The sequence below is a fragment of the Candidatus Edwardsbacteria bacterium genome, from assembly GCA_031082425.1.
Classification (GTDB): Bacteria; Edwardsbacteria; AC1; order AC1; family EtOH8; genus UBA2226.
The window spans coordinates 57672-173014 of the sequence record JAVHLB010000001.1; the positions used below are offsets into that span (position 1 = coordinate 57672).

The window sequence follows — 115343 nt, forward strand, 5'->3', positions numbered from 1 at the left end:
ATTGTGTTTTTCCATCAGCCGGTACAGATGACGGCGGGATACCCCTAATGCTTTGGCCGCTTGAGAAATATTTCCATTAAAATTTTTAACGGCCTCGAGTATATCCGGGCGACGATCGCTCTGATATTTATTCTGGACTTCGCTCAAACCCGGGGATATCTCCAGTTCCCTGGGGGTGATGGCCTTTTTATTCGTCAGCAGCACCGCCCTTTGAACGGTATTCTCCAATTCTCGGACGTTGCCCGGCCAGGCATGGCCGATCATCTGCTGCTTAGCCTCGGAATCAAAACGGAGTCCGATCTTGCCAAATTTGCGGCAATACTTTTCTTTGAAATATTCGGCCAAAAGCAGTATGTCTCCGCTCCTTTCCCGTAACGGGGGAATGGGAATGGTCATCACCTTAAGCCGATAGTACAGGTCCTCCCTAAAACGGCCTTCATTGATCTCTATCTCCAGATCTTTATTGGTGGCACAGATCACCCGGACATCCACCGCCCGGTTCTCGGACTCACCCACCCTTCTGATCTCCCCACTCTCCAGCACCCTCAGCAGGCGGGACTGAACCGCCTGGCTGGCGCTGGCGATCTCGTCCAAGAACAACGTTCCGCCATCGGCCGATTCGAACAGTCCGGGCTTGTCTTTGCCGGCGCCGGTGAAGGCACCCCTAACATAACCAAACAGCTCTGATTCCAAAAGGGTCTCCGGAAGCGAGCCGCAATCCAGGGCCAGGAACTTGCGCTTCCACCGGGACGATAATCTATGGACCGCCAAAGCCGCCATTTCCTTGCCGGATCCTGACTCGCCGTCCAGCATGACGGTGATGTCCGCCTGGGCCACGGTCTTGATCCGCTGGATCATCTGCCTGACCGGGGGAGATTGGCCGATGATCAAGTTGGAGATGTCGTTCTCTTGGGATCCGCCCGCCCCTTGGTCGAAACGGAGCCGGCTGATCAGCTGGCCGCTTTCCAGGACCGCCCCGATGATGCCGGCCAGGGCCAGCAGGAACTCCCTCTGCCGGTCCCCGAACAGGCCGCTGGTGACCCGGGAGTCCAGATAGACGGCCCCGGCCGCCCCTTCCCGAAAATGCAGGGGGACGCACAACAGCGATCGGATGATATTTCGCTGCACGCTGAGCCGCGAGCGGAAGGCCTCATCCAAAGAGGCGTCATTGGATATGATCAGCCGGCCCTGGCCGGCGGCGGCCCGGACGGCGGTGGCCGAAAATTCCAGGGCGTCCTTTCTGGTCTGGTCATCCAGGTCCACCTGAGCGGCCATGGTTATTTGCAGGTCTTGGTCCAGCAGGAAAAGGGCCCCCCGTTCCGCGCCGGTCATCTCCAGCGCCAGCTTGAGCGATTCGCCAGCCAGATCCCGCTGGCCCACTTCGGTGGCCAGCAGGCCGGCCAGCCGATAGATGCCGTTCAGCAGGTTTGGTGAAAATGTTTCCCGGTCCGGCCGGTCGAAGCAGATGCGGTTCGCCCGAAGCATCATCTCCCGGGCCCTGCCCAAGTGATCGGGGGTTCCCATTTCGATAAATAGAGATTCGGCCCGGACCAGCCAGGGCAGGACTTTTTCCAGCAACTCCGGGCGGCCCCGTTCGACCGCTTCCTCGGCCGCCCGCAGCCAACAGTTGGCGGCAGTGAATCTGTCCCCTTTCTCCATAAGCTCCCGTCCGGCCTCGATGGCTGTTTTCAAACCCTGTTTTGCGGTGTTATCATCGACCATTTGCAGGATACCCTCCACGATTTTTATCTGACCGGTTAATATGCCGTTATTCTGGGGATTTTCTTTCGCCCGGGACAGGTATTCCCGGGCCAGGCTGGTATTGCCGTTCCGGTGCTCGGCAAAGGCCAGGTCGGCCAATATCTCGGGATCCGGAGCAATGCCCAGCTGGTGATAATTCTCCATTGCCTCTTGATAGGAGGCAATGGCCCGGGGCCACTTGCCCTGTTCCAGCTCCAGGCCGGCCCTGACCTTCAGCACTGCCGCCGGACCGCAAACGCTGTCCGGTCGTCGGCTGATCTCCAGCGCTTTGGCGATATGGATTGCCGCCAGCTCCTTTTGGCCCAACAGGCTTTCGACGATGCTCAGGTTGGACAGACTGGCTGTCAGGCCTCGCTCCCGGTCCTCTTTGCCGGCTCCGGCCAAAAGCGCCAGAAGGTACCGGTGGGCCGCCGCATAGCCGCCCTTGTTCATGGCGATGTTTGCCAGGCCGGTCAGGGCTTCTGTCAAATACTGCTGGCTGCCGACGCCCATCAGGTGGTACATGCTCTGCCGATATGCCTCCTCGGCCCGGTCCCAATCCCGGAGGTTAAAATATACCGACCCCAAGCTGTAGTGTATCTTTCCCAGGGACTGATCCGGGATCGCTGAGTCGGCATGGGAGATGGCCTCTTCCAGTCTGTCCCGGGCCTTCTCCGGCGAACCCAGTATCCCCAGGGTGTTCCCGTAAAAAGCCAGGATCCGTGATTTTTCATAACCAGCGGTATCCTGGTTCCATAGCTGCATTGCCGTCTCCAGGGGTTCTATGGCCAGGTCCCAGCGGCTTTTCTGATAATGATATATGCCCAGCAGCTCGGCGGCAGCCATCATGGCCCTGGGGCTGCCCAGTTCCTTTCCTCTGCTCAGGCATTCCCGCAGGATCCGGTCCGGATCATGGGAGCCGTCCCTGATCCCCCGGAGATATCCCTGATAACTCTGGCCCAAAAGGGCCAATTCCGGATCCAGCTCACCGATCATCCCGGCCAGAAGCTTTATCTTGTTCTCCGCCTCCTGATAAAACTTGCCGTTGGAAATGATATAGAACAGCCGCTTCCAGTATTTCCAGTCCCGGCCCCGGGAATTTTCCAGTTTTTGCCAAGACTCCAGGGCCTCTCTCCAGCGGCCCATCCGGCAGCACAGGTCGGTGATCTGCTCTGCCAGTTCCCGGTAAAAGGCCCCATCGGTTGTTTCCGTTGCCCAAAGCTCCCGGGCCAACAACAGGGTGCGATGGATGTCGCCCCGCTGCCGGGTCTTGATATACAGTCGGGTGGTCAGGCGGATCCGCTGTTCGCCATCCGGCAGCCAGGTTCGGTATGCCTCCCGGCAGAAAAAGTCGCCGATGGGGTCCGGCTGGCGCTCGATCTGTCCCATCAGTTCCCGGCGCTGCTCCTGCCCCCAGCCGGCCATCACCAGCCTTAAACATTGTTGGTCGTTTATGGCATAACTGTCGCCCCGTTTTACGATCCTGTTTCTTAACCGGTCCGGCAGGGGCTGCCCGGCAGGAAGCTGGCCCAGGGCTGCGGCCCCAGCCAGGGTTTTCTCGCCGGCCGACAGGCCCTGCCACCAATCGGACAGCCTCCCGGCACAACTTTCCGGAAGTTCCCGATTGGCCAGGATCTCCGGCCATTTGACCTGCCGGATCTTCTCCTTTTTTGAGATCCACCCGCTCCGCAGGTAAAATTGGATCAGCTCCTCGGCCCGCCCGACATCATCGCCGGTTTCCTCGCAGATCCGGCAGGCCAGCAGGCCCAGGTCATAGGGGCTGATATCATCAAAACAGCCTTTTAAGATGCGGCGATAGAGATCTTCCGTGGCCGGCCCGATTGGAATCACTCGCGCCGTGGATGGGACCGAAGGGTCGGCGGGACCCTCTCCGGCGCAGATTATGCTCCAGCGCCCCTTCCCGGACAGCTTTTCCAGCCGGGGATCGAAAGGCTTTATATGGTCGATCAGAAGCAGGGCGCCTTCGGCGAAATCGAAATCCGGGACATCGTTTTTCGGGAGGCTTTTCAGGTCCAGGTAATAGCTGTCCCGGCCCCTGAGTCGGCTGATAAAATCGATCTCTTTCAACAGGCCGGTCCGGCCGCTTCCCTGCCCGCCGGCCAGCTTCACCAGGGATGGTTTGGCCGGGTCATCATGGCCCAAGGCTTCCCGCAAAGCCCCCGGGGGCGATGCGTAAGCGAACCTCACCAGTTCCTGATCCGGGGAAAATATCCCGGCCTGGCAGCCCGCCTCCAGCAGAGATCCGGCAGAATCGTACCGCTCGATGGGATCGTAACGAAGCATTTTTATCAGCAGGTCAGCCACCGGCCCCGAAAAGCGTTCTTTTATTTGGACCGCCAGAGGCTCGTTCCGGTTGAGCCTGACCTCCGAGCGGGGAAGTTCCCCGGTCAGCATCTGGAACAGCAGCAGGCCCATACTGTAGACGTCTGACGCCCGGATAATGGCGCCCTGTCCCGACAGCGATTCGGGCGGGGCATAGGCCGGCGTGCCGCAGCCCGGGCCGGCCCCGGCGGTTCCGGCCTGTCCCAGATCCAGCAATTTGACCGAAAGGCCGGAGACCATGACGTTATCGGGTTTTATATCACCATGGACCAGACCCCGCTGATGAAGGTACGACAGGATCCGGCAAAGCTTTTCCAGAACCGGCAGGGCGTCGGCCGGGGGCATGGCCCCCGGGGCCAGCATCTCGGAAAGGGACTCCCCGGGGCAGTATTCCAGGGACAGATACCCGCTTTCCCCTTGGGGGGAAAGCGAAAAGTCGTAAACCTCCGGAAGCCCGGGATGCCGGAACCGGTGCAGCCGAATGTACTCGTTCCTCAACAAATGACAAAATGGCCCGGAGGCCATCTTCAATGCCACATCCCTGCCGGCCGCCAGGTCCCTGGCCAAGAATACCCGGCCGAAGCCGCCCTGCCCCAGGGACCGGATCATCTTATAGCGCCGGGGGAATCCGTCGTTCTCCATATCGTTCCTTCCCGTGATCATTCTGTCAATTGAAAACACCAGACATTGCTAGGCCGCAGACCGCCTGAATTTCCCATGGGCCCGGTCCACCCAGAAGAAACATCGGTCTGCCGGGGCCTTTCTTCCGGCAAAATACGGCCCGATAATATTACATGAAAATAGTCTTTTGCGCAACAAGAAAAACCGGCTTTTTAATGAAAAACCCGGCAGCCGTGCTGCCGGGTTCTAATTATGTTCATTATGGTGGGCGGTTGTGGAAGAGTTCCGAACTGTCTTATTCCCGCCTTCGGGGAATAAAGCATTTTTATCTTGATTTTATGTGCGCATTTTATGTATAGTTACGACCATATAAAAAGAGAAGGGATAACGATGAGAAATACATTGTTTTGGGTTGTTCTGTCGGTTTCAGTATTATTACTGCCCGGCATTCTTTATGCCCAAGCGCCCTATACGGTCTGGGTTCGCACATATAATGGTCCAGCCTTTTCCGGCGCAGCAGCAACGTCCTGTGCCGTTGATGCTGCGGGGAACCTTTATGTGGCGGGAAGCTCTTCAAATGGTTCAAATAGTGATTTTTTAATTATAAAATATAATGCTGTCACCGGCGATACAATTTGGGTACGCAGTTATATCGGCTCGGCGGATGATGACGATGGCGCCAAAGACTGTGCCGTGGACAATTCGGGATATCTTTATGTCACGGGTTATTATTATAATGAGACTCAAGACGAAGATTACTTGACAATCAAATACAACACTACCACTGGAGACACTATCTGGTCTCGAAGATATAAGGGCACAGTATATGCCAATGGGAGCGATATAGCTTATAGCTGTGCCGTTGATGATTCTGGAAACCTTTACGTCACTGGTTTTTCTTCACCCGATTATTTAACTATAAAATACAACACTGCTACCGGAGACACAATTTGGACCCGCCGTTTTAGCGCGAATGGGTTTAATAACAGTTGTGATGTTGACGGCTTCGGCAATTTATATGTGGCCGGAACTTCTAGTGGGAGTTGCCTTGCAATAAAATATAACGCTGTGACCGGCGACACCATCTGGACAAAGCGTTATGAAGGTAGTGGTTCCGTACACAGTTGTGCGGTTGATGGCTCAGGGAACCTATATGTGACAGCTTCTTCCATCGTTGATACTAGTTATGCTTTCCTGAACATCATCAAGTATAATACCGCCGGGGACACGCTTTGGACCAGCAGTTATGGTCCAGTCTATTGGCTTGATTACGCCAACGACTGTGTGGCTGATGACTCTGGCAATTTATATGTCCCTTATCATTCCTATAATGGCGCTAATTTTGATTATCTCACCATTAAATACAATGCCAATGGCGATACTTTGTGGACCTGCCGGTACAACAGCCCGGCCGATAGTAATGATTCACCCAGTGACTGTGCGATAGACGGGTCGGGCAATCTTTATGTTACCGGCGCTTCATACAATGGCACAAGTTCTTGTCTGACCATAAAGTATAATACAGCAGCCGGAGTAGCAGGGAAGCCTAACTGCCAAATGGCCGATAACAAATTACAATTAGGGCAAAATATACCTAATCCTTTCAGCCAACATACAGTCATTAGTTATCAACTACCAGCCAGCGGGCCAGTCAGCTTGAAAATCTATAACGTAGCCGGGCAATTGGTAAAAACATTTAACATGGGACTCCAACAACCAGGTTATCATCAGGTAGAATGGCATGATTCAAAAATACCGGCGGGTGTGTATTTCTACCTTTTGACGTCAGGGCATTATCAAGCCACCAAGAAGTTGGTAGTGGTGAAATAAAATTGCTGCCGTAAAATTGTCAAGTAAAAAAGCCAGACATCGCTGTCTGGCTTTTTTACTTGGTGGGCGATACAGGACTTGAACCTGTGACCTCATGCATGTCAAGCATGCGCTCTAACCAAAACTGAGCTAATCGCCCCTATTTATTTACCCAATCCTGAGGTCTATAGCTTTAATTGCTTCCGAAGGACGCCCCGTGTTTTTCGCTCCCGCTTAAAACACGAAAAGTAAAATATTTATTTCCGCGTGTTTCCCGCCATTATCAAGCTGGCATCTATAGACGGACAAACATGGACAGTCTCCCCCAAGCCAGGGTTAATTATACAATCATCTTTCCCAAAAGTAAAGAGCAAATTTCTCAGCTGTTTCCCGGCTGGACGGTCCGGAACAGGAACTTTTGAACGGCTATCAAACTACCCAGCCCGCCCAGGCAGACCCCGAAGGCCAGCAGGCCCAGCAGCTGCTGGCCGGTGAAGAATCCGAACATATCAAAGTATGAGGACAGCAGCCGGTAGGCCAGGTACAGCAGGGCCAGACCGGTCAGGCTGCCGGCCAGCCCCTGCAGCATCCCCTCCAGGAGGAACGGCCGGCGGATGTGGGCCCCGTCGGCCCCCACCAGCTTCATGATCTCTATGGCCTGCCGCCTGGCATACAATGTCAGCTGGATGGTGTTGAAGACCACCATCACCGCCGCCAGGCTGACGATCACCATCAGGGAGAAGTCTATCACGATCAGCAGGCGCACCATCCGGTACAGCCGGCCCAGCCAGGCCTTGCCGTATTCCACCTCCTCCACCCCGCTTAATTGTTTGATCTTTTCGGCGATCTGGGTGATGGATTCGGGATTGCGGTGCTCCGCCTTGAGCTTGACCTTGAAAGACTGGGGCAGGGGGTTGGTCTCGATGGCATTCAGCAGGTCGGCCTTGTCGGCCAGCTCCTGCCGGAACTGCTTTAGGGCCTCCTGCTTGGAGATGTATTCCGTCTCCTGTATCCCGGGGATGTCCCGGATGCGGCTGCCTATCACCAGGGCCTGGCTGTTGGCCACATTGTCCCTTAAAAATGCCTGGATCTCGAACTTGCCTTTCACCTGGTCGATGGCCCTCTGGAAATTCAGGGTCACCAGCAGGAACGATCCCAGGATGAACAGGGCTGAGGTGATGCTGGATACCGACAAAAAGGTCATCAGCTTGGCCCGTTTCAGGCCGGCCAGGGCCTCCCGCCAGTAATAATTCAGCCGCACGATAGAGCCTCCTTAACATTATCCTATACGCAGAGAAATCTTCCCACGCTTGCATGCGCAGACACAAAACACCCGTAAATAAATCTTTAATGATTCCTAACCCTGTTACTTTCTTGTGACCAAGAAAGTAACCAAAGAAGTCTTTACCGCCCGGCAATTTCCGGCAGGAATGATACCCACGGACTAAATTCCTTGACCAGGGCGAGGAGAAAAACACTGCAATGAATTTTTTACGCCCGTTTCTGCTTAAGCAAAATTGCCGAAGGCGGAGAACCGGCAACCTGGGTCGCATCAGCGCTGTTGCCCAGCAAAAGCTGCCGTTAAGAATGTTTTGCCTGCGGGTGCCTTATTTCGTGGTCAAGACATTTAGGCAGCTGGATATTATAAACCTCCAGACAGCGGTGTAGCGGCAGTTCTCTTTGGAGCTTTCTCTTCAAAGAGAAAGCGGGGGAAATTATTTGGCCAAGTGTTCAATAATCTATTTATAATCCTCGGCCAGTTCCACGTAGTGCCGGGCGCTGGAGCGGATCTTCTCGATGGCCTCCTCCGGCAGCTGACGCTTGACCTCGGCCGGCATGCCCATCACCATGGAGCGGGGCGGGATCTGCTGGCCCTCCTTGACCAGGGCCCCGGCCGCAATGACCGACCCGGCCCCGACGCTGGCCCCGGAGAGGACGATGGCCCCCATGCCGATCAGGCAGTCGTCGCCGATCTTGCAGGCATGTAATATGGCCCCGTGCCCCACGGTGACCCGGTCGCCGATGATGGCGGCGCAGTCGCCCAGCCCCCGGTCGTTCAGATCGACATGGATGACGCTGTTCTCCTGGATGTTGGTCTCCTGGCCGATCCGGACATGGTTGATGTCGGCCCGGATGGCCACCCCGTACCAGATGCTGGCGTTCCGGCCGATCTCCACGTCGCCGATGATCACCGCGGTCTCGGCCACAAAGGCCGACTGGTCTATTTGGGGTGTTTTCTCTTTGTAAGATTTGATCATTTCTTGCCCTTGATTTTTGGTTTAATCTCCCTCTTTAAATCATTTAGAGGCGGGATGCGGTCCGGACGATGAACCCTTCGCTCTGCTAACAACTATCAACTAATATCTACTAACTGATCTACAGCCCCAGATCGTCGGATATCCCCTGCATGGCCTTCAAACATTTCCCCACAAAATCCTCCAAACTCAACCCCAGCCGGTCGCAGGTCTGGATCTGCTCCCGGTTGGCCCCGGCCGCAAACCGCTTCTCCTTGTAGCGTTTCATGATGAACGGCACGTCCAGGTTGGCCAGCTTCTTGGAAGGGTGCATCAGGGCCGCGGCCACGATCAGACCGGTCAGCGGGTCCACCGCATACAGGGCGAAGTCCATTTTTGACTTTGCCTCGACGTGCCCGGGATGGGCCTTGATGGCATGGATGATGTCCTCGGAGATGTCCTGGCCCTCCAGCATCTGGGCGGTGACCAATCCGTGATTGGGAAAATCATTGGCCGTTTGATCGTAATCCAGGTCGTGCAGCAAACCGGCCAGGGCCCATTTATCCTGATCCTCGCCGAAATGGGCCGCCAGATTTTTCATGCAGGCCTCGGCCGCCAGCATGTGTTTCTGCAGGTTCTTGTTGGGTATGGTCTGCTCCAAAAGTTCCCTGGCCTGTTGTCTGTCCATTAACTCCTCCAGTGATTATTTCATTTAGGGGCTAAACGTACCTTTTACCACGGAAACACTGAATTATCGGAAGGGAACCACCAAAGAAATGGGTATCTGATGGATATCATTCCGTGTTTCTAAAATTTCCGTGATTCCGTGGTCAGTTCTGCATAGGTTCCCGGTAGAAACAAAGGATGTAATCCATATCTGCGCCAATCCGTCTAAATCCGTCTGATCTGCGTTCTATCGTCCCCTACGCCTTCTCCCCGAACATCTCCAGGGCCTCTCCGGCCAAAAACAGCGACCCGGTGATGACTATCAGATCACTGACGGCCACCAGCTGTTTGGCCTTCTCCAGGGCTTCGCCCAGGTTCTCGGTGACTATGGCCGCCACCCCGTGCCGGGCCGCTTGTTCCCTGATGATCTCGGGAGAGGCCGCCCGGGAGTGCCGGGCCTTGGTGATCACCACCGCCCGGCAGCCCGGCGCCAGGCTGTCCACTATCCCGGCTATGTCCTTGTTGGCAGAGATGCCCAGCACCGCCACCCTCCCGGCACCGGGATAGGTCTTCTCCAGGGCGTCCATCAGGCGCTTGGCGGAGTGGCCGTTGTGCGCCCCGTCGATGATGACCGCCGGCTCCTGCGATACCTGCTGCATCCGGCCCGGCCAGTTGACCGAGCGGAGCCCGTCCCGGATGACGTTGTCGCTCAGGATCAGGTTTCGGTATTGCAGGCTGCGCAGCGCGGCGAAGGCCGCGGCGGCGTTCTCGGCCTGAAAATCGCCCGGCAGGCCCACCTCCAGGTTGGTCATGGAGCCGAAGGTCCCGGCCAGGTCGATGGTCACGCTGTACGGCGTCTGGTCGGTTATCCGGAAGCCCACATCCCGGCCCACCTGGAACAGCCGGGCCAGCGAATCCTGGCATTTCTTCAGGATCACCTTCATGGCCTCGGCCGGCTGGGGAGAGGTGATGACCAGGGCGTCCTGCCGGATGATGCCGGCCTTCTCGGCGGCGATCTGGGCGATGGTTTCCCCCAGGATCTCGGTGTGGTCCAGGCTGAGGTTGGTGATCACCGCCGCCCGGGGATTGACCACATTGGTGCAGTCCAGCCGGCCGCCCACCCCCACCTCCAATACCGCCCATTCCACCCCCACCTCCTGGAAATACAAAAAGGCCATGGCGGTCAGGATCTCGAACACCGTGCGCGGCCGGCCTTCGGCCCGGGACTTCTCCAGAAAGGGCTTAAGCCATTCCAGACGCTGGGCGAAATCCCGCTCCAGAATATTCTTGCCGTCTCTTTTTATCCGTTCGCAGAAGCTGATCAGGTGGGGCGAGGTGTACAGCCCGGTCTTCAGCCTCTGCTGGCGCAGCACCGATTCTATCATGGCCGCGGTGGAGCCCTTGCCCTTGGTCCCGGCCACCAGGATGGATTTGAAGGAATTCTGGGGGCTGCCCAGCTCGGTCAAAAACTGCCGGAAGCCCTGCAGGTCATACTGCTCCTCATGGTATTTCTGGCCCGGAATTTTTTCCCGGTCCACAAAGGACATCAGATATTCTACGGCTTGCTGATAGGTCATCGATCTCTCTTGATTATCATTGGAGCTTAAGCGGATGGGGTTTCTTTGACAAACGATTTTACGATATTAACCCGGTTCCCTGCAAGATAAAAGGTACCTGGCCCCATCCCGGGGCCTAGGACCCATCCAGCTTCATGGCGGTCATGATCCGCTTGAGGGAGGCGGCATCCGGCAGCATCATGAAATAGCCGCTGGCCGTCCCGGTCTCGCCGGGAAACCGGAACCGGTTCTGGACGTAGGCCAGGATCTCGCCGAAACGGGCGTACTCTCCCAGGATCTTGGCCATCACCTTCTGCATGGGCCCGGACAGCATCAGGGGGGGCGAGGGGATGGCGGTCAGCTCCAGCATGTCGCCCAGGGTGTTCAGGTAGGACTCGGTCAGCACCGAGGAGATCTCCAGATGGATGTGCCCGAAATGGAACTCGGCCTCGTTCTTGGCCCGGGGCATCTTGTGCCAGCACTCCTGGGCGAAGGCCAAAGCGCTATCGCCCGGCATCAGCCACAGGGTGCAGCCGGAGAGGTCGCCCACGAAGATGTTGACCAGGCAGACCACCGGCAGGTCGGGCTTGACCAGCGAGGACAGGGCCTCCTCCACGGTGCTGACCTTGATCTGGGGCACCGATACCAGCACTGGCTGATGAATGGCCTCGGACAGGGTGGTGGCAGCGTTGCCGGAGCCGATGTTGAAGATCTCCTTGAGGGCGTCCTGCTGGACCGGGGTCAATATGTTATGGGCGGAGTTCATTTTTATGGGCTGGTGATCTCAAAATTAAATGCTTCGTCTTTCCGGTGAAATAGTAACATAAAAAAGGGCCGGATAAAAGAGAAATAATCAACAAAAAAGGCCGCCCCTTTCCGGAGCGGTTTATTTGGCAGGGCCTTTTTAACCACAGAGGGCACCAAGCCCTCAAAGAGGCTTTTATTCTTTAAACTTCAGCCTTTGACCTTTAAACCGATGTGTCATTGCGAGCCTGGCACCGAAGATTCACAAGCGAAGCAATCACAGGTGTCTTTTAGCCACGAAACGCAGAGCGGTGGTTGTCACCCTGAGAATTCTTTGCTCTTGCCAAGTTGAACGGGCGACAATATTATGTTTCCCGAATTCCCCTTCACACATTCAGCCAGCAGGGCACGAATGCCTTCTCAGTGTGACAAGCTTTGAACATTAAACTGGTTTTGCCACATAAGGCACAAAAAACACAAAGACTTTTCTACTTTATAAACTTTAAAACTGCGTACTTCTCCAGGTTACCAAATACTGACCCCTGTATACTGTCTACTTAAGGGGTGCTTTCAGCTTTAAGCTTTGAACTGGCCCACCGCAGAGTCGCAGAGGCTTCTGTTCTTTGAACTTTAAGCTTTATGAACTTTTACGACAGCAACCGCTTCTCCCCCTCCAGCTCCCGGATGTACTGGACGTCCATGGTGTGCTCCAGGCAGCCCAGGTATTTTTTATCCTGGTCCCGCAGGGCGAAGAACTCTATCAGCACCTTGTGCTTCTCCTGGTTGGGTCCCAGCGGCAGGTCTATCCAGAACCTGGCGCTGTCTCGCTTCCCGCTTTTCATCTCCTCCACGATCTGCTCCACCTTGGCCAGGCTGCTTTTGGGGTGGCAGCTGCGGAAGTTGATGCCCATGCTGTCCATGGGGCGGTGGAACAGCCGGGTGTCGTGCTTGTTCCAGCCGATCACCTCGTCGTTGTGATCGATCACCGAGATCTCGCCCGGCATGGTCTCCAGCAGGGCCTTGACCACCGTTTCATTCATGCGGTCTATCATGGCTGAGCTCCTTTATTTATTTACCCGTTTTTGCCACAGAAACACACAGGGCATCGAGAGACTTAAACCTTTCCGGAACCTGCCAGCCGCTGGCTGTAAGCATGGTATCTATCTGCTCTCGCGCTATGTCTTCGGGGGCGATGGGGGTCAGGCACTAACAATAATTGCTAATCAACTGATCTATTTAATAATACTCTTAAACAGAAGTAGATGTCAAACGAAAAATTACCCCCCGCCCCGTCGCCCCAGCATCCAATAACCAACATCCGATAACCAATCGCAATTCTTTGCCATTCATGCCTTTCCCTATTGTCCTGATCCAAATCCCCATCCGGTAGATCCAATCTCCTCAATGGTAGACCCCATTTCCTCTCCAGGAAACCCCTTTTCCTTAAGAGAAGCTCCGGCCTCCTCCCCGGGAAGCCGGAGCACCCATTGCCCGTATATAATTACCCCTTTGCTAAACACACCATCCTTTATGGTGAACATTCCCTACCCTGCGGTGAATACCCTTTCCCGCGCGGGAAACCTGTCATCCTTTTCCGGATGGCGCCTCAGGCCTTGGCCTCCCGCTTGCCCCGGGATTTTTCCTTGACCATCTGGCCCCGCAGCTGTTTTATCCGTTGGGCCAGCGGGGCATTCTTGCCGATCACCCCCACCATGGCGTCGGCCAGGGACGAGGCCTGCACATAGGCGGCCTCCAGGGATTTCAAGGCCTTGTCGGTGGCCTTGACCAGCTCGGCCTTGAGGGCCTCCTGCTTCATGTCGTCCTCCACCGAGGTCTTCAGGGCCGCGTTGAGCGTGTTCAGCTTGGCGGCGGGGTCGAACCCCGAGGCTTTCAGGTCGGCCAGGTTGTCCTTGAGAATCTGGGCCATCATCTGGACGAAGGCCGATCGCTGGGCATAGGTCAGATTGGACATGGAGCTCCTTAACGCTGTGTTGGTGTTTATTTCGGGCGAGGGCCCGAAGTGATAAAATATTCTTGGCAACCTATAGCAAGTGGGTGGTTATGTTTTTAAAAAGTTACGGTAACGACGGCGGTGGTAATTTCCTTAAGGTTATGCTGCCCAGTTGGACATAATTCTGGGGATAATAGAACCAATTGGAATATTGGGTGGTGTAGCCGGTTTTTGTGAACTTCAGGTAATGGTCTGCGGCATCTGGTATGGGCGAGCCGGTCACTAGAAAAGCGCCATTGGCATCGGTCACACCGTAGCAATTGGTGTGGCCGACCACTGTAACAGTATAGCCGGCACCCAGCAGGCCACCCAGGTAGCTGTAGGCGGTTCCTGAACAAATATACGGCAGGGCAAGCGCTGATCCGGCAACCATTGCCAATACGACCATTGTCAATAGAACCTTTTTCATTTTCTTCCTTTCGATTTTTTATTTACCCCTTGCTATAGGTTGTTTGGTTGATATTCGAACTTAAAATTCCCGCCCAAGTAATATTTCCCCACTCCTAATGCCTTAGGGGAAGGCAGGGGTGGGGTCGGGTTCCCCGCCTTCTCCCCGCATCGGGGAGGGATAAAGGAAGAGGTGTCACCAGAGAAAGTAAGGCAAGAAGCCCTGGATCTCTGTCGGAATTTATCCCTCACTTGATGCGGGACAGTGATGACACGCTAGCCGGGCATTGCAGTCAGGGGCAGGCAGCAAGCCTGCCCCTGAGACATTCCCCACCCGGAACCTGTCCTGAGGTAGTCAAACATGTCTCTGTCGAAGGATTGGATGGAGTGAGGAGGCGGTCATCCTAGCCTGGCCCGCTCGATGGCCTTTCCCGGGTCGGGCTCCACGTTGCTCACCGTTCTCCAGTCATCGCTGGCCTTTTTCAAATGCCAATACCGGCAACCCCCCATGGGATACAGCTTTTTGACGATCAGGTTCTCTTCGTCCAGTGTATAGGCCACCGCCAGGACCTGCTCCGGCTCCCCCGGCAGTTTACCGGCGGGATTCGGAACGGGGCTCAGGGCGTAGCCCAACATTTTTTCCCTTTCGCTTACCTCGATGCTATACATTCCCCTGTCTCCTGTGGTTATATCCGCGTCAGAGATGTGGGACGGCCCCCGGTTCCCCGCCTATCGTGGCCCCTCACTGCCTATCGGCCTCCACTTCGGTCGGCAAAAATAACTGCCGTCCTCAGTGCAGGCTCTCCCCGCAGCGGTGAGGGAGTGAGGGAGGGGCAGGAATGACACCTTAGTCCGGTATTAAGTAAAATTCTTGGCGTCTTAGTGTCTTGGTAGTTAAATCCCGTCATCCCTGTCGGAATTTATCCCGCACTTGCTGCGGGACCGGGATGACATGATAGCCGGGGTCGGGGCTGAATCCCGACCCTACTATACACGCCTATCGGTTTTTATTGATGATCCCCACCGGTATTCGCTCCGTCCGGCAAAACCTTCCATCCTCAGCAGGCCCTGGGCCCTTTCCCGGCCGGTCTGCAGTTCGGCGATCCGGCCTTTCATCTCATCCAGCCGGATGTCCCGCACCCCCAGCTTTTCCAGGATATGGTCCACGTTGAAATAGTGGAAGTATCTCTGCAGGTAGTCCTCCAGATTGTCCCGGGGCGCCGAACGGACGAACAGCCGGTAGCTGGGCGCCCGTTTCCCGCCGTCGGTCAGGCGCCGCCAGACATCTTTTCTGGTCTTGGCCCCGGAGAAGTACCCCAGCCAGCGTTCCAGATACAGCTCCCGGGCCAGGGCCAGCATATCGCCCTGGGCCCGGTGCAGCTGGTCCTCCACGATGGCCAGCTCGCTGAAGATGTTTATCGGAGCCCAGAGATAGGCCTCGTTTAGGCCCCGGCCGCTCTCCTTGAGGAGCGAACTGAGCTGGTAGCGCTGTTTGCACCGGCAGCAGTTCATCTCCCAATGCTCGTCAAACAAGCCGGCCTGATCGTAGTAGCTGTGGACGGTGTAATAACTCTTGCCGCAGGGGCATTTGTACTTTTGCGCTTGATTGCCTGAAGATGCCATGGCGGAGCCTCCATCATATTCATTGATGCTTGCCGTCCTGATCCCTGTCCCCTGTTGCCCGTCTACAGCTTGGTCTCCCCGTTCTGCTCCAGATCGAACAGGGCCCGAAGCCCGTAATAAAACCTTTCCTTCTCCAGCGCACTCTCCCACTGCCGCAATATGGGGAAGGCGTCCAGGCTTTTCTCTTTCAGTTTGATCCCCAGCTCGTCCTGCCTCTTTTTTCTGGATTCCTGCGCTGACTTCACCCAGGCATAGGGGACGGTCTTGCCCTTGCTGCGCAGGATGAGATAGGCCTCGGAGGCATTCCCCCGGGTGGTCTCAAAAAGCCCCGGTCCCTTGACGATCCTGGCCGCCGCCGGGGCGTCCTTGGTTTTTTCCTCTTCGGGATTGCCGTTCATGCTTTTTCCTTTCGTTTATATGTTGGTTTGTATCAACCGGGTTCTCCGGTCGATCATCAGGCCCGACCAGCCACGACTGCGGAGCCCGCCAGATTTTTTTGGGGAGGGATGCCCCCCCAGCACGGGCAGGATGCAGCGCTTGACTCCCCTGCCGGCACAGGGACAGCCCGCCATCCGGTATCAGAACCGGCAGATGGGCTCCCGGTCCAGCTTGTCCACCTGGTCCGGAGTGAACTTGGGCAGTTGTTCTATCTCGGTCAGCTTGAATTCCCTCTGCACCGTTCTGATGACCTTCCCGGTCAGGAAGGATATCACCAGGTCCTGGACCAGATCGTAGGCGCAGAACGAGGCATGGAAACCGGCCATCCGGCCCAGGTCCAGCTCCCAGTCCCCCATCTTTTTCTTGGTGACGCAGGCCTGGTAGATGCCCTGGCTGTAGGTGCTGACCGCCGGCACCGTGCCGTCGCCGATGGCGCCGCAACCGTCCTCCCGGGGAAAGTTGTACTCCACCGGCCGGCGGCTGCCAACATTGACCTCACGCAGGGTCCGCTCCCCCTTGCCGTAAACCATCAGGACGTTCTTCCGGAACTCCGGGGAGAAATCCCGGGCGTTGCGATAATAATTGTAGGCATTGTCCAGGTGGCGGGCCAACACCTCCGGCCCGACCTGGGCGGCCACATTATCCTGCCAGCCGGAGGGATCGAAGATATTGACCGGCTGGCCCCTGCTCTCCGCCGCCGGGCTGGGCCACAGCAGCTTCTCCTCCGGATTGGCAAAGCCGTCATAGGGCAGCAGATCGTATATCCCGGGAAGGGTCCGGGCATAGCGCCGCTGGCTCTTGCCGTTAAACCAATCGAAGAACCAGGTTTCGCCCGTTATCAGGTGCTTCAAGGCGCACAATGAACCCCGCAGCGGGGAAGCCAGCATCACCATCCGGTTTATCCGGCCCTCGCCCGACAACACCGTGGCGTAATGTTTGGCCAGACATCCCCCCACGCTGTGGCCGACGATATTCACCTTGTCCGGCTTGATCCCCCGCCGACGGTACGGGGGATGGGCCTGGCTGCTGCGGATGATCCGCTCCACGAAATCCTCCAGCCGGGCGGCGTTAAGGCTGATGGGGTGCCTCCAGTCGTAGGGAAAGACATGGACCCTGGCGCATTCTTCCTGATCCAGCGGCAGGCTCTCCCTCAGTGCGGCAATCATATCGCCGTAAACCAGAGCGAACACCTCATTCCGGCATATCAGCCGGTCCGGCGGGGGTTTGTAATCGCCGCCGCCATCCGGCTTCACGGTATCAAGATCAGCCGTCATATTTTCGAAGGCCGGATGGCAGGCCGCCGGGCGATCCGGGGGGCAGGGGACGGACGGCTCCGCCTCCATGATCCCGGGGACGAATATCACGGGATAAATGTTCCGCTCCATTTTATGCCACCCTTGTCATGGAAGCCGGATAGGCCTTTGGTGCCGCTAAGTGATCAGACCTCTGGAGCGATTCCCCGGGAAATCGCCGGAGATTGATTTTCATCTGCTTTCAAACTGGCTGTTTCTGGATGATTTTAAATAACTGGCATTTATTAAGATCTCCAATATTCATGCCAAGAAGTAAATATTTTTCTATTTAATCAAAGCCATGCATAACAATATGTTATGGTTTATTTACGTTGACTTTATATTAAAATACAAGAGCCAGTGGGACATTATGTCTCACTGGCTCTTGTTGTCGAAATGATTCGACCTGTTAAGATTTTATTATTTATAGATTTACGGATTTTGCGACATTATGGCACACATTTTATTAAATGTCACACTTTTAAATAGATCTGCTGATAGACAAAAGATTTTGTCTTCACTCCCGGCTGGTTTGGAGCCGGCCCCAAGCAGCCTGGATATTGCCCCGCGTTGTTTCGTCGCCCCTTGATGACCCAAGGCATTTTATTATTTTGTCCGGTGGATCATTTCCAGAAAAATTTTGTCAGGCCGTTTTCTCCCCCGATCCACAATGCTCCATCCACCGAGGCCAGACTGGTCACATGATCATTCAGCAATCCATCCTCCTGGCGGTACACCGTCCACAGGTTTTTATCTTTTTTGAGCCGCACCAACCCGGCATCGGTGCCGATCCAAAGGTTCCTGTCATCCACCGCCAGGCATGATGCCCGGCCGGCGTTATAATTGCCCGCCCGGGGATATTTTTCCCAGGAGGAGCTCCTTCCATCGTATCGCAGAAGGATATCTCCCGACAGCCACCAAACATAAGGTCCGTCAACCGCCACCCCCAGTAATTCGCCATCCATCTCGGCCGGAGACTTGTCGTCATAACGGAATATTTTCAGGCTGTCGGACTGGTCCAAAATCAAGCCGCCCTGGCTGGTGGCCAGATAAACCCGGCCGGTTCCCAGGGCTATCTGGTTGACCTGGCGCTCATCCTGGCCCTCCCAGCCAAAAGCTTTGCCGCCGGAGTTTACGGCATATATTGCCGGGCCGGAGCGGGTGCCCACCCACAGGGTATCGGTTTGCAGCAATAATGCGGTGATCCTGTCGTCGGGCAGGCCGTCATATCGGGTGATGGCGGTGGCAAAATCATCGCCTCTCTTGACCGTGATGATCCCCCGGTCGGTCCCGATGAATATTTTTTTTTCGTCAAAGGCCAGACAGTTCAGGCTGTAGCCCGTCAGGTCCAGGTTGAACAGTTTGTTCAGCTGCTGCCATTGGTCGCGTCCGGCGTCCACCAGGGTCACCCCGCCGGGACCGGTCATGCCCACGGTGCCGACGCTGGCGTACAGTCCGGTAACCCCGGTGCTGGCCAAAAACCCGCTGGTCAACTGGGTCTTTTCCTTGGTTATCAGATCATATTTCCACAGCCCCAAGCCGGAATAGGCCGCCCAGGCATAGTTGCCGGCAAACTCCGTGGCATAGGCGGTCAGATAGTGCCGGCCGGCCCAGCTGTCCCAGATCGGCTGGGCCAAAAAATACAGCCGGCTGTTGCTTCTGAGCGATTCAGCATCAACCCGGCCGAACCATTCCAGCTGCTGGGGAACGGCCGCATCCTTACTGCACTTTCCGGACCAGCGGTCGCACAGATAATACCCTCCGGAGGTCTGGACCCATATGCCCCGGCCGTCGAAGGCCACCCGGATGATGGCTTCGGGAAGATAGATGGCGGGGTTTTGCATGTCGGATATCAGGCGGTAGGGGATCATTTTGTCGGTATAGACAAAATAGAGATCGTTGAAGTAATGGTCCAGGGCCGCAAACTGGTAGCTGCCGGGCGGCAGATGCCCGATGAACGAAAAATCCCATTGGTCGAACAGCTTGTCGTATCTGGCCCCGGAGACAGAGGAAAAGGCGTAGACAAAGCGGGCATCGGAGATGATGGTCCTGATGTCGCCCTCGAAGGTGGCGCCGCCGAAGCTCCGGTACTGGCGCCATTCCGCCGGGGAGGCCGCCGCACCGGACCAGATCAAGGCCCAGGCCAGCAGCAGGATGGTTGTTCTTGAAGGGTGATTCATAGGCCTATCAATTGCATCATTCAGGGTGAAGGGAAGACCAGGCTGCCGTCTGGCTGGTAGACCCATTTGAAGGCCGTCTCGGTAATGCTGCTGCTGCTGTCGACCGTGATCTTGGTGATCAGCAACTTGGCATACCTGCTTTGACGGGCCCGAACCGCAAGGGTTTGATATACGGCCAGATTGGATATTGATGCCAAAAATCCCGCGGTGTCCGAAATAGCCGCCAGCGAGTCGAAGAAGGCGTAGGCGCTGGATGAGTCCGGTGAGCTGTTCAGTAGTTTAAAGGTCGAATTACCGTCTATCGACCAATATTGCGGCAGATAATTGACGGTCGAGGGTATCCGTACCGAAACATCCGGATAAACCATGCTGCCGTTGGGATAATAGATTACCTGCGCGGTGGCAAAATAAAACCCGCTTCCGTCATAATTTGTCACAGCCTTGTTGTCTATGGTGGCGGTTCCGGCTGTGGGATATACCGGATCATCCGGAATTATGATCTCCACCGGCTTGGCGCAGGATAAAAGAAGATAACCTGCCGTTACCCAGAAATAAAGATTATTGATTCTGCCGGACATCTGGCTGCTCCTCGCTATTGGGATAGAAAATTTAATGCTATTTCCGTCAGGATCCCGGCCCCCAGGGAAAGGCTTTTTTCGTCGATGCTGAATTTGGGGTGGTGCCAGGGGAAGGCGGTCTCCCGGCCTTGGCGGCTGCCCAGCCTCAAAAAGGCCCCCGGCGCCTTGTGTAAAAAATAAGCCATGTCCTCGCCGCCCATCATGGGCTCCGTGATGCGGACCGGGGCTTTTTTGCCGTACCGCGAAGCTATCACCTTTTCACAGAGATCGACCATGCCCGGGTCGTTGAACAGCACCGGATAGCCCCTCTCGTAACCAACCCTGGCCTTCAGGCCGTTGGCCCGGGCGATCCCTTCGGCCAGCTGCCTGATCCAGAGGGGCATCATTTTGGTGGAATGGGGATCGATGGTGCGGGCGGTGCCGATCAAGATGGCTTCCTGGGGGATTATATTGTGCTTGCTGCCGGCCCGGATCTTACCCACGGTCACCACCGCCGGGTGTACCGGATCGACCTTTCGGCTGACTATGGTCTGCAGGCCCATGATTATCTGGGCCGCGGCGGTCACCGGGTCCAGGCAGTCGTGGGGCCGGGCGGCATGGCCGCCCTTTCCGGCGATGGTTATCTCGAAGTTGTCAGAGGCCGCCATCATCGGCCCCCTGCAGAGCCCCACCTTCCCGGTGGGAAGGGAGGAATCAAGATGCAGGGCAAAGACGGCATCCACTTTTGGACCCTCCATGGCCCCGTCCCTTATCATTCCCAGGGCGCCGCCGGGCGGGGTTTCCTCCCCCGGCTGGAAAAGGAATTTCACCTGGCCCCTGATCTGAGTTCTTTGGCAGGACAACATTTTTGCCGCGCCCAGCAGCATGGCCATGTGTCCGTCGTGTCCGCAGGCGTGCATCACCCCGGGATTTTTAGAAATATAGGATGTTCTGTTCTCCTCCTTGACCGGCAGGGCGTCCATGTCGGCCCTCAATGCCAGGGTCTTCCCTTGGCGGCCGCCCTGAAGCAGGCCCACCACTCCGGTGCCGCCCACCTTGGGTTTGACAGCCATCCCCAGCTTTTTCAATTCGGCCGCCACCGTCCGGGAGGTCTGAAACTCCCGGAAGGAAAGCTCGGGATTTTTATGGAAATGCCTGCGCCATCCGATGACATAATTATCGATGCTCGTCGGCCTTTTTATCAATTTCACTCCTCCACGCAGATACCAAAAGCCTGGTTCTTTCCCATGGCCTTGGCCTTATATAACATTTTGTCGGCGCAATCCAGCAGCTCGATCTTGCTGGCCCCGTCATCGGGGAACGAGGCCACCCCGGCACTGACCGTGATCTTGCCGCCCGGCATCACCTTCTGGTTGGGAAAATGTCCGGCGGCCATCTTCTGGCAGATCCGCCCGGCGATGGTCAGTGCCCCCTTCTTCTTGGTGGAGGGCAGGATGATGGTGAATTCTTCTCCCCCATAGCGGGAGGTGGCGTCCACCTTGCGCACCGCCCTCAGCAGGATCTTGGAGATCTCCACCAGCAGCACATCCCCGGCGATATGCCCGTTGGCGTCGTTGTAGATCTTGAAATCGTCCACATCGATCATCAGCAGGGAGAAGGACATACCGTAGCGCCGGGCCCTCTCCACCTCCTCGTCCAGGCGGTCCTGGAAGAACCGGTGATTGTAGAGCCCGGTCAGGCCGTCGGTCACCGCCGACAGCAGGGTCTTCTCGAACAGGTCAATCTCGATGATCTTGGGATTCTGGATCTGCTGCTGAAGGTTGATGAAATAATCCAGCAGGGCCACCCTGACCCCCACATTGCGGCCCAGCTTCCGGCTCATCTCCTGCTTGTGCTGCAGCACCTTCTCCCAGTGCTGTTTAGCCTGGTTCTCGCTGAAATGAAGGTGGACCAGGGTGAATATCAGATCGCTGTACAGGCTGTCGGCCTTCTCCCGGCGCACCGCCTCCACCTGTTTCAATATTTCCGCGGTCTCTCCGTTGTCCTGGCCCAGGGACGAAATAACCTCCTTGGTGAAATTGTTCTTGCGGGATTTCATAACTTACCTCATCTGGTATTGATGATGGCCGGTTAAAATCTTTGGGTCAAACAGCTCAGCTGGATTTGCCCTCGATGCCGCAGGATGCCCGGGGGGCGATGGGTGACATCTCCCGCAGGCGGGCCACCGCCTGGGCCAGCACCTCCACAGTGTAATCCATCTGTTGTTCGGTGTTGTCCCTTCCCAGGGAAAAACGCAATGACCCCTGGGCGGTCTCGGTGGGCACCCCCATGGCCGCCAGCACATGGGACGGCTCCAGGCTGCCGGAGGTGCAGGCCGAGCCGGAGGAGGCCGCGATCCCCTTCATGTCCAGCGACAGCAGGATGCCCTCCCCCTCGACGTATTCGAACGAGACATTCAGGGTGCCGGGCAGCGATCTTTCCGGATGCCCGTTCCGCCGGACATGGGGGATGTTCCGCTCGATGCCCCGCCACAATCTTTCCCGCAGGGCGGTCAGACGGTCCCATTGGGCCAGCCTTTCGCCGGCCGCCAGCTCGGCGGCCGCCCCCAGCCCTACGATCCCGGCGGCATTCTCGGTGCCGGCCCGGCGGTTCCTCTCGTGCCCGCCCCCGTGGATCAGGGGATGCAGGCGGGTCCCCCTTTTGACATACAGCGCCCCGGTCCCCTTGGGGCCGTATATTTTGTGGGCCGATACCGACAGCAGATCCACCCCCAGGGTTTTCACATCCGTCTCCAGTTTGCCGAAGGCCTGGACGGCGTCGCTGTGAAACAGCACCCTGTTCTCCCGGCAGATGTCGGCCAGCTCCGGCAGGGGCTGGATGGTGCCGACCTCGTTGTTGGCCTGCATCACCGAGACCAGTATGGTCTTCGGGTTTATCGTCCGTCGCAGTTCTTCGGGGTCCACCAGGCCGTAGCGGTCCACCCCCAGAAAGGTGGTCCGGATGTTGAAATGTTTTTGCAGGTACTCAAAGCTGTGGAGCACCGCATGATGCTCTATTTTGGTGGTGATGATATGGTCGCCCCGCTCCCGGTTGGCGAACACCGCCCCCTTGATGGCCTGGTTGTCGGATTCGGTCCCGGAGCCGGTGAAGACCACCTCGGAGGGATCGCAGTTAAGGGCCGCCGCCACCTGTTCCCGGGACTTCTCGATGGACTGGCGGGCCTCCCGGCCCAGCCGATGGATGCTGGAGGGGTTCCCGTACTCGGGACCGAAAAAGGGAAGCATGGCCTGCAGAACCTCGGGCCGCACCGGCGTGGTGGCGTTGTGGTCAAGATAAATATGTTCCATTTTCATTACCCTAATTAAAACAGCTGGGTTGGGAATTATTTTTTCTTGAGCCCCTCCACCACCCGGGCCCGCTTTCCTTCGATGGTGACCGGCTTGTCCCTGCGGTCGTCGATCTTGATGGAGGTGAACACCCGTTCGGCCCCGGTGGAAAGGCAGCGCTGGTGCATGGCCTGGGCCACGGCCAGAATATCTTCCAGCGGGCCCTCGATATTGGTGCCCATGGAGGTTATCTCCAGCTTCAGCCCGGTGCTTTTGGCCAGCTTGATGGTGTCCACCACAAAGTCGGAAAGGCTGGTACTCCCGGTGCCCACCGGCACGACGGTGATCTCGGCAATGGCCATGTCCTGTCTCCTAAAAAACGTTGGAAATTCCGGCGGCCGGCTTGTCGAAGCCAGCCGCTGTGTTTTATGGGGCCGCTGACGGGGCCGGCCGGGTTTATTTTTTGGCTGCCATCTTGCTGATGCCGCCGGCTACCGCCGTGATGGCTTTTTTTCTCTGGAGGCGGCGGGTTCGTTTTCTCTTGAAATCCAGACTTTTCTTTTTCTGCTTGTTCTTGCTCCTGGCCATCTTCGCTCCTGTAGCTGATTGTTATAGTTATCGGTTTACCGGTATTAATATACAACTATGGCAACATCCTTGTCAAGAAGGTAATTTGTCCAACCCTTAGATATGGATCCGGAAGGAGGCCGCCACATTTTTCACTTTTCCGTCATTTTGATCCCGGATCTCGACCACCAGGATATAATCCCCCGCCGGCAGGTCCGAGACCGCCAGGCCGCTGGCCAGGGCGGTTGTTTGGTCGCCGGCCGGTACCAATTCCTGCCGGGAGGCCCGGGCCTTATTTCCCCTTTTTTGGGGGAATATCAGATACCTGACCCGCAATATCCTGGGCTGGGCCGGAGAGTATTTTAAATTATACAATTCACAATAGAAATACAGGTCCCGGCCCTTTTTAAAGGACCTTCCCGGCTGGGGTATCAGCCGGTATCCCCCCCGGCTGAACCGCCCCTGGCTGCTGTCCTGCCGGATATCGCTGCACAGGAGCAGATCGCTGGTCTCCTGGGCTTCGGCTTTATAATCGATGATGGGGAATTTATATTTGTATATTCCGGTCTTCCCGGAGTTAAGGTCCGTCAAACTGATGGCCAAACTGTATCCGCCGGGCGATAAGTGGAATTTGGCCAGGTCCACCAGCTGGGCCTGGCGGTTCTCCATCTGGTCCCCGGGGGCTTCGGGCGTAAGTACCTTCTCATCACGGCCCACCTCCGACATCCTCTGGTCAAATATCACGATGCTTCTGTTCAAGAGGCCGCGGCCGTCTGCCGTATCATAGTCTATCTTCCCCAGGGGGACGCTGTAGCTTATCCACACCTCGGCTTTACCCCGGGCGGCAAACCTGGTCAGGTCGAAAGGAAAATTCAGTGGCTGGCCGTAGTCATGCCGGTATAGATCCGGGGGCATGGTATCTCCCAGGGTCGGCATCGGGGCATCAATGGCCTGCAGCGACTTTATGGTGGACTGATAACCTCCGCTTTTGGCGGCATCCAGGTCCCTGGCCAAAAAATATCCCACCTCCCTTTGGAGAAAGGAGAAGGTTTGGGCCAGCTGGCCGTAGGTCCACCTCTCCCAGCCGTAGGTGCCGGACATCCTGCGGATGGTCACCGGTTCATCGCCAACCCTGGTGTTGATGTCATCGGTGGCGGCAAAGGGGTCGCTGCCGTACAAGGCGTCCCCCATGGGGTTCACCTCCCGGTGGTCCGGCTCGCCGTACTTGATATATATCTTTCCCCGGTCGTCCCAAAAGTCGATCAGCTGGGGAAAGAAGCTGTCGGCGTGGGCCACCCGGCGCAGGTGCTCCTGATATCTTTCGTTGCCCAGGGTGGTGGGGGTGGGATCCTTATCCTTCCAGAATTTCTGCCAGAACATCTCCCGGTCGGTTGAATCGGGCAGAGCGGCGTATTGGTCGGCCAGCTTTTGTGAGGAAACGGCCGCCAGTTCAAAATACCTTTTCCGCTCCCCTTTAGGTACTTTTTGATAATTCAGGGTGGCGCATCCGGCCATCAATGCCAGGGTAAGGGCTAACAAATATGCTGGGCTGCAATATTTCATTTCCTTCAAAACCTCCATTCCGGCAGGGAGGTGTTTTTTTTGTCCGGCATGATCCGGTGGCCGTCGCCGGAAGCGCCCGCTATCTCGAAGGGATGGGTTATCTTGCTGACCCTCCCCGATATCAGGTCCTTGACGTCGATCACCAGGATGTACTCCCCCGGCTCCAGGCCCATGGGGTGCACCTTGTGGCAGGCATTCAACTGATCACCGTTATCCTGGTAGAACAGTTCCCGGGTGTCGACGATGCATTCCTTGAGCACCCCGGTGGTATCGCTTAAAAATATCCCGTGCCCCACGGCCGCCTGGTGTTCGCCGGAGGAACTGGTGCTTAGGCTGTAAACCTCGTAATAGACGTAAAACGGCTGGTGCCGGTTTATTTTTTCCGTGACTCCGGGCATCACCCGGCGGAATTTCCCTTTTTGAAAATCGGAGGAGACATAGGTGCTGTCCTGCAAAACAGCCATCTCGACATCGCTGGCCTCCCGGACCCCGGAACGGTATCCCACCAGCTCGGCCTCCATCTCCCCGGCGTAAACGGTGTCGCCGGGCTGCGGGATCAACTCCATTTTCAGTTTGTACCGCCCGGGAGACAGGTCCATGTTTTTCTGGCCGCAGGCCTGGGGCAGCAGCAGCTCCTCCCCGGTATATTTTATCTGGTATTCCACCGTGTCGCTGGATATCAATCTGTCATTGCTCTGCAGATGGAATATACCCAGATAGCGCTTCCCCTCCCCCGCCGTCCGGCCTTCGGCCGCCGGGATCCGCCAATATATCTCCCAGCGGACCTTGCTGCCGCCGGCCGAACGGAACCGCCCGTAGCCGCACTCCAGCGGCCGCTCCGCCCTGGGGGTTGTCCCGGCCCTCTTCCTGCCGGAGTCGGCCGCAAAATAGGCCACCGGATGCAGTTCGTCGCTGTAAGTGGCGGCGATAAGTTCATAGCGGCTGTGGTTCATCAGGAAATCGTAATAACGGCCCTGGGAGGGATATTCCCAGATCATCCATGATCTTTCCTTTATGTAATCTCCTCCGGCCAGCCGATCTGAACTTAGGGCATGCCTGAAGGGCTGGTTGCCGGCCTGGCTTTCCGGCGGGCCGTATCTTACCAGGATGCGGCTGCGGTCGTCCCGAAAGAACATTTTGCCGCCGAACTCGTTCCAGGCCCTATCCAGTCTTGACCGGTGCTCCGCCAGCAGCGAACCGTCGGGATCCTTCGCAGCCCAGTACAAATTATACCAGGCGCCCCGCGATTCCTGGTCCGGAAGGCTGCGGTACCTGGCCGGGATGGAATCCTCCTCTATAAAGGTAAGGCCGAAATATCTTTTCTGCTCCTCGGGGCTCCACCTCTGCCAGACCGAGGTGGTGGCGCAGCCGGCAAACATAAAAATCAACAGGCCGGATATCAGACCGGCAAGGCGATGACCTCCGCTACCTCTTTGGCAAAAGGACGCCCTCTGCCCGCTCATTTATGGAACCTCCTATCAAATAGGAATATATCCTGACGGGGGGATTCACCCATCCATGTTAGTATAAAAAATCAGGCCTGTCAACACAATATTCATCCGTCTCCCGGCGCTTTGGCCCGGATGATGCCATCCAGTATCCGGGGCATGATCTCCCCGGCCGGGCCCAAAAAAACCTGGTCGAACAGCGGACTGAGCTCGGTCCGTTCCAGGTTAACTTCGATCAGAGCCGCCCCATTATTTTTGGCCACCAGGCCCAGGGAGGCCGCCGGCTGGACCACCGAGGAGGTGCCGATTGAGAAGAACAGCTCGGAGCTCTCGGCCGCCCGCCAGGCTTGCCTCAGGACCATCTCCGGCAGCATCTCGCCGAACCAGATCACGTCCGGGCGGATCCGCCCGCCGCAGGCGCAGCGGGGCGGGATCTCGTCGGAGTCCGGCAGGACATCGATCATGATGCTGCAGCGGGAGCACTTGTTGCGGTTGAGATTTCCGTGCAGCTCCACCACCTTCATACTGCCGGCCCTCTGGTGCAGCCCGTCTATGTTCTGGGTGACCAGCAGGAAATCGTCGAAATATCTTTCCATCTCGGCGATGGCCTTATGAGCAGGGTTGGGCTGGACCAGGGGCAGTTTCTCCCGGCGCCACTGGTACCACTCCCAGACCTTTTTCGGCTCGCAGGCGAAGGCCTCTGGGGTGGCCAGTTTCATGGGATCGAAATCATCCCATAAACCCTGCATGCCCCGGAAGGTCTGCAGGCCGCTCTCGGCCGAGACCCCGGCCCCGGTCAGGACCAGACAGCTCCGGGCCTTTCTTATTGCTTCGATGAGATGGGGTGAAAATTCCATGGATATATATTACCACAGCGTTGCCGGGAAATGCAATTACCCCGGCAGGAAAGAAAAAAGGCCGGGGCATAGTCCCAGCCTTTTCTAATATGTTTTATAGTGCCCTCTGTCGGAATATCCAACTTACCAAAAAAAATTGGTGAATATGAATAAATTAAATGAACACCTACTGCTGCTTCAGCGGCCACATCTCCACCGAGGTCAGCTCCTGGATCTTGCGGCGTACCTCCTCGGGGCGCACCTTGAACACCTGCCCGTCCTTGCGCTGTTTGATCTCCACCAGCCCCTCCCGCAGGCTCTTCTCCCCCACGTTGATGCGGATGGGAATGCCGGTCAGGTCGGCGTCCTTGAACTTGAAGCCCGGCCGCTCCTGGCGGTCGTCCAGCAGGACCTCGAACCGGGCGTCCTGCAGTTCATTGTACAGGGATTCCGAAACATTGGCCGATTCGGTGCCCGGCCCGCCCAGCTGGCTGATAATCACCTGATAGGGCGCCACCGCCAGCGGCCAGATGATGCCCGCTTCGTCGTGGCTCTGCTCGATGATGCAGGCCGCCACCCGCTCGATGCCGATGCCGTAGGAGCCCATCACCAGCGGCTTCTCGCCGCCGTCCTCGTCCACGAAATGCGCTTTTAAAGCCTGGGAATACTTGGTGCCCAGCTTGAAGACATGCCCCAGCTCGATGGCCTGGGTGACTATCAGCGGCTGGCCGCATTTTAGGCAGGGCTCCTCGGCCCTGACCATCCGGAGGTCGGCATACTTCTCCACCTGGACGTCGCGGGCCAGGTCGATGCCGCTCAGGTGATGGTGGTCCTTATTGGCGCCGGAGACCATGCCCCGGGCCCCCTGCAGAGCCAGGTCGGCCAGCACTCTTATGCCGTCGATCCCCACCGGGGAGATGAAGCCCACATTGGCCTGGGTTGTTTTAAGCACCTCCTCCGGGGTGGCCGGACGGAAGTTGCCCGACCCCAGGGCCGTCTGGAGCTTGGACTCGTTCAACTCGTCGTCGCCCCGGACCAGGGCGAACACCGGCTGGCCGTCCGCCATATACAGCAGGCTCTTGACCAGCTGCGAGGCGGGAATTTTCAGGAACCGGCAGACCTCCTCCACCGTCCGCTTCTCCGGGGTGGGCACCTCGGCCAGTGCCGCAGCGGGATAGGCCGGGCTGGCGACCTGGGATTGGGCCACTTCCAGATTGGCGGCGTAGCCGCAGGCCGGGCAGACCGCGCAGGAATCCTCCCCGGAGGGCGAGGCCACCATGAACTCCTGGGAGCCGCTGCCCCCCATCAACCCGGAGGAGGCCCCCACCACGAAGAATTTGATGCCGCAGCGGGAGAATATCCGGTGATAGGCGTCGTACATGGCCTGGTAGGAGACATCCAGCCCGGCCTGGTCCCGGTCCATGCTGTAGGCGTCCTTCATGATGAAGTGCCTCACCCGGAGCACCCCGGAGCGGGGCCGGGGCTCGTCGCGGAACTTGACCTGCATCTGGTACCAGTTCTGGGGCAGGTCCCGGTAGGAACGGAGCTTGGCCCGGGCCAGGTCGGTGATGATCTCCTCGTGGGTGGGGCACAGGGCATAGTCCCGTTTCTTGCGGTCCTTGACCCGGAACATCTCGTCCCCGAAATCCTCCCACCGCCCGCTCTCCTGCCAGATCTCGGCCGGCGCCAGGGCCGGCAGAAAAAGCTCCTGGGCCCCGGCCCGGTTCATCTCCTCCCGGACTATCTGCATCACCTTCAGGAACACCCGCCACCCCAGGGGCAGATATTCGTAGACCCCGGCGGTCAGCTGGCGGATCATTCCGGATCTCAGCATCAGCTGATGGCTCTGCATCTCGGCCTCGGCCTGGTCCTCCTTGATGGTGGGTATGAAAGCTTTACTCCAGCGCAAAGGTCACCTCATTTATTAAGTTTAACGGTTGGCGGGCTTTTATTATAACAGAATCGGACCCGGTTTCTCAATAGATTTCTGCGGCCGCCCCGGAGCCGTAATATTTTAAAAATTCATATTGCAAACAGCGCTGAACTATGATAGACTGATGTTTTGCATTTTAATAACCGTTTATAATCCAATCTAATTGTTAAGGAGTTTAAGAAAAATGAAACGATGGCTTTCTACCGCCCTGATCTTAAGCTTGACCATAGCGCTAACCTCCTGCAGCAGCCGCAATAAGACCATCGCCAGTGTCGGCGGCAGCAAAATAACCCTGGGCGAGTTCCAGGACGCCTACAAGCCCCCGATGATCCCCGGCGATTCGGCCGCGGTTCTGGCCGGCAAGCAGGAACTGCTCAACCGGATGGTGGACCAGAAATTGATGGTCAACGAGGCGGTGGCCCGGGGAATGGACAAGGATCCCAAACTGGTCCAGGACCTGGAGGAGCTCAAGAAGAACATCCTGCTGCAGGAGCTTTACCGGGACGAGATCCTCAAAAGGGCCCAGCCCTCCGATTCGGATGTCAAGAAATTCTATGACCGGCTAGGCAAGGAAGCCAAGGCTAGCCATATCCTGGTGAAGACCGAGGAGGAGGCCAAAGAGGTCGCCCAGGCCCTCAAAGGCGGCGGAGATTTCGCCCAGCTGGCCGGCAGCAAATCGGTCGACCGGGGCTCCGCCCAGCGGGGCGGCGACCTGGGATGGTTCGGCTGGGGCAAGATGGTCGAGGAATTTCAGGCGGCGGCCTTTTCCATGAAGCCGGGCCAGACCAGCAAGCCCATCAAGACCGCCTTCGGCTTCCACATCATCCGGCTGGACTCCCTGCGGGAGGTGCCGCTCCAGCCTTTCGAAGAAATGAAGGACCGCATCAAACAGCAGATCTCCTCCACCCGGCCCAGGGAGCTGGCCAATAAATACATCACCAAGCTTCGGGATGGCGCCAATATAAAGATCAAGGGCGATATCATCCAGGCCCTGGCCGCCAAGCAGGCCCCCGGCCAGCCCCTGCCGGCCCTGCCCCAGGCCTCTCCCGAGGAACTCAAGAAGACCGTCATCACCTACAACGGCGGCTCCTGGACGGTGCAGACCCTGTATGATAACGTGAACCGCTACATGCGCGGGGCCCTGGACCTGAACCAGGCCGACCGCCTGAAGGAACAGGTGGAGGGCTTGATCGTCAGCGACCTGCTGCTGGCCCGGGCCAAATCCAAGGGCATTGAGCAGAACCCCAAGGTCAAAGCCCAGCTCAGCCGGACCAGGGACAACATGCTGGCCGAGGCTTACTATCGGGAGGACGTCTCCGGCAAGGTGATGCTGGGCCCCGATCAGGCCAAGAAATATTATCAGGACAATAAAAAAGAGTTCTTCCAGCCGGCCAAGGCCCTGGTTTACATCATTGCCGTGCCGGAGAAGGCCCAGGCCCAGGAGATCTACGACCTGCTGAACAAGGGGGCCGATTTCTCCCAGCTGGCCAGGGAGCGTTCGGTGGATCCCTCCAAGGCCTCCGGCGGAGCCCTGCGGTGGGTGGAGAGCAACGACGCCGAACTTCCTGAGCTTTCCCGGATGGCCTTCGGCCTGGCCCTCAACCAGCCCAGCCGCCCCTTTGCCTATCGCAATAATTTCGCCGTCATCAAGGTCACCGAGAAGACCCCGGCCAAACAGCGGACCTTCGAGGAATCCCAGCGGGAGATAGAGTTCAAGCTGCGGCAGTCCCAGGAGGAGGCCATACTGGGCGACCTGCTGGCCTCCCTCAAGGCCAAATATCCGGTCGAGATCGACCAGGCCCTTCTGGCCCAGGCCGAGGCTTCACCCGTAGTGGAGGAGAAATAGCATGAAGAGAATTCTGATATCCCTGGCCGTCCTGGGGCTGGCCGCATTCGGCTGCGGGAAGAGATCATCCGACCAGCCGGCCATTGCCCGGGTCAACCAGGCGGTGCTGGTCCAGCAGGATTTCAATGATATCCTGCCCGAGGGGATGACCAACGTCACTCCGGCCCAGAAGGAGGAGTTCGTCCGCCGCTGGGTGAACACCGAACTGTTCTACCAGGAAGCCCAGAAGAAGGGGCTGGACAAGGAGCCCAAGATAGCCAAGCAGATCCGCGACCTGCAGAAGGAGATCCTGGCCAATCAGTTCATCCAGAAGGAGATCGTGGAAAAGCTGAAGGTCAGCGACACCGAGGCCAAGGAATATTTCGAGAGCCATCAGGAGGAGTACCAGGCGGAGATAAAACTCAGCCAGATCCTCACCGCCACCGAAGACCAGGCCCAGATGGTCAAGGCCTCCCTGGACAACGGCGAGGATTTTGCCAAGCTGGCCCGGGAAAAATCGCTGGATCCCACCACCAAGGACAAGGGCGGGGACCTGGGGATATACTTAAGGCGCGGCAGCGGCCAGATCCCGATCGATTTCGAGGAAAAGGTCTTCTCCCTGAAGAAAGGCGGGATATCAGAACCCATCAAGCTGTCGGACGGCTACCATATCATGAAGGTCACCGACCGCCGCCCCTCCAGCCAGAGTGTCAAGTTCGAGGACATCCGGGAGGACCTGGTCTACGGGCTGACCATGCTCCGCCAGAAGACACGGTTCGACAATATCAGCGACAGCCTGAGGCTGGCCTCCAAGGTGGAGAGCCATCCGGAATTGATAAAATGATCCCCAGATCAAATCACGCCTAATATTTACGAGAGGTAATAATGAAGATTTCCAAGACCCTGCTGGCTCTATTGCTGTTGTTGGGCGGCATTGCCCGGGCCGGCGACACCCTGGATGCCGTCATCGGGAGGGTGGGCGACCAGCCGATCCTCAAGAGCGAGGTGGACCGCCAGGTCCAGCTTTACCGGATGCAGGTTCCCCAGGATCCCACCCCGCTGGATTCACTGCAAAAGATGGCCCTGGAGCAGAAGATAGAGAACTACGTGATGCTGGCCCAGGCCAAAAAGGAATCCATTTTTGTAAAAGACACCGAGATAGACGAGATACTGGACCAGCGGATCGCCGAGATGAGGTCCCAGTTCCCCACCGAGGAACAGTTCACCGCCCAGCTCAAGATCGAGGGCACCACGGTGGCCCAGCTCAAGGCCAAACACCGCAGCGACGTCAAGAACATGCTGACCGTCCAGCGATTGATCGACCGGAACCTTCGCTCCCAGGTCACCCCGCCGACCACCAAGGAGCTGGAGGCTTTCTTCGCCAGCCACAAGGATTCCATCCCCGGCGAGCCGGAGAAGGTCGATCTGTCGCATATATTGATAGCCCCCAAACCGGGCCAGAAATCCAAGGCCGATGCCCAGGCCAAGGTCCAGCTGGTGTTGAAACAGCTCAAGCTGAAAAAGCCCTTTGCCGAGGTGGCCAAAAAATATTCGGACGACGAAGGTTCCGCCGTCAAGGGCGGCGATCTGGGCTGGTTCGGACGCAACCAGATGGTGCCGGAGTTCGAGCAGGCGGCCTTCGCCCTCAAGCCGGGGCAGGTGTCCGGCGTGATCGTCACCCAGTTCGGATTTCACATCATCAAACTGCTGGAGAAGAAGGGCGACCAGGTTCACGCCTCCCACATCCTGATCATGGTCGCCCCCTCGGCGGCCGATATTGCCCGGGCCAAAAGAACCGTCACCGCCCTGCACCAGAGGGTGGTGGTGGGACAGGAAAACTTCAACAAGCTGGCCAAGACCTACTCCGACGATCCCGAGGCCAAGAACACCGACGGCAAACTGATGGGCATCCCGGTGGAGGGCTTCCCGGCCGAGATCAAGGACGAGCTGGCCATCCTGAAGGAGGGCGAGGTCAGCGATGTCATCGAGACCCCCACCGGATACCATATCGTCAAGCTGGAAAAGCGTTACCCGGCCAAGACCCCCACCCTGGAATCGGTGAAGGACCAGTTGGTGGAGTATTTGAAATCCAAAAAGATGCAGGAGCTCTACGAGGCCTGGATGAAGAAGCTGAAGGCCCAGTACTTCATCGAACGCAAATTATAGACACGGTACGAACAAAAAGCCCCGCCAACGGCGGGGCTTTTATATTTAGGGAAGAAGTCATCCTGATGGGATTTTTGCCGGCACCATCCCCTCTTTCCAGTCGGCCGATTGAGTTATGCATCTGCCATCATGGGAAAACAAATAGCCCCCTCCCGGGAAATCTTCGTCCGTCGTTCGGCCGGCCTGGGTGGCCACCGCAATATGGATGCCGTTGGCGACGGCATATTTGCCCAGCTTGCCGAAGCATTCTCCCCTCCACCAATCGTAACCCTCCTGCCAGTTCCTGGTCTTCTGGTCCCCGTAAAGGCCTGGGGCGGCGCACTCTATGACCATTTTAGCCCCCTGGCGGGCCAGTTCTTTAAAGATGTTCTGGTCGTCGATATCGGCGCAGAGGGACAGCCCGTATTTTATGCCCGAGCGTGAAAAGACCGGCTGGTCATCACCCGGACTGAACCACTCGGCCTCTTCGTCCTTGACGGTCTTCTTGCGGTAGTATCCCTTGATCGATCCGCCTTCCGCAACAAATTGGGTAATGAATGGTTTGTCTGCGTTATTTTGCTCCACGAACCCGGCGATGATGGTGGTATGGTATTCCCGGCTTAACCCGTTGATTTCTTTGATGGCGGGATGGTCCCGGGAGATGACCGCCTCCCGATGCTGCCGGGGGTCGATATATCCGGTGATGTTCATCTCGGGAAAGCAGACGATGTCGGCCTTGGCATCTTTGGCCTGGCCAAGATATCGGCGCATCTCCTTTATATTTTCATCTATGGCCGCCTTCTCACAGCGCATCTGGATCAGGGCCAAACTAAGTTGCGCCATCAATTATATATTTCTTTCAATATGAATTTGGTCGGGATTTTTGGAATATGTTCGGAAAACAATTTTGCCGTTAAATTCCATCATATCTTTCAGTCTGTCGTGCAAAAAAGGCAAGGCAACCATTTTCAATGCTTCTGTTCGATCAAACCAACCAACCTTTTCACTTTCTCCGCTGATTGACAATTCTCCGGAAACGTATTCGCACAGAAACCCAAACATTACCTTTGTAGTTATGAATTCGTTCTCTGGTTTGATGTTCTGATATACCCCGGTTAATTTATTGACCGTGACATCAACGCCGGTCTCTTCTTTTATTTCCCGGATCAAACCGGAGATTATATCCTCCCCATTTTCAATCTGTCCGCCGGGGAATTCCCATCCTCTTTGGGGATGAAGCATCAAAAGCATCTTTCCTTCGCGGTTATAAACCAAACCGCCTGCGGCTACAATATGGGTGGGAAAATTCATGTATGATCACTTTCTAAAACTTTATACCCATCCCTTCCCCGCTGCCGCCGAAGCCGATGGTCCACCGCCAATCGAACTGTTTCTTGCCCTCTTCTGGTTTATTTATCCACAGCGGGAACATCAGCCGCATCGGCCCCAGGGCCAATGACAGCCCGGCATCGGCCCGGATGCTTCCTGTGGTGAACTCCAGCCAGTCGTTGGCCACCTGCCCGGCCCCGGCGAAAAGTGACAGCGGGCTTTTCATAACCGGCAGGGTCAGGTTGACCGCCCACATATTCCGGCCCCGGATATGGGTGCCGTAATATCCCGGCAGATTGGCCCCGCCGTCCACGTGATAATGCTCCTGGGTGGAGAACCAGTCCTTTCCGGAGGCCAGCAGGTTGTCCAGGCCGGTGGTCTTGAAACTCCCGGCCAGAAAGAACTGCTCCTGGGCCGGGGCCGGCCCCTGGATGTAACCGGCAGCCAGACGGAATCTGGGGTTGATATGCCGGTTTATCCTGAAATTGAATTTTTCCTCCAGTTCAAATTTTAGATAATTATTGATGTCCGCCTCCGGTCTCTGGAGGTAGCCCAATGTTATCCGGCTGAGGAACGACGACCGGCCCCAATGCCGGGTCAGGCCATAACCCCGCTGGGCCATCAGGCTGACCACCGCTGCGGTATCGACATCCCGGGGGTCCCAGAAGCGGTAATCCTTGTAGCGGGTATAATCCAGCTTCAGGTCGAAGCTCTCGGTGGGATCCAGCATCAGCCGCGGCCCCCAGGTCCGTTTGAGCCCGATCCCGGCGTAGTTGATATCGAAGGCCGAGCCGGCGGTAAGATATGCCCGGGGCGGTCGGGGGCGCAAGCCCACCGGGGTCTGGTAATCGAAGCTGAAGCTGATCTCTTTGGACTTGAAGCCGTAGAAGGGCGAGAAGGTCCACTGATGATGTCCCACCATGGGATCGCCGTCGGCCAGATAGGCCCCGTGCAGCATGGTTCCCAACCTAAAACCGTTGACATTATCGTACCAGGGAACCGGCAGCCAGAACATGTTGTACGATTCGAAGGACGGCAGGCGGGGACCCAGGGTTACCCTGTATCTGCGGGGCCGGCAGTTATTCCAGCGATTGGTCTCCAGTAAAACATTGTCGGGATCGATCACTGCGGAGACCAGCTTTCCGTCGGTCTGCAGAAGAAAGGTTGTATCCCTTCCCCTGCCGATCCATAAAACGTCGTATTTTTTATTGATGGCATCCTCGGCTGAAAATGCCGCCGGGATGGCCAGATCTCCCTTTCTGGCCAGGGTGATACTGTAGGTATTTCTTTGTTCCTTTATCTGACGCAACGAAGCCACCGAGTAATCGCTCATTCCGGTGGTTTTTAACCAGGGGGCAAAATATGGCTTGACGTCTTTTTGTGAATATTTTTCCACTGCTTCATAGAATTTTTCCGTACCGACATGTCGGAACTGGTTGTCGCGGTAATAACCCTGCATCACCCGGTCGAAAGTATAATTCCCCAGATATCCTTTTAGCCACCACATCATGGCCGCCGGCTTCATGTAGGCGCTGGCGGCATACTGCCCCATCTCCCCGGAGATGCAGGCCCTGACATCGACCGGCTGGTCCATTCTATTGGCAGAATAAAGGTAGGGAATCATCCGGCCCACGTTCCGGTTGCTGGCCCCGGGCAGCAATTTTCTTAATGATTCCTTGGCCAGGTAGTTGCCTTCCGGCCCGTATTTCTCCTCAAAATATCTCTGCTCCGAAAAGGAGTTGATCCCCTCGTCCAGCCAGGCCTGGTCCATCTCGTTGTTGCCCAGAATGCCGTAGAACCACTGGTGGCCGATCTCGTGCATCACCACCATCTCCAGGGTCCGGGTGTATTGGTCCTCGCCGGTGGAAACGATCACCAGATTGGGATACTCCATGCCGCCCCCGGCCGCCATGTCACCGTTGCAGACCGTCAGGGTGGGGTAGGGGTATTGGCCGTACCACCTTCCATAATGATCCAGGGCGTCCTTGGCATACTGCATCACATTTTTCCAGCGGTCCTTGTCCTTGGGGCGCACCAGCACCGTGATGGCTGTCTCCCCGTGCTGCTCGGTGGTTTCGATGTATTCCGGATCGGCGCACCAGGCAAAATCATGGACATTGTCGGCGGCGAACAGGTGATATCCCGCTATATCGTCTAACGGCTGTCCCTGGTCGTCGAATTCCAGCACCTCCGATCCGGTGGAGCCTATTTTGAGGTCTTTCGGGGTCTCCATACCGACTTGGAAAGATCCGTAATCCCCGTAGAATTCCCCGATGTAATGGTAGCCGTCGGTCTGCCAGCCCTTGGCATCATAAACGGCGATCTTGGGATACCATTGGGAGATCTCGTAATGAGTTCCCTCATGCCCCATCCGGGAGAAGAATTTCGGCACCTTGACCGTGAACTCGAAATAGAAATCCACCGAATCACCGGGAGCCAAGGGAATTGGCAGGTTCAGGCTGGCCGAGGTGGAGTCCAGCTTATATTTTGGTTCTTTGAATATTTTATTAACAGCCTGGTGGGTGCCTCCGTAATCACCGAATATCGCCATTTCATCCGCTCGGCCGCCCCGGATAAATGGGACACCATATTCTGGGCCGTATTTGAATACTGCGGTGCTGTCGGACACCAGCAGGGAATTTATCTCGATCCATCCCTTGTCCTCCGGGGAGGAGTGCCGGAACCGGTAATCCTGCATTTGCTCGGCCTCCCGGGCGAAAAAGGAGGAGTTGTCCCGGTAGGCATTGGGGTACAGGTGGAACCAAACAGAATTTAAGGTGTCCGGCGAGTTGTTGAAATATCTCAGATGTTGGGTGGCATATATCTTATGCTCCACGGTGTCCAGCCGGGCTTCGATATTATATTCCACCCTCTGCTGCCAGGCCTGGCAGATGCTGGCAAAGATCAAAGGGGAAACTGCTAAAAGCAAACTGATCCTTTTCATTTTGGCTCCGTTTCATTTTTATTGATCTCTCTGTTCTTCGCCGGCTCGGCCTGTTCAATCCTGTCCTTCAACACTGCCATGATCTCCTCCCGGTGTTTTCCGTATTGAAGATAGATCCCCCGGAAATTCTCCAGCCAGGTCTGTTTGGCAAAGGGGGACAGCAGCACTCCGTTCTTATCGGGATAATGACTGTTGATCTGCTCCCACTGGCGGGTGATGGTCATTCCGCCCCGCTTCATGCTTACCCCCTGCTGGTCGAAGGTATACCGGGATTTAAGAAAGAATGGGAACTCCGAGGAGAACAGCAGCAAAAAACCCAGCCCGGCCCACAGCCAGGACTGCATCAGAAGATAGATGACCAGCATCGCCAGCGGCGGGGTCAAAATGGCTATCAGGGCCTTGGTTTTTGATTCCGCCAGCGGGAAGACGGTCCATTCCAAAATTATTTTGCTCTGCTCCCCGGTCATTTCGCCTCCTTGATCTGTTTTCGGTAATCGTCCTTCAATGTCTGGAAATATCTCAAAGCCTCGGGGCATTGGTAGTCGGGGTAGGTCCATTCCAGCGGCTTGAATCCGTCGCCCCGGTAGATGAGGGTGACATCCCCGTATATTCCCCGGCCCAGATAGACCCGGTGGGAAAAATCCTTGCAGGAGGCCAGTATCACCCGGGCCTCGTTTACATATCCGGGGTCGATATTCACGACCCGGCCGGTGCTTTCAGAGGCCTTCAGGTATTCATCCTCCAGTTGGTTCGACAGCAGCTTAAGCTCCGGCAGTTTTCCGGGATCTCCCAGCTGGTGCAGGCTCCACCAGGCCCGGAAAAGTTTTGGGCCCATCTCCGGGGAATAATAATCGGTGGAGCCGCTGAAATCCAGCACCGGGCTTTTGCGATCGATGGTGCCGAAGCGTTTCTGCAGTTCCCGCTCCAGGTCCCACAGGCTCACTTCGGGGGAATATATCAATCCTAGAAAATATTTGATCGGCTTGACTGTTCGGATAACGGCCATAATGGTTTAGGTTTGCTTGAAATATTTTTTGATATACAGGAGATATGCCAGGAGGGTGACTGCCGACAGCCATAATATATATCCCTGATATTTCAGCATCAGGTTTATGCCTTCCTGGGCATATTGTAATTGATCGCTTTGTCCCATCAACGCCATTATCTCGCCTGGATCGTTTCTGGAAAACACCAGCAACGAAGATGCTGTCCCGAAGGCGGTCGAGGCAACGGCAGTCCACCAGCCGCGGCTATCAAGCCGGTAAATAGCATAACAAATATATGCCAATATCAAACCGTAAAATATTGTGACCAGAACGGCCGGCGATCCCGTGATTATGGAATCCCAAATGAAGCTCACACCCAAAAAGGAGGCCAGCAGCGTCAATACAGCGTTTACTCCGTAGAATAGGCTTATGGCCAGCACCGGGGGAGGACAGGCATCGGTCCAGGCCGGGCCGGGATCTTTGGCCTCCAATGTCTGCTTTACCGAACTCTGGGAGTAGAACCATATCAGCAGAGCCGGCAACAGGACCATGAAGAGGATTGACATGGCCCCAGACACCATGATTACAATGCCAACTATAAGTGAGGGGTCGGACACTTCGGGCAACATAAAATTCCCCATCATCCTTGGCATTACAAAAAATATCGTGGCGGTAACCATCAGGCCCAGCAGCAACCACACCCAGCCGATGGAAAGCAGCACCGGCCGCACCCAGCGCTTAAGCCGGATGGAACCGGTCCCTATCCCCAGGAATATCCCACCCAGAAAAAGATAGGTCAGCAGGTTCACCAAAAGCGAGAAGACCCAATAGCCGGCCGATTGTCCGGCATCCATGGTCCGGCTCATTATACTGCCCAGCACAGCCAGCGGGATCATCAGCAGGTTGAAACCGCCAATTACGATCAGCACCACCCCAAAGGCTTTTAAGCCACTGGAGCGGTCCTTGAATGATTCTTGATTTTGTGTAATGTTTCCCATTTTTTCAAACTGATTGTTTTCTACTTGTCATTCCTGCGAAAGCAGGAATCCAGCAGAAACAATTACTTAGGTCTTAAGATGTCAGCCCCTATCCCCGGCATACCTTGACGCACACCCCGCAGATATACTGCCCGATGCCCGGCAGGTGGGAGAACTCCCTAAGCTGGGCTATGCATTTGGGCTTGTCGTAGCCCTGGTCCGATATGGCCCCGGCCGGGCAGGCGTTGATGCACAGCTGGCAGCTGCCGCAGGACTTTTTTATGGGGCTTCCCGCCTCCAGCGGCATGTCGGTCAGAACGGTCACCAGCCGAAGCCGGGTCCGGTGCTGGGGATGGATGAACAGGGCGGACTTCCCTATCCATCCCAGGCCGGCCTGCACCGCCACTGCCTTGTGCGATAGGTGTCCCAGATGCTTCTCCCAGTCGATGGTCTGCGAGGCCGGGATGGGCAGGGCCTTATAGCCGTTGGATTGGATGCAGGCTTCCAGCCTGGCCCCGGCCCTGTCCAACGTATAGTTGGCCACCTTGTAGTGGTGCTTATACAACAGGGTGGGCCGGTCGGCAATATCGTCTATGGTGGGATCGGAAAGACGGAAGCCCATTGATATTCCGTATTTTAGCCCTTCGGCGGCCCGGACGATATCGGGGTGAAATGTTTGCCTTATCGGCTCAAGCTCGGCCACGCCGAAGACGGCCATCCCCTCATCCAGGGCGATGGCGCGGAGATTTTCGGTATTTATCCTGCTGTCTTTTTTCATGGTTATTTTATCGTGACTATCATCAAAGCGATCTTCAAGACCAACGGCGAAATAAAAATGGCCGGAAGCAGGTTGGCCACTTTCAATTTTATGTCAAGTATCAGGTTGAGGGCCACCCCCAGCAGCAGGATCCCGCCCACCGCCGACATCAGGTTCACATAGGGCATTGGCATCAGCCCCTTGAAAATCAAGGCCGCCGCGGTCAGCAGTCCCTGATATACCAGGACCGCCCCGGCCGAGAACAACACTCCCACCCCCATCGCCGAGGCCAGGGCCACCGAGGCCGTCCCGTCCATAAGCGACTTGGTGAAAAGCACGGTATGGCTGCCCATCAGACCGTCCTCCAGGCTGCCCACTATGGCCAGGGGTCCGACACAGAACAGCAGGGAGCTGATCACAAATCCCGGCACGAATAGCGTGCTGTTGCCGCCGGAATATTTTTCCTGCAGTTTTTTCCCCAGCCACTCCAGCCGCCCATCCAGGTTGATCAGCTCGCCGGCCAGCCCCCCGATGACCAATGATATCAATACCAGCATCATCCGGTTGCTCTTAAAAGCCAGATCCAGCCCGATGACGATGGTGAACAGGCCGATGGCTTTCATTACTATCTCGGAATATCGGGCTGATAGTTTCCGATGCAGCAAGAGCCCCAGGACGCTTCCTGCAATTATGGCTCCGGTGTTGACGACTGTACCCAGCATATTATTCAAAAATCTTTCTGATCATATCGGTATTATCTTCTATCAGCGCTCCCTGCTCCGGCCAGAACATTTCCGGCAGGAGATCTACCGGAAACCATTTCACGATATACTGGTGTTCCGGATCGCTGGGGCTGGTCTTATCCTGACTGGTGGTGAATAAAAAATAGTGCATGGTGCCCCAGGAGCGCCTCCGGAAATCCAGGCGCCCGGTCGATCCCAGGCTCTTAACCAGCTTTAACTCCGTGAAACCCGCTTCTTCGGCTATCTCCCGCCGGGCGGCCTGCTCCAGATTCTCCCCGGATTCAACATGGCCCTTGGGAAGGATGTATTCCTTAAATCCCGGCTCGGTGACCAGCGCCACCAGTATCCGATCTCCATCCTTCCTGACCACCACCCCGCCGCAGGAAACATGCTCGGCCATCCCCGGCGGCTTGATGTACCAGCTTTGGTCTATCCTCACCGTTTCTGATCCTTGATGAAAGCTTCTATTGAGCGGTCATAGCTTCTCTCGGCTTTTTCCGAGAAATAACAGGCCGGCAGCTGGCTCATGGCCCGGTGGTAGGCTACGCACTCGCAGCAGACACCCTTGCGGGAACAGGGTTCGTAACTGCAGTTGCAGTTTTTAAGATTTTTTGATTTATTGCATTCCATAATATTTCCGTACTGGTTTTAAACTTCGATTATTGCTGTTCCTTTGATATTTATCGCGCCCTTATACAGAATATGCGGGATACCCTTGAACAGCAGGGGATGGGTTTTTTCTTTCCAGCAGTTCTTGAAATATTCAATGGTTTCTGCTGGCAAATTTTCAACTTTGGGGAAATTGTCGGATTCGATCTTTCGGTATTTCCTTTCACCGCCGGAATAAATCATTTCTATACAATAATCCGGATCCAACTTAGAAAAATCTATTTCATAAAAGCCATGAAGAGGGTATTCAAAACCTATCTGTCGTAAATATGAGAATATTATTTTTGGATTTATGGCCGTAAGATGGATCACGTCATTCCACAGACAATTTAAAATCGGTACTTTCCTTTGCAGCAAATTCTCTCTTCCTGTGTATTTTGCTGCTTGCTTTTGATACACACCCGGAAAGATATCCTTAAGTCTGTTTAAAGGATATATCGTATCTCCTTGCAACTCGTCAGGCACTTTATGATAAACGATCTCACGCATTTTTTGACACACATCTGCTTATATATCATGGAGACTAGCTTTCTTTTATTTTTCCTTTCAACAGTTCGGCCTTCTTCTTCCGGTATTCCTTGCCCTTCTCCCTCCGCTCCCTTTTGAGCACCGGGCGGCTGGTCTGGTCGATCACCCAGTTGAGGAACGGAACATATCCGTCCTTCATCTTCCACATCACGATCTGTGGCACTTTATCGGGATGCAGCTGTTTGATGCGGGATTCTATCCGTTTGTAAAAATTCCGCTCGGCCTGGAAGAACACCGCCCAGTCGGCCCGCTGTTCTATCTTGCCCTGCCAGCGGAACAGCGATTCGGCCTGGACGATATTGGCCCCGGCCACCAGTTGCTCCTCCAGCAGGGTGCGGGCTGTTCTCTCGGCCAGCTCCCGGGAAGGAAAGGTGGAATAGATGATTATACAATTCATGGTTTCCTGCAACGTATGATTAAAAAATATGCCACAATGGCGGCATCGGCCACATCCGGACACTTATTGGCGGTTTCTTCATCGGGATACGGTTCGCAAAGTTCTTCTATTGTAAATCCGGCCTTTATCAAGAAGTTGATCCAATTGCTCAAGATCAATGTAAAACGAGGGGTCTTGAAAAGTGGGTATTTTTTCTTTTCTTCATCCGGAGCCGCTCCAAATATCCATTTTTCGATATTATCCTTGGGTTGAAGGAAATAATCACCGCAGGCTAAAGCTGATTTCCGGCCGGACTCGTCCCTTAGCCATTTCCATTTCGGGGTGGCAAAACATGGATGCGATATCGAAAATTGGAAAAACCCGCCTGGTTTAAGAACCCGATATGCTTCACCTATGGCCTTTATCGGATCAGCCATATCCATTAAACTCATTGTGGCCATGCAGAAATCGAAGCTTCCTTCAGTGAAATCCATTTTCTGTCCCGAGGAAACCTGGTACTTTATTCCCAAAGGGTGCTCCGTCTCCTTGCTTATAGCTTGCTTTATAAAAGCTTCCGATATATCTATTCCTGTTAAGATTGCACCCTGCTGGGCCACTAGCCTTGTGTTATGTCCTTCACCACATCCGATATCCAGCCCCTTCTGGCCTTCGACCAAGGGCAACATCTTCAAGAAAGCCGGAGCGTTAACATGATCACGGTATACGTCATACCCGGCCCGGGAAAGAACCGTCCAAGCCTCGGCATTTTCTTCCCAATATTGTTTGATCTCAGAATCATTCATTATTTGCAAAAACCTTTCCCTTCTCTATCCTCACCACAGTTCCCACCAATTCTATATTGCCGTCGTGGATCACCATCCCGTCCCCGTCCTGGCAGCCATAGACCATGGCTTGGTTATCTATGGAGAATTTTTTAACGGCATCCAGCCGGTCCTGCCGCTGATTCCAGTGGGGAAGAAAATGAAAGTCCACCAAACCCACCGCCTGATGCTGGTCCGTACGGCTTTTATAGAAGACATGCGAGATGTTGATGCTGGGGGTCAGCACGATGGCCCCGGCGCTGATGCCCAGCAGAATGCCGTCGTTCTCGTGATATTTCTTCAGCACCGGCCCGAAATTCCTTTTACGGATGGAACCCAAAAACTGGAACGGGTCTCCGCCGGAAAGATGAATGGCATCACAGGCCAGCAGTTCTTCGGTCTTAGCCGGATCGTATTCCTTGTTCAGATCGAAATATAAAAAGTCCTCTATGCCGTACCTTTTATAATACTCGCATTTTTCATGATAATATCTCCGGCTGTTGTCCGAGGCCGAGGGAATGTAGGCCAGCCTGGGCCTATCCTTGCCGATCATCTCCAGGAACCGCCGGTCCAGTCTTTCGTTTTCCGGCACTACCTGGTCGCTGTAGAATATTATGGCTCCGGCTGGCACGCTCACAACTCCGGATATTTAGCGAATAGAAGGCTTAACGCCGCCAGGGAGATCCCGCATTTTATCTCGCCCCGGGCCACCATATGCTTGACCCGTGTGACCGGCAGACGGATTATTTCCAGAATGGATTCGTCATGCTGCTGGTTGGCCAGGGAGTGTTCCTCTGTTTCCAGTTGATCGGCCAGATAGGCGATGATCTCGGCCGTCTCGTGGCCCAGGGCGGTATAGAAATTTCCCAGCCTCTCTAAACGCCCGGCCCGGATGCCCGTCTCCTCGAATAATTCCCTTCCGACGGACTCGGCCTCGGTCTCGCCCTGATGGATGGCCCCGGCCGGCAGTTCCAGGAAGACATCGTCCAGGGTATAACGGTATTGCCTTACCAGGCAGAGGTTCTTTTGGTTGTCCAGGGCGATGACCGCCACTCCCGGCCCCTTCTCCACCACCCCGTAGATGCCGGGCCGCCCGTTGGGGTAGATTATCCGGTCCTCGCGGACCGATATCCAAGGGTTTTGGTAGGCCTGTTTGGTCCCGACTGTTTTCCAGCCATGCTTGTCGGCTCTCTTACTCATCGCCAAAACCACTTCGGGGCTCCGGCTGTTCCCAAACGTCTTTGTTGAATGACTGCTCGGCACTCAGGGATGAGAATTTAACGGTAAGTCCGGTCTGGTCACGATAAGAAAATATTTCCACCACATGCGGCCGGTAACTGTTGTTGAAAGGCTTCCAGTCACCATAGGTGATGCTGTATTCCGGCTTTCCCGTGACATCCAATTGATAGCCGACGACCCTGGCATTATGCCGGTCCAGCCGGTAGGTTACGGTGGTGTCCTTCTTGGCAAAGACAAACAGGTAGAATTTCTCGGCATCCTGGGCCAGGGAAAATCGGCCGCTCTCCAGCGGCGGACGGCCCTGCAGGACCTCCAAAAGTGGTTCGATGCCGATCCCGGCCGCTTTTTCGGCCATCGAATCGACGCCCGATATGGTGCCGTTGACGTACAGGGACTTCAAGGGAACATTCAGCCAGGCCTTATCGTCTGATATGCAGGCCGAGGCCAGACGGATGCCAAAAAATCCGGAGATATCTATCCGGATATGCCGGCTGTCCTCCTGGCGCCAGACGAAGCTCAGGGACTGGGTCAGCTTGGGCGAATCGTAGGTTACCGTTCCCTGGGCCGAGAAGGGCCGGTCATCGGTCTTGAATGACGACCAGGCCTTGTTCCAAAGATCTTCCGGGTCTCCCTTTTCAGCCCGTTTGACATGGGCGCACCCGGCCATCATCAAACAGAGGACCGCCAGAGTTATGATCCAATATTCAGAATTTGATCTGTTTTTATCTTGCCGCATCTATCTTTTCCTGTATCTTTTCCTTGCCGGGATCGAGCTCCAGGGATCTCTGCCACTGCTCGACGGCCTGCTGTTTTAAATTGAGCGACAGGTAAACATCTCCCAGGTGATCCCTTAAAGTGGCGTCGGTTGGCAGAAGGCTGACCGCTTTCTCCAGGCTCTCCTTGGCCTCCTCGAAACGATCCATTCTATAAAGCACCCAGCCCATGCTGTCAATATAAAAGGCATTGTCCGGCTCGGCCTCCAGGGCTTTGGCGATCAGTTCTTTGGCCTCCTCCAGGTTGACGCCCTTGTCGGCATACATATAGCCCAGATAGTTCAACACGATAGCACTCTTTGGATCTAGCACCAGCAGTTTTTTGAACAGTGTCACTGCGTTATCAAAGTCTCCGCTGCGCTCGTAGGCCACCGCCAGGCCGAACATCAGATCGGGATCCTTGGGTTTCTTTCGGTGCTGATTCTGAAAGAAGGGTATGGCCTCCCGGTACTTTTCGGACAGGGAGTATCCGGCGCCCATCAAACGGTCAATATCCTGTTTTACTCCCAAACGCCTGGCCTTCTCAAACGCAGCTGCCGCGGAATCCGGCTGGTCCAGGGCCAAGAAGCAATTGCCCAAAGAGACCCAGCCTTCGGCCATTTTGGGCAGCAAGCCGGTGGTCCTCCGAAAATACTGCAGCGCCCGGGGGTAATCCTTCTGCTGAAAGCTTATCCGGGCCGCGGCGTAAAGAGCCTCGGTGTTATTGCTGTCGCTCTCCAGGACGGCCAGAAATTGCTCCCGGGCCGGCTGGAAGGCCTGCTGGTGGTAGAATAGCCGGGCCAGCTGCAAACGAAGACCGGCGTTTCCCGGCTCCCTTTCCAGGATGTTCATGGCCTGGCGGGCCGCCCAGGGGTACTGGTTTGCCGACAGCAGCAGATTGAAGATATGCTTCTGGATGCTCAGGTTTTCGGGATCCAGCCGGGCGGCGGTGCCGTAGAAATGCAGGGCCGAATCCGGCTGCTGGTCCACCTCGTAGACGGCGGCCAGCGATATCCAGGCCCGGATGTTGGAGGAGTCCCGGCCTATCACCTGCCGGTAGATCTCTTTGGCCGGTCCGCTCCGCTTGTGGCGCATCAGCATGGAGCCCAGCTGCATCGTGATGTCCGGATCGCCGGTCCGCCGGGCGATGCTTTCCATGACGGTGATGGCCGAATCACGGCGGCCCAGGGCCTCGAAAAGCCCGGCGGTGGTGACGGAGATGTCCGGATCCTCGGGCTTCAGTTTGACCGCCGCCCGGTACTGCTCCAGTGAAAGCTCCAGCTCCCGGGCCATCAGGTAGGCGTTGCCCAGCATCAGGCGGTTGTCGGGATTGTCCGGCTCCAATCTGACCGCCCGCCGGGCATAGAGCACCGCCAGGGTGTCGTTGCCCAGCTCGTAGTAATTCTGGGCTATCAGCAGGTTCAGCAGGGCCGATCCCTTGTCCAGTTTCAAGGCCTCCTTGTAAAGCCCGATGGCCTGCCTGCTCTGTCCGTCCTGCTCCAGCATGGATGCCTGCATCACCCGGTCCATCACCTCCAGTTGCGCCTGCTCCGGGCTCAGCATCTGGCGCTTGGCGCAGCCGGCTAAAAGGGCCATAAGGACTATCAGTATTTTTTTCAGCATCAGATTCCCTCGATAGACATAAAGGCAAAGCCGGAAAATAAAACATCGTCTATTGTTCCGGCTTGCTGAACGGGTTATTGTCGGATCCTAGAAATTATATGTGGCGCCTTCCATGGCCAGCCGGATCTGGGAATTTTTAAGCCGGGCTATCTCCTTCTGCACCTCCTCCACGAACATGGCCTTGATGTGAAAGACATAGAACGGCACCTTCAGCCCCGACTTGTTTATCTCCTGCAACAGGACGTGCGGCGTAAGATGGCCCGACAGGTCGGCCAGCCCGTGAAGCCGGTTGGGGAAAGAGGTCTCTATCAGCACCCCCTTAAGGCCCCGGACCTTCCTGGCCTCCTTCCAGATCTTTTCGGTGGCCCGGGTGTCGGCGGTGTACAGCAGGGAGCTCTTGCCGTCGCTGATGATGAATCCCACCGTCGGCACCGAGTGGCTGACCCGGATGGCCCGGATGGTGTACTTGCCCAGCTTCACCGGCTTGCCCTCGGCCATGGGCTTCAGCTTGAAGATGGCATCCTTGCTGTTGGGGATGGAGGTGAAGTCCGGCCAGACCTGATTGTTGAACAGATGCTCCCGCAGGCCGTCCAGAACCTCCGGGATGCTCATGATCTGGATGGATTTGTTGAGGCTGCCCACCAGGTTGTCGGCCATCAGCAAAAGCCCCAGGCTGTGGTCGATATGGATGTGCGACAGCAGGACCGCATCCAGCCTCAGCTGCTCGTCGAAACCCAGCATGGAGGCGGCCGCCCCGGTGTCGATCAGGATGTTCTTGTCCAGCAGGAAGCTGGTCAGACCGAATCCGGGCAGTTTTGACCCCGACGCTCCCAGGACCTTTAGTTTCATCCCAGAACTCCTATCACAGGATTATTAAAAACCATTAATAAAATCATCCGCCGGGGCCTTATGAGCGTCCCGGCAGATAACTCTTTGCAATAAATGTAACTTAAACCCATGGCAAAGTCAAGCATAAAATCAGCTCTTTGGCCGGTCAAAGGCTATTTGAAATACCGGGCCTGGGCCGGATACTCCTTCAGATATTGCTCTTTGAGCGGCTGGGGTACTTTCGATATCCGTTTCAACGCCGGGGCCGTCATTTTTTCCCAAAAGGCCCTGACCCCCGGGGCCAGAGGCCGGCGGCAGGTGAAGGTCCCGCAGCAGTTCTCGGCCCCGCAGGCGCATTCAAAGCCCCAATCCTTATCATAGAAGGCCCGGTAATCGCAGGTGGCCTCCTGGCCCTTCTTGATGTCCCGGACCACCACATCAAAACCCTTTCCGGTATCCAGGATATTGGGATGGCAGGAATGGTTCATGTAAATGGAATCGCCGCAGGGATTGACCACCGAGCCGTCCCGGCGGGTGTAGGCGTGGAACAGCAGCTTTTCCTTTTGGGATTTGGTCATCTTGTCGAATTTGGCTTTGGGGATGACGGTGCATTGCGAACACTCATAGAACACCACCGTTCCCTTGGGTATGTCCCGTTTGGCGAAAAGCCCGTGGCCCTTGCCTTTGGTCTTCTTAAGGATGAATAACGGAGCCAGCATTGATCCCCCTTGGTAGTGTGTCTTGAAATTCAGCAGGACTCGGTATTGAAAAGATGGGCCGACCGGTCGATCGGCTTGCCTTCATTCCTTCCCCTTTATCCCAAAATATTCCAGCCACTCCTTCACATCTATCCTGCCGGGCCTCTCTTTATCCGCGCCCCGGCGCGACAGCTCGCCCTCCATCCTTTGCAGGAATTGGCCGGACCCTATCACCTCCACCTGCCGCCCCTTGACATGATGGGCCAGCTCCCGGTCGGAGGTGACCACGGTCAGGGCTTTGGTCTTCTTCAGGATTGCGGCCTGGTCTTTGATCACCCGGTCGGCGTTCTGGGGCGGTCTGGAGTAAACGACCTTTATTCCCCTGACCCTGTCCGTCTTATGTTCCTTCCCCTCTGCCCCGTCGAAGATGACGGTAATGTCATACCCCAATGCCTTCTTATACCCAGCCAAAATGTCCAGCAACAAGGCCCGCCCTTCTTTCTTTTCCTTGAGCAGAACCGGCCTTATCTTGCCGGAGGCGAAGGCCAGATTGTAGCCGTCAATTATGATGGTCTTGGCCATTGGGATCAATGATCACATATCTTGTGCATGATGCCGGATATCCCTGCCCTGCACCACAAAGATCACGTCCTCGGCGATGTTGGTGGCATGGTCGCCTATCCGTTCCAGGCTGCGGGCCACCAGGATCAGCTGAATGGCCCGGCTGACCGAGCCGGAATCTTTGGTCATGAACTCCGTCAGCTCGGCCACTATCTTGTCCTTCAGGTCGTCCAGCTGGTCGTCCTGCATCAGCACCGCCCTGGCCTTGTCCACATTGCGCTCTACGAAGGCGTTCAGGCTGTCCCGGACCATGTCGGTGGCGATGGACACCATTTTGGGGATGTCTATCAGCGGCTTGAGCTGCGGCTCCTTCAGCAGCTTATTGACCACCTCGCAGATGTTGATGGCCTGGTCCCCCAGCCGCTCCAGCTCGGTGTTGATCTTGGAGGCTCCCAGCAGGAAGCGCAGGTCTCCGGCGGTGGGCTGGTAGAGGGCGGTCAATCGCAGGCAGTCCTCGTCTATGCTTACCTGAAGATTGTTGACCTCCTTCTCCTGCTCGTATATCTGCTTCAGCTGATCAGCATTCCTTTCCACCAGGGCGGTGACCGCGGCGTCTATCATGGCCTCGGCCAGGGCCCCCATCTTCAGCAGCTGTTGTTTCAGCTGGTCCAGTTCGGTATCGAAATGTCTTTCCATCGGCGCTCCCCGTTTTTAACGATTATGGGTATTATCGGACTTCTATGTTTTTTGCCACCAAGACACCAGGGTACAAAGTTTAATTAACCTATAATTTAACTTGTAGCCATCAACCGAACCCATCTCTGGCAAACCATTGGGCTTCGTGGCTCGGCGGCTTTGTGTAATAAATCCAAATTTGAAAGCTTAAAAATAAAACTGTCACACTGAGAAGGCCAACTTGACTGACTGGCTGAATGTGTGAGTATGGGCGTATGCCAGCCGTTCAATAGGCCCGAAAGATAGAGACTTCAGAGCCTGCACCGAGGTTGGCAAAAATAAGACTTTCGAAGTGGTGACAACCCTCTGTACTAAGGAATAAAACGTGCCCTGCTGTCTTTGTGATTGAACATACCTGACCCGATCCGTGTTCCAAAACCATCACCCGTAACGGCCGGTTATGTAATCCTGGGTGCGGGCGTCCCTGGGATTGGTGAAGATATTGGCGGTCAGGTCGAACTCCACCATGTCGCCCAGCAGCATGTAGCCGGAATATTCCGATACCCGGGCCGCCTGCTGCATGTTGTGGGTGACGATGGCGATGGTGTACCGTTTGCACAGCTCCAGCATCAGTTCCTCCACCTTCATGGTGGCGATGGGATCCAGGGCCGAGCAGGGCTCGTCCATCAGAATGACCTCCGGCTCCACCGCCAGCAAACGGGCGATGCATAAACGCTGCTGCTGGTCCAACGGCAGTTCCAGGGCCGGACGGTCCAATCTATCCTTTAAGTTCTCCCACAGCCAGGCCCCTTTGAGGCTGCGCTCCACTGTTTCGGAAATGCGGTTCTTGTCACTGATCCCGGCCACCTTCAGCCCGTAGGCCACGTTGTCATAGACCGAGAGCGGGAAGGGGTTGGGCCGCTGGAACACCATGCCCACCCTTTTTCTCAGCTCCGGCACGTTCAGGCCGTGACGGTAGATGTTCCTGCCGTCCAGCAGCACCTGTCCCTCTATCCTGACCCCGGCGATCAGGTCGTTCATCCGGTTGAGGCAGCGCAGCAGGGTGGATTTGCCGCAGCCCGAAGGCCCGATCAGGGCGGTGATGGAATTCTCCCTTATCGGCAGGCCCACCGATTTCAGGGCCTGAAACTTGCCGTAGTGCAGGTTGAGATTTTTTATTTCTATCTTGTTGTTCATTATAGAATATCTTACTTGGTCTTGAGACAGATCGTTTTTCTGGCTAATACGCGATTTGTAGCATGTTTATGAGGGATCCCGCTGGACATACAGTCAAATATTTCTTCTGTTGAATACTCTATCATCCAATCATGGTAATATGTCAAAAGTTCTCCAGAAATCCATTTATGCGAATTCTTCTCGCCTTCAGGAGCGGGTTCAATGAATGGTTTTTTTACAAAAACCGATAACATGTGTATGCCGTTTTCTTTCGTATGGTCCTTATAATTTGTAATAATCTCTTCCCTAAATTCTTTGGGAATATATTGCAATGTGCCTACAGAAAATATGATATCAAATTTATCGGTCAATCGATATTCATTTATATTGGCTTTAAAAACCTTTACCTTTACCCCTATCTTATCCGCTAATTTTTTTGTCTTTTCTACGCCAGCATCTGCCAAGTCGAAAGCAGTCACATCATACCCATTACGAGCAAAAAAGGCAGCATTCCGGCCTTCCCCGCAACCAATATCTAACAGTTTCAATTTTTTAACAGGTGGTAACGCCTGCAGCACTTTAAAACAGGTTGGCGCAGGTTTAAAGCCCCAATAATATTCCTCTTGCTTATAAATATCATCATAAATATTTGACATCTAACAAAACCTCTTGTTTTTATATGCAACCCGGATATTATCCTAACGATTTGCATCGGTACCAAATGGGCTGTCACCTATAACTTGTTTTGACAGTTTAAGACCCTTTCGTGTGTTTCGTGGGCAGGTTCTATCTTCAGCCGAAACGGCCGGTGATGTAATCGTTGGTCCTTTTATCCCTGGGCACGGTGAACAGATCGCTGGTCGGGCCGTATTCGATCAGCGAGCCCATCAGGAAGAAAGCCGTCTGGTCGGCCACCCGGGCCGCCTGCTTAGTGTTGTTGGTGACCAGGATGATGGTGTACTTCTGCTTGAGGATGGTCAGGGCCTCCTCGATCTTGGCGGTGGAGATGGGGTCCAGCCCGGAGCAGGGCTCGTCCAGCAGGATCACCTCCGGCTCCTGGGCCAGGATCCTGGCCAGGCACAGCCGCTGCTGCTGTCCTCCGGACAGGCGCATGGCCGGTGAATTCAGGCGGTCCTTGACCTCGTCCCAGATGAAGGCCGATCTCAGGCTGGCCTCCACCAGCTGATCGAGTTTTTTCCGGTCCCCGACGCCCGACAGCCTGGGGCCGTAGACCACATTCTCGTAGATGCTCTTGGGCAGGGGCACCGGCAGGGCGAACAGCATCCCCACCCTTTTGCGCAGGGCCACCACGTCGAATTGCGGGTGGTAGATGTCCTGCCCGTCCAGCAGGATGCTGCCCTCGATCCGGAAGCCGGGCACCAGGTCGTTGAGCCGGTTCAGGCTGCGCAGGAAGGTGGTCTTGCCGGAGCCGGAAGGCCCGATGATGCCCAGGATCTGCCTGGCCGGGATGTCCATGTTGAGGGACATCAGCAGCTGCTCCGGCCCGTAGAAGGCCTTGAGATCCTTGGCCGATATTTTTATTGCGTTGTTCATCATGCTGTCAGTTGTTCTTGGCCACGAAGCGGTTCATCAGTCCGTAGGCCGTCAGGTTTATCAGCAGAATGCTGATCACCAGGATGGCCGCGGTGCCGTAGGCGTTCTCGGTGGAGATCCCCTCCCGGGCCAGGATGTAGAAATGGACCGACATGGTGCGGACCGAGTCCATCAGCGAGGAGGGCATCCGGAGCGAGGAGCCGGCGGTGAAGATCACCGCGGCGGTCTCGCCGATGGAGCGTCCCACCCCCAGCATCACCCCGGTGACGATGCCCGGCAGGGCGCTGGGCAGCACCACTTTCTGGACGGTCTCCCAGCGGGTGGCCCCCAGAGAGAACGACACCTCCCGGAAGGAATTGGGCACCGATTTGATGGCCTCCTCCGAGGTCCGGATGATGGTGGGCAGGATCATGAAGGCCAGGGTCAGCCCGCCGGACAGGATGGACCACCCCATCTGCAGTATGGTGACGAAGAAGATGAAGCCGAAAAGGCCGAAGATGATGGAGGGGATCCCGGCCAGGCAGTCGGCCCCGAAACGGATGACCTTGGTGGCCCGGCTCTCCCTGGTGTATTCGGTCAGGTAGATGGCGGTGCCCACCCCCAGGGGAGTGGCGATGACAATGGCCACCAGGGTCAAAAGGATGGTCCCGACCACCACCGGGAAGATGCCTCCGGCCTTTCCCATGTCCTGGGGGCTGGTCAGCAGGAATTTGAATCCCACCACCGGAAGGCCCTTCTCCAGCACGAACAGGATGATGAACACCAGGATGGCCAGGGTGGCCAGGGTGGCCAGGCCCATCACCAGCTTGGCTGCCATCTGGGTATATTTGGGCGGCACTCTCATCTTCTGCCCGCCTTCTTCCTGATGGCCATTCCGGCCAGGGAGTTCAGGATCATGATTATCACCAGCAGCACCACTCCGGTGGCGAACAGGGCCTGGCGGTGCTGTCCGGTGGCGTAGCCCATCTCCAGGGCGATGTTGGCGGTCAGGGTCCGGACCGAGTCCAGGGCCGAGATGGGGATCTTGACCGCGTTGCCGGCCACCATGATCACCGCCATGGTCTCGCCGATGGCCCGCCCCATGCCCAGGATGATGGCCGCGATGATGCCTGATCTGGCGGCCGGCACCGTCACCATATAGGTGGTCTGCCAGTGTGTGGCGCCCAAAGCCAGGGAGCCCTCCCGGTAGGAATTGGGCACCGATTGGATGGAATCGATGGAGATGCTGATGATGGTGGGCAATATCATGACGCCCAGGATGATGGCTCCGGCCAACACCGACAGCCCCGGCCCGCCCAGCTGGGAGCGGATCAGCGGGGCCAGCACCATCACCCCCATGAACCCGTAGACCACCGAGGGGATCCCGGCCAGCAGTTCGATGGTGGGCTTGATCACCCCCATCACCCGGCGGGGTACAAATTCGGTCAGAAAGACGGCGCAAGCCACTCCCAGCGGGGCCCCCAGCAGCATGGCCCCCAGGGTCACCCACACCGAGGCCACGATCATGGGCCAGATGCCGAACTTTCCGGCCTGGGGCTGCCAGTCGGAGGAAAGCAGAAATTTTAAGGGGCCGTAGCTGATGATGAACGGCAGGCCCTCTTTGATGATAAAAAGGGCGATCAGGAGCAAGGCCGAGATGGCCGAAAAGGCTATCCCCGCCAACACTCTCCGAACGCCCTTCTCGCCTAAGAATTTCATGAAATATTCAGTTTAATGTTTGCCCTCATGTCGATCATTTTTCTTTATTACGCAACATGGCCCTGGTACTTTATTCTTGTTTCTCACCCCTAAAACGACCCCATCCGCTTTCTCTTATAACACCTCTCCCCCGCCCCTCTCCTAAAGCATTAGGAGAGGGAGATGGGTGAGGTCGGAAGCTTTAGGGGGCGGCAAACTAACGTGATCAATAATGATACGTTTTTAATCCGCAGTTTTGTTATCACTAAGACTATTACTCCAGCTACGCCGACCGTATCCGCCCCCTACCACCCGGCTTAACCTGCAAATTCTTACAGGTTAAGTTAAGTGGCCCAGGCGTCCAAATGGGGTCCGGGGGCACAGTGCGAATAACTGCGAGAAACAATGTGAAAACGATCCCTGCTTCGCAGTGTGTGCTCTTTTCTCCAAATTATTGTTGATCACATAAATGATTTTTCACCCGTTAAGCCCTGTGCCCCCGGCGGGTCTTTCGCCCTTTCTGCCCGGACAGAAAGGGCTGTGCGAGTTATATATAATTTTTATCCGCTGGCACGCTTTACATTATTGAAGAAGAAACAACACCGAGAAAATATTATTTGACCGGTATCAGGCCGCTGCTCTTGATGGTCTCCTGGCCCTCGGCAGACAGCATGTATTCGATCACTTGCTTGACCGCGCCTTCCGGCGGGCCCTGGGTCAGCAGGAACACCGGGCGGACCAGCTTGAACTTTCCGCTGATGATCTGCTCGGTGGTGCAATCGGCCCCGTCCAGCCTGACCGGCTTGATCTTCTCGTTTATCAGCCCATGCGACAGGTAACCCACCGCATTGGCGTCGTTGGCCACCGTCTCCCGGATGGTACCGTTGGAGTCCTGGATCAGGGCTTCTTTTATCAGCGATATATCGCCCACTATCTGTTCAAAGGAGGTCCTGGTTCCCGATCCGGCCTCGCGGGATACCACCGTGATCGGACGATCATCTCCGCCCACTTGTTTCCAGTTGGCGATGACCCCGTTGAAGATCTCCCGCACCTGCTTGATGGTCAGCCCCTCGATCCGGTTGCCGGGGTTGATCACGATGGCGATGCCGTCCCGGGCCACCTCGGTGGCGGTGAGATCCTTGGCCTCCTCGGGCAGCTGCACCAGGTCGGCCATCCCTATCTGGGCGGTCCCGGACAGGGCCGACTGGATGCCCACCGCCGAGCCGCCGCCCTGGACGGTGACGTTGATCCCGGGATTTTGGGTCATGAACTGGTCGGCCAGCTTCTCGGCGAAGGGCTGGAAGGCGGTGGAGCCGGCCATGATGACCGCCTCCCGCTTCTGGCTGCAGCCGGCCAGGATCAGGACCGCCGTCATAAGATACATGGCGGTAAGATTTCTGTTATCCATTGTAAATCCTCATAATATTGCTGTGGTTTGAAAAAGGCATGGATTCCCGACGGATTTTACACTGAGTGCAATGAAGTGCGGGAATGACAAAATGGGTATTTTATTTTTCAAAGTATGTCATCCTGGGAAATCTGCTTGCCTGGCAGGTTGAACGGGTGACATTTTTCATCCCTCAGTCAATTAGGCACGGCTGCCATTTCGGAATGACAATAATAAAGATTTGATATCTTGGAGTCACTTCGGCATCGCTCAGTGCATGCTTGGTGGCAAAGGGAAACCCCTATTAGCAAATAACCAATAGCTATTTTCGAAAGTTACTTTCCGTTCTGCCCCTCTTTGAGCAGTTTGGTGAGGTCCTTGTTCTTCTGCAGCAGCTCTACCGCCTTCTGGGCCTGGGCGTCGTTCTGCAGCAGGTAGGCGGTGCGGGCCTTGTCGCCGTAAAGTTTGAAGAGCAATTCCCGCTTGATGCCCTGCTTGACGTAGTCCCTGCTCTCCTTGAACTCCTCGGGAGTGTATTCTACCTTGTCCTCCTTGAGAAGTTTGGTGAATTCATCGACCATGGCCTCGTCCACTATAAGGTCCTTCGGCAGGTTGCTATGGCCCACCGTGTATTTGATGGCGAACTTGAAGAAGATGGTCTTCCGCTCCAGGTCCATCTGGAAGCGGTTGAGGCGCGGCAGGTCCACCTTGATGTCCGGGGTGATGCCGCCGCCGCCGTAGACCTTGCGCTTGAGGCCGCCCAGGGTGGTGTACACCTCCTGGGCAGCGGTGGAATCCTCCACCAGGCTGTCCAGGTCGCCCGACTGCCAGGCGCTGTTGTCCCGGTGGATGCAGCGCCCGGAGGGGGTGTAGTACTTGGCGGTGGTCAGTTTGATGGCGATGGAATCGCCCAAGGGCATCACATTCTGCACCGAACCCTTGCCGAAGCTGGTCTGTCCCAGCACCAGGGCCCGGTCCCAGTCCTGCACCGCGCCGGCCACGATCTCCGAGGCCGAGGCCGACCCTTGGTTCACCAGCACCACCATCGGTCCCTTTTTGGGCCCGAACAGCACCTGGCCCGAGGCCTTGTAATCCTGGTCCGATTCTTTCAGCCGTCCCCTGGTGAATACCACCAGCGAGCCGTTATCCAGAAAATTGCTGGAGACCTCCACCGCTTCGTTCAGCAGGCCGCCGGGATTGCTGCGCAGGTCCAGGATCAGCTGCTTCATCCCCTGCTTCTCCAGGTCCTGCAGGGCCCGGCTCAGGTCCGGGCCGGATTTCTGGGAGAAGTTGGCCAGCCAGATGTAGCCGATCTTGTCGGCGATAAAGCCGTAGTACGGTATGCTCTCGATCTCTATCAGGGCCCGGGTGATGGTGTAATCCATCAGCTCGCTCACCCCCTCGCGCTCGATGGTGATGGTGACGTTGCTGCCGGGCTCGCCCCGCAGCTTGCCCACCGCCTCGTCAGTAGTGATCCCCTTGGTGGGTTTGCCCTCGATCTTGACGATCCGGTCCCCGGCCTGGATGCCCATCCGCGAGGCCGGGGTCCCGGCCATGGGCGCGATCACCGTCAGCACCTCGTCCCGCACCCCGATCTGGATGCCGATCCCACCGAAGGATCCCTGGGTGCTGCTCTTCAGGTCCCGGAAGGTTTTGGCATCCATGAACACCGAGTGGGGGTCCAGGGTCTCCATCATGCCCTTGATGGCACCGTAGATCAGCTTTTGGGGGTCGGGGGCGGTGACGTAGCGGTCCAGCACCTGCTTGAAGGCGGTGGAGAATATCCGAAGCTGGAAATTGATCTGATCAAAGCTTCGGCTTTGAGCGAACAAACCTATCGTCCCTCCGGCCAGCACGCTGAACAGCGCGATGGCCGCCACTATCAAAGCGAATTTACGCCTGGTGATCATGATGAACCTGCCTTTCTGAATACCGTCTTCCATAATAAATATTCTTTCATTACCTTGTAACTATCTAGCCATTTGACCACGGATGGCGCACCGATTGACACCGATAGATCACACTATCCTCCTTATTTTTTGCAGCTTGGAACTGCCAAAGTTGAAGAGCAATCCTACCCGCAGTCCCGTCGTTTTTAAATAATTGAACAACTGCGCTTCATCGCTGGCGGTTAGAGTTGTTATAGCTTTGTTTTCAACCAGAACTTTCTCTTCCACCAACAGATCAGCCCTGAATTTTCTCTTGAAAACGACGTTCTTGTACTTGACATCCAAGTCCACTTGTCGCTGAAAACGAATATCTAAAGCTTCCAACTCGTAACACAAAGCATCTTCATAAACGGATTCCAAATATCCTGGGCCCAAGATTTTGTGCACTTCAATTGCCGCACCAATGATCTTACTAGGTCAAATCTTCAAATAGAAGATCAACCCTTTTACCTTTCTCGGTGTTCATCTGTGTGTTATCGGTGGTTAAAAAACCACTTCGTCTTTTCACAACGCTGAATAGTTACGTTATCTTTTTTTCATGGCGCTCAGCGCCAGCTGCCGCACCGCAGCGTGGATCACCTCCGACGGCTGGCTGCCATCCAAAAGTTTGACCCGTTGGGGGTCCGATTTGGCTATGGCCTTAAATCCCTGGCGGACCCTTTTATGGAACTTCAGGGCCTGGGTCTCCATCCGGTCCAGATTGCGGCGCCGGCCCTGGGCCCTCAAAAAACCCTTCTCCACCGGCAGGTCCAGCACCAGCGTCAGCTGGGGCCAGAAGCCGTCCACCGCAAACTGGTTCAGCTCGTTCACCATCTTCAGGTCCATGCCCCGGCCATAGCCCTGGTAGGCGGTGGAGGAATCGGCGAAGCGGTCGCAGATCACCACATTCCCGGCCTTGAGGGCCGGCACTATCACCTGGGCCAGATGCTGGACCCGGGAGGCCTGCAATAACAGCAGCTCGGTGAGGTCGGTCATTCCCTTGTTGCGGTTGTCCAGCAGGATCCTCCGGATCTTCTCGGAAATAGAAGGGCCGCCGGGTTCCCTGGTCAGCACTACCTTAAAGCCCTGGGCCTTGAGCCAGCTCTCCAACAGTTTGGCCTGGGTGCTTTTCCCGCAGCCCTCGATTCCCTCGAATGAGATGAACAGCCCCGTTTTTTTGATCTTTGATTTTTGATCTTTGATTTTAGCCGCCATCGGCTATTTTCTTCCCAGTTTCTTGATGAACTCTTCCACGTTCCTCTTGGCCTGGTCGTCCGGCACCTGGACCATGGGCGATTTCATGAAGTAGCTGGAGGGCTCCAGCATGGTCCCGGACAGCTTGTGGTCCAGGGCCAGCTTGGCGCAGCGCACCGCGTCGATCACCACCCCGGCCGAGTTGGGAGAATCCCATACTTCCAATTTCATGTCCAGGTTCAGGGGCACGTCGCCGAAGGTCTGGCCCTCCATCTTGATGTGGCAGAACTTGCGGTCCAGCAGCCAGGGCACGTAATCCGACGGGCCGACATGGATGTCGTCGGGATCCATCTTGTAATCCAGCATGGAGGTGACGGCGTTGGTCTTGGAGATCTTCTTGGACTCCAGCCGCTCCCGCTCCAGCATGTTCAAAAAGTCGGTGTTGCCGCCGAAGTTCAGCTGGTAGGTCTTCTGCAGCTTGACCCCCCGGTCCATGAACAGGCGGGTCAGCACCCGGTGGGTGATGGTGGCGCCCACCTGCGACTTGATGTCGTCGCCGATGCAGGGCACCCCGGCCTTCTTGAATCGGTTGGACCAGTACTGCTCGCGGGCGATGAACACCGGAATGCAGTTGACGAAGGCGCACTTGGCCTCCAGTATCTGCTCCACATACCATTTGGTGGCCATCTCCGAACCGACCGGCAGGTAGCTGACCACCACGTCGGTCTTGGTGTCCTGCAGCAACTTGACGATGTCCACCGTGGAGCCCGGGGCCTTCTGGATGATCTGGGACAGATATTTACCCAGGCCGTCGTGCAGCATGCCGCGCTGGACGGTGATCCCGCTCTTGGGCACCTGGCAGAACTTGAAGGTGTTGTTGGGCTTGGTGTAGATGGCGGTGGCCAGGTCCTTGCCCACCTTGTTCTTGTCGATGTCGATGGCGGCCGAGAACTCGATGTCCGAGATGTGATAGCCGCCCAGGTTGACGTGCATCAGGCCGGGGACCTTGTCGCTCGGCTTGGCGTTGCGGTAATAATGAACGCCCTGTACGAAGGAGGAGGCGCAGTTGCCAACCCCGATGATGGCCACCCGGACTTTGCGCTGGCCGGAACTTTTGGCGGCCGGCTGGACGGTTCTTTTGATGATCTTCTTTGCCATGTGGTCCCTTCCTAAAAACTGAATTTTTATTTTTCTGATGGTGTTTTCTTGTCTCTTATCAGGGGGTCCCCTGCCCCTTGGTCTTCTGGCGGATATGCAGGATCCTCTGCAGCGCGGTGACGTTGGTGAATACCGCCAGCACCCACAGGGCGATCTCGAATATCCAGTGCTGGTCGAAGATCCCGGTGAACACCGAGGCGGTGATGATCACCGCTATCCGCTCCGGCCGTTCCATGATGCCCACCTTGCAATCCTCGCCCAGCCCCTCGGCCCGGGCCCGGGCGTAGCTGACCATCAGCGAGCCGGCCAGCGCCAGGTCGGTCAGGATGACCAGCCGCCACATCTCGCTGCCGGCATAGTAATAGGACAGCCCGATGAACATGGCCAGCTCCGAGTAGCGGTCCAGCACCGAATCGTAGAACATGCCGAACTTGGTGCTGCGGCCCGAGCGGCGGGCCAGCGATCCGTCGATGGCGTCGCAGATGGCCGACAGCAGTGCCACCAGGCCGCCCCAGAAGAAATGGCCGGTGGCGAACAGCAGGCCCGAGCCCAGCCCGAACAGAAATCCGGCGGTGGTCAGCCAGTTGGGCTTGACCCTGGTCCAGACGAAGAAATTTATCACCGGATTGAACAGGTTGACAAATCCGGTCTTCAGCCAATTGGGAAACATCTATTCCTTTCCGGCAATAACGATTACAAATTCGCCCTTGGGCTTCTTGGTTCGATACTTTTCCGCCAGCTCGGGCAGCGGGCCCCGTTCGAATTCCTCGAACATTTTGGTGAGCTCCCGGCAGACCGCCGCCGGGCGGGATTTAAAAACATCAGCCAGTTCCTGCAAAGTGCGGCTGATGCGGTGGGGGGATTCGTAGATCACGATGGTCCGGGATTCCCGCTCCAGCTGCTCCAGGGCCTTGGCCCGGCGGCCCGGCTTGACCGGAAGAAATCCGGTGAAGACGAACTGGCTGGTGTCCAGGCCGGAGGCGATCAGGGCGGAGATCAGGGCGGTCGGTCCGGGAATGGGGACCACCTTGATGCCGGCCGCCACCGCCTGAGCCACCAGGGCCACCGCCGGATCGGAGATGCCGGGGGTTCCGGCGTCGGACACCAGGGCCATATTGGCCCCTTCCTGCATCCGGCGGATCAGCTCCGGGGCTTTCCCCTTCTGGTTGTAAGAGTAGAAAGAACTTAACGGGGAGCTTATCCCGTAGTGCTTCAGCAGCAGGCCGGTGTGCCGGGTATCCTCGGCGGCGATCAGCTGAACCTCCTTGAGGACCTTCAGCGCCCTCAGGGTGATGTCCTCCAGGTTGCCGATGGGCGTGGCCACTAAATATAATTTTCCAGACATTTGAATAATCTTTAAACGTTTAAAACCTTTTCAACGTTTTAAACGTTGGCCTAGAGCAGATCCTTGAGCTTGGAGTACCGTCCGAAGCTGGAGGCCTTGAGGGCGAACCGGAAATCCTTCAGGGCATTCTGCACTATCCCGTCCAGGCGCTTGCCCAGCACTATCCGGAAGGAATCTACAAAATTATCCATCCATTCGGCAAAGCCCTTGCCCAGCTCCTCGGAGGTGGTCACGATCTTGCCCTCGCCAGTGATCTCGTCGCCGGAATCGAATTCCTTGAGGAAGGGATAGTGCACCGAGGCCGCCTCCTTCGAGGAGGCGATGGTCTTGCTGACCAGGGTGGGGCCGGCGATGTTGCGCATTTCGGCCATCAGCTTGTTCATGGCCTTGACGAACAGTTCTATCTGGGCGGGGCTGGCATGCTCGGCCAGCACCGGCAGTTTGTCGTAGGCATCCACGATCACCGCCCCGGGGGCGGTGGCCGCGGCCTTGAGGGCCGCCTTCAGCAGGTCGGGGGTGATGCCCTCCACCTTCCAGGTGAAATAGCCGGAGACCGGCGCCCCCTCCTTGAAGCGGACGTAGGAGATGTCCACCCCCCGCCGGATCTCCATGAAGCCGTCGAACTTGACCGAGGTCAGCTTCTCGAACAGCTTTTCCGGTTCCACATTGGACAGGTCCAGGTTCTTGAAAACCGGCTTGACGCTGAAGACGGCCAGCATCATGTCCACCAGCTCCTCCGGCGTCTCGTAGATGGAGACCGTGCCGGTGGTGGATTTTTTGGCCTTATCTATCACCTCGGAGATGGAGATCTGCTTGCGCTCGGTGCGGGAGAAATGCCCGGCGTTCACCGGCTCGCCCTTCTTGAGATACAGCAGCTGGACCATGTCGGGATAGATGATCTCCAGGTATCCGGAGATCTTGCTGGCCCGCTCTTTTTTATTGTCGGCCAAAATGTTGTCCAGGTGGACGAATTCAAGTTTGGCGTTCTGGAGGCTTGACCTGCCCTTGGGAAATCGCATCTTCGCTCTATCTGATTATTGAAATTTTTTGGATCTTACTCTCGTTTCCGGATATGACGTTTAAAATATAAATGCCGGCTGAAACTTTATTGCCGTTCTGGTCCGCACCGTTCCAGACAGTCTGGTTGTCTTTGATATCGATTTTTTTAACCAGTTGCCCGGTTATGTTGTATATTTTAGCTTTTGTGTTTTTATTATCAATGCCGTTGCACTGGATGTTGATTTTATTTTTAGCCGGATTAGGCCAGGTTGTCACCGTAAATACTTCGGGTTTATTTATTATTTCCGGCTTCCCTGACACCCCCAACGGGATGGTTGTCTTGGTAACGTAAATTTCACCATCGTTTTGGTAGCATACCCACACCGTGCTGTCGTTTTCGGCCACTATATCCGGGTTAATGCAATTGTGCAAAGCTGTGTCGGATATCTGCACTGGCGGTTGTGACCACATACTGTCGTAAAAAGTATTTAGAAAAATGCTGTGGCTGTCGCTCCAAGCAATACTAGGTTTAGCTAAATTGGTTATGGCCGCGTTTTGTGGATGGATTTGAGTTTTGATTGTGTATATACTATCAGCAATAAAATCTGAAGTTATAAATTTGTTGTCTATTAAAGACATCGCATCATTTGAGTCGGCATATGCTGAGATAACATGAAGATCGCCATTCTCTGAAAAGCCTATATCAAAGGGGCAGGGCATTAAACTGTATGGTTGTGTATAATTATTCCAACCTGCGATACTTAAATACACCCATCCGGTATCCGGTATCCAACCCAAGGCGTCAACAGACAACCAAGAAAAACCGCCCATTGAATAACTATCCATAAAAAATATTGTTGCGGGTTGTTGATAGATATTTAATGACAATCCATAAGAACTATAATTGGTATATGAAATAATGCCATATCCACTTCCCTGTCGAATGCATTCCGGTTGATCCCATGCCCCACTATCATAGCGCATAATATAAACGCTGTAAAACCCTGTTGTATCAACAGCGGTCCAGGAAAGAAATTTCGTTCCTGAATCCCCGGCCATAATTGAAATACGACCATACGGTCCGTATTGCGGGAAAGTAAATATACTGTCAATTGCAGTGTATGGTCCATACCAACTGCTTAAATATACAGCATACTGTATTTTCCCGGCACTGTCCCAAGCTGCCCATACCGACCCGGTAACCTTATTGCAGGTTATATCGCAGCTTATCTGATCGACATCATCAGTGGTCAGCCAATCACGACTTGACCAACCGGCATTATAGCGTTGATAGCACACATCATAATTACCTTGGGCGTTGGACAGCCACTCCACCCATATCTGATCTTGGTTATCTATTATTATCCTGGGGAGACTATCGCTATAGCTATCGCTGGTCAAACGCCAGGTTTGGCTTGCCGCATAACTAATATCAAAAGCTATCAAAGAACAAAACGACAAAACAACCAGGGAGATAAGCCGCCTCATAGTAGCACCTCCCTAATAAAAAGTTATCCGCAAACCAATCAATTTATATACTTGGTGCCTTGGTGTCTTAGTGGTTAAAAAGGGGTTGTTTCCCTGGATTCCCGTCGGCACGGGAATGACTGCATTGCCGGGCGATGGTGCCTGGGCGGATCGCGATCCGCCTACGGTGATGTTTTCTTTATGCCCTCTGTGGTTGAAATGGCGTTATCGTCACCCATTCATCCTGCCAGACAGAAGGAAAACTCAGGGTGACAGAGCCTCTGTGCCTTGGTGTCTTGGTGGTTAAAAAGGGGTTGGTCCCCTGGATTCCCGTCGGCACTGGAATGGCCTGTATTGCCGGGCGATGAGGTCCGGGCGAAAGACCTTTCGCCCCTACAATATAAAAAATCTCTGTGGCCGGTACTAGATCTCTTTGAACTTCTCCTTGAGGGTGGCGTAGCGCCAGTATTCCTCCAGGTCCGGCATGGAGGGGATCTTGATCCCCTCGCCGGAGAAGGCTATCAGCGACGAGGCCTGCATCTTCTCCAGGATATCCTTGGCCTTGGGGATGCTGACCCCCACCTGCTTGGCCAGTCCTTCCGGAGTATAACTGCCCTTGATGAAAACTCCCGATCCGTCCGGAGCGCCCTTCTCCCGGCCCATGGCCAGCAGCGAGGCCGCCACCCGGCAGACATCGTCCTTCTGCAGCAGGATCTTCACCTGCTCGTTGGTCTCCCGCAGGCGCTTGACCAGGCTGGAGATCAGGTATTCCACCATGGGGTTCTCCTGCAGCTGGGCCTTGAAGGCCGCCCGGTCCAGTATCAGCAGGGAGACCTCGCTTAGGGCTATGGCCGCAGCCGAGCGCGGGGCATCGTCCACGATGGCCATCTCACCCAGAAAGGAACCCTCCGACAGCTCGGCCAGGACCTTTTTGACCCCCCCGGCGTTGTTGGATATCTCCACCTTGCCGGATTTTATCAGGTACATCTCCTCGCCTTTGTCGCCCTCCTTGAAGAGGACCTCCCCGGCGGCCAGGTTCTTTTCGAAAGCCCCTTGAGCTTCGGCCATTATATTCTCCTTTTAAACATACTTAACAAAATATCATATCATAACTTAATGGATAATGTCAACAATAAATTCCCTTAGAATTTGCGGGCCAAGGCCTTGAAAAAGAAAGGACGGCACGCCGGCCGCCCTTTGATTATTGCTTTATTATGCCTTCAATTATATGTCAGGCTTTCCATTCCGACATCCTTTTCCCTATCACTACCGACAATTCTTCGATCTTATACCGTTCCTGTCCCATGGTGTCCCGGTCCCTTAGGGTCACCGTCCTGTCCTGCAGGGTCTGAAAGTCCACCGTGACGCAGAACGGGGTGCCGACCTCGTCCTGCCGTCGGTACAGCTTGCCGATACCGGCGGTGTCGTCGTAGACCGTCCGCAGGACCGGCTGAAGCAGGGATCTGATGCTTTTGGCGGTCTCCACGATGGCCGGCTCGTTCTTCTTCAGCGGCAGGACCGCCACCTTGATGGGGGCCAGCTCGGGGTGCAGTTTCAGGACGGTCCGGGTATGCTCATCGCACAGCTTGCCGTTCAGCTGGCGGACCTTTTTCAGCAGTTCGATCCGGTCGGCCCCCGGCAAACTGCAGGCGGCGTCTGTCTCCAGCAGCGAGCCGGGAAGTTTTTCGATGGCGGTTTGCAGGGCTTTTTCTATGGCCTGCAGCTGCTCCAGGGTCGGGCCGTCGGAGCCCGGCTTTTTCTGGGCCTCGGCCATCTTCTTGCCGATGCTTTTCAGGGCCGCGGCCGCCGCCTCCTTGAGAGGGTTCACGGATTCCTGGGACGGCCGGCTGAGCTGTTCTTCTTGATAGGCCTCGCACAAAAAGGCCAAAGTGGCCCGGTCGGCCCCGGCCGAGGGCTCGATGACATAGGGTATGTACTTGGCGCCCTTTTTGCCGGTGGCGGGATCGGCATAGGCTTCGTCGAAATATTCCATCTTTTCGGTGGAATGCTCGTTCCTGGCCAATTTCAGGCGGGCCAGATCGGCCTCGTTTACATTGTTGCTGTGGGCCGTCAGGTCGTAATCTTGGCGGTTGGCCACGCCCTCCAATTCGCTCCAGCCCAGGGATCCGGGGAACAGATACTCCAGATCAACGCAGGCCTTGGCGTAATGGGCCAGCTCCTCCTGGGCCTGGGGGCGTTTTTTAAGGCGCTCCGGGCTCATGCCCAGTCCGATATACCAGTTGTAGCGGGCCTCCACCCATTCCTTATGCAGCTGGTCGTCGTCCTTCTCGCCGGGCTGGAGGTACTGCGGAGGCTTGCAGAAATATTCTATCTCCATCTGCTCGAACTCCCGGGTGCGGAAGGTGAAGTTGCCCGGGGTGATCTCATTGCGGAACGACTTGCCAACTTGGGCAATGCCGAAGGGCAGTTTGCGCCGCATGGACTGCAGGACGTTGAGGAAATTGGTGAATATCCCCTGGGCGGTCTCGGGGCGAAGGTAGGCTACACTTGAGACGTTCGGATTTGTTATTACCAGAGCCTTGATCGCATTATTGTCATTAACATTAAAATCAATATGATGTTTTGGCAAACCGCTTACCTGTGGAACTATTGATTTTGCATATTCTACAATATTAACTCTAAAAGTCGTAAATGATGAACAGTCGTTACATTTTAACTCCCAGCTTGCTGCCGGTATAACAATATTCTTTCGTTGAGCACTTTGATTAATAGAAATTTTAAAATCGTTGGCATTAAAACTTTCAGATGATAGTTCATTCTTCCCGCTTACGGTAAGAACTGCTTTACTGAAAGGCACATATTCTAAATCACTATCTAGTGGGACATCAAATATTATATTTGGTGTTTTTAAAACATATGTATTTGGATTGTATTCAATTTTTCCCGACATACACGCATAGATAGAAATAACGCTTTCCTGCACCGGCCCGACGTGGGTTTGAAACATCCCGTTGAAATTGCGGGGCTCGGTCAGCTCGCCGCCGCACTCGGGACACTTGTCTCCTTTTATATGATCGGCCCGGAATCTTTTGCGGCATTTCTTGCAGTCCACCAGCGGATCCACGAAGGTCTTCTCGTGGCCGGAATACTGCCACACCAGGCGGTTCATGATGATGGCCGCATCCAGCCCCTCCATGTCCTCCCGGGAATAGACCACGCTCTTCCACCAGGCTTTCTTGACGTTGTTCTTGAGCTCCACCCCCAGCGGGCCGTAATCCCAGGTGGAGCCCAGGCCCCCGTAGACCTCGGAGGATTGGAATATGAACCCCCGCCGTTTGGACAGGGAGACTATCTTCTCAAAGGCATTGTCTGGTCTGGGCACTTGAATTCCCTCGCAATTATTGTTGCTTAAATTAATTGGCCACGGATTTTCGCGGATCATATATAAAAATGTCGACTGTCATTCCCGAGGAATCGGGAATCCACGTTGATTTGAACATTTATTATAACTCTTATCCCCCTTTAAAATCAAGGATAAATAACAAAAGCCCCGCAATTGCGGGGCTAAAACGAGGTTGGTCACATTGCTTTTTATATGCTCATTTTATTTCGTCCGTTTATTCACTATCTCCTCGAGCAGCGGCCCCAGCTGGACGCTGTATTCATCCTTCCGGTCCTGGTTAATGGAGATCATCACCCTTCGGCCGATCAGCTCGCCCTCCGGCTTCACCCCGAACTCCTCGGACTCAAAGTCCTCCTCCCATTCTGACCCCGGCCTGGCCCCCCGGCAGATTATTACGTAGCGGCCCCGGCTCCTTTCCCGGACCCCGGTGATCCGGCCCTCGATCCTGACGGCCTTGCCGCCGGCCTCCAGCATCCGGGCCCTGATGCTCCGGCCGGCCGGGCTCTTCCCGCCCGCGATGTCACCTAAAATATAGAATACCCCCGAGGCCAGGAACAGGGCCAACAGCCCCCCGACTGTCAGCAGCAGCGGCCCCAGCCAGAAATGGGAGAACTTGGCCAGCTGGGCCTGTTGGGGTTTTTGGGGATTGTACCTGACGTCAACCTCGGCCCCGATGGCGAACTCCGGGCTGGAACTGCCGGTGCTGCCCTTGAATTGGAAACTCCGGCCATCCGGGGTCCGGAATTCCACCATCGGATAGTAGGATGGACGGGGGCTTTCCTCGTCATCGGCCACCTCGCCCTGCTGCATCGCCACCACCCTGCCCTGGGCGATCAATCCGGTTCGGAAAAGGGCCGCCCTCTTGGCCCCCCACACCAGGCCGGCGATCAGGGAAGCCAGCCCCAAGCCCCCAAAAAGAAAAAAAACCACCCACTTCATAAAACCCTTTTTACTCTTTATGTGACAGAAAAGACCTTTGTTTGCCAGTCTTAAAATGAAACCCCGCAAACTTGTCCGGATCATCTGACCTGTTACGACAGGCGGACACAGCCCACGGGGTTCTGTTAAGTTGGTTTATTGCGGCCATCCCGGCGGTGCGGGGATGGTTTTGGCGCCCGGCTCCGGGGCCGGGGTCTCGTCGTTCTGGCTGGCGATGATCACCACCGCCGAGGTGGCCACCACCGCCGCCGCCCCACCGATGATGGCCGGGGTAGTGGCGTACCAGGCCGTGGCCGCCGCACTCCCCATCGACCCTATCTTGATGGCCGCTCCGGCCCACATGGTCATGAACGCCAGCTTGGCCGCCGTCATCACCACCGGGTTGTGGGCCGAGTCCCCCTTGGCCACCGTGATCATCATCTTGTCCTTCACCAGCACCTCGCCCCCGGCGTCGCCCTGGATGCCAACCTCGCCCTTAAGAACGTTCAGCTCGGTGGAGTCCCCCTCCACGAACACCCCGAACACCGTCCCCCGGATGCCGGCCACCGCCGTCGGTGTGGTCACCGTGAACTTGGATTCCTGGGAGGACAGCTTGCGGATGGAGCCCAGGATCTTGCCGGCGGCCAGCTTGAAGGAGTTGATGGCGGCGGCGGGCTTCTTCTGCCTCTCCATCCTCTCGATCTCCAGCCGGCCCTTGTCCTTCAGCTTGAGGATGCTGCCGTCCGACAGCTTCAATTCGGCCTCGGACCCGTCATCGGTGGAGATCATGTCACCGGGATATACCGTCATCTTCATCACCGCCGGGACCGATGCCTGGCTGCCCTGGCGCTGCACCTCCACCTTTCCCTTGATGAAGGTGATCCTGGCCTGGGACGGCTTGAATTCGGCCCGGGCCGGCTGAAGGGCCATCAGCATTATGGCCGCGGTTAAAATCGAGACGATCTTATTCATTTTATATCTCCTTATTTGATCTTCACTAATTTACGGGTCCGCTCCTGGCCGCCCGACGCCAGGCGCATGATGTAGACGCCCGAAGCTATCTTCCGGCCGCCGTTGTCCCGGCCGTTCCAGGTCTGGCTGTAATAGCCCGGCAGGGCGGTTCCCTCGGTCAGGGTCCTGACCAGCTGTCCGGCCACATTGTAGACCTTCAGGCTGACCTGCCCGGCGGCCGCCAGCTGGTAGTTGACGGTGATGCTCTGGGCGAAGGGGTTGGGATAGGTCTGGTTGAGGTCAAAGCTCAGGGGTTTCAGGTCCAGACCGCCCAGGCTCCGGTTGGTGTAGATGACGGCGAACTCCCGGCTGCCGGAGAATCCCAGTTTTCCGCTTCCGCTTATCACCGTGGACTTGCCGGTCCTGCGGTCCACCAGGTAAAGCTGGTAACCATCGGGAATTGTTTGGGACAGGTTGTAGGCCAGCTCCGCCGGCCGGTCATCCGATGAGGTCTTGACCGTCAGCGGCCATTCGACGTGGTCGGAACCGGGGCGGAAGTCGTATTGGTATGACCGGCAGGGACCCTGGTTCCAGTCGTCATGCGGGATGTAGGCCATAACGTCGCTGCTGACCAGCGGCGGTTTTTCGGCGTCCAGCCGGTCGTAGCCGGCCTTAGCCTGGGGCGAGATCCCGATCCTGATGCCCCGGTCGGCGGCCTGGCCGCTGCTGGCCGAGAATTCCGCCTGCCAGCTTACCTCGACCTTGGGGGAGGCCACCAAGCGGACCCCCTTGGCGGATGATTTGAAGGCCGGCATCATGAACAGCGTGCAGGGCTGCAAGGCATACACCGCATAGCCCTGCCAGGGCTGCAGGTGGCTGGCGCTGTCGAAGGCCGACAGGCTGTCCCAGGCCCCGTTGTTGACGAAATCGTAGCTGTGGTCGGAATAGCTCCACATCCTCTGCCGGACCAGGCTGTCGTTCAGGAACATATTATTGGTGGTATCGTTGTAGGTCCGCATCTGCTGCATGGTGTCGATGACCTCGATGGCCTGCACCAGCACCGGGTCCTCGAACGGACAGCCGATCAGGTTCCAGCCGGGCTGCAATCCGACGTTTGAGTAATTGTCCTGCTGGAGGCCCTGGATATCGATGGTGGCGTTGTTGGCCGAGGCCAGCCAGTAACCGTAGCCGTTGTAGATGTCCGGGCGGGCCGGGAACGAATTTGCGGCGGCATCATATCCGAACATCAGCCAGGTGCTGTCGCTGTAGGCTCCCAGATCGTCGCCCAGGTTGGTCAGGGCGGCATTGGTCCCCGGCTTGACCGGGACCGAGAACAGTTTGTAGGCCCCTCCGGTCCAGGCCACGCTGAGGGTCTCGTAGGGCTGGGCGGTGAAGGTCCAGGGGTTGGGCACGGTAGTGGTGTCGGTCCGCAATTGGTTGCTGTTGATGTCGCTGACCGAATCCACCCGGAAGGAATAACTGGCGCCCGGCAGGAAGCTGTTGTGCATCAGGAAGACATTATACCCGGCCGAATCCCAGTTCTGCACCCAGCCGCCGGGGTTGGGGGTGCAGGTGAAGCGCAGGGATAAGCTGTCAGTCGGTTCGGAGAAGCCGATCATGATCGGCTCATCCAGCATCACCCCGGTCTGGCCGTTGAAGGGCTGGACGAAGCTGAGGTACGGCCCGATGGTGTCCGGCGCCGCTGCGGTCATGAACCCGATGCTGTCCCGCCCGGTCAGAGCGTTGCCGGCCGTATCCTGCACCCCCAGCACCCTGACGGTGTAGGAGGTCAATTCGGAAAACGGACTGTGATTGAATACTATTGTGGTGGAGTCCGCGCTCCAGGCCGTATCCACCAGGCCGGGAGCCGGCACGAAGCTGTAGCTGACCCCGGATTTCCGGACCGGCTCGGAGAAGGTGATCCGCACGCTGTCCGAGAGACCCACCGTCGATGCCCAATCCAGCGGCAGGTTAGACGCGATGTAGGGCAGGGTGGTATCGGCCGCCGGGTTGAAGATCGACATCGAGTCCCGACCCAGGGTGAACTCCGGGTTGTCGGTGAAATTTCCGGCCTGGCTTAGGACTATCGATCCGCCGTCGGCATTGCCGTAGATGTTGCGGACGGCGATGTTCGGGAACTGCCAGCCCGGGGTGGCCCCGTTGTCGTAGCGCCCGGCCACCATGGTGGATTCGTCGGCCGCCTCGGAGAATCCGCTGTTGAAATCCGACGGCAGGTAGTTCAGGGTGATCAGGCTGGCGTCGGCCGCCAGTCCGGCACCGGAGAAGGACCAGGTCTTCCTGAGGCAGGCGCTGGAATCGTTGACCAGCGGGTGGACCGCCCCTTTGATCCCGGCGGTGACGAAGGCCGGCGCGGTGTTGTTGAACACCTGGATTCCGGCTTCGCTGTACCCCCCGGAGGCGGTGCCCAGCTCGTAGTAGATGGTGGTGTCAACCGAAACGGGGATGAGTTTGGAAAGCCTGCCTTCCACGTAGCCGGATAACAGCCACAAATACCCCAGGCTGTCTAGGGTGATGGTGCTGGCGCCGGTGTTCAGGACCCCGTCCAGGTTCAGGCTCCCCTTGATCGTCCTGTCGGCATGCAGCTGAAGCGCCCCGGCGGCCACTGTCAAATCACGGGGTCCGCCGATGACCGGGAACTCGAAATTGGAGGTGGTGTCGGCCCCAAGATTGTCATAGATCAAAGCGGCGGCCGGGCCGTAGGCCAGCTGGCCGGAGGCTATCCGGCCGGTGGTCTGCCGGTAGCCGGAGCGGATACGGACCGTGTCGGCCAGCTCCAGCCCCGGGAAGCTGGCCAGGATAAGGCTGTCCAGGTCCGTTATGTTCGGCGGCAGCCGGAACATATAGGGATTGTTGAGGACCATCAGAGACGAGGTGCTGTCGGCCGACAAGACACCCGTGAATGTGTCAATGCTGTCCTGCAGGGTCAGGGTATGGCCGCCGACATCGAGCACTCCCTGGTAAAGGCTCAGCCTTCCATTGACCCGGGCGTCGAAGGCCAGGGCCACCGTATCGCTCGGCAGGGCGCCCTGCCCGACGGCCAGGTGATACAGGCCGGCGGCCGTCCCCGGCAGCTCGTTGCCGGTGTTCAGCGTTCCGCCTCCGTGGGTCCCGTAGACCAGGTTGATGTCGCTCTGCAGCACCGGGGGCATCAACAGGCTCCCGGAATTGCGGACGATGGTGGAGCCGGTGCGCAGGCTTAGGTTGGCGGAATTGTCCACCACGCCCTGTATCAGATACAGGGTGTCATGCAGGGCCAGCGGTGATGTGATGGTCAGAAAGCTTGAGCGGTCCCATGACAGTTTGCTTAAATTGTTGACCGTGGACGGCATTGTCTGGGTGACGGCATTCCCCTGGAATACCAGCGACGAGGTGCTATCGGTCATCAGCAGACCGCTGCCGGTCAAGCTGTCGCCCATGGTCAGCGTATTGGCCCCCACCACCATGTTTCCCAGGCTCAGGTTCAGCGGCCCGGAGCAGGTGATGTTCCGCCGCATCACGCTCCCGCCGGTGCTGTTGTCAAGCGTAAGACGCCCCCCGGTGATGCCCGGCAGGTAAAGGGGGTCCATGGACCCGAAGAAGCTGGCCCGGCTGGTATCGGTGAGGATCAGCTCACCGGCTGGTCCCACCGTGTCTATCAGGCCATAGGAGGAAAAGCTTTTTCCATTAAAGCGGATTCCGCCCGATAGCGAGAGGTTGTTCCAGACGTTGAGGGTATCGCGATCCACGATCAGGGTGTCGGTGAAACCCTTGACCGCCAGGAACATGATGGCGGACGAACTGGCCGGCATTTCCGCCCCGGCCGTGATCGTGCCCGCCCCGTATTCCAACCCCACCTGATTTACGAAAACCACCGGGCCGGCCCCGGACAGGCTGCCGTTGCCGCTGCGGAATATCACCGAGGCGTTCTGGAAGGTCAGCTTACTTCCCCCGTTATTCAGGGTGCCGTTGATCAGCTCCAGGCGGTTGTAGACCAGCAGGGTGTCGGTCATGGTAACCGTGGCCGGCCGGTTGATGGAAAGCGTTCCCACGTCCCGGAACTGGCCGGGCAGGCTGACCGGCGAGGTGCTGCCGCCCATGATGGCCAGCTGGGATGTTCCATCGCCCATCAGGTTCCCCGAGGTCTGGTAGACCGGACCGAACAGGGACAGGCGCCTGCCGTCAATTCTTAGGTTGTTGGCCAGCAGCTTCAGAGTGTCCATCACCGACAGATCCTTGTCCAGATAAACCTGGTCCCCGTAGCTTTCGATGATCAGCTGGTTGACGGTGTCCGGCAGTCCCGGGCCGGCATGGTAGGGCCCGGTTCCCCAGGAGTAGATGCGGTAGTTGGCTCCCGTGCCGTACTCCCTGGCCCCCTGGTTGCGGATCGCCCCCTCGTCCCACCCCGTCGGGTACAGGCCGAACATGTCGCTGTAAGATAGCCCGGCCCCGTTCATTAGCTTGAAGGCTCCCAGACTGCCCTGGCCCAGAACCTCCCACTCGGGGATCAACAGGTGGGATCCGGGAAAGACAACGAAATCTATATAGCCGGTCAACACCTCGCCCGCCCCTGCGTAACTCTGGGTATCGGCCCCGCAGAAGACTATGGCGGTGGAGTCCGGCCCTCCGCCGGCGATGCCGGCCAGGGTGTGAAAGTAATTGCTATAAAGAAATAAAGTATCGATGCCCGGGTTAAGGGTGTCGGTCAGGTACAGCCAGCCGGGATCATAAACTGTGAAGTCCCCGGCAACCCTCAGCTTGCGGTTGCCGCCCGAGCCAAGCACGGCGTTGGCCCCATAAAGGGTAAAGTTTTCCACCGTCAGCTCCGGCTTGGCGGCGCTGGTCAGGAAAAGGGCGCCCGGGCCGGTGGTACTGATCGTAAGGTTCCGCACCGAGAAGGCCGGGCCTCCGGGAAGCATATGGTCCCCGGCCTGCTGGAAGCAGTCCCAGTTCAGGTTGCCGAAGGCCTGGTCCAAGCCAGCCGGGGTGGTGCTCATCACCCCGGTGATGTTGATAGTCGAAAGGCTGTCCCAGCTGGCGGCCGGTATGGTGTCGCCGTCCATCTGGTGGACGTACTGACTGCCGGGCCCGAAGACCAGAGCAGCACCGGAATTGATTGTCAGCGGACCCATCTGACGCTGGTAAACCCCGGTGTTCACCAAAATATCGTCCCCCGGGCCGTCATTGACCGTAACCATGGAGTTCTGGTCCACCACCCCGTTGACAACCATCTGGTCAATCGTGACCGGGATGTCCACGTTGACCGAATGGCCGGCCATTATCATGATCAGGCTGTCGGTGGCCGGGTTGGGGGTGTACATCATGGCGTTGCCGTTCCAACTGGCTCCCCCGTCATCGGAGAAGTCCCAGGTCCAGTATTCGCTCCACATCCCGGAAGACACCGTCTGCCAGATCCGCAGCGGGATCTTGCCGATGACGTAGATGTCATCGTAATTGTACATGGCGCAGTAAACGTCGCCGCCCTGGTCCACTTTTATGTCTGTGAAATGGGAACTGTATACGGTGTAGACGCTGTCCACCACCATGGGTGTGGGCAGGCGGGGGTCCACCAGTTTGACATAACCGCTGCGCCAGCAACCGATGTAAAGCAGGGAATCGGACGGATTGTAGGCCACGGCGCTGACTGAATCGCCCACCTGCACCGAGTCCAGCACGTCCATGCTGTCCATGAACTGCAGGGAATACTGGCTGCTCCCGTTGCAGGCGAAGAACATGCGTTTATTGATCGGACACAGGGCGAAATCGGAGGGATTGTCTCCCACCGTCAGGATGTTGGCCAGGGTGTTGTCCGAGGTGTTGACGATGGCCATCTGGTCGGTGTTGGGCAGGGACAGGTAGAGCCGGTTGGCCGCCGGATTGGAGGCCATGGCCTTGTTGAAGTTGGACATCATCCCCGGAATGTATATCTCGGCCGTCAGAACATTGGTGGCGCCGCTGAAGACCCCCAGCGAATCCTTGGTCCCCAGGGGATTGGCATTGGGAACGTAGACGCTGTTGGTCGGCGGATAGTAATGGATGAACCCGTTGTAGTTGGTCAACGCCCCGTTGAAGGAATAGTCGGCCGCGCTGTAGACGTGAGTCTGTCCGTTCCAGTCATCGTTGACGTAGATCTTGTTGTTGTCGGGATTGCAGGCGGTCCAGGTTCCCCCCTGCCAGCCGCCCAGGGAGGTGTCTACGGTGTTGGTGGCGCAGTCGACCGCGTAAAAGGTCTCGTTGCCACCCTTGTAGTAGAACCGGTTGTTCAGCGGGTCGTAGGCCGGGGGATAAGGGCTCACCGCCCCCGCCACCGGCCCCAAGGATGAGTCCCCGGAGCAGTCCATGGCCAAAAAATTGCCCGGTCCGGCATTGCCCGAATACATCCGGTCGCTGACGCTGCTGTAGACCAGGTAGCTCGGGTAGGCCATGCTGGCCCCGGTGTAGATCTGCTTCTTGACCCCGTACCTGACGGCCCAGCCGGGCATTGCGGCCAACAGCAGCGTTAATGTAACCAAACCAATTTTTCTCATGTCCCCTCCCAGCATTATTTATTCCCTTGATTTTATTTTGATTGCCTGTTTACGGATTGGGCCAGCCCGGCGGGGCGGGGATGGTTTTGGCGCCCGGCTCCGGGGCCGGGGTCTCGTCGTTCTGGCTGGCGATGATCACCACCGCCGAGGTGGCCACCACCGCCGCCGCCCCACCGATGATGGCCGGGGTAGTGGCGTACCAGGCCGTGGCCGCCGCACTCCCCATCGACCCTATCTTGATGGCCGCTCCGGCCCACATGGTCATGAACGCCAGCTTGGCCGCCGTCATCACCACCGGGTTGTGGGCCGAGTCCCCCTTGGCCACCGTGATCATCATCTTGTCCTTCACCAGCACCTCGCCCCCGGCGTCGCCCTGGATGCCAACCTCGCCCTTAAGAACGTTCAGCTCGGTGGAGTCCCCCTCCACGAACACCCCGAACACCGTCCCCCGGATGCCGGCCACCGCCGTCGGTGTCGACACCGTGAACTTGGAGCTCTTGCCGGCCAGTTTCTTGATCGATCCCAGGAGCTTGCCCTGGTAGACCTTCAGGGCGGTTCGGGCGGCCCGGTCCTTTTTGTCCCGCTCCATCAGCTCGATCTCCATCAGGCTGTTGTCCCTAAGCTTGAGGATGCTGCCGTCATTCAGGATGATCTCTGTCTCGGCCAGTTCCTGGCATCTGACCTTGTCGCCGGTGTAAAGGGACATCTTGATAAAAGCCGGCCTCCAGGCTTCGGTGGCCACCCGTTGAATGTTGACCGGTCCCTTTAAAAAATTTATCCTGGCTTCGGTGGGCCGGTACTCCCCCTGTGATAATTTCAGCGGCCACAGGACGAACAGGGCCGAAAGTATTGCGATGTATGAAGAATATCTTTTTTTCATCCTGCCGGTTTCCTTCTATTTGATCTTAAGTATCTTCTGGGTCAGGGACTTCCCGTCGGAGGCCAGGCGGACGAAGTAGACCCCAGAGGAGATGCTGCCTCCGGCGTCGTCCCGGCCGTCCCACCCGGCCGAATAGTAGCCCGGGCTCAGGTCCTGGTCCACCAGGGTCCGGACCAGCTGCCCGGTGATGTTGTAGATCGTGATGCTCACCGGTCCGGCCCGGGGGATCTGATAGGTTAGGTTCATTTGATTCCGGAAGGGGTTGGGGGCCGCCCGGCTCATCAACAGAGACAGCGGCTTGATATTCAGCTGGGAAAGTTTACGATCCGTAAAGATGACGGAGTACTGCGCGGTGCCGCTAAAACCCACCGGCTGGTCGGGGACGATCTCCAGGCCGGTGCCGGCCGAGCGGTCCGCCAGGTAAAGTTTATGGCCCGACGGAAGCGCCCCGCTTAATTTGAACGACAAGGCACCCTCTTTATCGGAGGTCTGGGCCGTCAGCGGCCATTCGATATGATCGGCCGGAGGGCGGAAGTCGTACTGGTACTGCCGGCAGGGCCCGCGGTCCCAGTCATCATGGGGAATATAGATCTTGACCTGGTTGCTTACCAAGGGCGGCTTCTCGGAGTCCAGCCGGTCGTAGCCCTCTCTGGCCTGGGATGACACCCCCAGCCGGAGGCCCCCATCGGAGGCCCGGCCGCTGGCGGCGCTAACCTCCAACTGCCAGTCAATCCGGTATTCGTTATGGGCCGTCTTCGGCAGGCCGGTCTTGGTGGCCAGGGTTTGAATGTACAGCGAGCATCCGGCCGCGGCATACAGGGCATAGCCCTTCCAGGGGTTCATCCGGGCGGCGGGGTCGGCCGGAGACAGGCTGTCCCAGGCGCCGTTGTTGACAAGGTCCGGCGTATTGTCGGTGTAATGCCATATCCGGGGGCTGACCAGGTCCCATGAGGAAGGATCGCTGTATGGCCGCCAGACGGTGTCAACCACCTGGATGGAGGCCACCGACACCGGGGAATTGAACGGCGTTCCGATCAGGTTCCAGCCGGGAAACATCGGGATCTTCACCGAGGCAAAGGAATCGTGGACCGCCCCGGCCGCATCGATGATGGCGTCGTTCATGGAGGCCAGCCAGAAGCCCCTTCCGTTGGTTATAAAAGGCCTTTCGACAAAAGAATCAACTTCGGTCTTATATCCCATCAGGCGCCAGCCGGTGGATCCGTAGGGCCCCAGATCATCGCCCAGCATCCCAACGGCCGAGCTGTCGGTGGCCAGCAGCGGGACCGAGAACAGGCTGTAAACCCCGCCCTGCCAGGCGGTGCTCAGGGTAACGCTGGGCTTGGTGGCAAAAGACCAGGGGTTGGGCGCCGGACCGGCGGCCAGCGGATTGCCCGAGCTGTCGGCCAGCGAGTCCACCGTGATGGTGTAGGCCGTCCCGGGCAATAAATTATTATGGCCCAGCATCACGTAATCCCGGCTGAAGCCCCAGTAAAGGCTCCAGCCGCCGGGGTCGGGGGCGCAGTGGAACCTTAACGACAGGGTATCCACCGGCTCGGAAAAGTTTATATAGATCTGGCTGCCCAGGGATACCAGGCTGTCGCCCTGGGCCGGGGTGGTGGAGATGATCTGGGGCCGGGTGGTGTCGGCGGCGCTAAGGGCCACGAATACCGAAGCCTCGGAGACATTGAATATCGTCTCCAGGTTGTAGGCCGAGTCATAGGCCGCCGCCTCGAAATAATAACGGTGGCCGGGGGCCGCCCCCGGGAAGACCACCAGGGTGTCGGGATGGTAATCGATCACCGTGTACCAACTGCCGCTGGTGTCCACCCGGTAGTTCAGCCGGTAGGAGGCGATGCCCGACAACGCGTCCATCCCCCCGGTCCAGCTGACCGGAAAGCTGGTGCTGTAGGTGGTGTCGCCCGGGAACGGCTTGACCATGGTGTTGAGGGGCGGGTCCAGGTCGCGCCGCACTCCCACCGCCGCCCGGTTGTTGTAATCGGAATTGCCGGAGCTGTCGGCCAGCCAGATATACAGCTGGTAGTCGCCGTTGAGGGTGTCCACCGGAAGATAGAAGGTGTCGGCCATCCCGCCGGAGGAATGCATGGAATCATGGTAGTCGAATTCGAAGCCCGGAGGGGAGCCCAGCTTGAAGAAGGCCTTAATGATGCCGGGCTCGGGGTTGTCCCAGATCAGCTGGGCAGTGGTGTAGGCGGAGCTCAGCCAGAAGCCGGGGTTTGTCCCGTAGATCAGGGGGGTCAGCGGGGCGGCCGGGGGGATGCTGTCCACCGGAAGGACATAGCTGAGATCCACATAGACGCTGTCCTGCCAGAGATAATCGACGTTGAGAGGATTGCCGGCGCTGTCCCGGGCCACCACCATCAGGTGGTACATGGTGCTGTCGCCGCCCAGCATCAGCAGGGCCGAGGTGTCCGGCGGATAATAGACATAGGATGACGGTTCGGTGGAATCGGGCTGAAGGTAGACATCGTAGGCCACTATGCCCGAGCCGCCTGGGTCGGCCCCCGGGCTCCAGAACACCGTCAGGGTGTCGGTGTTGATGATGTCCGGGGTGTTGTAGATGACGGCACCGGTGGGAGCCAGCGTATCGTAGCCCATTACCGCCACCGTCCCCGGCCCGCCCACTCCGGTGAGGGAAAGGTAAATATCACCGTTAACCGGATCGGCAAATATTCCGGCCGGGTTGATGACCGGGAGGTTGATGGTCTTGACAAGGTAGTCCCCCACGGGGTCCCATATCCTTAGCATGGAATTGTTCCGATCGGTAAAGCATACCTGCCTGCTGGCCTGGTTGTAGTAGACGGCGGTGATCGAATCCCCCAGTGAAAAAGAACTGGCCACATCCAGGCTGTCGATCACCCAGATGTTAATGTCCCCCGGACAGGCCACGTAGGTCTTCTTGTGCTCCGGGCAGTAGGCCAGGGCCGAGGGCCCGGCCCCCACGCTGACCGTGGTGATCAGGCTGTTGGTGGCGGCATTGATGATCCCCACCTGGTTGCGGCCCGGCAGGGTGACGTACAGTTTCTGCATTTCCGGGCTGCCCACCATCTCGCTGTAGGAGGTGACCCCGCCCAGGATGATGGTATCGTTGATCCCGTCCCCGGCCCCGTCGATCACCCCGATCAAGCTGTCAAAGCCGTGGGCCACGTAGGTCTGGGTCCCGGGGTAGGAGTACAGCCGGCCCTCGAATCCGGTGAAGTAATTGAGCTGGGAATAGGTGCTGCCGTTGTAGATGTACAGCCCGTAGGCCGATGAATTGGCGTAGAGCTTGTTGACCGCGCTGTTGTAGGCCAGATTCACCGGGCCCATGCCCGGCGTAAGGTATGTCTCCACTGTATCATTATCGGCATCGAGAATGTAGACAAAGCCCACCCCGGTGGCCACGAACAGTTTTCTGGTCAGCGCATTGTAGGCCATCTGCCCGGGGCCGTAGCCCAGGGTGCAGGGCTGATAGGAATAATTTTTTATGCTTCCGATGGTGGCCTCCCCGGTGTTGGAGACATACACCTTCCCGCTGTCGCTGTTATAGGCGAAATTTTTCGGCCCAATGCCGGTGGTCAGCGTGCTCTTCTGGTAGTACTGGGCCTGGACCAGGCCGGAAAAAAGAATGCCCCCGGCCAGCAATAAAATAACTTTGGACGTTTTCATATCAATTCCCTCCCAAGGTTTATTTTTCCTTCATAGATCCAGGGGGTATGCTTAATCAAACAGCAAAAACTGTTCCATCTGCCAGAATAACATAAAACGCTGTGATATAAAAGGTTAAAACTCATATCTATCAGACAATGTTACAAATATGTTTAATGGGCTCCGGGCTTCTGTTATACATTTAGGCAACCTCAATCCCGCTCCACCTCATAATCCGGCTCATCCTGATCGTATGACACATCGCCCTCCGGCATATCTTGATGATCTTCTCTCACCCGAGCTTCTGGGGCTTTTTTCCCTTTTACCACCTCCGCATCTCCGAAAGAGTTGCGCACCGCAGACAGATCCAATGTATCCTTTTTCTGGCCAGCCTTCTTTTTGCTCTGTTGCAGCAATGAATGAGGATTAAGCGAAACGCCGCTCTGGGAGAGCCGCTGGTCGAGCCCGGAGGCAAAAGCCTCCCCGCTCTCGTCCAGCGCCCGGGTCAATTCCCGGATCTGGTCAACAGATAGTTCTTGGCCCATCTTCTTCAGGGTTCCCGGCATGTCCGACAGCAGCTTCTGCCGCAGGGAATCGTCCCCGAAGGCCTTTTCTATTATTTTCAGGACCGGATCATCAGCCATATTTATATTTTCTCTCCCTTCCCCAATGGGGAAGGGCTGGGGTTAGGTCGGTCTTACCCGATGTCGTCCAAATCCACCGGCTCGTCCTTGGGGTGGCACACCCCGCAATAGACCGAGTCCGATACCGCCAGGCCCTTCAGTTTGTCCTGCTTGTCGCGGTACATGGTCAGGACGATGGGCAGGGTCTTGGCGTGTTCCTTGCAGACCGAGCGCCCGCAGAAACTGCAGACCGCATTGGCCGGCCGTTCGCAATGCCAGCATTCCATAGAATTATTCCTTTATAGTTAGAAACAATATTTGATCTTGATATTAACCCCCGATTGAAACGGATTTTTTACGCTGAACTGCCAGGGAGTTTCGTTCTCATCTTTATAAACTCCCGTATAATCACTGTCTGAATATTTTCTGGTCCCTTCCCGTTTATTATAATAATAATAATACGATAAAAAAGTGCTCTCAACGCCAACCGAGAAAGACCTTTTCCCGATCATTATGTCCCGCTCCAACCCGACGGGGATGGCTATGGTATAGCTGTAATATTTAGTGTGTGATGTGGAAATACATTCAGTGGTATCCGCTGGATAATTGACTTGTTCCTGATTGTAATCAGAACTTCCTTTTCCGTAATAATATGTGGCCGATACCCCGGAGAATGCATTAAACAGATTGTTTTTATAAAACTCATGAAGCAATTCGGGATTCAGCCTAATCGACCAGCCGTTGGCTTTTTCATCTGTTGTATAGTAGTATGGGCTGTCAATGTTTGTCGAATAATAATTCCGGGGATTGTTGTTGTACTCAACACCCAGAGACAAGTATCCTTTACTATAGACCTTCCTTTGCATAATAATGGTTCCAGGCAGATTTGTTATGGATGAAGCCCTGAATCCGATCGCCCATTTGGGGTCTTTTTCCACTTCACATTCTTTTCGCACCACCGAAGCAGTTTCCTGAACCTGCTGGATCTTCGTTACGGCATTGCTGGTATCGGCCTCCTGCCCAAGGGAAATTCCGGCGCTTAATATCAAACCCAGGAATACGGCCGTGAATCTTCTCATACTTCCTCTCCGTTAATTTATTATCTCCCAATTCCGGCTTAGGGATATTCTTTCCAGCTTTTTCTCCGGGGTCACCGCCACGGCCCTTCCGACATCAACCTCCCGATTTTTTGTCCCCTAAACCCTGTCCCCTGTACGCTATTTCCCGTAACTCTCCACGATCTTTTTGATCAGCTCGGAGGTGGACCTTCCCGGCGTCAGCTCGATGGGTATCACCTGCCCGCCGTTCTTCAGCACCGCCTCGGCGCCCACTATCTGCTCGATCGAATAATCGGCCCCCTTGACCAGGATGTCCGGCAGGATGGCCTCGATCAGCTCGGCCGGGGTGTCCTCGTCGAAATAGACGATATGATCCACGCAGGCCAGGGCCGCCAGCACCGTGGCCCGGTCCTCCTGGCTCACCAGCGGCCGCTTGGGCCCCTTGATGGTGTGCACCGAGGCATCGGAATTGAGGCCGACGATCAGCATATCCCCCAGCTCCCTGGCCTTCTGCAGATACTCCACATGCCCCCGGTGCAGCAGGTCGAACACCCCGTTGGTGAAGACCACTTTCTTATGTTCTTTTTTGGCCTGCTGCCTGATTGATAACAAGGCAGCACTGCCTTTTATTTTATTTTCCGTTTGCTTAATCATAAATAATTTCCTGGTCGGATAGTGGCAGTTTAATGACCTTATATCATAGCAAAACCTGTCCGATAATTCCAGACAAATCATCCCTCCGGGTTTCAAATCTTCAGCTGTTCCGCCGGATGAAATCTTCGGTCAGTTTTTCCAGCATCTCCAGCGGGATGCTGCCCTGTTGCAGCACCATCCGGTGGAATTCCTTGATGTCGAATTTGCCTCCCAATTTGGCTTTGGTCCTCTCCCGCATTTCGACGATCTTCAGCTCGCCCACCTTGTAGGAGCAGGCCTGGCCCGGCCAGACGCTGTAGCGCCCCAATTCGCCGTAACCGGCCCAGCCCAGGTTGTCCTGCATGTATCCGGCGGCCTGCTGCAGGGTCCATCTTTTCTGGTGGATGCCGGTATCCACCACCAGCCGCACCGCCCTAAAAAGTTCGGAGTTGAGGTATCCCAGGCGGGAATAGGCGTCCGGCAGCCAGCCCTGCTCCTTGGCCAGCCGCTCGGAATACAGCGCCCAGCCTTCGCCGAAGCCGGGAATGAAGAACAGGGCCTTGAATATCCGGTTGTCCGGCATCTCCTGCTGCAAAGCGATCTGGAAATGATGGCCGGGGATGGCCTCGTGGTAGGCCAGGGTGGCCATATTGGGCTTCAAGGGCAGCCAGCCCTGATTGACATAGAAGGTGCCCTGGCGCCGGCCGTCCAGCGAGCCGGGCTCGTAATAGGTGGAGCCGGAGGCCTCCTTGAATTGCGGCACCGGCTGGGCGGAGACCTTGGTTTTGGGCATCAGGGAGAACAGCGCAGGCAGTCTTTCCCAGGTTTTATCGATTATGGCCTGATAGTCATTTATCACCTGGCGTTTGCCGTTGGGAGTGCTCGGATAGGTGAACTTATCCTTGTTTTCCGGGCTGTTAACCATCTGGCGGTAATCATTCATCATCTCGCCGAACGTCGGTTTGTCTTTTATGCCCAGTGAATTCAGCAATATCTTGGCCTCGGCCTGGATCCGGGCCACTTCTTTCAGGCCCAATTGATGGATTTCTTCCGGTGACAATTTGGTGCTGGTATGCTTGCGCAGGCAGTATCGGTAATATTTGTCGCCGTCCGGCAGTTTCCATACTCCCGGTTCCTGCCCGGCCTTGGCCCCCAATACCTCCATCTGCGAGAGGTATCGCCGGTAGGCGGGATAGATGCTTTCCGCCACTGTATTTTTAGCCTTCTCCAGCATCTCTGCCTTCTCGGTTTTTGAGATATCTTTTAACAATCCGATGCGATCGCTCAGAGAGATGTAATAAAGGTTGCTGTCCGGGGGGACGGCGACGAACTCGGACATCATCTGCCCGATATGCTGGAATATGGCAGCTGTTGGATAGATGCCTTTTTGGAACTGCAGTTTCATCCTGTCGGCCGACTGGTCCAGCCTCTTTTCGATCTTCTCCAAGCGGGCCAGATAATCCAGAACATCCTGCCGCGAGGAGATGCCGTGATACTCGGTCATTAGCGTCACCAAGGTGGCGTGGACCCCCTGCATGGGCGTGACCACATAGCTGTGATAGCGGAATTGGTAGCCGTCCAATATTCTATCCAGCTGCCAGGCCAGGATCTCGGCGTCCATCCTTTGCGAGGGGGTGAGCTTTTTGGGATCGTAACTTTTCAGCCATTTGCGGTATTTCCGGTTCATGGCATAGGCCCTCTCCAGGGCCTCCTCGGAGTCGTCGTCCAGTTTGTCGTTGTTGATGGGATAGCCCATCGCCGGCGTCAGCCCCAGCGAGCTGGCGGTCTCCGGAGACAGCTCCATGCTCTCCCGGAAATACCCCCGGAACAGGTCCTCGATATCGGACGGAGCCTTTTCTTTCGGCTTGGCGCAGAATACCGTCCCGGTGATTATAAGGACCAACACTGTTGAAAAGATGGTACTTCTCATTTTGACCTCCAGATAAAAGGTTCAATCCACTTTTACCAGTTTATATTTCCTGCTTCCCATCCCCAGTCTCTCGGCGTATTCGATCTGAAGGTTGCCGCTCCGGCCGCTCTCCTTGAGAAAGGCGTCCTGGCAATTGTGGGCCTTATTCACCAGGTCCAGGCTGGCCTGCTCGATGGCCACCAGGTCGGTGGAGGACAGGATCCCGATATCCCCGGTGAAAGGCTTTCGGGCTCTACCCGAACAGTCGCAGTCCGGCGAGATATTGGCCAGCACGCTGATGTAGACCATATGGCTGCTGTCGGACAGCACCTTGGCGTATTCCACCAGCCGTCGGTTGAAAAGCTCGGCGCTGACCCGGTCCCGGCTGGCCTCAAAGGCCTCCACCGGACAGTCTTTGAGGCACTGGCCGCATCCGATGCATTTGCGGGTGTCGATCTTGAGGGGATTGATGGAGATGGCCCCGGCCGGGCACTGCTTGACGCAGGTCCCGCAGCGAATGCACTTGGAGGTATCGTAATCGGGCACGTAGTCGGCGTGCATGGCCCGCTTTCCCATCCGGGAGGCCAGCCCCATGGCCACGTTCTTGATGGCCCCCCCGAACCCGGCCAGTCCGTGCCCCTTGAAATGGCTGAAGATGATGAAGGTGTGGTAGCGGTCCATGTGGCTGCCGGCCAGCACCCGGGTGTAGCAGGCGGTGCTGCAGGCATAGACCTTTTCGCCCTCGGAATCCAGGATGTCTATCGGCGCAAAGCCGAAGCCATGGGCCTTGGCCAGTTTAAGATGCGATTCTGTCTTCTGGCGCGGTCCGGAATACAGCACGTTGGTCTCCACATAGGTGGCCTTTAAAAGTTCCACCAAGGGTTTTGACAGTTCGGGCTTGAGGTAATTCTTGTTGCCCTCCTCCCCGAAGTGGACCTTGACCGCCACCTTGCCCTTCACCTGGCTTTTTATCTTCTGGTAGACCTTGAGCACCCCCTGGCCGGAGATATCTTTTGTAAAGTAGACCGGGGAAGCTTTCTGGGCCAGGGCGATCTGCCCAGTCAGCAAGGCTATGGTGGCAATAAAAATAAGGTTCTTTTTCATGAAAATCGCATTATTCATTAGAAACTATTTCAAACCGTTTATCAATATATACCCTTTTTTATGGCAAGTCAAGAATTAAATAGGCGTCTGCCATCTGCTGTTTTTTATGCTTGGAAACCAGCAAAACGCCCCGTTAAAAACGGGGTGAACTATTTTTTCCGATTTTTTTGGGGTCCTCCGACAGGCTATGTCCCGGCTTCCAACCAATGTTGCCAGGTCTCCGGCTGATAACCGACCGTGGCCTTGGGCCCGCAGCGGACGATGGGGGTCCTGAACAGTCCGGGATTTTCCAGCAGGACCTGTTCTATGTCGTATTTCTGATATTTGAGATTCTGTCTTTGGTATTCCTTCCCTTCGGCATCCAGCAGATTCTCCAGACCCACCGCATTCTTGATGCTGTTCAGCTCACCCCGGCTGAGGGGTTTCTGGTTCAGATCGATGAAATGGACAGCCGCCCGGCGCTCCTTGAAGAACCGCTGGGCGGCCCGGGTGTCCCGGCATTTATTGGTCCCGAATATCTGGATGTTTGGCATAAATCAGATCTATTTATTTTTCTTTTCTTTGGTCTCTTCCGCCGCCGTTTTCTCCACCCGGTATCTGATGATGGTCTGATATTTTCCCGGATCTCCCGGACCGAACATTCCCGGCCCTTTCAAATATTCCTCCTCGTGCAGGCCGGTTATGTAATATCCGTTGTCATGGGCGTATTTTTTTAACTTGTCGACGGTCGGGGTTTCCTTTGAATACGGGCCGATATGCAGGATCTCGGCCACCATGCCGTATTCCCATTCGGCCAGAGATATTTTGAATCCCGGCTCGATCCTGATATCGGGCAGCTTATCGGTGGGCTCCGGGACCGGCAGGGCATATTGCCCCACCCATTCATCCAGGCCGGTGCCCAGGTCCTGGGGCCAGCGGGCCCGCGGTATCTGCATCCTGCCGCCCTTGACCGTCTTAAAATAAGCCTTGAACAGCAGGGCAAAGGCCTTTGACCCCACAATATTCGGGTCTCCTTTGGCCTCCACCACCAGCATCTTCTGGCTGGGCTTCTGGGATATCTGCGGGTCCATCAGATGCTGGTATTGGGAAAGATCGGGACCCTTCATGGCAAAGAAGATAAATATCGCAAGGGCGATAACCGCGATGATTCCCACCGCGAGCAATGATAAAAGGACTTTCTTCAACATGGCCGCCTCCTTTGCTTGTTTGGAATATTATGATAACATCCCCAAGGCTGATATTCAACGATATTTTTTGCCCCCTTGACTTTCCCTCTTTTCGGGGTTACATTACATCCTTCGGAAAGAACCCTTTCGGCATAAGTAGCATCTAATCTGTATACGCCATACCGGACATCGGGGAAACAAACAGATGCCACATTGCCGCAAGACAGCCCTATACCCCTAATTAACAAAGGAGGTGTTCTCATGAAACCAATCCATAACCTTGCCAAGACTGTTGTTACGGGGATGCTTTTGATCTTTTCAATTTCCCTGGCGGGATGCAGCAAAACACCGACCTCCTCTCTCGCTCCATTCGAGCCGCAAATCGTCAACGTTCAAGACGCCTTCCAGCTTCAGGCCACTGGCGTCACCAACGTTTCGACAACCTTGGTATATGCCTGGAAGAACTCCGGCGCCCGGGCAACCATCAACCATTCAACCACAACCACCGCAGGTTCGACATTGCTAACCATTAGGGATTCCCTGGGAACAACGGTATATTCAAAAGCCCTGGTTCCAAGCCTCAATGAACCAACCTCTGCAGGTGTTGCCGGCACCTGGTCTGTCACCCTGACCCTGACAAACTATTCAGGCACGCTTAATTTCCGGGCCGAAAAACTTTAACCCTGAAGGAATCTGGTGAAAGACGGACGGAATTTTATTCTGCCTCTTTTCATGCAATAAAGTGCCGGTAATTATGGCGTACCATTCACCTCAACCATTGAATTTGCCTTTTTGCATAATTACATTTGGTATATGACGGAGGGATCAATGAATGAAGTATTTTTACCTGACCCTGGTTCTGCTGCTGGCGGCTGGTGGATCGTTCATGACTGACGCTGCCGCGAAAAATAAGACAACGACCGCCGTCTTCGCCGGCGGATGTTTCTGGTGCCTGGAGCAGCCCTTTGACAGCCTGCCGGGCGTGATAGAGGTAATGCCCGGCTATTCCGGCGGGCACATGAAGGATCCGACCTATAGGGATGTCTGCTCCGGCGAGACCGGACATTACGAAGCGGTGCGCATCACCTACGATCCGGCCAAGATCGGCTACGCCCAATTGCTGGAGCACTTCTGGCGGCAGATAGACCCCACCGACAATCAGGGTCAGTTCGCCGACCAGGGACCGCAGTACCAGACCGCCATCATCTATCAGAATGAGGAGCAGAAGAAACTGGCCGAACAATCCAAGGCGGCCCTGCAGAGCGCTGGGAAGTTCAAACAGCCCATCGCCACGGCCATTCTGGCTTATAAAAACTTCTATCCGGCCGAGGAATACCACCAAAAATATTACCAGAAATGCCCGGCCCGCTACAGCACCTACAAGCTGATGTCCGGTCGCGATTCTTATTTGAAGAAGACCTGGAAAGACGCCCCGCAGGTAAAAAAATATGTCAAACCCGGCGACAAGGAGCTGAAGAAAAAGCTGTCGGCACTGCAATACCAGGTGACCCAGAAGAGCGCCACCGAGCCGCCCTTCCTGAACAAATACTGGAACGAGAAGCGTGAGGGCATTTACGTGGACATCACCACCGGCCAGCCCTTGTTCAGTTCAAAGGACAAATTCGATTCGGACTGCGGCTGGCCCAGCTTTACCAAGCCTTTGGAGACCAGCCTGGTGGTGGAAAAGAAGGACACCGGTTTCGGCCGGGTAAGGACCGAAGTGCGCAGCCAGGCCGGCGACTCCCACCTGGGGCATGTGTTCGATGACGGCCCCCAGCCGACAGGTTTGCGTTACTGCATCAATTCTGCATCGCTGAGGTTCATCCCGGTGGAGGACCTGGAGAAGGAAGGTTACGGGAAGTATAAGAAGCTGTTTAACAATAGTAAGGAATAAAGATTTATGGATTTCTTTCGTTGGGCCGCCATTGTTCTTGGTGGAATGCTTGTTTTTGGCGGGATCCGGGCCATCCGCAAACGGGACGCCGATGTGGTGGAAAACATCACCGGGCAAAAAGCGGTCCGTCTGGGGTGGCTCTGGATCGCTATGGGAGTTTTGTTTTTGGCCTTTGCGGCCTTTAACCATCCTGTCTTAAGAACTCTCTTTCGCACATTTATGGAAGCCCCTTGATCTCAGAAAGAAGCGAATAAGCCGTGGCTTAAAGCCACGGCTTATTTTTGTTTCATTTCATTTGACAACCAAATGTTTGTAATATATAATGAAATCCTGGTCAGGTTAACAACCAAACAAAAAAAAGATCATCGTTTTAAACAAGGAGGCAACATGAAAAGATCGATAACTCACGTCCTCGGCCTGTTCCTGGCGCTGGCGGGCTTCAGCCTTTCCCGGGCCGCCGATCCGGACCTGAAGGGCGGCATGGACCACCCCCTGCTGACCAGGATGCCCGGCTTCCATATCTCGGATTACAAGGACACAGAATTCGACAGCCATAAATTCATCGGCCAGGACAAGAAGGCGGTTGTCATCGAGGGTCACAAGTACTATATCGAATACCGCCTGGACAAGGGATTGCCGGAGTCCGGAGAGTTGAAGATCAGGAGGAACATCCAGGAGGCCCTGAAAAAGATAGGCGGAAAGGTGATCTTCGACGACAATTTCAACCGGGCCTCCACCATTGTGCTTAAGAAGGACGGCCGGGAGACGTGGGTCGGGGTTTCGTCATTCAATAACTGGTACCGACTGACCATCGTCGAAAAGCAGGCCATGGAGCAGGAGATGGTGGCCAATGCCGAGGCCCTGGGCAACGGCATCAATACCGCCGGCCATGTTTCGGTTTACGGCATATATTTTGACACCGGCAAGTCCGAGATAAAGCCCGAATCCGACGCCGCCATCTCGGAGATCGCCAAGCTTCTTCAGAACAACCCAACGCTTAAACTGTACGTGGTCGGCCACACCGACAACGTGGGCTCCTTTGACTCTAACCTCAAGCTGTCGCTGGACCGGGCCGCTGCCGTGGTAACGGCGCTGACCGGCAAACACGGAATAGCCGCGGCCCGCTTGAGCCCCCATGGGGTGGCCTCCCTTTCGCCGGTCACCTCCAATGACACGGAGGAGGGAAGGGCCAGGAACCGCCGGGTGGAATTGGTCAAGCAGTAGTACCGGTCTGTTTAATACGGTTAGTAAAAGCCGTGGCGTTAAGCCACAGCTTAACGGATAATATTATATCTTTGATAACCTCTATCAGTTATAATACACTGAAATACATAAGAAGTATAAAAACAACCGTTAGCCATCAAATTTAATTAAAAAGATGAAAATAATAAAAAAGGAGTATATTTACAAAGAATCTCGCGATGATTTGCTCGCTCAGTTGAGGGGTAAGGTGTTTCATGTGACTACACACCACACCTTTTATAGCATGCAAGCAAGCGGGTTTATTGGGCATAATAAAGAAGAACGATTCCCATTGAACACCACGTCAGAAAACAGTTTGGGGCGAAAGCGGGGCTGGGTGTGCTTTTTTGATTTAAGAAATATTTCGGATGAAGATTTGGAATGGACATTAAGGAAATATTACTTCCTTGAACCTGATTGGTTTACACGTTATACAAAAGAAGATACTATCTCGGAATTGGCATATTTAATTCTAGATGACAGTGCTTTATCTAAAATCATTTCGATTGAGGATGTTAAAAAGAATGAAGGTCAAACACAAATTTATGAGCACTATGTGCCAGAGGCTGAAGTATGGTACCCGAGTGATGTGCCATTTTCTTTAGTAAAAGAGGTATTGCTTGTAATAATTCAAAGAAAAGCACCGAAGGATAAACCTTGGCTGTATGCACATCATATGGATGCATATGAAAAACAGCAAAATAAATCTGGTAGCTAACAAACCGCTTACCATTTTCGTTAGCAACCAAAATGAAGAAGCCGTGGCATAATGCCACGGCTTCTTCGTTTTCTAATTCTCCCTCTCCGAATATATTCCCCTTCCCCCATGGGGAAGGGGTAGGGGTTAGGTCAGGCGCCCGCCATCATCTTCTTCACGTCCTCCTCCACGCCCGCCGTCGGCTGGACATTGAACTTCTCCACCAGCACCTTCAGCACATTGGGAGACACAAAGGCCGGCAGGGTCGGCCCCAGGTGGATGTTCTTCACGCCCAGATGCAGCAAGGCCAGCAGCACCAGCACCGCCTTCTGCTCGTACCAGGCAATGTCGAAGCTCAGCGGCAGTTCGTTGATGTCCTTCAATCCGAAGGCGTCCCTCAGGGCCAATGCGATCAACACCAGGGAATAGCTATCGTTGCACTGCCCGGCGTCTAAGACCCTTGGTATTCCGCCGATATCGCCCAGGTTCAGCTTGTTGTAGCGGTACTTGGCGCAACCGGCTGTCAGAATCACCGCGTCCTTGGGCAGGGCTTTGGCTATGTCGGTAAAATATTCCCGGGACTTGTGCCGGCCGTCGCAGCCGGCCATCACCACAAAACGCTTGATGGCGCCGCTTTTGACGGCCTCGATGACCTTGGGGGCCAAAGCCAGCACCTGGTTGTGGGCAAAGCCGATGGTCAAGTTGCCGTCTTCCAGTTTCTCCGGCGCCTTGGACTTTTGGGCCATGGTAATGACGGCGGAAAAGTCCTTTTGCTGGCCCTGCTTCCGGTCGGCGATGTGCTTCATTCCCGGAAAGCCCACCACCCCGGTGGTGAACACCCGATCCTTGTAGCTGTCCTTGGGCGGAACCAGGCAGTTGGTGGTCATCAGCACCGGGCCGTTGAACTTCTCAAATTCCTCGTTCTGGTGCCACCAGGAACCGCCGTAGTTGCCGTGGAAATTGGTATATTTCTTGAAGAACGGATAAGCGTTGGCCGGAAGCATCTCGCCGTGGGTGTATACGTCCACCCCCTTGCCCTTGGTCTGCTCCAGCAGTTCTTCCAGGTCCCTCAGGTCGTGGCCGCTGATCAGGATCCCTGGATTCTTGCCGACATCCAATTTGACGCTGGTGATCTCCGGGTGCCCGTACTTTCCGGTATTGGCCTTATCCAAGAGGGCCATGGCCTTTACCCCGTACTCGCCGCACTTGAGCACCAGCCCGGTCAGCTCGTCGGCCGAAAGCCCGTCGTCCAGCGTGGTGGCCAGGGCCTGCTGCATGAACAGCAGGATATCGTTGTCTTTGACATCCAGCACATAGGCATGATGGGCATAGGCTGCCAGTCCCTTTAGGCCGAACAGCAGCAGAGACCGCAGGGAGCGGACGTCCTCGTTGGCCGTGGCCAGAATGCCCACCCCGGCGCCCTTGAGCAGATACTCGTTAAGGCCGCTTTTACCGGACCAGGTGGCGGCATCGGGAAGCTTTTCGGTTGAACCTGATGCGCCCGCCTTTTTAAGCCCGTCGCGGAGCTCCCTGGCCCGGTCTATCTGCCTGACGAAATATTCGGGATCGAAGTTGACATTGGTGATGGTGGCGAACAGCTGCTCCATCACGAATTCCGAGGCCTGGGGATCGCATTTCCCGGTCTCCTTGGCCTTGACATTGAGATATGAAATGCCCTTGAGGGTGTGGATCAGCAGATCTTGCAGCACCGCCACCTGGTCGGGCTTGCCGCAGACGCCCTTGGCCCCGGCGCAGCCCTTGTTGCCGGCCGTCTCCTGGCATTGATGACAGAACATGGTCATGAAAATCTCCTTTATTGGTTGTTTTAAAAGCTTACCACCTTGTCCGAGGTCTTTATCATTTCATACAGGTCCTTCATGGATGAAAGCGGGCACATCTCCGTGCCTTCCTTGTGGCGCATTTTCAGGCAGGTGCCGCAGGCCAGGATCTTGCCGCCCTGATCGTGGAAGGCCTGCATCTGCTCCGTGACCTTGAACTTGTCGTTATCCAATGACTGGCATTCCACCCCCTTGGCCAGCAGAAAGACGCTGGCCTGGTCGCCCTGCCCCAGCGAGTAGACGCCCAGCCGGAAGGCGTTCCAGACCGTTTCGGCGTCCTGCGAATAGATGATGATGCCCAATTTCATTATCTTCTTCTTTCATAAATGTTTCGTGTTTTTAGTGGGCAAAGGATTATTTAATTTCGGGGTTGGGTGTCTTTATCACCAAAAAACTAAGGTCTTCCGGTTTCTGGTTGGTGATGTGCATCGGGGTTCCCCGCGCCACTGCGGCCAGCTGGCCGTGCTTGATGACATGGTCTTTTTCCTCAAAGTTGAAAACGCCTTCGCCCTGCAGCACTATCAGGTACACCATGTCGGCGTTGGCCAGATGCTTTGGCACTTCCTGGCCCTGCTTAAGGTGAAGATAGTTGACCAGCCCCTGGGGCTGGTTGAAAACGCCCTTGCGGGCCTTCTCTGTGGCGTTGAAGTCCAAGGTTTCAATGGTTATCATACTAACCTCCAAGTTAAACCACAAAGACACCAAGGCACCATATCGCAATAATAATTTGCTCTGTGTCTCTGAGCCTCTGTGGCATATTTAGTCCAGGGGCTCAAAGTTGCTCTTGTCCACCTGGCAGATCGGGCAGACCCAAGTATCGGGTATCTTTTCGAACGGCGTCCCCGGGGCAATGCCGGAATCGGGGTCGCCTGCGGCCGGGTCGTAGATGTAATCGCAGACCACGCAACGGTATTTTTTCATGGCTCCTCCTTTGCTATCGGTTTGTTTTAAGGCCGGTTTGATGTTTTTCCGGTATTGGGCGTAGGTCAGGGGTTCTCCGCCGGAGAAGGTCTCCGCCGAGACCACTTCCCCCAGGAAGATGGTGTGGCTGACGGCGTCAAAAGCGTTTATGACCTTGCACTCGATGGCGCCCAGGGTATCCTTGGTGATCAGATGGCATCCGGTGGCCCCGGTCTTGTATTCGGTATCGACACATTTGTCCTCCTGGCGCCCTGATCTCAGCCCCCAGTGGCGGATCAGTTCCGCTGGAGCGGTGTCTGCCAGGATGGATACGGCAAACACCTGGTTCTTGGAGATGAAATCGTGGGTCAGGTTGTCCTTTTTGATGCAAACGCCTATCGTCGGCGGGTTGGCGCCGGCCTGGAACACCGCATCGGCGGTGAATCCGTTGCAGCGGCCCTGGTCCACCGAGGTGATGATATAAAGGCCGTAGGTCAGTTTATTCAATGTGGTAAGGTCTATCATCACAGCCTCTCCCCTTTCACCGTGATGGTCTCCACCGTGATGGACATCCGTTTGCCGGAATCCTTCAAAGCCTGACGCACCAGCCGCAGCAGGCCCTGGCAGCAGGGCACCTCCATGATGGCCACGGTGATCGACCGGATATCGTTCTGCCGGAAGATCCCGGTCAGCTTTTCCAGATAGGGCTCGGTACGGTCCAGCTTGGGACAGGCTATGATCAGAGACTTGCCGGCCAGCATCACCCGGTGAAAATCCCCGTAGGAGAAAGGCAGGCAGGAGGAGGCGATCAGCAGGTCGGCATTTTGAAAGAATGGGGCGTTGACCGGCACCAGGTGCAGTTGGATGGGCCAGTGGACCAGCTGAGAGTTTACGGTTGTGTCGTTTGAAGTTGCCGGGGTTTGCTTGTTATGACTGACCTGCGAGCCGGGGCAGGCATGTCGGGGCAATTCATGAATTGCCCTTACTGATTCTTCTTCATACTCTGTTGCTTCCCTCTCGATTATCCTGATGGCCTCCTGGGGGCAATGCCCCAGACAGGCCCCCAGCCCGTCGCAGTATTTGTCGCTGACCAGCCGGGCCTTGCCGTCAACTATCTTCAGCGCGCCCTCCGCGCAGTTGGGAATGCACTGGCCGCAGCCGTTGCATTTATCCTGGTCTATTTGGACGATCTTGCGTTTCATTATTTTCCATTTCGTGGGGGCTATCGGCCGATCGCCCCTGGTTAAGGTTCACACAAAGGTTGACAGTTTGGCCGAGTTCAGCCGGTTGTCCAGGTCCTTCTGCAGTCTGGTAAGGGCCGGATATATCGGGCAGACGTGGTGCCTGCAGCGCCCCTGGCTCATGCAGGCGCTGACCGACAGGGCTCCGTCCACCGCCGCAAAGATCTGCTTGACCAGTATTTTGTTCGCCGGCCTTCCCAGAAAAAGCCCGCCGGCCTTCCCCCGCTTGGTAGTCAATAAACCGGCCTTGGCCAATTGCTGGGCGATCTTGGACATGAAAGCCGGGGTGGTCTTTAGGCGCTTGGCCAGGGCCGAGGCCGCCAAGGGCCGCCCTTCTTCCTGCCGGGCCAGGATGATCATGGCCTGCAGGGCGTATTCGTTTCTTTTGGTGATCAGCATAATTTTATTAATAAGACTTATTTAGTCCTATTATACATCAAAAAAAGAAAATGTCAAGCCTTATCTTGATATATGTTTGAGAAATCTTAAAATCGTTCCGCGGCTATATCGCCTCCAGCACCACCTTAAGTTTATCCCTTATCTGCGAAGCCTCCCCCAAAAGCGAAGGGCTGTCAATGGCCCTGACCCCGGCCACCGGGTCCACTATCGATACTTCGATCCTCTCGGGGGAGACCTCGTCCACCACCACATTACAGGGCAGCAACAGCCCGATCTTGGCCTCCTTCTGAAGGACCTTGTAGGTGAAAGGCGCGTTGCAGATCCCCAGTATCAGATACTTCCTAAAATCCATGTTCAGCTTGGTCTTGAAGGTCTCCTGCATATCCAGCTGGGTCACAATACTGAACCCCTCTTTTTGCAGGTTGAAGGTCACCCGGCGCAGCGCCTTGTCGAAGGGTGCGTGTATCATTTTGCTCATGTAATAGCTCATGATATTTTCCTTTCATCTGTTGATACTGCTGTTTACTACGACCAAGTATTTACGGACTTCGTCACGGCTGGTCTCCGGGGACAGCCGGCTAAGGATAATCACCATAAGGGCAAAAACCAAAACCAAAACTTAACAGTATCCCTGTATAAATCATTGTAATACAAGCCGGCTTTGCTGTCAATTTCAAAAATAAAAAAAGCCGCTCCGGAATTTCCGGCAACGGCTTTTGACCCGGTGGTCGGTTTTCACACAGCTTGACGTAACCACACCTTCAACTAATAATATGGAGGGAATTTTTTATTTTATTTATGATAGCCGATCGAAAACATATGGGTGGAGCCCAGGTCCTTCCCCGGGATCATGGCGTAGTCCACCGAGATCCCCCTGATGGAGGTGCCGAAACCGAAACGCATCCAGGACAGGAAACCCTGGTCGCGCTCGGTTTTCAGCCCGGCCCGCAGCGCCAGATACTGCCCCAGGGAATATTCGGCGCCCAATGATAACACCGGCGCATCGTCCAAGGGGACGTCAATGGAGACCGCCGGGACCAGCGGGGTGTTGTAAAAGTAATAGGTGGCGCCCAGGGAGAAGGTTATGGGAAGCCCTCCGCTTTCATCGTGAAAATTGAGGCCCGGACCGATGTTCCTCAGGGACGAACCCAGGGTGACCCTCTGGAATTTCTTTATCGCCCCGATATCGAACATCACCGAGCTGGCCGATTCCTGTTCGATGGACTCGTGCAGCAATTTGGCATTCACCCCGGCCTGCATTTTCAGGCCCGGGAATTTGCGGGCATAGCCGGCGATCATTCCCAGGTCGCTGCCGTTGAAGACCGTCTGGTTGCGGGCGTGTTCGTCCAGGCCGATCATGTCTCCGTAGTTGAAATGGCTCAGGGCCAGGGAAAAGGCATTCTGGCCGGAGGTCATGGCCCCGGCCAGATATCCGTAGTACATGTCCAGATAGGTGGGGGCCATCGAAGCGCTGAAGGTCATCCTGCCCAGGTCGGCCAGCCCGGCCGGGTTCCAGTAGGAGCTGTAGATGTCGCCGGTGACGGCGCAGAAGGCCTCGCCCATGGCGGTGGGCCGGGCTCCCTGGGGCAGGGTCATAAAGACGCCCGATCTGTCGCCGGGGGTCAGGGCCTTTAAGGATGAATTCAACGCTGTCAGAAGTAAGATGATTAATATTTTTTTCATTGTCGTCTCTCCGTCATCTCAATATTGCGATCTTGCCGGTCTTCTTGTGCCCCAGGGGGTTGGTGACCGACCACAGGTAGACGCCGCTGGCAGCTTCCGGGACCCAGGTGGCCAGGCCGTCGCCGTTGCTTTCTTCGATGGTGGCCAGCAGACGGCCTTTGATATCGTAGATCTTCAGGGTGGCCGCCGGGGTCAGCCCCTCGAAGCTGACGGTCCGGTGGCCCAGCCAGTATTTGAAGGGGTTGGGAAAGACCTTCAGGTTCTCCAGGTCGGCGGTGGCGGTCGGGCCCTGCACCACTATCCGGATGGAATCGCTGTCCACCGTCAGGTCGTTGCCCACCGCCCGCAGCTTGGCATAGCCCACGTAGCGCCCGGCCGGCGTGCCCTCCGGCACGTACAGGGTGACGGTGACGTCCAGGGTCTGGCCGATGCTCAGGTCGGGGAAGACCTCCGGATATTCGATGAACCCGGCGGTAAGGGTCAGCGAGGGATTGTCGACGTTGTGCAAAGTGATGCCGTTGGCCGTCAGGCTGTCGATCACCGCGGTGCTGGGTCCGTCCAGGGAGTCGGGGTTGATCCCGCTGCCGGTGTTGGCCAGGCGGAAGCCGCGGGAGACCCAGGCCGGGCCGGCCGGCAGGATGCCGAAGTTAAGGCTGTCGCCGTGGGCGTCCAGGGCATCGGGGAAGATGTCCAGGTCCACCCGGCTGACCACCACGTGGCCGTGCCGGGAATAGATGTTGCCGGTGGTGTCCTCGATCAGGTCCCGCCACACCAGGAAGAAGTTGGCCACCGAGTCGATGTTGGTGATGGCCACCGCCGGCGGATAGAAGGTGTTGCCGAAGTTGGCCCCGCTGTTGCCGGTGTAGGTGTCGAACATCTTGTAGGACGGGGTGAATTCATTTATCGTATCATTGAAGGCGCACAATCTGAGCTCGAACAGGGAGTCGGTAGCGCCCAGGTTGGAATGCCAGACCACGATCATATTTCCTGTGGTCTGGTCGATGGCCATCCGGGGCCGGTAGTTCCAGGTGCCTGATAGGGTGTCGCTGACCCGGACGTTGGCCGAGAAGGCGGCCGAAGTGTCGGCCTTTTGGCTGAAGAACAGCACCGGCTGGGCGTTGGAGGCCGCCACCCCGGTCCGGGTGTCCTCCCATATCACCATGGTCTTGCTGTTGATCCGGTCGATGGTGGGGTTCTGCATCCGGGCCACGTCTCCGTTGTCGTTGATCAGCAACTCCGCCGCCCCGAAGCTCAGCCCGTAGTCGTTTGACTGGTTGAAGTAGATGTCGCACTGCGGGTCGTTGGTGTTGCCGCCGTCGCTCCGCTCGTAGGTCACGAAGACCCGGCCGTTGTCATCGCAGACTATGGCCGGATGCTTGGCAGCTCTAGCGGAGTCCACGTTGACCAGGACCATTCCCGAAAAATTGACATCCTTGGTCAGGGAGCGGGAACAACGGATCTTGGTGGCCTCTGCCCCGGTGGCCTCGGTCCACACTAAATATAGGATGCTGTCGGCCGGGTCCACCGCTATCCGGGGCAGCAGGCCGTAGTTGTTGGCGTCGTCCTTGTTGTTCAGTATGGACGGCCCCTTGATGGTATCGGGCGGACTGAAGGTGGCCCCGCCGTCGGTGGATTTGGAGAGGTATATCCGCCAGTAGGTGTCTGGATATTTCACCTGCCACACCACGTAGATGGTGCCGGACCGGGCCTTGACCATCCAGGGATAGACATTGTCCAGGCTGTCGTTGCAGACCACCACGTTGGGCCGGGAATAACTGGCCGCCAGGTCGGTGGATTTGGCGAAATAGATAGCGTGGCTGGTGTCGTTATCCCGGTCATCCTCCCAGACCGTGTAGACCCGTGGACTGGAGGCCAGACTGTCATCGATTATGGTGTAGGGATGAATGGCCTGATGGGGACCGCTTCCCAAGGCATCGTCCACCCTCACCCGGTCGCCCCAGGTTATCCCCTGGGACCAGGCCAGGGCCGGCAGAAGAAGAAATAACAGCCATGATCTTTTTGACATATTTCCCTCTGATTAATTATAATTGTCTTGCCTTTATGAGGTTATGCAGATTTAGATAACATTGCCTCCTTTTCGGTTCCCTTAAAATAAAAAACCGCCGAAAGGCGGTTGATAATTTGCATTCCATATGTTCTATGTCTTGGGTGTTCTTTTATCATTCAAAGCGATCATTTTACCTGCCAAAATGATCGGCCGGGTTATGGTCTGTCCGCCAATATATACCCCGCGTTAATGGCAGGGGACAGTCGGCGTCATCGGGGGGCTGATCCAGAAGAGTTCGACCAACGGCTAGGAGAAGATCCCCCTCCTGGGCGATATCCCCTTCCTGGGGACTTTGTTCTCCAGGACCTCCAGCACCGCCGAGGAGAGCGAACTGGTGATCTATATCACGCCGCACATACTGACCTGTTGCGGCATCCTGTACATGCCCGGTGAACTTGTGCGTATTGCCCGTGGCTGTTGTGTTGTAGTCTCCGCCGAAGGCGTAATAATCCTGCCGCCAGATAACATTGCCTAATTGGTCGGTCATCACCCGCGGAAATTTTGGCTTACCTCACCGCCACAAATAATATAACAGGAACCCCAGCAGGACGATCCCGGCCGAGGCCGGCATCAGATAGCGATACACCTGGCCCCAGTTGGCCTTAAAATACTCCCGGGTCAAAGCCAGGCACAGATGGCTGGGGGAGACCAGCACCCCGCCCAGCCCGGCCACAAAGGCCAGGACATACCAGTTGAGCGACCCCGTGGGAGACCCGAATATTCCCAGCAGCAGGGGAAAGGCCACCGCCACATAGCCCTGGCTGATCCCGGTCAGCAGGCCCACCAGGAACGGCAGGAGGGATATTATGACCACCGTGGGCACCCCGCCGCCCAACAGGATCCCCGGCAGGGCCGCTATGGCCCCGCTGGTCTCCAGCATCCCCTTGAAGACCATCACCCCGACGATCAGCAGCAGGGTCATCGGTTTGAAGGAATCCCACAGCAGGCCGGGGATCTTTCTCATCTGGTATCTCAACCCCAGGGCCAGGCCCGCCACCGCCAGGGCGGTCATCAGCGCCAGGTCGAACTTGAAGGCCAGCACCGATACTATCACGAACAGCACCGGGGACATGGTCAGCAGGACGTCCCTCCAGGCCCTTTTGTAATCGGCCGCCTGGTCCCACCGGTCCCTTTTCACCCCGCGCCATCCCACCAGCCAGCCGATGACGATGGCGCCGGCGGCATAGGGCCATTGTTTGTATATCAGGTCGGCCACCGGACGTCCGGCCAGCACCGCCGCCAGCAGCAGACCGGGATACAGCGGGAACACCGCCTCCCAGATATGGCGGTACCAGTAGTTGATGAAGGTCTTCCGGCCGGGCGACAGCTCCATATGCTGAGTGGCCTCCCTCACCAGCGGGGCGGAGAACATGGCCCCCCCGGCCGAGGGCAGGAATCCGATGAAGGCCGGCATGAAGGAGGCCACCAGCCGGTGGTCGCGGAACAGCACCTTCAAAGCGCCGACCATCCTGGCCAGCAGGCCGCCGGTCCGCAGCAGGTTCTCCAGGATGGCTATCAGGTAGAGGACGATGACCAGGTATATGGTGGTCTCAAAATCCAGGGCCGCCCGCAGGGCGCTCCGCCACATATCTCCCGGCGATACGGTGAATAAAAGGCCCAGGGACAGCGAAGCCAGGAGCATCACCGGGCCCAAGGGCCATCTGCGCCACAGCAGGAATACTATCAGGGCAAATATCAGCAATATTTTTAAGATTATCAGCATCGGGTCATCATAAAATCATTGACACCATTTTACTTTAATCCCTCCGCCAGGTCAATGATTTTTATACTCGGAGGTTATTGATCTTTTTCCTGTCATTCCTGCGAAAGCAGGAATCCATGGCGCCGTTAAACTGCCTTTAATGAAATAATGATGTTCACTTGCCGGCATTGCTCGCACTATTTCCTTGACATTCCCCGGCCGGTAAAATATACTTTTTCAATGAACCATCATAAGACAAGACAGACCCCGCCCAAGCCTGACAACTGGGGGAGGATCTATCCCCGGGCCATCCGGGCCGAAAAGGATTTTTGCCAGATAGAGCGGGGCGACCGGATACTGATAGGCCTTTCCGGGGGCAGCGACAGCCTGGTGATGCTGGACATCCTGTCCCAGCAGCATAAAAAACTGGGCCGCAGCCTGGGAATATCCATCATCGCCGGGCACGTGCCGGGAGAGTTCCAGGGAAAGCCCATCGCCCCGGCAAAAAAACTGGAGAAGATCTGCTCCGGGCTGGAGGTCCCCTTTGTTGCCTCTTCCTCCCCGCTCAGCGATGATATTTATAACGACTGCTTCAAATGCTCCCTGGCCCGCCGGAGATCGCTGTTCGATCTGGCCGAGGAGCAGGGCTGCAACAAGATCGCTTTGGGACACAACGCCGACGACCTGGTGGAGACCGCTCTGCTGAATATCATGTACTCCGGAAAACTGGCCGCCATCCTGCCCAGACAGCCGATCTTAAAAGGCAAGATGCATATCATCCGGCCGCTGGCCTACGTTTGGAAGGAGGAGATCGTAAAATATTCCTTTCAAAGATTCGGCCGAATAAAGACCTTCTCCTGTCCCGGCACAAAGGGCTCCCGGCGGCTGGTGATCCGCCGAATGCTGACCCGCCTGCAGTCCGGCGGCTCTCCGGTAAAAGAGAACATATTGAAGGCCATCTCCAATCCCAAACTGGAATATCTGCCGATGATCCAAAACAATCGCAAATAGGACAAAAGGGCCGATACCGGGCCTGGTGCTTTTGGTAATGTCATATGATTATCCCCTTGGTTCAGGGAAGGACGGAGGATCATAACGGGACGCTGATAAACGCAGATTATTTTCAAATATCAGCGTGAATCGGCAGCCATCAGCGGATATCTGCGTTCCGGTTGGTCTTTGGTCTCGGCTTCCTGAATGAATGGGATGGTCATTTGATGTCAATAACCGCCTGCAGCTGTCGAAACGATCGGGCAGGCCCTGCGGGACAGCATGGGCTGGGATGCATTTCTCCAAGGCCGAGGATCTGGCAAAACAATAATTTATGGATCATATATGTCGTGGATTATCGTCATAACAATGTTCCTGTCCGCCGGGCTGTATCTGTTCTTCGGATACCGCAGTGTCGCCGGGTCCATTCGGGCCCTGGCCCAGGAAAGCCGGACCGACCTGCGGTCCGTAATTTTCCGGGTCCTGTCGGTGGCGGCTTTGGTGCTGCATTTCTTCAGCTATCTGCTGTACAAGGCCTTCCCGGCCTTCAAATTCATCCCTGCCGAATTTTTATGGGACCGCTGGTTCTCCCTGGCCGCCGCCGCCATCATCGGCCTTCCCGCCGCCGTCATCTGGATCAGGGGGATGATCGACGCCGGGCCGGAGAGCATCGCCCTAAAGGACCGCCGGGCCCCGGCCCGGGGGATCTACCAAAGGATCCGCCATCCCCAGGCCCTGGGCAAGATGGCCCTCCCCCTGGTGGTTGCATTGATGCTCAATTCCCCTTTCCTGGCGCTGTTCTCCCTGCTGTGGATCCCCGCCTTCTGCCTGCTGTGCCGGATCGAGGAAAAGGGCCTGGAGCTGCAATTGGGCGAGGAATATCTGAACTACAAGGGGGCCACCGGGTTCTTCGTTCCCCGCCGGGCGGCCATCCGTCAGGCCCTGCCGGAGAACTGCCTCAACTGCGGGGCATTGTTGCACGGCAAATACTGCCATGACTGCGGACAGAAGAACACCGACATCAACGTCCCCTTCAGGGAGCTGCTGCACGAATTTTTATGGGACGAACTGCGGATCGACTCGCGCTTTGTCCACACCCTGGTGCCGCTGATCATCAGGCCCGGCTTCCTGACCGCCGACTACGTGGCCGGCAAAAGAATGCGCTATGTCCCCCCCTTGAGGACCTATGTGATCATCAGCTTCGTGCTGTTCCTGCTGCTGGCCATGACCAGCAAACGCTCCCACCTGGAAGAGCTGTCCGGGGAGCCCGAAACGAAGATCGAGATCAAAGCCGGGGATGAGGCCCCCGGGCCATTGGCCGGGCAGGACCCTGCCGCCGCCCCGGGGGATACCCTAAGCTTCGACCACCGCTTCACCAGATTGGTCGAGGAGGGCTACCGCCGCGGGACCAAGGATCCCGAACTGTTCGTGGAAACGTTGATCGAGCGGTTCGCCCAGGGCATGTTCCTGCTGATGCCGCTGTTTGCCCTGCTGCTGAAACTCCTCTACATCCGTTCCGGCCGCTATTACATGCAGCACCTGATATTCTCCATTCATTTCCACGCCTTCGTTTTTCTGACCATTCTGGTCGTCACCGCCACCCGTTTTCTCCACATCCCGGTGCTCAGCCAGTGGCTGAGCCTGCTGATCATGACCATTCCCCTATACCTGTACCTAAGCCTGAAAAGGTTCTACCGGCAGGGTTTCTGGCCCACCTTTATCAAGCTGAACCTCCTCTCCATCTCCTACGGGGCGATATTCACCGTATTCATCGCTATGATATTGCTGTCATGGCTGGTTCTGTAAAATATCCTGGTTCAATTTGGATTGACTTCGGCCCGGATATATAAGATAATTCCCCTTGAACAATACGCCGTTTACAATTATCTAGGTTAATTATGGATCATCCGGGATTGCTTTCATATTCGGTGATCATCTCCCTGAGCCTTCTGGTGATAATGTCCTACCTGTTCGACATCCTGGCCCGAAGATCGCGCATTCCCTCGGTGCTGCTGCTGCTGACGGTGGGGATAGTCCTGCGCTTTGTCGGCAGCCACCTGAACATAGCCTTTCTCAACTCCCGGATGTACCTGGAGCTGTTCGGCATCATCGGAGTGATACTGATCGTGCTGGAGGCCACCCTGGAGCTGAGCCTGACCCGGGCCAAGCTGCCGGTGATAAAAAAATCGCTGGCTTCGGCGGTGCTGGTTTTCCTGGCCTCCTCGCTGCTGATAGCCCTGGTGATCAAGCTGGTGCTGAACGCCCCCTTCCAGAGCTGCTTCGTCAACGCGGTCCCCCTGGCCGTCATCAGCAGCGCCATAGTGATCCCCTCGGTCTGCAACCTGGGCCCCGATAAAAAGGAGTTCATGGTTTACGAGGCCACCTTCTCGGATATCATCGGCATCATGATCTTCAATTTCGCCATCCAGAAAAGCCTGTGGTCGGCCTCCTCCCTGTTTTCCTTCGCCGGCAACCTGACGGTCATCACGCTGATATCGGCGGTCTGCTCGCTGCTGCTGCTGCTGTTCATAGACAAGATCTCCGGGCACAATAAGTTCTTCCTGCTGCTCTCCATCCTGTTCCTGGTGTATTCTCTGGGAGAGCTGTTCCGCCTTTCGTCCCTGCTGCTGATACTGGTCTTCGGCCTGACCCTCAGCAACGTCAATCTGATCGTCCAGGGCCCCATCAAGCGGTATCTCAACCCCTATAAGCTCAATTACGAACTCCGGCAGCTCAAGCTGATCACCTCGGAATCGGCCTTCGTCATCCGGACCTTCTTCTTCGTGCTTTTCGGCTACTCCATCCACCTGGCCTATCTGCTCAACCGGGAGATCATTCTGCTGGGCAGCCTGATCATGGTCATGATCTTCACCGTCCGTTATTTTCACCTCAAGTACATCGCCCGGGTCAGCCTGTTTCCCGAGCTGTTCATCGCCCCCCGCGGGCTGATCACCATCATTCTGTATTACAGCATCCCCCAGCAGTTCGTGCTGAAAAGGTTCGGGGAGGGGGTGCTGTTCTTCGTGATCCTGGTCTCCAGTTTGATAATGATGGCCGGCCTGATGCACAGCGGCAGCCAGGGGACCGAGGAAACTGAAGGCCTGGACACATTAAGCAAAAACAATCCGCCGCTCACCCAATCGGAAGGAAACTGAGAGAAAAATGCTGCGATCCAAGGTAGCGGTACTGAAGGTCAAGCCGGATAGTATTCTGAATGATATCGCCCGGCTGATGGAACTGGCCGGTTTCCGGGAAAGCCTGGATCCCCAAAACGCCACCATCATCAAGGACAACATCTCCTGGCATTATCCCTTCCCGGCGGCCAACACCACCCCCTGGCAGCTGGAGGGTGTCATCAAGACCCTGCAGGACGCCGGGTATAAGGATATCTGCTGCGTGCAGAACAAGACCGTGGTCACCGACGCCTTCAAGGGCGAGGACCTCAACCGCTACCTGCCCGTCCTGAGAAAGCGCCGGGTTCCGGTGCTGTACAATTTCAGGGCGGGGGACATGAAATGGGTGCCCTATGCGCCCCGGGCCAGGATGCTGGCTCTGGACAAGATATTTCCCGAAGGGATACTGGTCCCGGACTATTTCTCCGGCAAAAACATCGTCCACCTGCCGACCATGAAATGCCACATCTACACCACCACCACCGGGGCCATCAAGAACGCCTTCGGCGGACTGCTGAACACCCGGCGGCACTACGCCCATTCCTGGATCCACCAGGTGCTGGTGGACCTGCTGGCCATCCAGAGGGAGATCCACCCCGGCCTTTTCGCGGTGATGGATGGGACCACCGCCGGCAACGGGCCGGGCCCCCGCACCATGCACCCGGTGATCAGGGATTATATGCTGGCCTCGGCCGACCAGGTGGCCATCGACGCCGTATCGGCCAAAATGATGGGCTTCGACCCCATGAAGATAGAATACATCCGGCTGGCCCACGAACAGGGGCTGGGCTGCGGCCGGCCGGAGGAGCTGGATCTGGCGGGCGACGACATCTCCGGGGAGAACTGGAATTTCAAGGTGGGCAAGAACCTGGTGCGCCGGGTGGGTGGTGATATGATCTGGTTCGGCCCCTTAAAGGGCATGCAGAACATCTTTTTCCGCACCCCGCTGGTTCATCTGTTCATCCTGGCCTCGGAGATCTATCATGACTACCTGCGCTGGCCGCTGCTGGACAGCAGGCTCTACCGCCGATGGCTGAAGAATACGCCCTGGGGCCGGCTTTTCGGCAGTTACCCCGAGAGGTAAGCGGGCTGAAGGCTTCTTTATAAGCTTGACAAGCTTCCCCTTAAAATATATAATGAACTTGCTATCTGTTCTCAAACATCCCCCTGAAAATCATCCTCAGGGGGGTATGAATTATAGGGCAATGCCCTGAACAAAACCTTAAAAACCTACGGAAGCATACTTATGTCCAGAGTGGTGACCACCAAAGAGGGCCTGGCCAAAATGAAGACCGAGCTGGAAAAACTGGTGTCGGTGGACCGGCCCAATGTCTCGGCCGCCCTGGCCCATGCCCGCAGCCTGGGCGACCTTTCGGAGAATTCCGAATACCATGCCGCCAAGGAAAAACAGGGCATGATCGAGCGGAAGATCCGTCAGCTGCAGACCGACCTGACCAATGCCGAGGTGATCGACCAGAGCAAGCTGGCCAAGGGGGTGGTGGTCTTCGGCAAGACCGTCAAGGTCAAGGACCTGGGCGACGGCTCGCAGGAGACCTACATCCTGGTGGGGCAGCATGAGGGCGATTTCGACCAGGGCAAGATCTCGGTGGAAAGCCCCATCGGCAAGGGCCTGCTGGGCAAAAAGGTCGGCGAGGTGGCGGAGATACAGGTGCCGGCCGGCACCATCAAATACAAGATAATATCTATCATCTAGGGTCTGATCTATCAGGCCTTGAACCATTGCCATAAATTAACCGCAACAACAAAGGAGCAATATGCCCGATATCAAGGTGGCGGTCCTGATGGGCTCCGACAGCGATCTTCCGGTGATGGAAAAAGCCATCGAGACCCTGAAGGAATTCGGAATAAAGCCCCAGGTGATGATCCTCTCCGCCCACCGGGTTCCCGATAAAGTGGCCGAGTTTACCAAAAGCGCCCGCGGCAATGGTTTCGAGTGCATCATCGCCGGGGCCGGGCTGGCCGCCCACCTGGCCGGTGCGGCGGCCGCCCACACCACACTGCCGGTGATCGGCGTCCCGCTGAAGTCCGGCGCCCTGGCCGGGGTGGACTCCCTTTATGCCACGGTCCAGATGCCCTCCGGCATCCCGGTGGCCACCGTGGCCATCGACGGGGCCAAGAACGCCGCCATCCTGGCGGCCCAGATACTGTCCATCAAATACCCCGACATCGCCCGGAAACTTGAGGATATGCGGGCCGGGATGCGCCAGGAGGTGGAACGGAAATCGGCCGAGGCCGAAAAGAAATACAACTGAAAGACGCCGCTTCGGGAATAAATCCTCAGGGGCTGACCATGTCCGATCAAGATCACCATCCCCGCTATGGCATAAAAAATCTATGGCTGCAGGCCGGCGAAAGTTATTACCCCTACGCCGTTCACCTGCATCGGGCCGAAGTGCTGGACCTGGTGGGCGATTGGCAGGGATCGCTGGCGACACTTGATGACAATTACGACTTCGCCCGGAAAGCCGGAGCCAAAAAACAGGAGGCCGATTCCGAAATAAAACGGATCCGGCTGCTCCGGTACATGGGGAGGAACAGCGATTTTCTTGAGCCTCTTAACCGGGCCATGGAAACCTACCGGGAATTGGGCGATCAATACGGCATCAATCAGGCTTTGAACGAGGTCGGTTTGGCTTACCGTTTTTCCGGAGATATTCCCAAAGCGGAAGAATGTTTTACCGACCTGATAGCCCGGTCAGAAAAGATCGCCGACACCAAACATCAGATGAGCGGACTGGGGAATCTGAGCCAGATCCACATGATCAACGGCAAACATGAGCAGGCTCTGAAATGCCTCGACCGCTGCATGGAGATCTCCCAGCGGCAGGATGACAACACCTTTTCCACCATCCTGCTGGGAAGCATAGGTAACGCCCACTTTTTCCTGGAAGACTACGACCTGGCCCTGGAGTATTACCGAAAGCAGCTTGCCTTGGCCTACAAGTACGGCGACCTGGCCAACATCAGCGTGGCGGTGGGAAACATCGGCAACATCCACAACCGCCGCGGAGAATATGATCGGGCCCTGGAATGCTACCGGGAAAAACTGGAGCTGTCGCAAAAACTTGGGTACGCCATGGGGATCCAGCAGGCCCTGGGAAACATGGGGTTGGCGCTGTCCGAATCGGGCAGATATCCCGAGGCCCGCCAGTGCTTCGAGCGCCAGCTGTCCATCTCCAGCCAAACGGACGACCCGGAAAGCATCGAAGGGGCCTGCAGCGGACTGGGGAATGTTTTTGCCCAATTGGGCGATTATGAAAATTCGGAGAAGTATTTCAAGCAGGCCATTGCCGTAGACCTGGAACAGGGATTTCAAAACGACCTGGCGGCGGATTACCTGGGACTGGCGGAGATGTATCTTAAAAAAGGCGCGGCCGTTCAGGCCCGGGAAGCGGCCAACTTGGCCCTGGCCGCCGCCCGGGAGATCGGCGATGACGAACTGGCGGCAAAGGCAATGCTGCTTCTGGAATAAGTGCCCGAGATCTGAAAAACATCCTGCCGGACAATAGTATTCAAACCTTAACCTTAAATAAAAGAGAGCCTCCGAATTCATGAAGACCATCACCCAGACCGATTTCCCGGAACTTAAAAAGGTATCCCAGGGCAAGGTGCGCGACATCTACGACCTGGGCCAGCATCTGCTGATAGTGGCCACCGACCGCATCTCGGCCTTCGACGTGGTCCTGCCCAACGCCATCCCCTACAAGGGCTATGTGCTGACCCAGATCTCCAAATTCTGGTTCCAAAAAATGTCCTCCCTTATGCCCAACCATTTGATAAGCACCGAGGTGGCTGATTTCCCGGCCCAATGTCATAAGTACCAGGACGACCTGGAGGGCCGCTCCATGCTGGTCAAAAAGGCCCGGCCCCTGCCGGTGGAGTGCATCGTCCGGGGATACCTGACCGGCTCTGGGCTGAAGGATTACCAGAAGACCGGCCAGGTCTGCGGAATAGAACTCCCAAAAGGATTGGTGGAATCCAGCCGGCTGGACCAGCCCCTATTCACCCCCTCCACCAAGGCCGAGATCGGCAGCCACGACGAGAATATCAGTTTTGATAAAATGGCTCAGATATTAGGCAAAGAAAAAGCAGAGAAAGTAAAAAAACTTTCATTGGAGATCTACACCGCCGCCCGCAAGATCGGCGAGGAGAAGGGCATCATCATCGCCGACACCAAGTTCGAGATGGGGGATTTTGACGAGGTGCTGATCCTGATAGACGAGGCGCTGACCCCCGACTCCTCCCGCTTCTGGCCTCTGGCCGGATATCAGGCGGGCTTGTCGCAGCCCAGCTTCGACAAGCAGTTCGTCAGGGATTACCTGAGCACCCTGGACTGGAACAAGCAGGCGCCGGGCCCGGAGCTGCCCCAAGAGGTCATCGCAAAGACCAGCCAAAAATACCTCGAAGCTTTGGATATCCTGACCGGAATAAAACCGACCATCTGATCTTGGAGGGAACCATGGAATATTACCGGATCCCGGCCTGGTCTGCCGTAATAATTGCCGCCCTGATGCATCTTTACAACATCGCCAAGAGCCGAGGCATGATCCAGCAGACCAGGGGCATCATCCGGACCAGCCGCGACCTGCAGCTGGTCCGGGAGGTCATCAACCTCAGCATGCAGCTGGCTATATACTACATCGCCATGTCGCTGCTGCTGCTGGCGGTCCTGGCCTATCTGGTGATAAGCGGACTCTCTTTCATCACCGCCATGGGGCAGCTGTTCCTCTTCGGGATCATCACCCTGCCCATGGGTCTGATCGGCAAACATTTCGAGGACCGGGTCCGCCGGATGGAGATACAGCCCCCCGATCCCGTGCTGCAGGAAACCTATTCCCGATACCTGGCCCAATGGAAAGAACCGCGTTTCAAGCTTCCGGATTGAATATTTTTTATAATAATTAGGAACCACTATGCTTCAGATTTTTCAGCGCGGCAGTACTTTGGGGATGATCTTCGGCTACGACATCTTCACCGGCATCATCATGATCGGCCTGCTGCTGGTCTCCGTCTTTTCCTGGACGGTGATAATCTATAAACGGCGCTCCCTGAACAATATCGCCAGGGCCAATAGAATATTCATGGAAAAGTTCAAGCAGCGCAAAACCTTTGACGACGCCTTTGCCTCATCCCACCCCGCTTCGCCCCTGTTCCTGATCCTGGCCGAGGGGCTGGCCGAGGCCCAGCGCCTGTCCGGCGGGCAGAAGCTGTCCTTCCCGCTGGAGGTGCTGCCCAACATCCAGGCCGCCATGGACCGGGCCATCGGCGATCAGGTGGAGGCCATCAGCCGGCGGCTGATCACGCTGGCCACCATCGCCAACGTTGCTCCGCTGATCGGGCTGCTGGGCACGGTCTGGGGCATCATGGTGGCCTTTGTGGACATCAAACATTTCGGCTCCACCAGCATCCAGGTGGTGGCCCCCGGCATCGCCGAGGCCCTGGTGACCACCATCGCCGGGCTGGTGGTGGCCATCCCGGCCTCCATCGCCTTCAATGCCTACAACAGCCGCATCCGCCACATGGCCGGCCAGATGGAGAATCTGTCCTCGGAGTTCCTGGGCGACCTGAGGGTCCATTCGGTGTTCGGAGGCAGGTAGACCCATGAGACGGGAGCGTTTCCACATCCCGCCCATGGATTCCATCAACGTCACCAACCTGGTGGATGTCTGCATGACCCTGCTGATCATCTTCATGATCACCGCCCCCATGATGCGCTCCGGGGTGGATGTGGCTTTGCCCAAGGCCGACTCCTCCAAGCCGCAGATCGAAGAAGGATTGACCATCGTCCTGACATCCGGCAGCAAGATACTGATCAACGACCAGCCGGTGTCCGGCAAGGCCTTCTCCCAGGTGGTCAAGGGACTGCTGGCCAAAAATGCCGCCCGGCCGGTCTACCTCAAGGCCGACAAATCGGTGCCCTACGGACTGGTGGTGGAGATCATCGGACAGTTGAAGGACCTGAAGGTCAACAACCTGGGCCTGGTCACCGAACCCAAAGCCAGCAAATGAAACGGGAGTTCTCCATATCGTTGTCCTTTCATCTGCTGTTGTTTCTGACAGTGATTTTTTTTGCCAGGGTCCTGAACCTGGCATCCCGGTCCTCCTATCCGGCGGTATACAAGGTCAACCTGGTGGCCCTGCCCCAGGTATCGGGAAGCGATGGCCAGGACATGGAGAGCGCTCCGATCCCGGAGGCCAAGCCCTCGGTCAAAAAAGAGCCAGCCGTGTCAAAGGCCAAGCCGCAGCCCAAAGCCAAGACCCCGGATAAAAAGCAAAGATCGGCCGGCGGCCCGCTGGTGCCGAACCTTCCCCAGGGCATGAAGGTGCTGGCCGCCGAAGGGGTTTCCCCGGAGGGGTCATATTACCTGGGCCTGATATTGACCAAGATCAGCCAGCATTGGCGCAACCCCTACCAGGGCGGCCAGCAGGTGATCCGGGCCACCATCTATTTCAAGATCGACCGCCAGGGAAACCTGCTGGAGGCCAGCCTGGAGAAATCCTCCGGCGACGCCCTGTTCGACCAGGCCGCCATCCGGGCGGTCTATCAGGCCAAGAACTTCCCGCCCTTCCCCCAGGAGATGAAGCTGTCGGTGCTGGGCGTGCATTTTGAATTTGAGTATGTGAAATGAGGCCTCTATTAGCTAATTGTATTTTATGAGATTTTGCAGCACCTGCATAATGCCGGCATCACAAGTGGTTCCGCTGAACGAGTCCGGCGTTTGCCGCTATTGCGCCGATCATGAAAAGATCGTATTCAAAGGAGAAGAACAACTATCGGCTCTTTTCAATAAGCTTAAAAGCAAGCATGGCAAATATGATTGCCTGGTGAATATCAGCGGCGGACGGGACAGCGCTTACACCCTGTTGAGCCTGGCTAAGGATTTCAAATTAAATGTTTTGGCGGTCAATTACGCCAACCCCTTTACCGACGAACAGGCCAAAAGGAATATCGAGCGGATGGTGGATATTCTGGGGGTCGATTTCTTTCAATTCCATCTGTCGGGAAATATACATAAAAGGATCCTTAAAAACAATATTTTGGCTTGGTTCAACAATCCTTCGCCGGCCATGGTTCCTGCCATCTGTATCGGCTGCAAGATCATTTGGCCGGAGATACTAAATATCGCGAAAAAGAATAATATTCACTGCATTGTCAACGGCGGAAACCCTTACGAATACACTTCATTCAAAAAGGAATTGTTGGGCGTTTCACATAAAGCCGGACTTGAAAAGACCTATCTTCAGAACATATTCGGATTGTGCCGGGAATCTTTTAAGAATTTGGCTTATTTAAAACCGGAATTTCTGCCCATCACCATCAAGGGATATCTTTTTGCCAATCAGTATGCGCCGGCTTCCCGCCTTTTGGCTGGTGATATCGAGAGAATCGATCTTTTCCATTATATGCCCTGGGAAGAAGAAACTGTGATCCGCCGGATAAAAAGTGAATTGGACTGGGACTCACCAAAAGATATAGGTTCCACCTGGCGCTTCGACTGTCAGATAGGACACCTCAAGGACTATATGTATATGAAAACACTCGGTTTCACCGAAAAGACCGATTTCTTTTCCATAATGGTTCGGGAAAATATTCTTACCAGGGAAGCGGCTTTTAAGAGGAATGCCCTGGAAAACAAGCTACATTACGATAAAATTGAAAGACTATTCACCAACCTCGGCATAACGAATATTAAACTGGCATAGAGGATTTTCGTTGAAAAAATATTTTGTGTTGATCCTGTGCAATATATTTTTGTTCTCTGCAGCCTCCGCCCAGACCGATGTATACCTTAAACTTTCCACCTCGGAAAGGCGGCCCATAGAGCTGGCAATCGCTCCCGTCCAGCCCCGGGGCAAGAACCCCCCGGAGGCGGTCGCCAAAGTTAAAGCGCTCATCGCTGTGCTGTCGGACGACCTGGCTTTCTCGCTGTACTTCCAGCTGATAGAATCACCTGACAGCGATCCGGGATACGGCTTCAGGAAAGGACAGGTCCAGGCCGGGGCCTGGCAGCTGCTGGGGGCCAAGATGCTGTTGATCCCCGAGCTGCGCAGCGACAAAAAGCAGGATCACCTGAAGGTCCGGATCTATGACCTGGGTGTGGGGCGCGATATCTTCACCAAGGAGATTGTGGTTGATCAATCCCGGGGCCAGGTCCACCGGCTCTGCGACGAGATAATAAAAACCCTTACCGGGGAGAACGGCGTGGCCTCCACCAGGATAGCCTTCTGCCAGAAGCACGGCCAGAACAAGGAGCTGGCCGTGCTGGACTACGACGGCCATAACCTGCAGAAACTGACCGCCCTGAACACCATCAACCTCTCGCCCGATTGGTCCCCGGACGGGTCGAAACTGGCCTTCATCTCCTTTCAGCGCAACCGGACCGAGATATACTCGCTGGACATGAGGGCCTGGAAGCTTCAGGCCATCTCCCAGGTCGAGGGGCTGAACACCTCCCCGGCCTGGTCTCCCGACGGGAAAAAAATGGCCCTGACCCTCTCCCGGGACGGCAATGCCGAGATATATCTTTATACCCTGGACAGCCGGTCGCTGCAGCGGCTGACCAACAGCTGGGCCATCGACTGTTCGCCGGGCTGGTCCCCCAACGGACGGGAGCTGGTGTTCACCTCCGACCGGCCGGGCAGCCCCCAGATCTATTTGATGGACGCCGACGGCTCCAACATCCGTCGCCTGACCTATCAGGGAAATTACAATACCTCCCCGGTGTGGTCGCCCAAGGGCGACAAGATCGCCTTCGTCTCCCGCATCAACGGGCTGTTCCAGGTCTGCGCCATGAATGTCACCGGCGACGGCTACACCCAGCTGACCTACGAGGGGGACAACGAGGATCCCTCCTGGTCGCCCGACGGCCTGCACCTGGCCTTCTCCTCCAGCCGCACCGGCAGCAGCCAGCTGTGGCTGATGCACTGGGATGGCTCCGGCCAGAAGGCCGTCACCAACCTTAGCGGGGCATTGATGCCGGCCTGGAGCCCCTTCCCGCCAACCCCCTGAACAAACTGGACCATGTTAATATAAATACAAGGAGGTGATCATGAAAAGAACCATCAATATCATCAGCGGGGTACTGCTGATCTCTTTGGTCCTGGCCGGCTGCGCCAAAAAGCAGGCCACCAAGCAGGAGGAGATGGTCCAGCCCGAACTTACCATCGAGAAACCGGCCGCCCCGCCGGCCGAGGAGAAAAAACCCGAACTTAAGATCGATTTCTCCACCGTTTACTTCGGCTTCGATTCATACTCCATAGAGGAGACCTCTGTCTCCCTGCTCACCGAGGCCGCCAAACTGCTCCGCAGCTATCCCCAGGTGGCGGTCAGGCTGGAGGGCCATTGCGATGAACGCGGCACCACCGAGTACAACCTGGCGCTGGGGGAGAAGCGTTCGATGGCCGTCAGGGATTACCTGGTCAATCTGGGGGTGGAGCGCTCCCGCCTGGCCACCGTCAGCTTCGGCAAGGAGAAGCCGGCCGACCTGGGCCACAACGAGATCAGCTGGGCCAAGAACCGCCGGGTGGAATTCGTGATCGAAAAGAAGTAACATGAAGAAAACCATCCTGTTAATTCTCTGCCTCCCCCTGCTGGCCGGATGCGGGGTCAAGAGGGAATATGTCCGGATGCGCGACCAGCTGGACTACCTGGAGACCAGCCAGAAGAAGATGGAGGCCCAGATGACCCTGATGGACAGCCTGCTTCGGGCCCAGACCGACATCACCTATCAGCTGAACGCCGAGCTGCGCACCCGCTGGGGATCGCTGAACGAGCGGATGATGAGCATGGACCAGCAATACCAGGACCAGCAGTCGCGGACCATGGTCCAAGCCCTGCCGCTGGGCTCCTCCCAACCGGACAGCAGGGGGATCACCCCGCCGGCCCCGCCGGATAAGCCTAAAGATAACGGCTCCAAGCCCGATCCCAAGCAGTTGTATGACACCGCCTATCTGGACATCACCCGGGGCAATTACGACCTGGCCATCGCCGGGTTCCGGGAATTTTTGAAGCTCTACCCATCCAGCAGTCTGGCCGACAACTCCCAATACTGGATCGGCGAAGGATATTACGCTCAGAAGAAATACCAGGAGGCCCTGGCCGAGTTCGAAAAGGTCCTGGCCCAGTATCCCAACCAGGATAAGGCGGCGGCTGCCTATTACAAGTCCGGCCTCTGTTACAGGGAGCTGGGACGGACCATGGAGGCCCGGAAAAGCTGGCAAACCCTGATAATCAAATTCCCGCGCAGCCCCGAGGCCGGACTGGCCCAGGACCGGATAAAAGAACTGCCCTAAACCCCATAACCATTTTTGGAGAGATAAGAATGCCCAAAGTTGCCGCCAAAAAAAAAGCCAAAAAGAGAAGCGGTGAGCGCCGGGCCCCGCTTTCGGAGAAGGAATTCCGGGATCTGATCGAGACCGGCCGGGCCACCGAAAAGGAGCGCCGGGCCTGGGAGGAGCGAAGGAAAAGATGAATTTTTTAAGGAATATCTTCGGAACCAAGGACGCCAAGGCCGGCCACGCCAT

At 56.4% G+C, this 115343-nt stretch carries 112 protein-coding genes, 1 tRNA gene and 2 pseudogenes (2 of these 115 cut by a window edge); 28 read left to right on the plus strand and 87 right to left on the minus strand.

What is annotated here, in order from left to right:
- Positions 1–4725, minus strand: partial view of a sigma 54-interacting transcriptional regulator gene (locus tag RDU76_00295; protein ID MDQ7797367.1) — the 5' portion only. 12 nt of this gene lie to the left of the window's left edge; only the first 4725 of its 4737 coding nucleotides appear in the window; its start codon is at positions 4723–4725; its stop codon lies beyond the left edge, outside the window.
- A 369-nt stretch (positions 4726–5094) separates the two neighbouring features.
- On the opposite strand from RDU76_00295, the gene RDU76_00300 reads away from it, so the two are divergent.
- Positions 5095–6534, plus strand: coding sequence for a T9SS type A sorting domain-containing protein (locus RDU76_00300; GenBank protein ID MDQ7797368.1), 1440 nt, complete (start codon positions 5095–5097; stop codon positions 6532–6534).
- Positions 6535–6594: 60 nt separating this feature from the next.
- Here the strand turns inward: RDU76_00300 and RDU76_00305 are convergent.
- The 25 genes from RDU76_00305 to RDU76_00425 all read right to left on the minus strand — a co-directional run bounded on the left by RDU76_00305 (position 6595) and on the right by RDU76_00425 (position 29811).
- Positions 6595–6673 (minus strand) — tRNA-Val (locus tag RDU76_00305).
- Between the two features lie 219 nt (positions 6674–6892).
- Positions 6893–7774: a permease-like cell division protein FtsX gene (gene ftsX / locus RDU76_00310; GenBank protein ID MDQ7797369.1), complete on the minus strand. Its 882-nt coding sequence runs from the start codon at positions 7772–7774 to the stop codon at positions 6893–6895.
- Positions 7775–8252: 478 nt separating this feature from the next.
- The gene (locus RDU76_00315) at positions 8253–8771 is read right to left on the minus strand and encodes a gamma carbonic anhydrase family protein (protein ID MDQ7797370.1); all 519 of its coding nucleotides are present in this window, start codon (positions 8769–8771) and stop codon (positions 8253–8255) included.
- 118 nt (positions 8772–8889) lie between these two features.
- Positions 8890–9435 (minus strand): HDIG domain-containing protein, encoded by a 546-nt coding sequence (locus RDU76_00320; GenBank protein MDQ7797371.1) that lies wholly within the window; start codon positions 9433–9435, stop codon positions 8890–8892.
- A gap of 235 nt (positions 9436–9670) precedes the next feature.
- Positions 9671–10990 (minus strand): folylpolyglutamate synthase/dihydrofolate synthase family protein, encoded by a 1320-nt coding sequence (locus tag RDU76_00325; protein MDQ7797372.1) that lies wholly within the window; start codon positions 10988–10990, stop codon positions 9671–9673.
- Positions 10991–11105: 115 nt separating this feature from the next.
- The gene (locus RDU76_00330; GenBank protein MDQ7797373.1) at positions 11106–11735 is read right to left on the minus strand and encodes a chemotaxis protein CheC; all 630 of its coding nucleotides are present in this window, start codon (positions 11733–11735) and stop codon (positions 11106–11108) included.
- A gap of 625 nt (positions 11736–12360) precedes the next feature.
- Positions 12361–12765 (minus strand): PAS domain-containing protein, encoded by a 405-nt coding sequence (locus tag RDU76_00335; GenBank protein MDQ7797374.1) that lies wholly within the window; start codon positions 12763–12765, stop codon positions 12361–12363.
- A gap of 306 nt (positions 12766–13071) precedes the next feature.
- Positions 13072–13254 carry a hypothetical protein gene (locus RDU76_00340; protein MDQ7797375.1) on the minus strand — a complete coding sequence of 61 codons (183 nt, stop codon included), beginning with the start codon at positions 13252–13254 and terminating at the stop codon, positions 13072–13074.
- 65 nt (positions 13255–13319) lie between these two features.
- Positions 13320–13685, minus strand: a complete 366-nt coding sequence (locus RDU76_00345; GenBank protein MDQ7797376.1) for a hypothetical protein — start codon at positions 13683–13685, stop codon at positions 13320–13322.
- Positions 13686–13788: 103 nt separating this feature from the next.
- Positions 13789–14133: a hypothetical protein gene (locus tag RDU76_00350; protein MDQ7797377.1), complete on the minus strand. Its 345-nt coding sequence runs from the start codon at positions 14131–14133 to the stop codon at positions 13789–13791.
- Between the two features lie 377 nt (positions 14134–14510).
- A complete protein-coding gene (locus tag RDU76_00355; protein ID MDQ7797378.1) occupies positions 14511–14780 on the minus strand; it encodes a hypothetical protein in 270 nt (89 codons plus the stop codon).
- A gap of 318 nt (positions 14781–15098) precedes the next feature.
- Positions 15099–15734 carry a hypothetical protein gene (locus RDU76_00360; GenBank protein MDQ7797379.1) on the minus strand — a complete coding sequence of 212 codons (636 nt, stop codon included), beginning with the start codon at positions 15732–15734 and terminating at the stop codon, positions 15099–15101.
- A gap of 62 nt (positions 15735–15796) precedes the next feature.
- Positions 15797–16132: a hypothetical protein gene (locus RDU76_00365; protein ID MDQ7797380.1), complete on the minus strand. Its 336-nt coding sequence runs from the start codon at positions 16130–16132 to the stop codon at positions 15797–15799.
- A gap of 180 nt (positions 16133–16312) precedes the next feature.
- Positions 16313–17557, minus strand: coding sequence for an alpha/beta fold hydrolase (locus RDU76_00370; GenBank protein ID MDQ7797381.1), 1245 nt, complete (start codon positions 17555–17557; stop codon positions 16313–16315).
- Positions 17558–18087: 530 nt separating this feature from the next.
- Positions 18088–19644 carry a hypothetical protein gene (locus RDU76_00375; protein MDQ7797382.1) on the minus strand — a complete coding sequence of 519 codons (1557 nt, stop codon included), beginning with the start codon at positions 19642–19644 and terminating at the stop codon, positions 18088–18090.
- Between the two features lie 20 nt (positions 19645–19664).
- Entirely contained in the window at positions 19665–20222 is a 558-nt protein-coding gene (locus RDU76_00380; protein ID MDQ7797383.1) for a hypothetical protein, read from the minus strand.
- Between the two features lie 14 nt (positions 20223–20236).
- Positions 20237–21406 (minus strand): amidohydrolase, encoded by a 1170-nt coding sequence (locus RDU76_00385; protein MDQ7797384.1) that lies wholly within the window; start codon positions 21404–21406, stop codon positions 20237–20239.
- 2 nt (positions 21407–21408) lie between these two features.
- Positions 21409–22260, minus strand: coding sequence for a GGDEF domain-containing protein (locus RDU76_00390; protein ID MDQ7797385.1), 852 nt, complete (start codon positions 22258–22260; stop codon positions 21409–21411).
- A 55-nt stretch (positions 22261–22315) separates the two neighbouring features.
- Entirely contained in the window at positions 22316–23509 is a 1194-nt protein-coding gene (nifS, locus tag RDU76_00395) for a cysteine desulfurase NifS (GenBank protein ID MDQ7797386.1), read from the minus strand.
- A gap of 35 nt (positions 23510–23544) precedes the next feature.
- Positions 23545–23850 carry an MTH1187 family thiamine-binding protein gene (locus RDU76_00400; protein ID MDQ7797387.1) on the minus strand — a complete coding sequence of 102 codons (306 nt, stop codon included), beginning with the start codon at positions 23848–23850 and terminating at the stop codon, positions 23545–23547.
- 94 nt (positions 23851–23944) lie between these two features.
- Positions 23945–24076 carry a hypothetical protein gene (locus tag RDU76_00405; GenBank protein MDQ7797388.1) on the minus strand — a complete coding sequence of 44 codons (132 nt, stop codon included), beginning with the start codon at positions 24074–24076 and terminating at the stop codon, positions 23945–23947.
- 96 nt (positions 24077–24172) lie between these two features.
- On the minus strand, positions 24173–25618 hold the full coding sequence (locus RDU76_00410) for a GWxTD domain-containing protein (protein MDQ7797389.1): 1446 nt from the start codon (positions 25616–25618) through the stop codon (positions 24173–24175).
- Positions 25619–25623: 5 nt separating this feature from the next.
- The gene (locus RDU76_00415) at positions 25624–26997 is read right to left on the minus strand and encodes a hypothetical protein (protein ID MDQ7797390.1); all 1374 of its coding nucleotides are present in this window, start codon (positions 26995–26997) and stop codon (positions 25624–25626) included.
- Positions 26998–27173: 176 nt separating this feature from the next.
- Positions 27174–27923 carry an NAD-dependent deacylase gene (locus tag RDU76_00420; protein MDQ7797391.1) on the minus strand — a complete coding sequence of 250 codons (750 nt, stop codon included), beginning with the start codon at positions 27921–27923 and terminating at the stop codon, positions 27174–27176.
- 166 nt (positions 27924–28089) lie between these two features.
- Positions 28090–29811, minus strand: coding sequence for a proline--tRNA ligase (locus RDU76_00425; GenBank protein ID MDQ7797392.1), 1722 nt, complete (start codon positions 29809–29811; stop codon positions 28090–28092).
- Positions 29812–29998: 187 nt separating this feature from the next.
- Here RDU76_00425 and RDU76_00430 point away from each other — a divergent pair, with 187 nt between their 5' ends.
- The 3 genes from RDU76_00430 to RDU76_00440 are packed head-to-tail and all read left to right on the plus strand — an operon-like array spanning position 29999 to position 33826.
- Complete coding sequence (locus RDU76_00430; protein MDQ7797393.1) at positions 29999–31681, plus strand: peptidylprolyl isomerase; 1683 nt, start codon at positions 29999–30001, stop codon at positions 31679–31681.
- Between the two features lies 1 nt (position 31682).
- A complete protein-coding gene (locus RDU76_00435) occupies positions 31683–32504 on the plus strand; it encodes a peptidyl-prolyl cis-trans isomerase (GenBank protein MDQ7797394.1) in 822 nt (273 codons plus the stop codon).
- Between the two features lie 41 nt (positions 32505–32545).
- Positions 32546–33826 carry a peptidylprolyl isomerase gene (locus RDU76_00440; GenBank protein MDQ7797395.1) on the plus strand — a complete coding sequence of 427 codons (1281 nt, stop codon included), beginning with the start codon at positions 32546–32548 and terminating at the stop codon, positions 33824–33826.
- Between the two features lie 57 nt (positions 33827–33883).
- On the opposite strand, the gene RDU76_00445 is transcribed toward RDU76_00440, so the two are convergent.
- From RDU76_00445 to RDU76_00695, 51 genes and pseudogenes are all read right to left on the minus strand, one after another.
- Positions 33884–34648, minus strand: coding sequence for a carbon-nitrogen hydrolase family protein (locus tag RDU76_00445; protein MDQ7797396.1), 765 nt, complete (start codon positions 34646–34648; stop codon positions 33884–33886).
- 3 nt (positions 34649–34651) lie between these two features.
- On the minus strand, positions 34652–35116 hold the full coding sequence (locus tag RDU76_00450) for an NUDIX hydrolase (protein ID MDQ7797397.1): 465 nt from the start codon (positions 35114–35116) through the stop codon (positions 34652–34654).
- Between the two features lie 13 nt (positions 35117–35129).
- The gene (locus tag RDU76_00455) at positions 35130–38078 is read right to left on the minus strand and encodes a M1 family aminopeptidase (GenBank protein MDQ7797398.1); all 2949 of its coding nucleotides are present in this window, start codon (positions 38076–38078) and stop codon (positions 35130–35132) included.
- On the minus strand, positions 38075–38545 hold the full coding sequence (locus RDU76_00460; protein MDQ7797399.1) for a hypothetical protein: 471 nt from the start codon (positions 38543–38545) through the stop codon (positions 38075–38077). Before RDU76_00460 ends, RDU76_00455 begins: the two co-directional genes overlap by 4 nt.
- Positions 38542–39084 carry a DUF4416 family protein gene (locus tag RDU76_00465; protein MDQ7797400.1) on the minus strand — a complete coding sequence of 181 codons (543 nt, stop codon included), beginning with the start codon at positions 39082–39084 and terminating at the stop codon, positions 38542–38544. The genes RDU76_00460 and RDU76_00465 overlap by 4 nt, the downstream gene beginning before the upstream one ends.
- Positions 39085–39090: 6 nt before the next feature.
- A complete protein-coding gene (locus RDU76_00470; protein MDQ7797401.1) occupies positions 39091–40062 on the minus strand; it encodes a hypothetical protein in 972 nt (323 codons plus the stop codon).
- Between the two features lie 88 nt (positions 40063–40150).
- Complete coding sequence (locus RDU76_00475) at positions 40151–40819, minus strand: hypothetical protein (GenBank protein ID MDQ7797402.1); 669 nt, start codon at positions 40817–40819, stop codon at positions 40151–40153.
- A 2-nt stretch (positions 40820–40821) separates the two neighbouring features.
- A complete protein-coding gene (locus tag RDU76_00480; protein ID MDQ7797403.1) occupies positions 40822–41520 on the minus strand; it encodes a DUF554 domain-containing protein in 699 nt (232 codons plus the stop codon).
- A gap of 1 nt (position 41521) precedes the next feature.
- Positions 41522–41980: an NUDIX hydrolase gene (locus RDU76_00485; protein MDQ7797404.1), complete on the minus strand. Its 459-nt coding sequence runs from the start codon at positions 41978–41980 to the stop codon at positions 41522–41524.
- Positions 41977–42171 (minus strand): DUF6485 family protein, encoded by a 195-nt coding sequence (locus RDU76_00490; protein MDQ7797405.1) that lies wholly within the window; start codon positions 42169–42171, stop codon positions 41977–41979. The genes RDU76_00485 and RDU76_00490 overlap by 4 nt, the downstream gene beginning before the upstream one ends.
- 18 nt (positions 42172–42189) lie before the next feature.
- Positions 42190–42699, minus strand: a complete 510-nt coding sequence (locus RDU76_00495) for a hypothetical protein (GenBank protein ID MDQ7797406.1) — start codon at positions 42697–42699, stop codon at positions 42190–42192.
- Positions 42700–42733: 34 nt separating this feature from the next.
- The gene (cutA, locus tag RDU76_00500; GenBank protein ID MDQ7797407.1) at positions 42734–43135 is read right to left on the minus strand and encodes a divalent-cation tolerance protein CutA; all 402 of its coding nucleotides are present in this window, start codon (positions 43133–43135) and stop codon (positions 42734–42736) included.
- Positions 43132–43917, minus strand: a complete 786-nt coding sequence (locus RDU76_00505; protein MDQ7797408.1) for a class I SAM-dependent methyltransferase — start codon at positions 43915–43917, stop codon at positions 43132–43134. Before RDU76_00505 ends, cutA begins: the two co-directional genes overlap by 4 nt.
- On the minus strand, positions 43910–44566 hold the full coding sequence (locus tag RDU76_00510; protein ID MDQ7797409.1) for a Type 1 glutamine amidotransferase-like domain-containing protein: 657 nt from the start codon (positions 44564–44566) through the stop codon (positions 43910–43912). The genes RDU76_00505 and RDU76_00510 overlap by 8 nt, the downstream gene beginning before the upstream one ends.
- Positions 44567–44568: 2 nt before the next feature.
- Positions 44569–45135 (minus strand): NUDIX hydrolase, encoded by a 567-nt coding sequence (locus tag RDU76_00515; GenBank protein ID MDQ7797410.1) that lies wholly within the window; start codon positions 45133–45135, stop codon positions 44569–44571.
- Positions 45128–45910 carry a DUF4292 domain-containing protein gene (locus RDU76_00520; protein ID MDQ7797411.1) on the minus strand — a complete coding sequence of 261 codons (783 nt, stop codon included), beginning with the start codon at positions 45908–45910 and terminating at the stop codon, positions 45128–45130. Before RDU76_00520 ends, RDU76_00515 begins: the two co-directional genes overlap by 8 nt.
- Positions 45897–47549: a tetratricopeptide repeat protein gene (locus RDU76_00525; GenBank protein MDQ7797412.1), complete on the minus strand. Its 1653-nt coding sequence runs from the start codon at positions 47547–47549 to the stop codon at positions 45897–45899. The genes RDU76_00520 and RDU76_00525 overlap by 14 nt, the downstream gene beginning before the upstream one ends.
- Before the next feature lie 87 nt (positions 47550–47636).
- Positions 47637–48398, minus strand: a complete 762-nt coding sequence (locus RDU76_00530) for a 3',5'-cyclic-nucleotide phosphodiesterase (GenBank protein MDQ7797413.1) — start codon at positions 48396–48398, stop codon at positions 47637–47639.
- A gap of 152 nt (positions 48399–48550) precedes the next feature.
- Positions 48551–49096: an SET domain-containing protein gene (locus RDU76_00535; GenBank protein ID MDQ7797414.1), complete on the minus strand. Its 546-nt coding sequence runs from the start codon at positions 49094–49096 to the stop codon at positions 48551–48553.
- Between the two features lie 81 nt (positions 49097–49177).
- Positions 49178–49657: an NYN domain-containing protein gene (locus RDU76_00540; GenBank protein ID MDQ7797415.1), complete on the minus strand. Its 480-nt coding sequence runs from the start codon at positions 49655–49657 to the stop codon at positions 49178–49180.
- A 12-nt stretch (positions 49658–49669) separates the two neighbouring features.
- Positions 49670–50332, minus strand: coding sequence for a phosphate signaling complex protein PhoU (gene phoU / locus RDU76_00545; GenBank protein MDQ7797416.1), 663 nt, complete (start codon positions 50330–50332; stop codon positions 49670–49672).
- Positions 50333–50752: 420 nt separating this feature from the next.
- Entirely contained in the window at positions 50753–51508 is a 756-nt protein-coding gene (gene pstB / locus RDU76_00550; protein ID MDQ7797417.1) for a phosphate ABC transporter ATP-binding protein PstB, read from the minus strand.
- Positions 51509–51519: 11 nt separating this feature from the next.
- Positions 51520–52143 carry a methyltransferase domain-containing protein gene (locus RDU76_00555; GenBank protein ID MDQ7797418.1) on the minus strand — a complete coding sequence of 208 codons (624 nt, stop codon included), beginning with the start codon at positions 52141–52143 and terminating at the stop codon, positions 51520–51522.
- A gap of 136 nt (positions 52144–52279) precedes the next feature.
- On the minus strand, positions 52280–53041 hold the full coding sequence (pstB, locus tag RDU76_00560; protein ID MDQ7797419.1) for a phosphate ABC transporter ATP-binding protein PstB: 762 nt from the start codon (positions 53039–53041) through the stop codon (positions 52280–52282).
- A gap of 7 nt (positions 53042–53048) precedes the next feature.
- Positions 53049–53885 carry a phosphate ABC transporter permease PstA gene (gene pstA, locus RDU76_00565; GenBank protein ID MDQ7797420.1) on the minus strand — a complete coding sequence of 279 codons (837 nt, stop codon included), beginning with the start codon at positions 53883–53885 and terminating at the stop codon, positions 53049–53051.
- Positions 53882–54739 carry a phosphate ABC transporter permease subunit PstC gene (pstC, locus tag RDU76_00570; protein ID MDQ7797421.1) on the minus strand — a complete coding sequence of 286 codons (858 nt, stop codon included), beginning with the start codon at positions 54737–54739 and terminating at the stop codon, positions 53882–53884. Before pstC ends, pstA begins: the two co-directional genes overlap by 4 nt.
- Positions 54740–55331: 592 nt before the next feature.
- Entirely contained in the window at positions 55332–56126 is a 795-nt protein-coding gene (locus tag RDU76_00575) for a phosphate ABC transporter substrate-binding protein (GenBank protein ID MDQ7797422.1), read from the minus strand.
- Between the two features lie 314 nt (positions 56127–56440).
- A complete protein-coding gene (locus tag RDU76_00580; GenBank protein MDQ7797423.1) occupies positions 56441–58048 on the minus strand; it encodes a S41 family peptidase in 1608 nt (535 codons plus the stop codon).
- A 75-nt stretch (positions 58049–58123) separates the two neighbouring features.
- On the minus strand, positions 58124–58462 hold the full coding sequence (locus tag RDU76_00585; protein ID MDQ7797424.1) for a GxxExxY protein: 339 nt from the start codon (positions 58460–58462) through the stop codon (positions 58124–58126).
- Positions 58463–58579: 117 nt separating this feature from the next.
- Positions 58580–59248: a dTMP kinase gene (gene tmk / locus RDU76_00590; protein ID MDQ7797425.1), complete on the minus strand. Its 669-nt coding sequence runs from the start codon at positions 59246–59248 to the stop codon at positions 58580–58582.
- 3 nt (positions 59249–59251) lie between these two features.
- Positions 59252–60385: an inositol-3-phosphate synthase gene (locus RDU76_00595; protein MDQ7797426.1), complete on the minus strand. Its 1134-nt coding sequence runs from the start codon at positions 60383–60385 to the stop codon at positions 59252–59254.
- A gap of 58 nt (positions 60386–60443) precedes the next feature.
- Entirely contained in the window at positions 60444–61055 is a 612-nt protein-coding gene (locus RDU76_00600) for a CDP-alcohol phosphatidyltransferase family protein (GenBank protein MDQ7797427.1), read from the minus strand.
- The gene (gene rsmI / locus RDU76_00605) at positions 61056–61730 is read right to left on the minus strand and encodes a 16S rRNA (cytidine(1402)-2'-O)-methyltransferase (protein MDQ7797428.1); all 675 of its coding nucleotides are present in this window, start codon (positions 61728–61730) and stop codon (positions 61056–61058) included.
- A gap of 50 nt (positions 61731–61780) precedes the next feature.
- Positions 61781–62749 carry a hypothetical protein gene (locus RDU76_00610; protein ID MDQ7797429.1) on the minus strand — a complete coding sequence of 323 codons (969 nt, stop codon included), beginning with the start codon at positions 62747–62749 and terminating at the stop codon, positions 61781–61783.
- A gap of 7 nt (positions 62750–62756) precedes the next feature.
- On the minus strand, positions 62757–64217 hold the full coding sequence (locus RDU76_00615) for a T9SS type A sorting domain-containing protein (protein ID MDQ7797430.1): 1461 nt from the start codon (positions 64215–64217) through the stop codon (positions 62757–62759).
- Between the two features lie 402 nt (positions 64218–64619).
- Positions 64620–65264 carry a Crp/Fnr family transcriptional regulator gene (locus tag RDU76_00620; GenBank protein MDQ7797431.1) on the minus strand — a complete coding sequence of 215 codons (645 nt, stop codon included), beginning with the start codon at positions 65262–65264 and terminating at the stop codon, positions 64620–64622.
- A gap of 163 nt (positions 65265–65427) precedes the next feature.
- Positions 65428–65970, minus strand: coding sequence for a His/Gly/Thr/Pro-type tRNA ligase C-terminal domain-containing protein (locus RDU76_00625; GenBank protein ID MDQ7797432.1), 543 nt, complete (start codon positions 65968–65970; stop codon positions 65428–65430).
- Positions 65971–66042: 72 nt separating this feature from the next.
- Positions 66043–66696 (minus strand): annotated as a pseudogene (locus RDU76_00630) (aminoacyl--tRNA ligase-related protein).
- A gap of 1065 nt (positions 66697–67761) precedes the next feature.
- Entirely contained in the window at positions 67762–68499 is a 738-nt protein-coding gene (locus tag RDU76_00635; GenBank protein MDQ7797433.1) for a DUF3592 domain-containing protein, read from the minus strand.
- Between the two features lie 135 nt (positions 68500–68634).
- Positions 68635–69450 carry a FecR family protein gene (locus tag RDU76_00640; GenBank protein MDQ7797434.1) on the minus strand — a complete coding sequence of 272 codons (816 nt, stop codon included), beginning with the start codon at positions 69448–69450 and terminating at the stop codon, positions 68635–68637.
- A gap of 11 nt (positions 69451–69461) precedes the next feature.
- The gene (locus tag RDU76_00645; protein ID MDQ7797435.1) at positions 69462–75953 is read right to left on the minus strand and encodes an Ig-like domain-containing protein; all 6492 of its coding nucleotides are present in this window, start codon (positions 75951–75953) and stop codon (positions 69462–69464) included.
- 49 nt (positions 75954–76002) lie between these two features.
- Positions 76003–76833 carry a FecR family protein gene (locus RDU76_00650; GenBank protein ID MDQ7797436.1) on the minus strand — a complete coding sequence of 277 codons (831 nt, stop codon included), beginning with the start codon at positions 76831–76833 and terminating at the stop codon, positions 76003–76005.
- Between the two features lie 15 nt (positions 76834–76848).
- Positions 76849–80499 (minus strand): Ig-like domain-containing protein, encoded by a 3651-nt coding sequence (locus RDU76_00655; GenBank protein ID MDQ7797437.1) that lies wholly within the window; start codon positions 80497–80499, stop codon positions 76849–76851.
- Positions 80500–80690: 191 nt separating this feature from the next.
- Positions 80691–81122: a hypothetical protein gene (locus RDU76_00660; protein ID MDQ7797438.1), complete on the minus strand. Its 432-nt coding sequence runs from the start codon at positions 81120–81122 to the stop codon at positions 80691–80693.
- A 53-nt stretch (positions 81123–81175) separates the two neighbouring features.
- A complete protein-coding gene (locus RDU76_00665) occupies positions 81176–81388 on the minus strand; it encodes a hypothetical protein (GenBank protein ID MDQ7797439.1) in 213 nt (70 codons plus the stop codon).
- Positions 81389–81406: 18 nt separating this feature from the next.
- A complete protein-coding gene (locus RDU76_00670) occupies positions 81407–82180 on the minus strand; it encodes a hypothetical protein (protein ID MDQ7797440.1) in 774 nt (257 codons plus the stop codon).
- A 138-nt stretch (positions 82181–82318) separates the two neighbouring features.
- A complete protein-coding gene (gene rfaE2, locus RDU76_00675; GenBank protein ID MDQ7797441.1) occupies positions 82319–82894 on the minus strand; it encodes a D-glycero-beta-D-manno-heptose 1-phosphate adenylyltransferase in 576 nt (191 codons plus the stop codon).
- Positions 82895–82913: 19 nt separating this feature from the next.
- Positions 82914–84722 (minus strand): DUF885 domain-containing protein, encoded by a 1809-nt coding sequence (locus RDU76_00680; protein ID MDQ7797442.1) that lies wholly within the window; start codon positions 84720–84722, stop codon positions 82914–82916.
- Between the two features lie 21 nt (positions 84723–84743).
- Positions 84744–85805 (minus strand): DUF362 domain-containing protein, encoded by a 1062-nt coding sequence (locus tag RDU76_00685; protein MDQ7797443.1) that lies wholly within the window; start codon positions 85803–85805, stop codon positions 84744–84746.
- A 185-nt stretch (positions 85806–85990) separates the two neighbouring features.
- Positions 85991–86338 (minus strand): ArsC/Spx/MgsR family protein, encoded by a 348-nt coding sequence (locus RDU76_00690; protein MDQ7797444.1) that lies wholly within the window; start codon positions 86336–86338, stop codon positions 85991–85993.
- Positions 86339–86347: 9 nt separating this feature from the next.
- Entirely contained in the window at positions 86348–86992 is a 645-nt protein-coding gene (locus RDU76_00695; GenBank protein MDQ7797445.1) for a hypothetical protein, read from the minus strand.
- Positions 86993–87232: 240 nt separating this feature from the next.
- Between RDU76_00695 and RDU76_00700 the strand changes: the two genes are divergently transcribed.
- The 5 genes from RDU76_00700 to RDU76_00720 all read left to right on the plus strand — a co-directional run bounded on the left by RDU76_00700 (position 87233) and on the right by RDU76_00720 (position 90825).
- Positions 87233–87652 carry a hypothetical protein gene (locus RDU76_00700; GenBank protein ID MDQ7797446.1) on the plus strand — a complete coding sequence of 140 codons (420 nt, stop codon included), beginning with the start codon at positions 87233–87235 and terminating at the stop codon, positions 87650–87652.
- Positions 87653–87857: 205 nt separating this feature from the next.
- Positions 87858–88865 (plus strand): peptide-methionine (R)-S-oxide reductase MsrB, encoded by a 1008-nt coding sequence (msrB, locus tag RDU76_00705; GenBank protein ID MDQ7797447.1) that lies wholly within the window; start codon positions 87858–87860, stop codon positions 88863–88865.
- Positions 88866–88871: 6 nt separating this feature from the next.
- Positions 88872–89099: a hypothetical protein gene (locus RDU76_00710; protein ID MDQ7797448.1), complete on the plus strand. Its 228-nt coding sequence runs from the start codon at positions 88872–88874 to the stop codon at positions 89097–89099.
- A 153-nt stretch (positions 89100–89252) separates the two neighbouring features.
- A complete protein-coding gene (locus RDU76_00715) occupies positions 89253–90089 on the plus strand; it encodes an OmpA family protein (protein MDQ7797449.1) in 837 nt (278 codons plus the stop codon).
- Positions 90090–90243: 154 nt separating this feature from the next.
- Entirely contained in the window at positions 90244–90825 is a 582-nt protein-coding gene (locus RDU76_00720) for a hypothetical protein (GenBank protein ID MDQ7797450.1), read from the plus strand.
- Positions 90826–90956: 131 nt separating this feature from the next.
- Here the strand turns inward: RDU76_00720 and hcp are convergent, their stop codons facing one another.
- The 9 genes from hcp to RDU76_00765 all read right to left on the minus strand — a co-directional run bounded on the left by hcp (position 90957) and on the right by RDU76_00765 (position 98891).
- Positions 90957–92606, minus strand: a complete 1650-nt coding sequence (gene hcp / locus RDU76_00725) for a hydroxylamine reductase (protein MDQ7797451.1) — start codon at positions 92604–92606, stop codon at positions 90957–90959.
- Between the two features lie 23 nt (positions 92607–92629).
- On the minus strand, positions 92630–92950 hold the full coding sequence (locus RDU76_00730; protein MDQ7797452.1) for a DsrE family protein: 321 nt from the start codon (positions 92948–92950) through the stop codon (positions 92630–92632).
- A 46-nt stretch (positions 92951–92996) separates the two neighbouring features.
- Entirely contained in the window at positions 92997–93314 is a 318-nt protein-coding gene (locus tag RDU76_00735; protein ID MDQ7797453.1) for a cupin domain-containing protein, read from the minus strand.
- 87 nt (positions 93315–93401) lie between these two features.
- Positions 93402–94067 carry a flavin reductase gene (locus tag RDU76_00740; GenBank protein MDQ7797454.1) on the minus strand — a complete coding sequence of 222 codons (666 nt, stop codon included), beginning with the start codon at positions 94065–94067 and terminating at the stop codon, positions 93402–93404.
- Positions 94067–94744 carry a 4Fe-4S binding protein gene (locus RDU76_00745; GenBank protein ID MDQ7797455.1) on the minus strand — a complete coding sequence of 226 codons (678 nt, stop codon included), beginning with the start codon at positions 94742–94744 and terminating at the stop codon, positions 94067–94069. Before RDU76_00745 ends, RDU76_00740 begins: the two co-directional genes overlap by 1 nt.
- A gap of 48 nt (positions 94745–94792) precedes the next feature.
- Positions 94793–95182 carry an Rrf2 family transcriptional regulator gene (locus RDU76_00750; GenBank protein MDQ7797456.1) on the minus strand — a complete coding sequence of 130 codons (390 nt, stop codon included), beginning with the start codon at positions 95180–95182 and terminating at the stop codon, positions 94793–94795.
- A gap of 103 nt (positions 95183–95285) precedes the next feature.
- Positions 95286–95672 carry a DUF302 domain-containing protein gene (locus RDU76_00755; GenBank protein ID MDQ7797457.1) on the minus strand — a complete coding sequence of 129 codons (387 nt, stop codon included), beginning with the start codon at positions 95670–95672 and terminating at the stop codon, positions 95286–95288.
- Positions 95673–95974: 302 nt separating this feature from the next.
- On the minus strand, positions 95975–96865 hold the full coding sequence (locus tag RDU76_00760; protein ID MDQ7797458.1) for a PorV/PorQ family protein: 891 nt from the start codon (positions 96863–96865) through the stop codon (positions 95975–95977).
- 13 nt (positions 96866–96878) lie between these two features.
- On the minus strand, positions 96879–98891 hold the full coding sequence (locus RDU76_00765; protein MDQ7797459.1) for a T9SS type A sorting domain-containing protein: 2013 nt from the start codon (positions 98889–98891) through the stop codon (positions 96879–96881).
- 295 nt (positions 98892–99186) lie between these two features.
- Between RDU76_00765 and RDU76_00770 the strand changes: the two are divergent.
- Positions 99187–99294 (plus strand): annotated as a pseudogene (locus RDU76_00770) (hypothetical protein).
- A 150-nt stretch (positions 99295–99444) separates the two neighbouring features.
- Here RDU76_00770 and RDU76_00775 read toward each other — a convergent pair.
- Positions 99445–100656 carry a DUF401 family protein gene (locus RDU76_00775; protein MDQ7797460.1) on the minus strand — a complete coding sequence of 404 codons (1212 nt, stop codon included), beginning with the start codon at positions 100654–100656 and terminating at the stop codon, positions 99445–99447.
- Between the two features lie 219 nt (positions 100657–100875).
- Between RDU76_00775 and RDU76_00780 the strand changes: the two genes are divergently transcribed.
- The 18 genes from RDU76_00780 to RDU76_00865 form a co-directional block, all read left to right on the plus strand.
- On the plus strand, positions 100876–101646 hold the full coding sequence (locus tag RDU76_00780) for a tRNA 2-thiocytidine biosynthesis TtcA family protein (GenBank protein MDQ7797461.1): 771 nt from the start codon (positions 100876–100878) through the stop codon (positions 101644–101646).
- Between the two features lie 324 nt (positions 101647–101970).
- Positions 101971–103431: a DUF3667 domain-containing protein gene (locus tag RDU76_00785; GenBank protein ID MDQ7797462.1), complete on the plus strand. Its 1461-nt coding sequence runs from the start codon at positions 101971–101973 to the stop codon at positions 103429–103431.
- 92 nt (positions 103432–103523) lie between these two features.
- Positions 103524–104780, plus strand: a complete 1257-nt coding sequence (locus RDU76_00790) for a cation:proton antiporter (GenBank protein MDQ7797463.1) — start codon at positions 103524–103526, stop codon at positions 104778–104780.
- Positions 104781–104787: 7 nt separating this feature from the next.
- On the plus strand, positions 104788–105882 hold the full coding sequence (locus RDU76_00795; GenBank protein ID MDQ7797464.1) for a DUF362 domain-containing protein: 1095 nt from the start codon (positions 104788–104790) through the stop codon (positions 105880–105882).
- Between the two features lie 162 nt (positions 105883–106044).
- A complete protein-coding gene (gene greA, locus RDU76_00800) occupies positions 106045–106512 on the plus strand; it encodes a transcription elongation factor GreA (protein MDQ7797465.1) in 468 nt (155 codons plus the stop codon).
- A gap of 61 nt (positions 106513–106573) precedes the next feature.
- Positions 106574–107071 carry a 5-(carboxyamino)imidazole ribonucleotide mutase gene (gene purE / locus RDU76_00805; protein ID MDQ7797466.1) on the plus strand — a complete coding sequence of 166 codons (498 nt, stop codon included), beginning with the start codon at positions 106574–106576 and terminating at the stop codon, positions 107069–107071.
- Between the two features lie 38 nt (positions 107072–107109).
- Positions 107110–108291 carry a tetratricopeptide repeat protein gene (locus RDU76_00810; GenBank protein MDQ7797467.1) on the plus strand — a complete coding sequence of 394 codons (1182 nt, stop codon included), beginning with the start codon at positions 107110–107112 and terminating at the stop codon, positions 108289–108291.
- A gap of 79 nt (positions 108292–108370) precedes the next feature.
- Positions 108371–109264 (plus strand): phosphoribosylaminoimidazolesuccinocarboxamide synthase, encoded by an 894-nt coding sequence (locus tag RDU76_00815; GenBank protein MDQ7797468.1) that lies wholly within the window; start codon positions 108371–108373, stop codon positions 109262–109264.
- 14 nt (positions 109265–109278) lie between these two features.
- The gene (locus RDU76_00820) at positions 109279–109704 is read left to right on the plus strand and encodes a hypothetical protein (protein MDQ7797469.1); all 426 of its coding nucleotides are present in this window, start codon (positions 109279–109281) and stop codon (positions 109702–109704) included.
- A gap of 28 nt (positions 109705–109732) precedes the next feature.
- Positions 109733–110416 (plus strand): MotA/TolQ/ExbB proton channel family protein, encoded by a 684-nt coding sequence (locus tag RDU76_00825; protein ID MDQ7797470.1) that lies wholly within the window; start codon positions 109733–109735, stop codon positions 110414–110416.
- A gap of 4 nt (positions 110417–110420) precedes the next feature.
- A complete protein-coding gene (locus RDU76_00830) occupies positions 110421–110828 on the plus strand; it encodes a biopolymer transporter ExbD (protein MDQ7797471.1) in 408 nt (135 codons plus the stop codon).
- On the plus strand, positions 110825–111448 hold the full coding sequence (locus RDU76_00835) for a TonB family protein (protein ID MDQ7797472.1): 624 nt from the start codon (positions 110825–110827) through the stop codon (positions 111446–111448). The genes RDU76_00830 and RDU76_00835 overlap by 4 nt, the downstream gene beginning before the upstream one ends.
- Before the next feature lie 49 nt (positions 111449–111497).
- Positions 111498–112523 (plus strand): ATPase, encoded by a 1026-nt coding sequence (locus RDU76_00840; GenBank protein ID MDQ7797473.1) that lies wholly within the window; start codon positions 111498–111500, stop codon positions 112521–112523.
- 10 nt (positions 112524–112533) lie between these two features.
- On the plus strand, positions 112534–113829 hold the full coding sequence (tolB, locus tag RDU76_00845; protein MDQ7797474.1) for a Tol-Pal system beta propeller repeat protein TolB: 1296 nt from the start codon (positions 112534–112536) through the stop codon (positions 113827–113829).
- 40 nt (positions 113830–113869) lie between these two features.
- On the plus strand, positions 113870–114370 hold the full coding sequence (pal, locus tag RDU76_00850) for a peptidoglycan-associated lipoprotein Pal (GenBank protein ID MDQ7797475.1): 501 nt from the start codon (positions 113870–113872) through the stop codon (positions 114368–114370).
- Position 114371: 1 nt separating this feature from the next.
- The gene (ybgF, locus tag RDU76_00855; protein ID MDQ7797476.1) at positions 114372–115112 is read left to right on the plus strand and encodes a tol-pal system protein YbgF; all 741 of its coding nucleotides are present in this window, start codon (positions 114372–114374) and stop codon (positions 115110–115112) included.
- A 29-nt stretch (positions 115113–115141) separates the two neighbouring features.
- A complete protein-coding gene (locus RDU76_00860; protein MDQ7797477.1) occupies positions 115142–115291 on the plus strand; it encodes a hypothetical protein in 150 nt (49 codons plus the stop codon).
- Positions 115288–115343, plus strand: the 5' portion of a protein-coding gene (locus tag RDU76_00865) for a hypothetical protein (protein MDQ7797478.1). Its footprint extends 154 nt past the window's final position; only the first 56 of its 210 coding nucleotides appear in the window; the start codon lies at positions 115288–115290; its stop codon lies off the right edge, out of view. Before RDU76_00860 ends, RDU76_00865 begins: the two co-directional genes overlap by 4 nt.

What these genes read in the sequence shown, in the direction of transcription:
- RDU76_00795 (MDQ7797464.1), top strand. Translation starts at nt 104,788, where the DNA reads ATGCTGCGATCCAAGGTAGCGGTACTGAAGGTCAAGCCGGATAGTATT.
- RDU76_00355 (MDQ7797378.1), bottom strand. Translation starts at nt 14,780, where the DNA reads ATGTATAGCATCGAGGTAAGCGAAAGGGAAAAAATGTTGGGCTACGCC.
- RDU76_00420 (MDQ7797391.1), bottom strand. Translation starts at nt 27,923, where the DNA reads ATGGAATTTTCACCCCATCTCATCGAAGCAATAAGAAAGGCCCGGAGC.
- RDU76_00555 (MDQ7797418.1), bottom strand. Translation starts at nt 52,143, where the DNA reads ATGTCAAATATTTATGATGATATTTATAAGCAAGAGGAATATTATTGG.
- RDU76_00300 (MDQ7797368.1), top strand. Translation starts at nt 5,095, where the DNA reads ATGAGAAATACATTGTTTTGGGTTGTTCTGTCGGTTTCAGTATTATTA.
- RDU76_00465 (MDQ7797400.1), bottom strand. Translation starts at nt 39,084, where the DNA reads ATGGCCGTTATCCGAACAGTCAAGCCGATCAAATATTTTCTAGGATTG.
- RDU76_00330 (MDQ7797373.1), bottom strand. Translation starts at nt 11,735, where the DNA reads ATGAACTCCGCCCATAACATATTGACCCCGGTCCAGCAGGACGCCCTC.
- RDU76_00535 (MDQ7797414.1), bottom strand. Translation starts at nt 49,096, where the DNA reads ATGCTGGCTCCGTTATTCATCCTTAAGAAGACCAAAGGCAAGGGCCAC.
- RDU76_00715 (MDQ7797449.1), top strand. Translation starts at nt 89,253, where the DNA reads ATGAAAAGATCGATAACTCACGTCCTCGGCCTGTTCCTGGCGCTGGCG.
- RDU76_00325 (MDQ7797372.1), bottom strand. Translation starts at nt 10,990, where the DNA reads ATGACCTATCAGCAAGCCGTAGAATATCTGATGTCCTTTGTGGACCGG.
- RDU76_00690 (MDQ7797444.1), bottom strand. Translation starts at nt 86,338, where the DNA reads ATGCCAAACATCCAGATATTCGGGACCAATAAATGCCGGGACACCCGG.
- RDU76_00375 (MDQ7797382.1), bottom strand. Translation starts at nt 19,644, where the DNA reads ATGAATCACCCTTCAAGAACAACCATCCTGCTGCTGGCCTGGGCCTTG.
- RDU76_00495 (MDQ7797406.1), bottom strand. Translation starts at nt 42,699, where the DNA reads ATGCGTGAGATCGTTTATCATAAAGTGCCTGACGAGTTGCAAGGAGAT.
- msrB (MDQ7797447.1), top strand. Translation starts at nt 87,858, where the DNA reads ATGACTGACGCTGCCGCGAAAAATAAGACAACGACCGCCGTCTTCGCC.
- RDU76_00600 (MDQ7797427.1), bottom strand. Translation starts at nt 61,055, where the DNA reads ATGTTTCCCAATTGGCTGAAGACCGGATTTGTCAACCTGTTCAATCCG.
- RDU76_00840 (MDQ7797473.1), top strand. Translation starts at nt 111,498, where the DNA reads ATGCCGGCATCACAAGTGGTTCCGCTGAACGAGTCCGGCGTTTGCCGC.
- RDU76_00360 (MDQ7797379.1), bottom strand. Translation starts at nt 15,734, where the DNA reads ATGGCATCTTCAGGCAATCAAGCGCAAAAGTACAAATGCCCCTGCGGC.
- cutA (MDQ7797407.1), bottom strand. Translation starts at nt 43,135, where the DNA reads ATGAATTGTATAATCATCTATTCCACCTTTCCTTCCCGGGAGCTGGCC.
- RDU76_00755 (MDQ7797457.1), bottom strand. Translation starts at nt 95,672, where the DNA reads ATGAGCTATTACATGAGCAAAATGATACACGCACCCTTCGACAAGGCG.
- RDU76_00710 (MDQ7797448.1), top strand. Translation starts at nt 88,872, where the DNA reads ATGGATTTCTTTCGTTGGGCCGCCATTGTTCTTGGTGGAATGCTTGTT.
- RDU76_00745 (MDQ7797455.1), bottom strand. Translation starts at nt 94,744, where the DNA reads ATGAAACGCAAGATCGTCCAAATAGACCAGGATAAATGCAACGGCTGC.
- RDU76_00765 (MDQ7797459.1), bottom strand. Translation starts at nt 98,891, where the DNA reads ATGTCAAAAAGATCATGGCTGTTATTTCTTCTTCTGCCGGCCCTGGCC.
- RDU76_00320 (MDQ7797371.1), bottom strand. Translation starts at nt 9,435, where the DNA reads ATGGACAGACAACAGGCCAGGGAACTTTTGGAGCAGACCATACCCAAC.
- nifS (MDQ7797386.1), bottom strand. Translation starts at nt 23,509, where the DNA reads ATGGAACATATTTATCTTGACCACAACGCCACCACGCCGGTGCGGCCC.
- RDU76_00345 (MDQ7797376.1), bottom strand. Translation starts at nt 13,685, where the DNA reads ATGTCCAATCTGACCTATGCCCAGCGATCGGCCTTCGTCCAGATGATG.
- RDU76_00760 (MDQ7797458.1), bottom strand. Translation starts at nt 96,865, where the DNA reads ATGAAAAAAATATTAATCATCTTACTTCTGACAGCGTTGAATTCATCC.
- RDU76_00415 (MDQ7797390.1), bottom strand. Translation starts at nt 26,997, where the DNA reads ATGTTTGCCGGCTGCGCCACCACCTCGGTCTGGCAGAGGTGGAGCCCC.
- RDU76_00820 (MDQ7797469.1), top strand. Translation starts at nt 109,279, where the DNA reads ATGGAATATTACCGGATCCCGGCCTGGTCTGCCGTAATAATTGCCGCC.
- RDU76_00350 (MDQ7797377.1), bottom strand. Translation starts at nt 14,133, where the DNA reads ATGAAAAAGGTTCTATTGACAATGGTCGTATTGGCAATGGTTGCCGGA.
- rsmI (MDQ7797428.1), bottom strand. Translation starts at nt 61,730, where the DNA reads ATGTCTGGAAAATTATATTTAGTGGCCACGCCCATCGGCAACCTGGAG.
- RDU76_00680 (MDQ7797442.1), bottom strand. Translation starts at nt 84,722, where the DNA reads ATGAGAAGTACCATCTTTTCAACAGTGTTGGTCCTTATAATCACCGGG.
- RDU76_00460 (MDQ7797399.1), bottom strand. Translation starts at nt 38,545, where the DNA reads ATGACCGGGGAGCAGAGCAAAATAATTTTGGAATGGACCGTCTTCCCG.
- pstC (MDQ7797421.1), bottom strand. Translation starts at nt 54,739, where the DNA reads ATGAAATTCTTAGGCGAGAAGGGCGTTCGGAGAGTGTTGGCGGGGATA.
- RDU76_00445 (MDQ7797396.1), bottom strand. Translation starts at nt 34,648, where the DNA reads ATGGCGCAACTTAGTTTGGCCCTGATCCAGATGCGCTGTGAGAAGGCG.
- RDU76_00435 (MDQ7797394.1), top strand. Translation starts at nt 31,683, where the DNA reads ATGAAGAGAATTCTGATATCCCTGGCCGTCCTGGGGCTGGCCGCATTC.
- RDU76_00610 (MDQ7797429.1), bottom strand. Translation starts at nt 62,749, where the DNA reads ATGCGATTTCCCAAGGGCAGGTCAAGCCTCCAGAACGCCAAACTTGAA.
- ybgF (MDQ7797476.1), top strand. Translation starts at nt 114,372, where the DNA reads ATGAAGAAAACCATCCTGTTAATTCTCTGCCTCCCCCTGCTGGCCGGA.
- RDU76_00370 (MDQ7797381.1), bottom strand. Translation starts at nt 17,557, where the DNA reads ATGGAGCGGAACATTTATCCCGTGATATTCGTCCCCGGGATCATGGAG.
- pstA (MDQ7797420.1), bottom strand. Translation starts at nt 53,885, where the DNA reads ATGAGAGTGCCGCCCAAATATACCCAGATGGCAGCCAAGCTGGTGATG.
- RDU76_00695 (MDQ7797445.1), bottom strand. Translation starts at nt 86,992, where the DNA reads ATGTTGAAGAAAGTCCTTTTATCATTGCTCGCGGTGGGAATCATCGCG.
- rfaE2 (MDQ7797441.1), bottom strand. Translation starts at nt 82,894, where the DNA reads ATGATTTGTCTGGAATTATCGGACAGGTTTTGCTATGATATAAGGTCA.
- RDU76_00620 (MDQ7797431.1), bottom strand. Translation starts at nt 65,264, where the DNA reads ATGGCCGAAGCTCAAGGGGCTTTCGAAAAGAACCTGGCCGCCGGGGAG.
- pal (MDQ7797475.1), top strand. Translation starts at nt 113,870, where the DNA reads ATGAAAAGAACCATCAATATCATCAGCGGGGTACTGCTGATCTCTTTG.
- RDU76_00380 (MDQ7797383.1), bottom strand. Translation starts at nt 20,222, where the DNA reads ATGTCCGGCAGAATCAATAATCTTTATTTCTGGGTAACGGCAGGTTAT.
- RDU76_00735 (MDQ7797453.1), bottom strand. Translation starts at nt 93,314, where the DNA reads ATGATAACCATTGAAACCTTGGACTTCAACGCCACAGAGAAGGCCCGC.
- RDU76_00315 (MDQ7797370.1), bottom strand. Translation starts at nt 8,771, where the DNA reads ATGATCAAATCTTACAAAGAGAAAACACCCCAAATAGACCAGTCGGCC.
- RDU76_00645 (MDQ7797435.1), bottom strand. Translation starts at nt 75,953, where the DNA reads ATGAGAAAAATTGGTTTGGTTACATTAACGCTGCTGTTGGCCGCAATG.
- RDU76_00650 (MDQ7797436.1), bottom strand. Translation starts at nt 76,833, where the DNA reads ATGAAAAAAAGATATTCTTCATACATCGCAATACTTTCGGCCCTGTTC.
- RDU76_00575 (MDQ7797422.1), bottom strand. Translation starts at nt 56,126, where the DNA reads ATGGATAACAGAAATCTTACCGCCATGTATCTTATGACGGCGGTCCTG.
- RDU76_00665 (MDQ7797439.1), bottom strand. Translation starts at nt 81,388, where the DNA reads ATGGAATGCTGGCATTGCGAACGGCCGGCCAATGCGGTCTGCAGTTTC.
- RDU76_00530 (MDQ7797413.1), bottom strand. Translation starts at nt 48,398, where the DNA reads ATGAAACTAAAGGTCCTGGGAGCGTCGGGGTCAAAACTGCCCGGATTC.
- RDU76_00400 (MDQ7797387.1), bottom strand. Translation starts at nt 23,850, where the DNA reads ATGGCCATTGCCGAGATCACCGTCGTGCCGGTGGGCACCGGGAGTACC.
- RDU76_00670 (MDQ7797440.1), bottom strand. Translation starts at nt 82,180, where the DNA reads ATGAGAAGATTCACGGCCGTATTCCTGGGTTTGATATTAAGCGCCGGA.
- RDU76_00635 (MDQ7797433.1), bottom strand. Translation starts at nt 68,499, where the DNA reads ATGAAGTGGGTGGTTTTTTTTCTTTTTGGGGGCTTGGGGCTGGCTTCC.
- RDU76_00860 (MDQ7797477.1), top strand. Translation starts at nt 115,142, where the DNA reads ATGCCCAAAGTTGCCGCCAAAAAAAAAGCCAAAAAGAGAAGCGGTGAG.
- RDU76_00780 (MDQ7797461.1), top strand. Translation starts at nt 100,876, where the DNA reads ATGAACCATCATAAGACAAGACAGACCCCGCCCAAGCCTGACAACTGG.
- RDU76_00655 (MDQ7797437.1), bottom strand. Translation starts at nt 80,499, where the DNA reads ATGAAAACGTCCAAAGTTATTTTATTGCTGGCCGGGGGCATTCTTTTT.
- RDU76_00700 (MDQ7797446.1), top strand. Translation starts at nt 87,233, where the DNA reads ATGAAACCAATCCATAACCTTGCCAAGACTGTTGTTACGGGGATGCTT.
- RDU76_00835 (MDQ7797472.1), top strand. Translation starts at nt 110,825, where the DNA reads ATGAAACGGGAGTTCTCCATATCGTTGTCCTTTCATCTGCTGTTGTTT.
- RDU76_00720 (MDQ7797450.1), top strand. Translation starts at nt 90,244, where the DNA reads ATGAAAATAATAAAAAAGGAGTATATTTACAAAGAATCTCGCGATGAT.
- purE (MDQ7797466.1), top strand. Translation starts at nt 106,574, where the DNA reads ATGCCCGATATCAAGGTGGCGGTCCTGATGGGCTCCGACAGCGATCTT.
- RDU76_00810 (MDQ7797467.1), top strand. Translation starts at nt 107,110, where the DNA reads ATGTCCGATCAAGATCACCATCCCCGCTATGGCATAAAAAATCTATGG.
- RDU76_00515 (MDQ7797410.1), bottom strand. Translation starts at nt 45,135, where the DNA reads ATGAGTAAGAGAGCCGACAAGCATGGCTGGAAAACAGTCGGGACCAAA.
- RDU76_00450 (MDQ7797397.1), bottom strand. Translation starts at nt 35,116, where the DNA reads ATGAATTTTCCCACCCATATTGTAGCCGCAGGCGGTTTGGTTTATAAC.
- RDU76_00685 (MDQ7797443.1), bottom strand. Translation starts at nt 85,805, where the DNA reads ATGAAAAAGAACCTTATTTTTATTGCCACCATAGCCTTGCTGACTGGG.
- RDU76_00455 (MDQ7797398.1), bottom strand. Translation starts at nt 38,078, where the DNA reads ATGAAAAGGATCAGTTTGCTTTTAGCAGTTTCCCCTTTGATCTTTGCC.
- RDU76_00790 (MDQ7797463.1), top strand. Translation starts at nt 103,524, where the DNA reads ATGGATCATCCGGGATTGCTTTCATATTCGGTGATCATCTCCCTGAGC.
- RDU76_00390 (MDQ7797385.1), bottom strand. Translation starts at nt 22,260, where the DNA reads ATGAAATCCCGCAAGAACAATTTCACCAAGGAGGTTATTTCGTCCCTG.
- RDU76_00475 (MDQ7797402.1), bottom strand. Translation starts at nt 40,819, where the DNA reads ATGAAAAAAGACAGCAGGATAAATACCGAAAATCTCCGCGCCATCGCC.
- RDU76_00480 (MDQ7797403.1), bottom strand. Translation starts at nt 41,520, where the DNA reads ATGCTGGGTACAGTCGTCAACACCGGAGCCATAATTGCAGGAAGCGTC.
- RDU76_00615 (MDQ7797430.1), bottom strand. Translation starts at nt 64,217, where the DNA reads ATGAGGCGGCTTATCTCCCTGGTTGTTTTGTCGTTTTGTTCTTTGATA.
- RDU76_00405 (MDQ7797388.1), bottom strand. Translation starts at nt 24,076, where the DNA reads ATGGCCAGGAGCAAGAACAAGCAGAAAAAGAAAAGTCTGGATTTCAAG.
- RDU76_00520 (MDQ7797411.1), bottom strand. Translation starts at nt 45,910, where the DNA reads ATGCGGCAAGATAAAAACAGATCAAATTCTGAATATTGGATCATAACT.
- greA (MDQ7797465.1), top strand. Translation starts at nt 106,045, where the DNA reads ATGTCCAGAGTGGTGACCACCAAAGAGGGCCTGGCCAAAATGAAGACC.
- RDU76_00595 (MDQ7797426.1), bottom strand. Translation starts at nt 60,385, where the DNA reads ATGGCAAAGAAGATCATCAAAAGAACCGTCCAGCCGGCCGCCAAAAGT.
- RDU76_00830 (MDQ7797471.1), top strand. Translation starts at nt 110,421, where the DNA reads ATGAGACGGGAGCGTTTCCACATCCCGCCCATGGATTCCATCAACGTC.
- RDU76_00625 (MDQ7797432.1), bottom strand. Translation starts at nt 65,970, where the DNA reads ATGGCCGAGGCCCAGAAAAAGCCGGGCTCCGACGGCCCGACCCTGGAG.
- RDU76_00470 (MDQ7797401.1), bottom strand. Translation starts at nt 40,062, where the DNA reads ATGGGAAACATTACACAAAATCAAGAATCATTCAAGGACCGCTCCAGT.
- RDU76_00660 (MDQ7797438.1), bottom strand. Translation starts at nt 81,122, where the DNA reads ATGGCTGATGATCCGGTCCTGAAAATAATAGAAAAGGCCTTCGGGGAC.
- RDU76_00825 (MDQ7797470.1), top strand. Translation starts at nt 109,733, where the DNA reads ATGCTTCAGATTTTTCAGCGCGGCAGTACTTTGGGGATGATCTTCGGC.
- RDU76_00505 (MDQ7797408.1), bottom strand. Translation starts at nt 43,917, where the DNA reads ATGAATGATTCTGAGATCAAACAATATTGGGAAGAAAATGCCGAGGCT.
- RDU76_00340 (MDQ7797375.1), bottom strand. Translation starts at nt 13,254, where the DNA reads ATGTTCACCATAAAGGATGGTGTGTTTAGCAAAGGGGTAATTATATAC.
- phoU (MDQ7797416.1), bottom strand. Translation starts at nt 50,332, where the DNA reads ATGGAAAGACATTTCGATACCGAACTGGACCAGCTGAAACAACAGCTG.
- RDU76_00740 (MDQ7797454.1), bottom strand. Translation starts at nt 94,067, where the DNA reads ATGATAGACCTTACCACATTGAATAAACTGACCTACGGCCTTTATATC.
- RDU76_00785 (MDQ7797462.1), top strand. Translation starts at nt 101,971, where the DNA reads ATGTCGTGGATTATCGTCATAACAATGTTCCTGTCCGCCGGGCTGTAT.
- RDU76_00580 (MDQ7797423.1), bottom strand. Translation starts at nt 58,048, where the DNA reads ATGGAAGACGGTATTCAGAAAGGCAGGTTCATCATGATCACCAGGCGT.
- RDU76_00815 (MDQ7797468.1), top strand. Translation starts at nt 108,371, where the DNA reads ATGAAGACCATCACCCAGACCGATTTCCCGGAACTTAAAAAGGTATCC.
- RDU76_00440 (MDQ7797395.1), top strand. Translation starts at nt 32,546, where the DNA reads ATGAAGATTTCCAAGACCCTGCTGGCTCTATTGCTGTTGTTGGGCGGC.
- RDU76_00490 (MDQ7797405.1), bottom strand. Translation starts at nt 42,171, where the DNA reads ATGGAATGCAATAAATCAAAAAATCTTAAAAACTGCAACTGCAGTTAC.
- RDU76_00640 (MDQ7797434.1), bottom strand. Translation starts at nt 69,450, where the DNA reads ATGAATAAGATCGTCTCGATTTTAACCGCGGCCATAATGCTGATGGCC.
- RDU76_00540 (MDQ7797415.1), bottom strand. Translation starts at nt 49,657, where the DNA reads ATGGCCAAGACCATCATAATTGACGGCTACAATCTGGCCTTCGCCTCC.
- RDU76_00365 (MDQ7797380.1), bottom strand. Translation starts at nt 16,132, where the DNA reads ATGAACGGCAATCCCGAAGAGGAAAAAACCAAGGACGCCCCGGCGGCG.
- pstB (MDQ7797417.1), bottom strand. Translation starts at nt 51,508, where the DNA reads ATGAACAACAAGATAGAAATAAAAAATCTCAACCTGCACTACGGCAAG.
- hcp (MDQ7797451.1), bottom strand. Translation starts at nt 92,606, where the DNA reads ATGACCATGTTCTGTCATCAATGCCAGGAGACGGCCGGCAACAAGGGC.
- RDU76_00775 (MDQ7797460.1), bottom strand. Translation starts at nt 100,656, where the DNA reads ATGCTGATAATCTTAAAAATATTGCTGATATTTGCCCTGATAGTATTC.
- RDU76_00730 (MDQ7797452.1), bottom strand. Translation starts at nt 92,950, where the DNA reads ATGAAATTGGGCATCATCATCTATTCGCAGGACGCCGAAACGGTCTGG.
- RDU76_00525 (MDQ7797412.1), bottom strand. Translation starts at nt 47,549, where the DNA reads ATGCTGAAAAAAATACTGATAGTCCTTATGGCCCTTTTAGCCGGCTGC.
- RDU76_00410 (MDQ7797389.1), bottom strand. Translation starts at nt 25,618, where the DNA reads ATGAAATATTGCAGCCCAGCATATTTGTTAGCCCTTACCCTGGCATTG.
- RDU76_00335 (MDQ7797374.1), bottom strand. Translation starts at nt 12,765, where the DNA reads ATGATAGACCGCATGAATGAAACGGTGGTCAAGGCCCTGCTGGAGACC.
- pstB (MDQ7797419.1), bottom strand. Translation starts at nt 53,041, where the DNA reads ATGAACAACGCAATAAAAATATCGGCCAAGGATCTCAAGGCCTTCTAC.
- tmk (MDQ7797425.1), bottom strand. Translation starts at nt 59,248, where the DNA reads ATGGCGGCTAAAATCAAAGATCAAAAATCAAAGATCAAAAAAACGGGG.
- RDU76_00750 (MDQ7797456.1), bottom strand. Translation starts at nt 95,182, where the DNA reads ATGCTGATCACCAAAAGAAACGAATACGCCCTGCAGGCCATGATCATC.